127 protein-coding genes and 1 pseudogene (1 of these 128 running past the window's edge) are annotated in these 115,343 nt (G+C 35.2%); 36 read left to right on the forward strand and 92 right to left on the reverse strand.

The genetic code is table 11. The annotated features are described in order from the left end of the window. Window positions 1-593: site-specific DNA-methyltransferase (locus LQU93_RS04615; RefSeq protein ID WP_268250044.1), on the reverse strand; the 593-nt coding region annotated here is incomplete at its 3' end. Between the two features lie 91 nt (window positions 594-684). On the opposite strand from LQU93_RS04615, the gene LQU93_RS04620 reads away from it, so the two are divergent. Beyond that, on the forward strand, window positions 685-1,695 hold the full coding sequence (locus LQU93_RS04620; RefSeq protein WP_229932716.1) for an AI-2E family transporter: 1,011 nt from the start codon (window positions 685-687) through the stop codon (window positions 1,693-1,695). A gap of 105 nt (window positions 1,696-1,800) precedes the next feature. Here the strand turns inward: LQU93_RS04620 and LQU93_RS04625 are convergent, their stop codons facing one another. From LQU93_RS04625 to LQU93_RS04675, 11 genes are all read right to left on the reverse strand, one after another. Next, complete coding sequence (locus LQU93_RS04625) at window positions 1,801-2,637, reverse strand: hypothetical protein (RefSeq protein WP_229932717.1); 837 nt, start codon at window positions 2,635-2,637, stop codon at window positions 1,801-1,803. Further along, complete coding sequence (fliN, locus tag LQU93_RS04630) at window positions 2,634-2,948, reverse strand: flagellar motor switch protein FliN (protein ID WP_229932718.1); 315 nt, start codon at window positions 2,946-2,948, stop codon at window positions 2,634-2,636. Before fliN ends, LQU93_RS04625 begins: the two co-directional genes overlap by 4 nt. After that, complete coding sequence (locus LQU93_RS04635) at window positions 2,945-3,364, reverse strand: chemotaxis protein CheX (protein WP_229932719.1); 420 nt, start codon at window positions 3,362-3,364, stop codon at window positions 2,945-2,947. The genes fliN and LQU93_RS04635 overlap by 4 nt, the downstream gene beginning before the upstream one ends. Before the next feature lie 66 nt (window positions 3,365-3,430). After that, window positions 3,431-4,180, reverse strand: a complete 750-nt coding sequence (gene trpA / locus LQU93_RS04640; RefSeq protein WP_229932720.1) for a tryptophan synthase subunit alpha — start codon at window positions 4,178-4,180, stop codon at window positions 3,431-3,433. Next, window positions 4,173-5,354 carry a tryptophan synthase subunit beta gene (gene trpB, locus LQU93_RS04645; protein WP_229932721.1) on the reverse strand — a complete coding sequence of 394 codons (1,182 nt, stop codon included), beginning with the start codon at window positions 5,352-5,354 and terminating at the stop codon, window positions 4,173-4,175. Before trpB ends, trpA begins: the two co-directional genes overlap by 8 nt. 59 nt (window positions 5,355-5,413) lie before the next feature. Continuing rightward, window positions 5,414-7,096: a DUF2326 domain-containing protein gene (locus tag LQU93_RS04650; RefSeq protein WP_229932831.1), complete on the reverse strand. Its 1,683-nt coding sequence runs from the start codon at window positions 7,094-7,096 to the stop codon at window positions 5,414-5,416. After that, window positions 7,068-7,295, reverse strand: coding sequence for an ABC-three component system middle component 6 (locus LQU93_RS04655; RefSeq protein ID WP_229932722.1), 228 nt, complete (start codon window positions 7,293-7,295; stop codon window positions 7,068-7,070). Before LQU93_RS04655 ends, LQU93_RS04650 begins: the two co-directional genes overlap by 29 nt. After that, window positions 7,285-8,280 carry an SMEK domain-containing protein gene (locus tag LQU93_RS04660; RefSeq protein WP_229932723.1) on the reverse strand — a complete coding sequence of 332 codons (996 nt, stop codon included), beginning with the start codon at window positions 8,278-8,280 and terminating at the stop codon, window positions 7,285-7,287. The genes LQU93_RS04655 and LQU93_RS04660 overlap by 11 nt, the downstream gene beginning before the upstream one ends. A gap of 78 nt (window positions 8,281-8,358) precedes the next feature. Continuing rightward, entirely contained in the window at window positions 8,359-9,363 is a 1,005-nt protein-coding gene (locus LQU93_RS04665) for a phosphoribosylanthranilate isomerase (protein ID WP_229932724.1), read from the reverse strand. Between the two features lie 6 nt (window positions 9,364-9,369). Next, a complete protein-coding gene (gene trpD, locus LQU93_RS04670) occupies window positions 9,370-10,965 on the reverse strand; it encodes an anthranilate phosphoribosyltransferase (protein ID WP_229932725.1) in 1,596 nt (531 codons plus the stop codon). Between the two features lie 4 nt (window positions 10,966-10,969). After that, a complete protein-coding gene (locus LQU93_RS04675) occupies window positions 10,970-12,247 on the reverse strand; it encodes an anthranilate synthase component I family protein (RefSeq protein ID WP_229932726.1) in 1,278 nt (425 codons plus the stop codon). Window positions 12,248-12,378: 131 nt separating this feature from the next. Between LQU93_RS04675 and LQU93_RS04680 the strand changes: the two genes are divergently transcribed. Next, entirely contained in the window at window positions 12,379-13,122 is a 744-nt protein-coding gene (locus tag LQU93_RS04680; RefSeq protein WP_229932727.1) for a sulfite exporter TauE/SafE family protein, read from the forward strand. A gap of 594 nt (window positions 13,123-13,716) precedes the next feature. Here the strand turns inward: LQU93_RS04680 and LQU93_RS04685 are convergent. From LQU93_RS04685 to infA, 18 genes are all read right to left on the reverse strand, one after another. Beyond that, window positions 13,717-14,655, reverse strand: a complete 939-nt coding sequence (locus tag LQU93_RS04685) for an NAD(P)/FAD-dependent oxidoreductase (protein ID WP_229932728.1) — start codon at window positions 14,653-14,655, stop codon at window positions 13,717-13,719. Between the two features lie 10 nt (window positions 14,656-14,665). Further along, window positions 14,666-15,046, reverse strand: a complete 381-nt coding sequence (locus tag LQU93_RS04690; protein WP_229932729.1) for a hypothetical protein — start codon at window positions 15,044-15,046, stop codon at window positions 14,666-14,668. A gap of 68 nt (window positions 15,047-15,114) precedes the next feature. Beyond that, window positions 15,115-15,429, reverse strand: coding sequence for a thioredoxin (gene trxA / locus LQU93_RS04695; protein ID WP_229932730.1), 315 nt, complete (start codon window positions 15,427-15,429; stop codon window positions 15,115-15,117). Between the two features lie 70 nt (window positions 15,430-15,499). Next, window positions 15,500-15,841, reverse strand: a complete 342-nt coding sequence (locus tag LQU93_RS04700; RefSeq protein WP_229932832.1) for a YraN family protein — start codon at window positions 15,839-15,841, stop codon at window positions 15,500-15,502. A 4-nt stretch (window positions 15,842-15,845) separates the two neighbouring features. Next, window positions 15,846-17,117: a homoserine dehydrogenase gene (locus LQU93_RS04705; protein ID WP_229932731.1), complete on the reverse strand. Its 1,272-nt coding sequence runs from the start codon at window positions 17,115-17,117 to the stop codon at window positions 15,846-15,848. Beyond that, on the reverse strand, window positions 17,114-18,322 hold the full coding sequence (locus LQU93_RS04710; protein ID WP_229932732.1) for an LL-diaminopimelate aminotransferase: 1,209 nt from the start codon (window positions 18,320-18,322) through the stop codon (window positions 17,114-17,116). The genes LQU93_RS04705 and LQU93_RS04710 overlap by 4 nt, the downstream gene beginning before the upstream one ends. A 10-nt stretch (window positions 18,323-18,332) precedes the next feature. Then, a complete protein-coding gene (locus LQU93_RS04715; RefSeq protein WP_229932733.1) occupies window positions 18,333-18,944 on the reverse strand; it encodes a hypothetical protein in 612 nt (203 codons plus the stop codon). Further along, window positions 18,938-19,930: a helix-turn-helix domain-containing protein gene (locus tag LQU93_RS04720; protein WP_229932734.1), complete on the reverse strand. Its 993-nt coding sequence runs from the start codon at window positions 19,928-19,930 to the stop codon at window positions 18,938-18,940. Before LQU93_RS04720 ends, LQU93_RS04715 begins: the two co-directional genes overlap by 7 nt. Then, a complete protein-coding gene (gene rlmB / locus LQU93_RS04725) occupies window positions 19,923-20,603 on the reverse strand; it encodes a 23S rRNA (guanosine(2251)-2'-O)-methyltransferase RlmB (protein ID WP_229932735.1) in 681 nt (226 codons plus the stop codon). Before rlmB ends, LQU93_RS04720 begins: the two co-directional genes overlap by 8 nt. Window positions 20,604-22,019: 1,416 nt before the next feature. Further along, window positions 22,020-22,835: a 16S rRNA (cytidine(1402)-2'-O)-methyltransferase gene (gene rsmI / locus LQU93_RS04730; RefSeq protein WP_229932736.1), complete on the reverse strand. Its 816-nt coding sequence runs from the start codon at window positions 22,833-22,835 to the stop codon at window positions 22,020-22,022. Between the two features lie 4 nt (window positions 22,836-22,839). After that, entirely contained in the window at window positions 22,840-23,040 is a 201-nt protein-coding gene (rpmE, locus tag LQU93_RS04735) for a 50S ribosomal protein L31 (protein WP_229932737.1), read from the reverse strand. 13 nt (window positions 23,041-23,053) lie between these two features. Next, the gene (gene rplQ, locus LQU93_RS04740; protein ID WP_229932738.1) at window positions 23,054-23,410 is read right to left on the reverse strand and encodes a 50S ribosomal protein L17; all 357 of its coding nucleotides are present in this window, start codon (window positions 23,408-23,410) and stop codon (window positions 23,054-23,056) included. Window positions 23,411-23,425: 15 nt separating this feature from the next. Then, a complete protein-coding gene (locus LQU93_RS04745) occupies window positions 23,426-24,439 on the reverse strand; it encodes a DNA-directed RNA polymerase subunit alpha (RefSeq protein ID WP_229932739.1) in 1,014 nt (337 codons plus the stop codon). A 14-nt stretch (window positions 24,440-24,453) separates the two neighbouring features. Continuing rightward, window positions 24,454-25,080, reverse strand: a complete 627-nt coding sequence (gene rpsD, locus LQU93_RS04750; RefSeq protein WP_229932740.1) for a 30S ribosomal protein S4 — start codon at window positions 25,078-25,080, stop codon at window positions 24,454-24,456. A gap of 25 nt (window positions 25,081-25,105) precedes the next feature. Then, window positions 25,106-25,498, reverse strand: coding sequence for a 30S ribosomal protein S11 (gene rpsK, locus LQU93_RS04755; protein ID WP_034970470.1), 393 nt, complete (start codon window positions 25,496-25,498; stop codon window positions 25,106-25,108). Window positions 25,499-25,511: 13 nt separating this feature from the next. Beyond that, window positions 25,512-25,880, reverse strand: a complete 369-nt coding sequence (gene rpsM / locus LQU93_RS04760) for a 30S ribosomal protein S13 (RefSeq protein WP_229932741.1) — start codon at window positions 25,878-25,880, stop codon at window positions 25,512-25,514. A 3-nt stretch (window positions 25,881-25,883) separates the two neighbouring features. Beyond that, window positions 25,884-25,997 carry a 50S ribosomal protein L36 gene (gene rpmJ / locus LQU93_RS04765; protein ID WP_169938237.1) on the reverse strand — a complete coding sequence of 38 codons (114 nt, stop codon included), beginning with the start codon at window positions 25,995-25,997 and terminating at the stop codon, window positions 25,884-25,886. 284 nt (window positions 25,998-26,281) lie between these two features. After that, complete coding sequence (gene infA, locus LQU93_RS04770; protein WP_009649712.1) at window positions 26,282-26,500, reverse strand: translation initiation factor IF-1; 219 nt, start codon at window positions 26,498-26,500, stop codon at window positions 26,282-26,284. Between the two features lie 160 nt (window positions 26,501-26,660). On the opposite strand from infA, the gene LQU93_RS04775 reads away from it, so the two are divergent. Genes LQU93_RS04775 through LQU93_RS04785 form a run of 3 tightly spaced genes read left to right on the forward strand, consistent with a single transcriptional unit; the run spans window position 26,661 to window position 28,946 of the window. Further along, window positions 26,661-26,981 (forward strand): YbaB/EbfC family nucleoid-associated protein, encoded by a 321-nt coding sequence (locus LQU93_RS04775; protein WP_229932742.1) that lies wholly within the window; start codon window positions 26,661-26,663, stop codon window positions 26,979-26,981. Window positions 26,982-26,991: 10 nt separating this feature from the next. Next, on the forward strand, window positions 26,992-28,107 hold the full coding sequence (locus tag LQU93_RS04780; RefSeq protein ID WP_229932743.1) for a DUF7488 domain-containing protein: 1,116 nt from the start codon (window positions 26,992-26,994) through the stop codon (window positions 28,105-28,107). Then, the gene (locus LQU93_RS04785; protein WP_229932744.1) at window positions 28,107-28,946 is read left to right on the forward strand and encodes a polyprenyl synthetase family protein; all 840 of its coding nucleotides are present in this window, start codon (window positions 28,107-28,109) and stop codon (window positions 28,944-28,946) included. The genes LQU93_RS04780 and LQU93_RS04785 overlap by 1 nt, the downstream gene beginning before the upstream one ends. An 87-nt stretch (window positions 28,947-29,033) precedes the next feature. Here the strand turns inward: LQU93_RS04785 and LQU93_RS04790 are convergent. Then, window positions 29,034-29,227: pseudogene (locus tag LQU93_RS04790) on the reverse strand (IS1595 family transposase); the annotation flags it as partial. Window positions 29,228-29,425: 198 nt separating this feature from the next. Between LQU93_RS04790 and tkt the strand changes: the two are divergent. Further along, window positions 29,426-31,369 carry a transketolase gene (gene tkt / locus LQU93_RS04795; protein WP_268250045.1) on the forward strand — a complete coding sequence of 648 codons (1,944 nt, stop codon included), beginning with the start codon at window positions 29,426-29,428 and terminating at the stop codon, window positions 31,367-31,369. Between the two features lie 11 nt (window positions 31,370-31,380). After that, on the forward strand, window positions 31,381-32,175 hold the full coding sequence (locus LQU93_RS04800) for an undecaprenyl-diphosphate phosphatase (RefSeq protein ID WP_229932746.1): 795 nt from the start codon (window positions 31,381-31,383) through the stop codon (window positions 32,173-32,175). Here LQU93_RS04800 and LQU93_RS04805 read toward each other — a convergent pair. The 6 genes from LQU93_RS04805 to LQU93_RS04830 form a co-directional block, all read right to left on the reverse strand. After that, window positions 32,155-32,955, reverse strand: coding sequence for a class I SAM-dependent methyltransferase (locus LQU93_RS04805; RefSeq protein ID WP_229932747.1), 801 nt, complete (start codon window positions 32,953-32,955; stop codon window positions 32,155-32,157). The genes LQU93_RS04800 and LQU93_RS04805 overlap by 21 nt on opposite strands. Beyond that, window positions 32,952-33,683, reverse strand: coding sequence for an ABC transporter ATP-binding protein (locus LQU93_RS04810; protein WP_229932748.1), 732 nt, complete (start codon window positions 33,681-33,683; stop codon window positions 32,952-32,954). The genes LQU93_RS04805 and LQU93_RS04810 overlap by 4 nt, the downstream gene beginning before the upstream one ends. Continuing rightward, the gene (locus tag LQU93_RS04815) at window positions 33,673-34,689 is read right to left on the reverse strand and encodes a FecCD family ABC transporter permease (protein WP_229932749.1); all 1,017 of its coding nucleotides are present in this window, start codon (window positions 34,687-34,689) and stop codon (window positions 33,673-33,675) included. The genes LQU93_RS04810 and LQU93_RS04815 overlap by 11 nt, the downstream gene beginning before the upstream one ends. After that, on the reverse strand, window positions 34,679-35,698 hold the full coding sequence (locus LQU93_RS04820; RefSeq protein WP_229932750.1) for an ABC transporter substrate-binding protein: 1,020 nt from the start codon (window positions 35,696-35,698) through the stop codon (window positions 34,679-34,681). The genes LQU93_RS04815 and LQU93_RS04820 overlap by 11 nt, the downstream gene beginning before the upstream one ends. Before the next feature lie 8 nt (window positions 35,699-35,706). Continuing rightward, a complete protein-coding gene (locus LQU93_RS04825; RefSeq protein ID WP_229932751.1) occupies window positions 35,707-37,722 on the reverse strand; it encodes a TonB-dependent receptor plug domain-containing protein in 2,016 nt (671 codons plus the stop codon). 399 nt (window positions 37,723-38,121) lie between these two features. Beyond that, window positions 38,122-38,289: a hypothetical protein gene (locus LQU93_RS04830; protein ID WP_229932752.1), complete on the reverse strand. Its 168-nt coding sequence runs from the start codon at window positions 38,287-38,289 to the stop codon at window positions 38,122-38,124. 331 nt (window positions 38,290-38,620) lie between these two features. On the opposite strand from LQU93_RS04830, the gene LQU93_RS04835 reads away from it, so the two are divergent. The 3 genes from LQU93_RS04835 to LQU93_RS04845 all read left to right on the forward strand — a co-directional run bounded on the left by LQU93_RS04835 (window position 38,621) and on the right by LQU93_RS04845 (window position 42,659). Then, complete coding sequence (locus LQU93_RS04835) at window positions 38,621-40,249, forward strand: TonB-dependent receptor plug domain-containing protein (protein ID WP_229932753.1); 1,629 nt, start codon at window positions 38,621-38,623, stop codon at window positions 40,247-40,249. An 85-nt stretch (window positions 40,250-40,334) separates the two neighbouring features. Then, complete coding sequence (locus LQU93_RS04840; protein ID WP_229932754.1) at window positions 40,335-41,744, forward strand: TonB-dependent receptor domain-containing protein; 1,410 nt, start codon at window positions 40,335-40,337, stop codon at window positions 41,742-41,744. Between the two features lie 555 nt (window positions 41,745-42,299). Beyond that, window positions 42,300-42,659 (forward strand): type 2 periplasmic-binding domain-containing protein, encoded by a 360-nt coding sequence (locus LQU93_RS04845; protein ID WP_229932755.1) that lies wholly within the window; start codon window positions 42,300-42,302, stop codon window positions 42,657-42,659. Window positions 42,660-42,688: 29 nt separating this feature from the next. Here the strand turns inward: LQU93_RS04845 and sdhE are convergent, their stop codons facing one another. Genes sdhE through sdhA form a run of 3 tightly spaced genes read right to left on the reverse strand, consistent with a single transcriptional unit; the run spans window position 42,689 to window position 46,361 of the window. Beyond that, entirely contained in the window at window positions 42,689-43,552 is an 864-nt protein-coding gene (gene sdhE, locus LQU93_RS04850) for an 8-methylmenaquinol:fumarate reductase membrane anchor subunit (protein ID WP_229932756.1), read from the reverse strand. After that, entirely contained in the window at window positions 43,549-44,523 is a 975-nt protein-coding gene (gene sdhB / locus LQU93_RS04855; RefSeq protein WP_229932757.1) for an 8-methylmenaquinol:fumarate reductase iron-sulfur subunit, read from the reverse strand. The genes sdhE and sdhB overlap by 4 nt, the downstream gene beginning before the upstream one ends. Then, complete coding sequence (gene sdhA, locus LQU93_RS04860; RefSeq protein WP_229932758.1) at window positions 44,520-46,361, reverse strand: 8-methylmenaquinol:fumarate reductase flavoprotein subunit; 1,842 nt, start codon at window positions 46,359-46,361, stop codon at window positions 44,520-44,522. Before sdhA ends, sdhB begins: the two co-directional genes overlap by 4 nt. A 456-nt stretch (window positions 46,362-46,817) precedes the next feature. Between sdhA and LQU93_RS04865 the strand changes: the two genes are divergently transcribed. Further along, window positions 46,818-47,201 (forward strand): isoleucyl-tRNA synthetase, encoded by a 384-nt coding sequence (locus LQU93_RS04865; RefSeq protein ID WP_229932759.1) that lies wholly within the window; start codon window positions 46,818-46,820, stop codon window positions 47,199-47,201. Here LQU93_RS04865 and thiM read toward each other — a convergent pair. Genes thiM through LQU93_RS04880 form a run of 3 tightly spaced genes read right to left on the reverse strand, consistent with a single transcriptional unit; the run spans window position 47,198 to window position 50,008 of the window. Continuing rightward, a complete protein-coding gene (thiM, locus tag LQU93_RS04870; RefSeq protein WP_229932760.1) occupies window positions 47,198-47,992 on the reverse strand; it encodes a hydroxyethylthiazole kinase in 795 nt (264 codons plus the stop codon). The two genes, LQU93_RS04865 and thiM, sit on opposite strands and share 4 nt — an antisense overlap. A gap of 9 nt (window positions 47,993-48,001) precedes the next feature. After that, window positions 48,002-49,087 carry an ATP-binding protein gene (locus tag LQU93_RS04875; protein ID WP_229932761.1) on the reverse strand — a complete coding sequence of 362 codons (1,086 nt, stop codon included), beginning with the start codon at window positions 49,085-49,087 and terminating at the stop codon, window positions 48,002-48,004. Next, on the reverse strand, window positions 49,088-50,008 hold the full coding sequence (locus LQU93_RS04880; RefSeq protein ID WP_229932762.1) for a methylenetetrahydrofolate reductase: 921 nt from the start codon (window positions 50,006-50,008) through the stop codon (window positions 49,088-49,090). A 124-nt stretch (window positions 50,009-50,132) separates the two neighbouring features. On the opposite strand from LQU93_RS04880, the gene rpmI reads away from it, so the two are divergent. From rpmI to LQU93_RS04895, 3 genes are all read left to right on the forward strand, one after another. Further along, window positions 50,133-50,324 carry a 50S ribosomal protein L35 gene (rpmI, locus tag LQU93_RS04885; protein ID WP_229932763.1) on the forward strand — a complete coding sequence of 64 codons (192 nt, stop codon included), beginning with the start codon at window positions 50,133-50,135 and terminating at the stop codon, window positions 50,322-50,324. Between the two features lie 94 nt (window positions 50,325-50,418). Beyond that, window positions 50,419-50,775 carry a 50S ribosomal protein L20 gene (gene rplT / locus LQU93_RS04890; RefSeq protein ID WP_229932764.1) on the forward strand — a complete coding sequence of 119 codons (357 nt, stop codon included), beginning with the start codon at window positions 50,419-50,421 and terminating at the stop codon, window positions 50,773-50,775. A gap of 119 nt (window positions 50,776-50,894) precedes the next feature. Then, window positions 50,895-51,347: a DIP1984 family protein gene (locus tag LQU93_RS04895; protein ID WP_229932765.1), complete on the forward strand. Its 453-nt coding sequence runs from the start codon at window positions 50,895-50,897 to the stop codon at window positions 51,345-51,347. Between the two features lie 1,506 nt (window positions 51,348-52,853). Here the strand turns inward: LQU93_RS04895 and accA are convergent. The 8 genes from accA to LQU93_RS04935 form a co-directional block, all read right to left on the reverse strand. Continuing rightward, window positions 52,854-53,792, reverse strand: a complete 939-nt coding sequence (accA, locus tag LQU93_RS04900) for an acetyl-CoA carboxylase carboxyl transferase subunit alpha (protein WP_229932766.1) — start codon at window positions 53,790-53,792, stop codon at window positions 52,854-52,856. Between the two features lie 2 nt (window positions 53,793-53,794). Continuing rightward, window positions 53,795-55,003, reverse strand: a complete 1,209-nt coding sequence (locus LQU93_RS04905) for a beta-ketoacyl-ACP synthase II (protein ID WP_229932767.1) — start codon at window positions 55,001-55,003, stop codon at window positions 53,795-53,797. 23 nt (window positions 55,004-55,026) lie between these two features. Continuing rightward, window positions 55,027-55,260, reverse strand: a complete 234-nt coding sequence (gene acpP / locus LQU93_RS04910; RefSeq protein ID WP_229932768.1) for an acyl carrier protein — start codon at window positions 55,258-55,260, stop codon at window positions 55,027-55,029. Window positions 55,261-55,330: 70 nt separating this feature from the next. Then, complete coding sequence (fabG, locus tag LQU93_RS04915; RefSeq protein WP_229932769.1) at window positions 55,331-56,074, reverse strand: 3-oxoacyl-ACP reductase FabG; 744 nt, start codon at window positions 56,072-56,074, stop codon at window positions 55,331-55,333. Between the two features lie 36 nt (window positions 56,075-56,110). Next, window positions 56,111-56,869 carry a type I methionyl aminopeptidase gene (map, locus tag LQU93_RS04920; RefSeq protein WP_229932770.1) on the reverse strand — a complete coding sequence of 253 codons (759 nt, stop codon included), beginning with the start codon at window positions 56,867-56,869 and terminating at the stop codon, window positions 56,111-56,113. A gap of 77 nt (window positions 56,870-56,946) precedes the next feature. Then, window positions 56,947-58,194 (reverse strand): glutamate-5-semialdehyde dehydrogenase, encoded by a 1,248-nt coding sequence (locus LQU93_RS04925; protein WP_229932771.1) that lies wholly within the window; start codon window positions 58,192-58,194, stop codon window positions 56,947-56,949. Window positions 58,195-58,205: 11 nt separating this feature from the next. Further along, the gene (gene proB, locus LQU93_RS04930; protein WP_229932772.1) at window positions 58,206-59,330 is read right to left on the reverse strand and encodes a glutamate 5-kinase; all 1,125 of its coding nucleotides are present in this window, start codon (window positions 59,328-59,330) and stop codon (window positions 58,206-58,208) included. A gap of 119 nt (window positions 59,331-59,449) precedes the next feature. Continuing rightward, the gene (locus tag LQU93_RS04935) at window positions 59,450-62,146 is read right to left on the reverse strand and encodes an autotransporter domain-containing protein (RefSeq protein ID WP_229932773.1); all 2,697 of its coding nucleotides are present in this window, start codon (window positions 62,144-62,146) and stop codon (window positions 59,450-59,452) included. Window positions 62,147-62,290: 144 nt separating this feature from the next. Here LQU93_RS04935 and nhaA point away from each other — a divergent pair, with 144 nt between their 5' ends. The 4 genes from nhaA to LQU93_RS04955 all read left to right on the forward strand — a co-directional run bounded on the left by nhaA (window position 62,291) and on the right by LQU93_RS04955 (window position 66,510). Next, window positions 62,291-63,466 carry a Na+/H+ antiporter NhaA gene (gene nhaA / locus LQU93_RS04940; protein WP_229932774.1) on the forward strand — a complete coding sequence of 392 codons (1,176 nt, stop codon included), beginning with the start codon at window positions 62,291-62,293 and terminating at the stop codon, window positions 63,464-63,466. A 125-nt stretch (window positions 63,467-63,591) separates the two neighbouring features. Then, a complete protein-coding gene (locus tag LQU93_RS04945; RefSeq protein ID WP_229932775.1) occupies window positions 63,592-64,740 on the forward strand; it encodes an ABC transporter substrate-binding protein in 1,149 nt (382 codons plus the stop codon). Next, window positions 64,730-65,740: a FecCD family ABC transporter permease gene (locus LQU93_RS04950; protein ID WP_229932776.1), complete on the forward strand. Its 1,011-nt coding sequence runs from the start codon at window positions 64,730-64,732 to the stop codon at window positions 65,738-65,740. The genes LQU93_RS04945 and LQU93_RS04950 overlap by 11 nt, the downstream gene beginning before the upstream one ends. Further along, on the forward strand, window positions 65,737-66,510 hold the full coding sequence (locus LQU93_RS04955; RefSeq protein ID WP_229932777.1) for an ABC transporter ATP-binding protein: 774 nt from the start codon (window positions 65,737-65,739) through the stop codon (window positions 66,508-66,510). The genes LQU93_RS04950 and LQU93_RS04955 overlap by 4 nt, the downstream gene beginning before the upstream one ends. Here LQU93_RS04955 and LQU93_RS04960 read toward each other — a convergent pair. From LQU93_RS04960 to rpsU, 7 genes are all read right to left on the reverse strand, one after another. Further along, the gene (locus tag LQU93_RS04960; protein WP_229932778.1) at window positions 66,493-67,851 is read right to left on the reverse strand and encodes a coproporphyrinogen III oxidase family protein; all 1,359 of its coding nucleotides are present in this window, start codon (window positions 67,849-67,851) and stop codon (window positions 66,493-66,495) included. The two genes, LQU93_RS04955 and LQU93_RS04960, sit on opposite strands and share 18 nt — an antisense overlap. Before the next feature lie 176 nt (window positions 67,852-68,027). Beyond that, a complete protein-coding gene (locus LQU93_RS04965; RefSeq protein WP_229932779.1) occupies window positions 68,028-68,525 on the reverse strand; it encodes a YajQ family cyclic di-GMP-binding protein in 498 nt (165 codons plus the stop codon). Continuing rightward, on the reverse strand, window positions 68,515-69,444 hold the full coding sequence (locus LQU93_RS04970; RefSeq protein WP_229932780.1) for a D-2-hydroxyacid dehydrogenase: 930 nt from the start codon (window positions 69,442-69,444) through the stop codon (window positions 68,515-68,517). The genes LQU93_RS04965 and LQU93_RS04970 overlap by 11 nt, the downstream gene beginning before the upstream one ends. Before the next feature lie 37 nt (window positions 69,445-69,481). After that, the gene (locus LQU93_RS04975) at window positions 69,482-70,657 is read right to left on the reverse strand and encodes a glutathionylspermidine synthase family protein (protein ID WP_418884062.1); all 1,176 of its coding nucleotides are present in this window, start codon (window positions 70,655-70,657) and stop codon (window positions 69,482-69,484) included. Between the two features lie 2 nt (window positions 70,658-70,659). Continuing rightward, entirely contained in the window at window positions 70,660-71,277 is a 618-nt protein-coding gene (locus LQU93_RS04980; RefSeq protein WP_229932781.1) for a UPF0323 family lipoprotein, read from the reverse strand. After that, window positions 71,274-71,921 carry a DNA-binding protein gene (locus tag LQU93_RS04985; protein ID WP_229932782.1) on the reverse strand — a complete coding sequence of 216 codons (648 nt, stop codon included), beginning with the start codon at window positions 71,919-71,921 and terminating at the stop codon, window positions 71,274-71,276. Before LQU93_RS04985 ends, LQU93_RS04980 begins: the two co-directional genes overlap by 4 nt. 51 nt (window positions 71,922-71,972) lie before the next feature. After that, window positions 71,973-72,185, reverse strand: a complete 213-nt coding sequence (gene rpsU / locus LQU93_RS04990; protein ID WP_069633181.1) for a 30S ribosomal protein S21 — start codon at window positions 72,183-72,185, stop codon at window positions 71,973-71,975. Window positions 72,186-72,336: 151 nt separating this feature from the next. Between rpsU and ccoG the strand changes: the two genes are divergently transcribed. The 5 genes from ccoG to LQU93_RS05015 all read left to right on the forward strand — a co-directional run bounded on the left by ccoG (window position 72,337) and on the right by LQU93_RS05015 (window position 80,161). Next, window positions 72,337-73,650, forward strand: a complete 1,314-nt coding sequence (gene ccoG, locus LQU93_RS04995; RefSeq protein WP_229932783.1) for a cytochrome c oxidase accessory protein CcoG — start codon at window positions 72,337-72,339, stop codon at window positions 73,648-73,650. A gap of 53 nt (window positions 73,651-73,703) precedes the next feature. After that, window positions 73,704-74,357 carry a TetR/AcrR family transcriptional regulator gene (locus tag LQU93_RS05000; protein ID WP_229932784.1) on the forward strand — a complete coding sequence of 218 codons (654 nt, stop codon included), beginning with the start codon at window positions 73,704-73,706 and terminating at the stop codon, window positions 74,355-74,357. Window positions 74,358-74,560: 203 nt separating this feature from the next. Continuing rightward, window positions 74,561-75,685 (forward strand): efflux RND transporter periplasmic adaptor subunit, encoded by a 1,125-nt coding sequence (locus tag LQU93_RS05005; RefSeq protein WP_229932785.1) that lies wholly within the window; start codon window positions 74,561-74,563, stop codon window positions 75,683-75,685. Next, window positions 75,685-78,801: an efflux RND transporter permease subunit gene (locus LQU93_RS05010; protein ID WP_229932786.1), complete on the forward strand. Its 3,117-nt coding sequence runs from the start codon at window positions 75,685-75,687 to the stop codon at window positions 78,799-78,801. The genes LQU93_RS05005 and LQU93_RS05010 overlap by 1 nt, the downstream gene beginning before the upstream one ends. Beyond that, window positions 78,794-80,161, forward strand: coding sequence for an efflux transporter outer membrane subunit (locus LQU93_RS05015; RefSeq protein WP_229932787.1), 1,368 nt, complete (start codon window positions 78,794-78,796; stop codon window positions 80,159-80,161). Before LQU93_RS05010 ends, LQU93_RS05015 begins: the two co-directional genes overlap by 8 nt. 27 nt (window positions 80,162-80,188) lie before the next feature. On the opposite strand, the gene LQU93_RS05020 is transcribed toward LQU93_RS05015, so the two are convergent. From LQU93_RS05020 to mraY, 7 genes are all read right to left on the reverse strand, one after another. After that, entirely contained in the window at window positions 80,189-82,462 is a 2,274-nt protein-coding gene (locus tag LQU93_RS05020; protein ID WP_229932834.1) for an ATP-binding protein, read from the reverse strand. Window positions 82,463-82,476: 14 nt separating this feature from the next. Beyond that, on the reverse strand, window positions 82,477-83,523 hold the full coding sequence (locus LQU93_RS05025) for a PilZ domain-containing protein (RefSeq protein WP_229932788.1): 1,047 nt from the start codon (window positions 83,521-83,523) through the stop codon (window positions 82,477-82,479). 106 nt (window positions 83,524-83,629) lie between these two features. Further along, window positions 83,630-84,229: a peroxiredoxin gene (locus LQU93_RS05030; RefSeq protein ID WP_229932789.1), complete on the reverse strand. Its 600-nt coding sequence runs from the start codon at window positions 84,227-84,229 to the stop codon at window positions 83,630-83,632. 96 nt (window positions 84,230-84,325) lie between these two features. Then, complete coding sequence (locus LQU93_RS05035) at window positions 84,326-85,729, reverse strand: alanine/glycine:cation symporter family protein (protein WP_229932790.1); 1,404 nt, start codon at window positions 85,727-85,729, stop codon at window positions 84,326-84,328. 448 nt (window positions 85,730-86,177) lie between these two features. Continuing rightward, window positions 86,178-87,386: a UDP-N-acetylmuramoyl-L-alanine--D-glutamate ligase gene (gene murD / locus LQU93_RS05040; protein ID WP_229932791.1), complete on the reverse strand. Its 1,209-nt coding sequence runs from the start codon at window positions 87,384-87,386 to the stop codon at window positions 86,178-86,180. A 330-nt stretch (window positions 87,387-87,716) separates the two neighbouring features. Further along, the gene (locus LQU93_RS05045) at window positions 87,717-87,875 is read right to left on the reverse strand and encodes a hypothetical protein (protein ID WP_229932792.1); all 159 of its coding nucleotides are present in this window, start codon (window positions 87,873-87,875) and stop codon (window positions 87,717-87,719) included. 52 nt (window positions 87,876-87,927) lie between these two features. Further along, window positions 87,928-88,995 carry a phospho-N-acetylmuramoyl-pentapeptide-transferase gene (mraY, locus tag LQU93_RS05050; protein ID WP_229932793.1) on the reverse strand — a complete coding sequence of 356 codons (1,068 nt, stop codon included), beginning with the start codon at window positions 88,993-88,995 and terminating at the stop codon, window positions 87,928-87,930. A gap of 73 nt (window positions 88,996-89,068) precedes the next feature. On the opposite strand from mraY, the gene gpmI reads away from it, so the two are divergent. The 5 genes from gpmI (at window position 89,069) to LQU93_RS05075 (ending at window position 92,158) form a co-directional block, all read left to right on the forward strand. Continuing rightward, entirely contained in the window at window positions 89,069-90,535 is a 1,467-nt protein-coding gene (gpmI, locus tag LQU93_RS05055; protein WP_229932794.1) for a 2,3-bisphosphoglycerate-independent phosphoglycerate mutase, read from the forward strand. Further along, on the forward strand, window positions 90,519-90,776 hold the full coding sequence (locus tag LQU93_RS05060) for a hypothetical protein (protein WP_229932795.1): 258 nt from the start codon (window positions 90,519-90,521) through the stop codon (window positions 90,774-90,776). The genes gpmI and LQU93_RS05060 overlap by 17 nt, the downstream gene beginning before the upstream one ends. Further along, entirely contained in the window at window positions 90,746-91,051 is a 306-nt protein-coding gene (locus LQU93_RS05065; protein ID WP_418884063.1) for a DMP19 family protein, read from the forward strand. Before LQU93_RS05060 ends, LQU93_RS05065 begins: the two co-directional genes overlap by 31 nt. Before the next feature lie 62 nt (window positions 91,052-91,113). Beyond that, the gene (locus tag LQU93_RS05070) at window positions 91,114-91,665 is read left to right on the forward strand and encodes a cysteine hydrolase family protein (protein WP_229932796.1); all 552 of its coding nucleotides are present in this window, start codon (window positions 91,114-91,116) and stop codon (window positions 91,663-91,665) included. A gap of 52 nt (window positions 91,666-91,717) precedes the next feature. After that, window positions 91,718-92,158, forward strand: a complete 441-nt coding sequence (locus tag LQU93_RS05075) for an OB-fold protein (protein ID WP_229932797.1) — start codon at window positions 91,718-91,720, stop codon at window positions 92,156-92,158. A 552-nt stretch (window positions 92,159-92,710) separates the two neighbouring features. On the opposite strand, the gene secY is transcribed toward LQU93_RS05075, so the two are convergent. The 21 genes from secY to rpsJ all read right to left on the reverse strand — a co-directional run bounded on the left by secY (window position 92,711) and on the right by rpsJ (window position 102,505). After that, window positions 92,711-93,973 carry a preprotein translocase subunit SecY gene (gene secY / locus LQU93_RS05080; RefSeq protein WP_229932798.1) on the reverse strand — a complete coding sequence of 421 codons (1,263 nt, stop codon included), beginning with the start codon at window positions 93,971-93,973 and terminating at the stop codon, window positions 92,711-92,713. After that, on the reverse strand, window positions 93,973-94,374 hold the full coding sequence (gene rplO / locus LQU93_RS05085) for a 50S ribosomal protein L15 (protein ID WP_229932799.1): 402 nt from the start codon (window positions 94,372-94,374) through the stop codon (window positions 93,973-93,975). The genes secY and rplO overlap by 1 nt, the downstream gene beginning before the upstream one ends. 3 nt (window positions 94,375-94,377) lie before the next feature. After that, window positions 94,378-94,821, reverse strand: coding sequence for a 30S ribosomal protein S5 (gene rpsE, locus LQU93_RS05090; RefSeq protein ID WP_229932800.1), 444 nt, complete (start codon window positions 94,819-94,821; stop codon window positions 94,378-94,380). A 15-nt stretch (window positions 94,822-94,836) separates the two neighbouring features. Next, window positions 94,837-95,193 (reverse strand): 50S ribosomal protein L18, encoded by a 357-nt coding sequence (gene rplR, locus LQU93_RS05095; RefSeq protein ID WP_229932801.1) that lies wholly within the window; start codon window positions 95,191-95,193, stop codon window positions 94,837-94,839. A 9-nt stretch (window positions 95,194-95,202) separates the two neighbouring features. Further along, the gene (gene rplF / locus LQU93_RS05100; protein ID WP_229932802.1) at window positions 95,203-95,739 is read right to left on the reverse strand and encodes a 50S ribosomal protein L6; all 537 of its coding nucleotides are present in this window, start codon (window positions 95,737-95,739) and stop codon (window positions 95,203-95,205) included. Window positions 95,740-95,944: 205 nt separating this feature from the next. After that, window positions 95,945-96,340, reverse strand: a complete 396-nt coding sequence (gene rpsH / locus LQU93_RS05105) for a 30S ribosomal protein S8 (protein WP_229932803.1) — start codon at window positions 96,338-96,340, stop codon at window positions 95,945-95,947. Window positions 96,341-96,350: 10 nt separating this feature from the next. Then, window positions 96,351-96,536, reverse strand: coding sequence for a type Z 30S ribosomal protein S14 (locus tag LQU93_RS05110; RefSeq protein ID WP_034970020.1), 186 nt, complete (start codon window positions 96,534-96,536; stop codon window positions 96,351-96,353). A 1-nt stretch (window position 96,537) separates the two neighbouring features. After that, window positions 96,538-97,080: a 50S ribosomal protein L5 gene (gene rplE / locus LQU93_RS05115; protein WP_229932804.1), complete on the reverse strand. Its 543-nt coding sequence runs from the start codon at window positions 97,078-97,080 to the stop codon at window positions 96,538-96,540. 4 nt (window positions 97,081-97,084) lie between these two features. Further along, on the reverse strand, window positions 97,085-97,321 hold the full coding sequence (gene rplX / locus LQU93_RS05120) for a 50S ribosomal protein L24 (RefSeq protein WP_229932805.1): 237 nt from the start codon (window positions 97,319-97,321) through the stop codon (window positions 97,085-97,087). Beyond that, window positions 97,321-97,689, reverse strand: coding sequence for a 50S ribosomal protein L14 (rplN, locus tag LQU93_RS05125; RefSeq protein ID WP_229932806.1), 369 nt, complete (start codon window positions 97,687-97,689; stop codon window positions 97,321-97,323). The genes rplX and rplN overlap by 1 nt, the downstream gene beginning before the upstream one ends. Further along, complete coding sequence (gene rpsQ / locus LQU93_RS05130) at window positions 97,689-97,940, reverse strand: 30S ribosomal protein S17 (protein WP_229932807.1); 252 nt, start codon at window positions 97,938-97,940, stop codon at window positions 97,689-97,691. Before rpsQ ends, rplN begins: the two co-directional genes overlap by 1 nt. Before the next feature lies 1 nt (window position 97,941). Then, window positions 97,942-98,136 carry a 50S ribosomal protein L29 gene (rpmC, locus tag LQU93_RS05135; RefSeq protein ID WP_229932808.1) on the reverse strand — a complete coding sequence of 65 codons (195 nt, stop codon included), beginning with the start codon at window positions 98,134-98,136 and terminating at the stop codon, window positions 97,942-97,944. Then, entirely contained in the window at window positions 98,123-98,548 is a 426-nt protein-coding gene (gene rplP / locus LQU93_RS05140; protein WP_229932809.1) for a 50S ribosomal protein L16, read from the reverse strand. Before rplP ends, rpmC begins: the two co-directional genes overlap by 14 nt. Window positions 98,549-98,550: 2 nt before the next feature. Further along, window positions 98,551-99,249 (reverse strand): 30S ribosomal protein S3, encoded by a 699-nt coding sequence (gene rpsC, locus LQU93_RS05145; RefSeq protein ID WP_229932810.1) that lies wholly within the window; start codon window positions 99,247-99,249, stop codon window positions 98,551-98,553. A gap of 1 nt (window position 99,250) precedes the next feature. After that, the gene (rplV, locus tag LQU93_RS05150; protein WP_229932811.1) at window positions 99,251-99,583 is read right to left on the reverse strand and encodes a 50S ribosomal protein L22; all 333 of its coding nucleotides are present in this window, start codon (window positions 99,581-99,583) and stop codon (window positions 99,251-99,253) included. Window positions 99,584-99,593: 10 nt separating this feature from the next. Beyond that, window positions 99,594-99,875: a 30S ribosomal protein S19 gene (gene rpsS, locus LQU93_RS05155; RefSeq protein WP_229932812.1), complete on the reverse strand. Its 282-nt coding sequence runs from the start codon at window positions 99,873-99,875 to the stop codon at window positions 99,594-99,596. Between the two features lie 2 nt (window positions 99,876-99,877). Beyond that, entirely contained in the window at window positions 99,878-100,711 is an 834-nt protein-coding gene (gene rplB, locus LQU93_RS05160; protein WP_229932813.1) for a 50S ribosomal protein L2, read from the reverse strand. Between the two features lies 1 nt (window position 100,712). Beyond that, entirely contained in the window at window positions 100,713-100,994 is a 282-nt protein-coding gene (locus tag LQU93_RS05165) for a 50S ribosomal protein L23 (protein ID WP_229932814.1), read from the reverse strand. Window position 100,995: 1 nt separating this feature from the next. Beyond that, the gene (gene rplD, locus LQU93_RS05170; protein WP_229932815.1) at window positions 100,996-101,610 is read right to left on the reverse strand and encodes a 50S ribosomal protein L4; all 615 of its coding nucleotides are present in this window, start codon (window positions 101,608-101,610) and stop codon (window positions 100,996-100,998) included. Continuing rightward, entirely contained in the window at window positions 101,607-102,185 is a 579-nt protein-coding gene (gene rplC, locus LQU93_RS05175) for a 50S ribosomal protein L3 (protein WP_229932816.1), read from the reverse strand. Before rplC ends, rplD begins: the two co-directional genes overlap by 4 nt. An 11-nt stretch (window positions 102,186-102,196) precedes the next feature. Next, the gene (gene rpsJ / locus LQU93_RS05180) at window positions 102,197-102,505 is read right to left on the reverse strand and encodes a 30S ribosomal protein S10 (protein WP_009295257.1); all 309 of its coding nucleotides are present in this window, start codon (window positions 102,503-102,505) and stop codon (window positions 102,197-102,199) included. A gap of 652 nt (window positions 102,506-103,157) precedes the next feature. Here rpsJ and LQU93_RS05185 point away from each other — a divergent pair. After that, window positions 103,158-103,409 (forward strand): hypothetical protein, encoded by a 252-nt coding sequence (locus LQU93_RS05185; RefSeq protein WP_229932817.1) that lies wholly within the window; start codon window positions 103,158-103,160, stop codon window positions 103,407-103,409. Window positions 103,410-103,753: 344 nt separating this feature from the next. Here LQU93_RS05185 and LQU93_RS05190 read toward each other — a convergent pair whose 3' ends face one another. Together LQU93_RS05190 and LQU93_RS05195 are read right to left on the reverse strand one after the other, a co-directional pair. Further along, window positions 103,754-104,740, reverse strand: a complete 987-nt coding sequence (locus LQU93_RS05190) for an iron-sulfur cluster assembly scaffold protein (RefSeq protein ID WP_229932818.1) — start codon at window positions 104,738-104,740, stop codon at window positions 103,754-103,756. A 15-nt stretch (window positions 104,741-104,755) separates the two neighbouring features. Beyond that, a complete protein-coding gene (locus LQU93_RS05195) occupies window positions 104,756-105,946 on the reverse strand; it encodes a NifS family cysteine desulfurase (protein WP_229932819.1) in 1,191 nt (396 codons plus the stop codon). 942 nt (window positions 105,947-106,888) lie between these two features. Between LQU93_RS05195 and LQU93_RS05200 the strand changes: the two genes are divergently transcribed. From LQU93_RS05200 to LQU93_RS05230, 7 genes are all read left to right on the forward strand, one after another. Further along, window positions 106,889-107,596, forward strand: a complete 708-nt coding sequence (locus tag LQU93_RS05200; RefSeq protein ID WP_229932820.1) for a Bax inhibitor-1/YccA family protein — start codon at window positions 106,889-106,891, stop codon at window positions 107,594-107,596. Continuing rightward, entirely contained in the window at window positions 107,589-107,993 is a 405-nt protein-coding gene (locus LQU93_RS05205; protein WP_229932821.1) for a thiamine-phosphate pyrophosphorylase, read from the forward strand. Before LQU93_RS05200 ends, LQU93_RS05205 begins: the two co-directional genes overlap by 8 nt. Before the next feature lie 160 nt (window positions 107,994-108,153). After that, complete coding sequence (secG, locus tag LQU93_RS05210; RefSeq protein ID WP_229932822.1) at window positions 108,154-108,480, forward strand: preprotein translocase subunit SecG; 327 nt, start codon at window positions 108,154-108,156, stop codon at window positions 108,478-108,480. A gap of 17 nt (window positions 108,481-108,497) precedes the next feature. Then, window positions 108,498-109,055, forward strand: a complete 558-nt coding sequence (frr, locus tag LQU93_RS05215) for a ribosome recycling factor (protein WP_229932823.1) — start codon at window positions 108,498-108,500, stop codon at window positions 109,053-109,055. 131 nt (window positions 109,056-109,186) lie between these two features. Then, window positions 109,187-110,776 (forward strand): DUF4153 domain-containing protein, encoded by a 1,590-nt coding sequence (locus LQU93_RS05220; RefSeq protein ID WP_229932824.1) that lies wholly within the window; start codon window positions 109,187-109,189, stop codon window positions 110,774-110,776. Between the two features lie 42 nt (window positions 110,777-110,818). Further along, the gene (gene pyrE, locus LQU93_RS05225) at window positions 110,819-111,427 is read left to right on the forward strand and encodes an orotate phosphoribosyltransferase (RefSeq protein WP_229932825.1); all 609 of its coding nucleotides are present in this window, start codon (window positions 110,819-110,821) and stop codon (window positions 111,425-111,427) included. 291 nt (window positions 111,428-111,718) lie between these two features. Beyond that, a complete protein-coding gene (locus LQU93_RS05230; protein WP_229932826.1) occupies window positions 111,719-112,150 on the forward strand; it encodes an RDD family protein in 432 nt (143 codons plus the stop codon). Between the two features lie 261 nt (window positions 112,151-112,411). On the opposite strand, the gene LQU93_RS05235 is transcribed toward LQU93_RS05230, so the two are convergent. The 4 genes from LQU93_RS05235 to LQU93_RS05250 form a co-directional block, all read right to left on the reverse strand. Beyond that, window positions 112,412-113,149, reverse strand: coding sequence for a TetR/AcrR family transcriptional regulator (locus tag LQU93_RS05235; RefSeq protein WP_229932827.1), 738 nt, complete (start codon window positions 113,147-113,149; stop codon window positions 112,412-112,414). Window positions 113,150-113,261: 112 nt separating this feature from the next. Beyond that, a complete protein-coding gene (locus LQU93_RS05240; protein ID WP_229932828.1) occupies window positions 113,262-114,428 on the reverse strand; it encodes an Opr family porin in 1,167 nt (388 codons plus the stop codon). Between the two features lie 22 nt (window positions 114,429-114,450). Beyond that, on the reverse strand, window positions 114,451-114,735 hold the full coding sequence (locus tag LQU93_RS05245) for a 4Fe-4S dicluster domain-containing protein (protein WP_229932829.1): 285 nt from the start codon (window positions 114,733-114,735) through the stop codon (window positions 114,451-114,453). Further along, window positions 114,732-115,343 carry part of the coding region annotated (locus tag LQU93_RS05250; RefSeq protein WP_229932830.1) for an FAD-dependent oxidoreductase on the reverse strand (this coding region is incomplete at its 5' end). The annotated region continues 450 nt past the right edge of the window, so 612 of the 1,062 annotated nt are shown. The genes LQU93_RS05245 and LQU93_RS05250, both read right to left, overlap by 4 nt.

Genomic DNA, 115,343 nt, shown 5'->3' on the forward strand with positions numbered 1-115,343 from the left:
CTGAGTTCCTGAGTTCCTGAGTTCCTGAGTTCCTGAGTTCCTGAGTTCCTGAGTTCCTGAGTTCCTGAGTTCCTGAGTTCCTGAGTTCCTGAGTTCCTGAGTTCCTGAGTTCCTGAGTTGGCTTTGTTGTCTAAGCAACTTAAATCATCGCTTAAAAGCTCAAAATTTGTTAAAATTTTAGGGCTAAAAAGCACGTCTATATCGGACTTTGCTAAAACTTCGTTAAAAAATACTTCTTTTGTTTTATCGTCGTCTTTTGTCTGTGCGCCCTTTATCACGCCGTCTTTATAGGCGAAATTTAACACTACATCGGTTTGGTTATTTAAAAATCGCCTACTTTTATCCGCCAAACCTATCTTAGAAGCATACGCCGTGTAGCTACCGCCCAAAATTCTAAGCTCCAAAAAGCTTAAAAATTTAGCCTGATTAAACACAAAAGCACCGCTTATCTCATCAAAAAATCGCTCTTTGTAATCACTATCATTAAGCAAAAAAGCTAAAATTCTAACATCATTTGACAATGCTAAATTTCTCACATTTAACAATGTACCAAACTCATTTACAATCTTTTCCAAAAGTAAATTTTCTTTCATTTGCCCTCCTAAAATTTGTATAATTATATAAATTTTAGACTGAATTTTAAGGCATTTTAAGATAAAATCTAGATTTTACAAAAGGAAAATTTTGAAAAACAATCTTTTTATCATCTATATCGCTAGTTTTGTATTAGTCGCGGCTGGATTAAAGGCGGCTAGTGCCGTTGTGTTGCCATTTTTAATAGCCATATTTTTAGCCATCATCGTATCACCGCTAATTGACAAGCTAGTAGTGATTAAAATCCCAAGAATTTTGGCTTTTTTAATTGTTGTAGGTGCGATATTTACCTCACTTGGACTAATTGGAAGCGTTGTGATAAAGACCATAAATGGGCTTCTTACGCATTTGCCAGAGTTGCAAGTAAAATTTAAAGCATTTAGCGATGAACTTGCAATTTACGCACTAAATTACAATTTAGACGTCACGCCATTTATGCAAAGCGATCTAGATCCAAATAAGATTTTTAGCACACTAACTGCATTTTTAAAAGGTAGCACAGAGATCGTTGGTAAAGGGTTTTTTATATTTTTACTTGTTACTTTTATGCTTTTTGAAAAGCATATATTTGTGCAAAAAGTTGAGTATTTTGAGACAAAAAACCCACAAACCAAAGGCATGGTAGATACATTTACATCAAACCTAAAACGCTACTTAGCTATAAAATTTCTAGCTTCAATCGCCACTGGTATGATTGTTTTTATCGGACTTGAGATAATTGGCGTAGCATATGCACCGCTATGGGGCGTGGTGGCATTTGTGCTAAATTTCATCCCTACTATTGGTTCGGTTGTGGCAGCACTGCCGGCACTTTTGGTTGCCATATTGCTTAATGATATCAGTACCGCTTTTTATACATTTGTGCTATATGTAGTAGTAAATATCACCATTGGCAATTTTATAGAGCCAAAATTTCTAGGCAAAGGACTTGGTATTAGCACTCTTGTTGTGCTACTTAGCTTGTTATTTTGGGGGTATTTGTTTGGATTAGGTGGAGCATTTTTAGCCATACCGCTTACCATGAGCTTAAAAATTGCTCTTGATGCAAACCCAAATACAAAATTTATAGCGGTTTTACTAAGCGACAAGGTAGAGAAATAACGCATTTAGTAATTTAATGGCATGGCTTGGTTTTAAATAGTGTCTAACCATCATCGCACAATCAAACAAATTTATTGTGCGTATTGTGTGAATTTATAGTGTTATTTAGGCATTTGTAAGCTTGTTTTTATAATTATCCAAGCTACTTTGTCTATCCTGCAAATAATTGCCTAGACGCTTTTTATTCTCTTCAAAAAAGACGGCAAAATCCTCTTCATTTTGGATCTTATCCTCTCCAAATCTATCCAAAAGCACATTTGAAGCACCGGTTAAAACTAAATATTTTTGATTATTATAATCTAATAAAACCACTTTATTTTGTCTGTCCAAATATCGCTCTTGTAAAACATTTATCTTGCCTTCGCTGCCCTTAATAAGCCACGAAAATGCACTAGAGCTAGACGCATTTTGCTGTTTTTGCGATGATATATATTTTTTAATCATATACAAAAGTAAAAGCAAAGTAAGCAACGCACCAAGCACGATAAAATATCTAGAATCAACTAAACTCTCATCAGAATTTACGGTCTCATTTTGCCCTAGCTTAACACTAGCCTTTGGCATATTTGCCATTTGTTCTGGTGTATTTTTAAGCCCAACCCTTATACGCAAACCAAATCCATCAGATGTCTTTGATGCATTTAGTAAAATCGGCTCAGCTGAGTTTAAATCTATCACAAGAGAGCTTTGACGTGGCGTAATTTGAAGCGACTGAACGATGTTTGAGTTTATTTTCTGATTTATAGTTTGGGTAAAATTTAGTGAGTTTAGTACTAAAGAGGTGCGATTTTTATCGCGTTTTTGAAAGATATTGCCTTCATACGGTGCATCAAAACTAAGCATGACATCAACCCTATCATCACGCTCATAGACATTATAACTAAGTAAATTTGCACCAAAAATCTCGATAAAAAACAATACAAAAACAAGCAAAATTTTCATAAAAGCTCTTTTTTGAAGTATTGAATTACCGACTTTGAGTCCAAAATTTCATTGATACGAATCGCAAGATTTTTCTCATATACCATTACCTCGCCTTTTCCAAAAATGCGGCTATTGATGTATAATTCCACACTCTCTCCAGCTGGTTTTTCTAGGTCTATTACCGAACCAGTTTCAAATTTTAACAACTCCTTTATACTAATTGTTGTCGTACCAAGCTCAGCCGTAAAATCCACACTAATATCCATTAGCTCGTCATAGCTTTTAAACAAGCCAAATGGTGCTAAAATCTCGACTACTTCGTCATTCATGCCTTTTTATATCCTATTTGAAAGGTTCTATTTTTCATTTTATATAGTAATTTTTCATCTAGTTTTACGCTGAAATTTTTCACCTCTCCTAAAAATTCAGGCGTTCCCAACGCATACTCTCCACCCTCTGTTTCGCTTAAAAGTATCTTAGCCTTGCCAATAATTTGGTTTGCAATTTCACGGCTTAAATCATCTAAATCAGCATCCATTAGCTCATCTACACCCATTAAGGCTACAGCAAAATTCTTAAGCGTATCGTGCTTAAAAAATAGATAAAAATGATACTCTACGCCATTTGCATAAAGCGGAATACTCGAGCCATAAAATCCACTACCTAGGCTTTTAGCACTCACGACGTCAAATCCAAGCGTCTTAGTGCATAAAAATTTAACTGCACTATCTATAATAGCTCTCATCATCTCTCCTTTGCCAAATTTCACGATTTATCTATTATACTTTGTTTTTCTAAAATGCTTATAAAATTAATAAAGCTTCGCAATCTCGTTTATTAGTTCTTTGCCACTAAATTTATCCGTTAGTTCCACGATAGCAGTTCCAATGATAGCACCATCGGCGTAGCTTTTAACCTCATTTGCATCATCGCGATTTCTAACGCCAAAGCCAACGCAAACAGGCAGATCGGTAAAATTTTTAGCATTTTTTACAAGCTCTTTTAGACGCTCGGTACTTGCGCGTTTTGAGCCACTAACTCCTATCGCCCCCACCGCATAGACAAAGCCACTAGCACGGCTTAAAATCTCGCTAATACGCTCACCAGATGTAACGCTAATAAGCGGAATAAGAGCGAAATTTTCACTCTGGCAGATCGCAAAAACCTCCCCACTCTCTTCGCTTGGCAGATCAGGCACGATCATGCCACTTACGCCACACTCTTTGGCTTTTTTGATGAAATTTTCAATGCCGTAAGCAAAAACAAGGTTAAAATAGACCAAAAACACAATCGGCTTGTTAAATCGCCCCTTGCATTCGCTTAAAATTTCAAAGATACTATCGGTGTTTAGCCCACGTTGCGTGGCGCTAAAACTCGCTTTTGTGATGACTTTGCCATCTGCTAGTGGGTCTGAATACGGTATGCCAATCTCAAGCAGATCAAGGCAACTTGCGTCTAAATTTGCCAAAAATTCCTTCGTATGCTCAACGCTTGGATAGCCACCCACGATGTAGCCGATGTTTGCCTTTTTGCCGCTTAGTGCGTTTGAAATTTTATCCATAAATTTTGCCTTTTTCATAGTTCATAATCGTATCGATATCCTTATCGCCCCTGCCTGAGACATTTACGACGATGACGGACTTTGCCTTTAAATTTGGGCATAGCTTTTCAAGATATGCTAAGGCGTGAGAGCTTTCGATCGCTGGGATAATGCCCTCTAAGCGAGTTGTGAGTTTTAAAGCGTTTATACACTCATCGTCTGTTACTGGCTCGTATTTTACGCGTTTAATATCGTGCAAATGTGCATGCTCTGGTCCGATACCTGGGTAGTCAAGCCCTGCTGAGATACTATGCACCTCTTCTATCATGCCGTATTTATCCTGTAAAACGATAGTTTTCATGCCATGTATTATCCCCTCACGACCCTTCGTAAGCGTGGCGGCGTGATATGGCGTGCTAGCTCCAAGCCCAGCCGCTTCAATACCGATGAGATTTACGCTCTCATCGCTTAAAAACTCGTGAAAAATCCCAATCGCATTACTGCCGCCACCTACACAAGCGATGATGTAGTCAGCCTTTACGCCATGCTCTTTTAGCTGAGCTTTAGTCTCACGACCGATGATACTTTGAAAATCACGCACTATGAGCGGATATGGGTGCGGTCCAACGACTGAGCCGATGACATAAAATGTGCTTTCTATCTCATTTACCCAAGTCTGAATCGCCGCCGTAGTCGCTTCTTTTAGCGTTTTTAGTCCATCTTCTACGCTGATTAAATTTGCACCAAGTAGCTTCATACGATAGGCGTTTAGGCTCTGTCTAGCGATATCAACCGCGCCCATATACACATCGCACTCTAAGTCCAAAAGTGCCGCTGCTGTGGCTGTGGCTACGCCGTGCTGACCTGCACCAGTTTCGGCGATGATTTTTGTTTTACCCATTTTTTTAGCCAAAAGTGCCTGTGCTAGGGCGTTATTTATCTTATGAGCACCTGTGTGGTTTAGATCCTCTCGTTTTAGATAAATTTCGTGTCCATAGTGCTTACTTAGGCGTTTGGCGTGGTAAAGTGGGCTTGGACGACCGACATAGTTTTTAAGCAGATCATCAAGCTCGGCTTTAAACTCCGGCGTTTTTGCGATACTCTCATACGCCTTTTCAAGCTCAGCGAGTGCAAACATCGCAGTTTCTGGCACAAACTGCCCCCCAAATTTTCCAAAATATGCTTTTTTATTCATTATTTGCCTTTAAATTACAACTAATATATTTTTATATTTTACAAAATGTGCATTATTTTTTAATCAAACTTTTGTCCGAATAGCCAAGTATGCGGATCTTCACTAATTTGAAGTATCACTTTTGACTCTATCAATTTTTTATCTTCATCGCTCAATATACCGGTATCATCATTTAGTATTTCATTAAATGAAGCATCGCCTATATTTACAAAATATTGCAAATTGCCACTTTTTACCTGATCTAATATAATTTTAAAGATGGTGGCTTTTTGCCTTTTGTCCATTTCTGAAAATAACTCACCGTCATGAGCCAAAAAGCCCAAGATATCAGGATTTAACATGTAAAGCAGTATGTCATAGCAAAAGGTTTTGACATTTCCAATAGAAAAAGAGCCGTCTTTAGGAATTTCCGCGTCTATATTAAATAAATTTTTTGCATCATTGGTCATTGTGATTTTAAGAGATCCTCCATTGTTATTATAAAATTTTTTAACAATATCTCTAAATTTATTTTCTATGGTATCGAGCTTAAGCTTGTCATCTTCCATATATTTGACCGCATTCTTTTTGATTTCTGCTATTTTGTAATCGATATTAGTCTTATCTTTTTGAAAATTCTCCAAAGTTGCACTATAAATTTCTAAGTCTTTTTTTTCTTTTTCCAGTGTTAATATCCTATCTTTTAATGCATCTCGTTCTTCTAATGCGCCGCTATTTTTTAAATCTTTTAAGAGCTGATCCCTTTGATTTCCTATATCTTCCATATTGTCTTCCAAGCGTTTGAGTTCTTGGCGTATTTCATCTATTTCTACCGATATTCTATCTTTCCTACTCTTAGCCAATTGGTTGTGAAAATTTTGAGCCTCATCAAGCCTTTTTAATATCTTATCTTCAAAAAATATTTTAGCCTCATCATAGATCTTTTTTATCTCTTCTATGTCTATATTTATATTTTCAGATGTTGCTAAATTTGCCTTTTTTAGCGCCATACTTCTTTGTAGTTTATAAATTTCATTTCTAATGTTATTTAGATTTTCAGTCAGCCGATTCGCTCGTTCTTTTAACTCGCTATAGTTTTTAGCTACGACAAATTGATTTAAATTTTCTTGTATCCTTTGTATCTCATCCTCTATATCTTTGATGTTTTTCTTTGGTACTTGTTTTTCGTAGTTTTCTAGCTCTTTTTTGGCTGTCTTTAGACTATTTAACGCCTCTTTTAACTTATGGTTTTCCTCTTGTAATTTTATATCTATACCCAATAAAAACAGGTTAACAAGCCTTTGTCCGTAATCATTTTTATCCATATTTTGCTGTCTTAAGTAATCATAATATCCACTCCTTCTGGCAAAGCAGTTAAATACTTGTCTAAAAGAAATTTTATTAGAGTTGATTGTATTGCTGAAAATTTTATTTAGCTCATTTGCATAATTTGTCTTATTGTAATTTTTGTCATTAATAACCCATTTATTGTCTTTAAAATTTTTTTCTATAACGTAACCATTGTTATCATGAACAAAACTAAGCTTAAAAGTTCCATAGTCTTTTAAAAATTCTTGCATTTTTTGAGAAATACTTGCGTTTAACATATAATGAAGCATCTCTAACGATAGGCTTTTGCCTATACCGTTTACTGTATCTTTTTGCTCTTGATTTAATTGTTTACCTACGACTATATTTAGATCTTTATTGAAATTTAAAGTTTTAAATCTTGGATTATCGCAAATTAAGCTCAATAACGTCATTATCACTCCTTATTTTGCCGATTATAAATAAAAAATCTAGGCACAAAAGCATTTTTTCGATACCAAGTTCTTTGCAATATATTTCATTTAATTCTTTAATTAAGTCATCCGTATTAATACTACCATTCTTTAAGATTTTAAGTATATATGCCGATATGCTAATTATTGAATCAGCTGGTTTGACTATCTTAGTTGGCATTACCATTTTTTGCACCTATATCACAAATTTCAAAGAAATAGCTAATTATTATCCAAGTGATATTTGCTTCATTAAAATCTTTTATCTCAAAATAACTTGCGATTTCGCCATATAACTCGTAAAATATTTGATTAAAATCTAAAAATTTATGAAAATTATAATGTAACTCATCAATACTTTTCATGTTTATGTCGTCAATATTAATACTTTGGTTTTTAATATGTTTTAACAATATCTCCCTATATATTTTACGCACTACAAAGTCTTGCAAGTCAGACATCGTAGTATCACCATTAAGTCTTTCTATACTATCTCTATAATCTAACCCGCGTTTTATTTCAACACTTATTCTCTCATTTAGATTATTTATTTCTAGTTTTTTATTAACTTCTTTTGTATTGTTGAAATCATCTAAAAAATCAACATTCATCTTTCTGTATTGCCTTAAAATGTGCTGGGTAACTAAATTCAAAACCATCTCGGTTGTATAATTTTTTAAAATTCTACTGTCAAAAAAATTATAAATTTTATCTAGCCTTGCTTGCTCTAAATTGTTAATGTCTTTTAGCAAGTCTTTTGTATCTATTAGGCATTGCCCAACATCTATACCATACTTACTTTTCCACTCATTAAAACTACTATCGTTTGGGTTAGGTTTATCTAATAAATATAAGATTTTTACTTCAAAATTTGGCTTTATTTCTAGAATTTTAAGCGTGTTGTCTATTTTGGCTTTCGTCTTTGTTGAAGTAACTTGGATAAAAATTTTATTTTTTTCATCTCTTAAGTCTATATACTCTGCATTTTTGTTATTCATATTCGCATTGTCTAACTCATACCCATATATGGTATTTAGCATGTCTCTATAAAAGTTTTCTGAATACATATTAAGAGAATAGTCATTTATTGTCTGTCTATGCTCTATCTCATATCCGAGCAAAGCAAGCCCCTTAGCCACGCTATTTATTATTTCTTTCCTATTCATACATGCCCTTTAACTTGTTTATATTATACAAATCTTTTAATAATAAAGGCTTTAAAACAAACAAAAACACATCTATTATTAGAATAACAATTTCAAAATTCTCTCAATTTTACTCGGTACTTTTACTAAATTTTCATCTTCTACTTTGGAGTTTATGTCGATTAAAAATGGCTTAAGCTCCAAAGCTTGGGCGAAATTTTGCTCGCCTATGCCACCAGCCATACCAAAACTAAAAGGCTTTAAATCACGCAAAATTTCCCAGCTAAAACTAGTGCCATTTCCGCCCAAGCTCTCGCCCTTACAGTCATAAAGCACCATATCGCAAGGCTCATTAACACTTGGTAAAATTTTAGCTTCACTTTCCACGCTTACGGCTTTAAAAACTTTTACATCCATATCTTTTAAATTTGCATATAAATTTTGGCTTATCGTGCCGTGGATTTGTGCCACATCAAGCTCACAATACTCGCAAATCTCCATTATCTCGCAGTCACTTTGAACACCATAAGAAACACTGCTTTTTGACGTGGCTAAATTTTGAAGCGGTTCGTTTTTGCTTTCTTGCTCGTTTTTGTTTTGAAGTGGTGATTCTTGCCTTGATTTATCGCTATTTAGCGAGTTATACTCAATCATCTCAATCTCATCTGTCTCATAGCCATACGCAAAAGACATCAAAGGCTTTGAGTTTCTCGCATAACTTGAAAAACTAGCCAAGCCTTGCGAAGTTTGGGCTAAATTTTCATCTTTTTTCTCTCTATTTGCGTTACAGCTCTGTGTGTCGCTACTTGCAAACACACCAACGCATTTTACGCCGTATTTATGAGCTATACGTGAAATTTCACGAGCTGTTTGCATATTTACTTGACGTTTTGATTTTGCAAATATCACACCGATAAAGCCAATAGCGTTTGTAGTTGCAAGTGGCAAATTTTGGCTATTATTAAAATCAACTGAAGCTTTGTTGTCTAGGTTGCTAATTCCGCCTTTAAAAGAGTCAAATTTCACCCCCACTTCAAGCACCGCTCTTGCTTCATCAAGCGATTTTATTCCGCAAATTTTTACAAGCGTTTTTTGATCTCTCATCTAAATCTAACCAACATATTTTTTAAAATGCTCATAAACCCTGCCACTATCAATCGCTTCTAAAATCAGCTCCTTAGCGTCCATAGGGTTTTTTACAAAATCAGCCGTATATAGTGCAAACATTGCGTTTAGCACGACTATATCGCGTTTAGCACCGCACTCCTTGCCGCTTAAAATTCTCACCAAATCAGCCGCATTTTCTTCAGGAGTGCCGCCTTTTATCTCATCTTTCATCGCACGTTTAAAACCAAACTGCTCAGGCGTGATACTATACTCACTAATCACGCCATCTTTTAACTCAACAACGCGCGTCTCATCGCTTATACTTATCTCGTCCATCCCATCATTTCCACGCACAACCAAGGCGTGTTTTCGTCCTAAAATTTTAAGCGTTTGTGCATATAAGTTTAAAACTGGTTTATGATAAACGCCAACAAGTTGATATTTTAAGCTCAAATTTGGATGCAAAAGCGGACCAAGTATGTTAAAAACTGTCCTTATGCCAAGCTTTGCCCTAACCTCACGCACCTCGCCAACTAGTGGATGAAAAAATGGAGCGTGAAAAAATGCAAGATGCTTTTTGTCTAAAAGCTCTTTTTGTGCTGAAATTTCACCAACAAGCGGTACTTTAAACGCATCTAGCACATCTGAGCTACCACTCGCACTTGAAACAGCTCTATTGCCGTGTTTTGCGACCTTAACACCAAAACTACTAACGATAAAAGCAACAGCGGTTGAGATATTTATACTCTTAAATCCATCGCCACCAGTTCCGCAAACATCTATCATATCGCTCTCATCACGAAATGTGTTTGAATAAAATAAAATATTTTTTACAAAACTAGCCAAACTCTTTGCATACAAACTTTTTTCGCTTATTAGCACTAGCAATGCGGCAAGTTGTGCTATCTCATACTCTTTTGAAGCGATGATTTTGCAAATTTTTTCAAAATCCCTATCATCTAAAGGCGTATCTTCTTGAAGTTTGATTAAAAACTCTTTAAAATCAGGTTTTTGTGGCTCTTTTTGCTCTTGCGATGAGCTGATATTTAAGAAATTTTGTAAAATTTTCTTGCCATACTCACTAAAATAGCTCTCTGGATGAAACTGAATGCCATAAATATCGCGATTTTTAACTTTAAGTGCCTGCACAACACCATCTTCGCTAACGGCAAGACACTGTAAATTTTCACCAAGCTCATCAACATATAGCGAGTGATAACGCATGACCTCAAACTCGTTTGGAAGCTCGGCAAAAAGCTTACTATCTTGTGTTATTTTTATACGTGATGTCTTGCCATGAAGTGGCTTATCAAGCTGTTTTATACTCCCACCAAACACAAGACCTATCGCTTGATGCCCCAAACATATACCAAGCACTGGCACGTCAATATCAAAGCGTAAAATTTCAAGGCAAATACCGCTATCTTTTGGATGTTTTGGACCCGGACTAAGCACTATTTTACTAGGGTTTAACCGACGTATCTCATCAAGCGTTATTTTATCATTTCGCACACATAAAATTTCCTCGTCCGTAAGCTCTTGCAAATACTGTTTTACGTTAAAAACAAAACTATCATAATTATCTATAAGCAATATCATATTTTTACCTTATATTGTTTAAATTTTTACAATTATCCATAAAGACACGCATGACACTGCCGCGTTTATGGCAAATTTCTGCATATTCATTTTCTGCAATACTATCATAGACTATACCGGCACCAGATTGTATAAAGACATCATTTTCGCTACTATTTGTAACAAATATAGCCGAGCGTATGAGTATTGCCATTTGAACATCGCCATTAAAATGCAAAAACCCTATTCCACCACCATAGATATTTCGCTTAAATTTCTCAAGTTCGGCAATTATTTGCATAGCTCTTATCTTTGGAGTGCCACTTAGCGTCCCAGCTGGGAAAATTGCTCCAAGCACGTCAAATGCGTCATTTTGCGAATCCCTTACCCCATATACATCACTTACTATATGCATTACGCTTTGATACATCTGTATATGCATTGCGTTTTTGACTACGACTGAACGTGGCTTTGAGACGTGTCCTATATCATTTCGTGCTAAATCTATTAGCATTTTATGCTCTGCTAGCTCCTTCTCATCGCTTAAAAGCTCGTTTTTTAGGATCTCATCTGCATTTGCATCTATGCCACGAGATCTAGTTCCAGCTATTGGTGCGACAAATATTTTATCATCTCTCATCTCAAAAACAAGCTCAGGCGAACTACCAACAACATCACCATATGGTGTAGGAAAATGAAACATATATGGGCTTGGATTTAGTTTGGTTAATGCTTTATAAAAATGTAGCGAACTTAGATTTGTGCGTAATTTTAACTGTTCTGATACCACTACTTGAAACACATCACCTTTTGCAACATACTCTTTTGACACGGTTACAATATGTTTAAAATGCTCTTTTTCTTCATTCAAATTTGTTAAAATTTCATACCACTTTTCACTATCATCTTTTTTTTCTAGCTCGTCAGTTTTTAACATCTCATAATACTTGTCTCTATCTCCATAAAATGTGTAAATTTTACTCACTTTATCATAGTGCAAATATGCTTTTGCATTGGCATAGAAAAATTTTGGAAAGTCATATTGTTTGTTGTTGTTTAAATTTATATCTTCATAAAAATTAATGCCCTCATACGCAAATACACCAAAAAGCCCAGCAAATGGTGCTTCATATGATATATTGCAATTAAAATAAGCCCTAAGCTCGTCAAAGCTTCGCTCTTTTTCATCAATATAATCGCAATCTATTCCGATTATTGATTGAGTTTTATCCTCTGCAAGATAGCTATTTTTGTATCTTTGTTGTATCAATTCATAATAATATAGTGGTTCGTTTAAAAGCATTAAATTTCCTAATTTGTTTAAATTTCTTAATTATAGATAAAAAAGCTTTTAATGTCTTTGAAATTTCACTCGAAATTTCAAAATTTTAACTTATTGTGCTAAACTTATCCAAAAATTTTAAAGGATTTTGCATGGAGCTTGAGCTTTTTTATCTGCTTTTGCTTTGCATAGGGGTTGGAGTTGGGTTAATTTCAGGCTTTTTTGGCATCGGTGGTGGCACTTTTGTAGTTCCAGCTATGCTAATGCTAGGATTTGATGTCAAAAATGCAATTGGCATATCCATCATGCAAATGCTTTTTAGCTCATTTTTTGGCTCATATTTTAACTATAAAGCTGGTATGCTAAAGCTAAATAATGGCGTGATTATCGGTGTTGGCGGTGCTGTTGGTGCTAGTTTTAGCGGTTTTATCGTATCCGTAACTCCTGATATCATTTTAAAACTCATATTAATTGCCATTTTAATCCTATCCATTATAAAACTCTACATTAAACCAAAACAAGAAAGTATCATAACTCCATCGCGTTTTGTGCTATTTTTAGTTGGGGTTGGAGTTGGGGCGATTGCCATTAGTGTCGGAGTTGGCGGTGCTATTTTTATAACGCCTATACTCGTTGGATTTTTAGGATTTGACATTAAAAAAGCCTCTAGCTTAGGGCTGTTTTTTGTGATATTTAGCTCGTTTTCCGGATTTATATCAATGTCGTATAATGGACATATTCAGCATTTAGAGGGTTTTTTGGTTGGCATTGGCTCAATTTTGGGAGTATATTTTGGCACAAAACTAGCACACAAAACATACAAAGCAAAGCTTATAAATTGGTTTTTAGCCCTTTATGTGGTTAATACAATTATTTTAATTTATAAAATTTTCTAAAAACTATATAGTTTATGCCAAAACAAAACTCTAGCAAATAAAGCTTTGTCAAAAATATCACATCATAAGAAATCATGACTTAGTAATTCTTGCAAAATATCAAAATAAAGTAAATTCCAGTAAGAGTAGCACTTAAGCTATCATCTTGTAAAGAGCAAGGCGAAGTTAAAAACCACCCTCCCCAAAACACACCCATCATTTTAAATTTAAAAACCAAATTTAGATAAATTTTAAATACATTTTTTGCTTTGCTAACTTTTAAAATTACTTTATCTATAGCAATACTTTATTAAATATGTGCTAACATTTTTGAAAAGCCACAAATAAATAGAAGTAAAATTTGCTTAGACTTATGTAAGCAAAAGCCCTATAATCAAAAAGCTAATTAAATCTCATTACAATTAAGTTTTAGATGATTAAATTTTCAAAAAATTAAGCAAATTTAATAATTTTACGTTATTTTAAGTCAAAACATATGAAAAATTAGAAATTTATCTATCGATATCGTATAAATTTATGCCATAAGTGGCTACAGCTTGAGAAATCCAAGCTGTATGTTTTTTAATTTTAGCACGTTAAATAAACGTTTTAAAATTAATGTAGATTTTCTATATAACTTAATGCACTTAGTGCCGCTACGGCACCGTCAGCTGCTGCTGAAACGACTTGTTTTGGTGCTTCTGTGCGTATATCTCCAGCAGCAAACAATCCAGGCACACTTGTTTTCATTTTTAAATCAACCTTGACATTTTCGTTTGCATCCATTTCGCAAATAAATTTACCATCATCTTGTTTTAAAATAGCATTATTTACATTCAAACCTACAAATGTAAATATGCCAGGAACTTTCAAATCTCTCTCATCATCTTTTGTGTTTAGTATTAAACCATTTAATCCTGCGTTATCGCCATATGCCTCTTTGATGGTAGCTGGAGTAATAAACTCAATTTTTTCATTGTTTTTTGCTTTTTCAACTGTCACAGGAGCTGCTCTAAACTCATCGCGTCTATGTATCAAATATACTTTTGAAGCGATATTTGATAGATATATTGCCTCTTCTATAGCTGTATCACCTCCACCAAGCACTGCCACTTCTTTATTTCTGTAAAAAAATCCATCACATGTAGCACATGTGCTAACGCCACGACCAAAGAATTTATCCTCTCCTTCAAAACCAGCACGACGAGGAGTAGAGCCTGTGCATACTATAACAGCCTTTGCAACTTCTATCTCGCCATTATCTAGCTTGATATTAAAACTCTTATCTGCATTTTGACTTACTTGTGTAACAACTGCACGTTTGTGAATCAAACCAAAATGACTGCATTGCCCCCACCAAGTACTCATAAAATCAAAACCGCTCTCGCCAGGATTTTTTTGACCAGGATAGTTTTCTATCTCAGAACTAGACGTTATCTGTCCGCCTGGTTCGCCCATTTCAAACATAACAACATTTTTTAATCCACCGCGAGTAGCGTATAATCCAGCACTAAGTCCAGCTGGGCCACCACCTATAATTGCTAAATCTAACATGTTTTGTCCTTTAAATTTTATTTATTTTGCTATCTTGTTTATAGCGTCCATCGCCCTGTTTTACTATCTGCAAACTGCTTGGTATATGTGTTATATTAAATATACCCATAAGCTTTAAAATAGTATTTATATCGGATGTTATGTAGTTTACTGTATTGTTTGATTTAATCCTTTTTTGATGTAAATCAACAGCTAAAATTTTATGATCTTTTTGTAAAGAATTTAAAATTGTATAATTGTTTGGCTGATTTGAGCTAAATATAAAAAGCTCGTATCTATCATCATTTGGAATAAAAATCTCAGATTTTTCGTAAAAAATAAGCTCGTTAAAATCCACAAAATTATACTTTGAAAAACGATAATTATTATACGCAAAAACTGAAGCAATCATGATAGCTCCAAAAAACGAGCCAAAAATATAAGTAAGAGGGAGTAAGCTCCCTCTACTTCTTGTTTTCATTAAAGTAGTGAGTTTAACTTGTCTGTAAGTGCTTGTTTAGATTGAGCACCAACCATCTGATCTACTACTTCACCATTTTTGAAAAATAGTATAGTTGGAATAGAGCGAATGCCATACTCAACGGCTAAATCTTGCACTTCGTCTGTATTTACTTTAGCTATCACAGCCTTACCCTCAAACTCCTGTGCCAACTCATCGATAACAGGTGCCAACATACGACAAGGTCCACACCATGGAGCCCAAAAATCAACTAACGCAACACCCTCTTTTACTACATCAAAATTCTCTGATGTTACCTCAACATACTTTCCCATACTTTCTCCTTAATTTTTAAGATTTTGTAATTATACAAAGCAAAACTTAATATAAAATAAATAATAATTTTTATAAACTAATATTTCTTATCAATTCTATTTTATTCTTATTTATCACCAATAAACTTATCTCAAAGTCCGCATCAGTGCGATTTTTTAACATATAAAATTCAATCGTTTTTAAAATTTTAGCATATTTTGCATTCGTTAATCTATAACTAGCATCAAGATCTGTATTTGTAGCTTTTACCTCAATAAAACACAAAATTCCATCCCTGTCGTATGCAACTATATCTATCTCGCCAAATCTAGAATGAAAATTTCTACAAACTATTTTATATCCGCTATTTTTTAAAAATTTAATTGCCCTATCTTCGCTAGAAATTCCAAACAAATACTGAGCAAGCCCCATGTGATTACTCTTCAATTCTTATCATAAAAGGCTCACTTTTGATAAATTCTTGCTCTTTTAATAACCCCAAAACTCTCGACACATCTTTTTCGTATGCCATGTGTGTAGTAAAAAACAGAGTTGCTGGGCTTTGCGTATCGGCACTAATGCGTGGTTTTTGCAAGAAACTATCAATTGAAAGATTGTTTTCGCTCATTAAATTTGTAATTTTTGCAAGAACTCCAAGTTTATCTTGAACATTTAAGCGAATGTAGTATTTAGTGCATATATCATTTGGATTAATTAGCTTAATTGGCGTCGTTTCAAGTGGCGATTTGTATCCTAGCATTGGAGAGTTAATATCGCGTGCAATATCAACAAGATCGCTAATTACGGCACTTGCAGTAGCTGATCCGCCAGCTCCAGCTCCATAAAACATCGTCTCACCAACCGCATCACCAACTACGCTTATCGCATTCATTACGCCATCTACATTTGACAGCATTTTATCTTTTAAAACAAGCGTTGGATGAACCCTTAGCTCAACCTCTTCATTTACCTTTTTTGCAATTCCAAGTAATTTTATAGTGTAGTCAAAATCATTTGCAAAAAATATGTCAGCCTTATTGATTCTCTCAATGCCTTCAACTATAATCTCTTCTGGTTTTGCATTTACTCCATATGCAATACTAGCTAATATTAAAAGTTTGTGAGCCGCATCAAATCCACCGATATCAAAAGCTGGATCTGCCTCAGCATATCCAAGTTCTTGAGCTTTTTTTAAAGCATCATCAAAACCACTGCCACCTTTCATCATAGAAGTCAGTATATAGTTGCATGTTCCATTCATTATCCCTGTGATTGAACGGATATTGTTTGCACTTAAGCCTTCACGTAAGCTTTTTATCACCGGAATACCACCTGCAACACTTGCTTCATATCCAAATGGCGTCTTACCAGCTAGACTCTCAAGCTCATATCTGTGATATGCCAAAAGTGCCTTGTTTGCCGTTACGACTGGTTTTTTGCGCTTTAAAATTTCACTAACTATGCGATATGGTCTATCTATACCACCCATTAATTCAACATAAACATCTATGTCATCTCGTTTTAATACCGTCTCCATATCATCAGTAATTGGCATTTTAATATCACGCTTTTTTAAAGTATTTCTCACAACTCCAATTACTGGTCTTATCTCTTTTCCTGCACGAGCCGAGATTAGTTTTTGATTTGTTTCTAAAATTTTAACTACTTGCTCTCCAACGGTTCCAACACCAAGTATAGCTACATTCATTGCATCTCTTTTAAAAATTTCTTTATGTTTCTTGAGGCTTGACGTATTCGATTTTCATTTTCAATTAGAGCTATTCTTACATAATCATTGCCGGTCTCTCCAAATCCAATACCAGGACTTACCGCTACACATGCCTTTGTCAAAAGTTGTTTAGAAAATTCAAGACTACCCATATGTGCCGCTTCTTTTGGAAGTCTTGCCCACACAAACATACTAGCCTGTGGCTTACCCATATCCCATCCAGCTTGAGACATTGCATCAAGCAATACATCTCTGCGTTTTTCATAAATTTTAGTTTGCATATCTACGCAACCCTGATCGCCATCTAGCGCTATCGTCGCTGCAACTTGTATTGGCGTAAACATGCCATAATCAAGCCATGATTTTATCTTTTTTAAAGCCGAACACAGTCTTTTATTGCCACAAACAAACCCTACGCGCCAACCAGCCATATTGTAGCTTTTTGATAAAGTGTAACATTCAACCGCTACATCTTTAGCACCATCCACTTCAAAAATACTAGGCGTCTTGTAGCCGTCAAATGTCAAATCAGCATAGGCAATATCTGAAATAATATAAAAACGCTCTTTTTTAGATAGTGCGACTAAACGCTCATAAAAGCTTTTTTGAACGGTTACGGTAGTTGGATTATGTGGGAAATTTACAACAACAAATTTTGGCTTTGGAGAGCAATATTTCATGGTATTTACTAAATCTTGGAAAAATCTATTTTCATCTAGCTCAAAATTTTCATTATACACAAGTGGCATCTTCGCGACATTTCCACCAGCTAGTAAAAACGCCTGAGTGTGTATAGGATATGCTGGATCTGGCACGACAGCTACATCACCATGATTTGTGATAGCTTGAACCAAATGCACAAACCCCTCTTTGCTACCCATTGTTGCAACAGCTTCGGTATCTGGATCTAAATTTACGCCATATTTTCTTTTATACCAGTTACATATAGCTAGACGAAGCTTATATATTCCAGCGCTTGCAGAATAACCATGTGTTTTGTCTTTTTGTGCACTATCGCACAACTTATCAACAATATGTTGTGGCGTTCGACCTTCTGGATTGCCCATTGAAAAATCAATTATATCATCACCATTTCTACGTGCAGCCATTTTTATGGCATTTACTTCAGCAAATACATAATTTGGCAATCTTTCAATTGTATTAAACCTAATCTCATCAAACATTCAAAGCTCCTTATTTATAGCTTAATTTTACTCCGCCTCTTATATTGTTAATATCTACAGCATCATCTATAAAAGCATAATATTCATTTGCCTGTATATTTATTGTTATAAAATCAGAAACGTTTTCATTTTTTATAACTCTAATTTGGTTTAAATATCTATCATAAATGCGTATATCTGCAACCCATTCACTGGCTTGATTTGGGCGGACGGTAACGCTATTTGCACCTTTTAATGATATAATGTAAGGCGTAGTTGTTTTTTGTAATACAATCTCTGAATTAAAGTCGATTTTGGCGGTATTTAACCTGACATTTTTTATATCTAAAACTATACTAAAATTTTCGTTATTATTTTCATATTGCAATACTTTAAGACCATTTAGTAAAAGAGACGAACTTAATCTGTCATAATCATAATCTAAAATTTCAACCTCATAAGAGTAAGGCTCATTTGCTTGATATTCGTTGATGCCTCTTATAAAAGCACCTGAGTTTTCTATACTTGTATTTATGGCTTTAGTTAAAAGTATTGGCGAACTTGTCTTGTCGGTGTAAAATTTTATCACTTCGGCATTTGCAAAATATACAAAAAACACAAATATTGTTAGGCATCTTACCATGATTTGCCACCATTAAGTGACACAAACTCATCATAAGTAAGCAATCTAATTTCGCCACCACTTACTATAAACCTAGCAGCACGAGATCCATCAAAGCTTTTTGTGCCACTATCAGTGTGTAGCACAACATTGCCATTACCGCATATCACCAGATACTCTCCGCTCATATCTAGTTCATACTCTTTTGATGTTGTTAAAGATTTTTTTGCTTTTGTTTTTAAATCTATAACTCCAAGCCAAACATTTGATTTTGGTAAAATTTTAGCTTTGCTTGTTTTTGCCACTAACTCACCTAGGCTACTTGTAGTAGCATCAACAGATATCTGATCTTTTTGTGTTGTTTTTTCACTCTGATTTTTATCCATGTCTTGCATAGATTCATCGCTTAATTTTATTTGTGGTGTTTGTAAGATAGCAGATGTATTATTATCATTTGATTTTGTTGGTATTGTTATTGATATACTTACGTTTGTATCAAAATCGCTTTGTATATCGATATTGGAAATATTTTTTTCATTTATCAAAATATTTTTACTAAGCTCTTTTATGGTCGCATTATCAGAATAATTTACACTCATATTTTTATCATCAAAAAACGAAGGAATTTTTTCTATATAATTATGTGCTTCAAAATAGTATGCCGCCACAGCAAAACCAGCTATAAGCACAAGCCACAACAACCAACCAGCAAAACCACCAGAAAGTGTAGTAGGCGAACCAGTGTAGGATTTTATTTTTGGAGTTATTGTTGTTCTTTTGATGTCTTTAAGCTGATACTCCTTGCAAAACTCATCAAATTCATTCTGCCATTCGCTTAAGTCTAAGCCGTATTCGCGTTGCAAAATTTTAATATATCCATGTACATTTATTCGAACTAGTTTTTCAAAATCCTTGTTTATTATGCACTCTAAATATTCAGGACCTATATGTGTCTTACGCGATACTTCCTTAATGCCAACTTCTTTTAATATATTTAAATCATTCATTTACTATCCTATTGCATATTATTGCGAATGCCGCACTGACATTTAGAGAGTCAAAGTTATTTTTTAGTTTTATACCGATACACGCATCGCATTTTTTAATCGCTTTTGCTGGTATCCCGTCACCTTCGCTTCCCATTATCAACGCTACTTTATTATTAAATTTCATCTCATTTATATTTTTGCCACCATTTGCACTTGCATAAACACTAAAGCCAACTTGCTTAAGCTCATTTATCAACGTAAGCCCATCATCAAATAACGCAATAGGCATTTCATAGGCTGCACCACTACTAGCACGAAGCACACCCTCTACATTTAAGCTCTTGCCAATAACCACGATGGCTTCGCAACCAAGTGCGTATGCACTTCTGACAATGGCTCCAATGTTGCCAACATCACTTATCTCATACAAAAGTGCTATAAATTTTAACTTTTTTATATCATTTATATTAGCAAATTCATACTTGCCAACCTTAGCCAAAAAACCCTGATGATTGCCACCACGTGCTAACGACTGAGCCTTTTGATTATCTATGCGAATTATCTTTGCACCAGCACCACAAATTTTATTAAATAATGCTTTATCGCACTCCTTTGACAAATAGATCTCTTCTATCTTTTTTGGATGTCTTTCTAGCACATGTAAAAATAGTTGTTTTCCATATATTATCATGCTTGAGATGATAGCTAAAATCAAGTAAAATTTTACTTATTTAACTAAAATTTAATCCTAAATATAATTTAAAATGTTACTTTTATACATTTAAACAATCCATTAACAAATTAGTAAAATTTCAGTTAGCGCTTAGTTAATTAATCTTTTAAATTCAGTAAAAACCATAAGATTGTTTCTTGCACAATTTTAGATATTCAATCTTAATCCAAATTTTGTATCTACAAACTGCTTTTTCAGTTTAATCAACTAAACCTACCTTTATTTACTAGTGTGCCTAATAAGACTTTTAACTTTACTACACTCGTGGCTGTAAGTAGATAATAGGAGCTTTGTAAATGTTATTCATGTAAATTTACTTTATTTGCCACCTTACAATAATATTAGTGCAATCAACTTTTATGTTAAACACTTTCAAGAAATATTGTTTTATTTGCTTAAAATGATTTACAACAAATTATATCTTGTATCTACAAACAAAAAACTATTTTTTATTTTCATTAAAAACAAATCAAGCATAACATTAAAATTGTAAATAATATTTAAAATTTCGCCAAACAAAATTTATTTAAATTAAAAAGCTAAGGTAAATTTTAATCTTATCTAAAGAGCGTAAAGCATGAATTATTATCCATAGAATTTAAAAATACTAAAAATCAATTTAACACAGCCATATTTACATTATCAATTTTATTAAAATTTATAAAGATTTTCTAGATTATTATCACTTCATTCGTAGCTACAAGCAAAACACACTTTTAAGCTACTTTTATCATTTTTTAAAGAGTGTAAGCACAAGAAATCTATTTATTGATATGATTTTTATCTAGCTGTGGTATACACAAATTTACTTTAAAATTTTGCATAAACCAAATTCTAAAATTTCACTAACTTTATTGGCTTTTAAATCAATGTCAAAACAAGCGAAGCGTTTTTACGAAGTAAAATGTTTCCTTGAAAACAAGTGTAGCGGTGGCGAGTGAAACGAGACAGGTTTCTGTAAAACAAGCAAAGTGCTCACGAAGTGATGTTTCTGTAAAACAGATGTAACGCTCACGAAGTGATGTTTGCATAAAACAAGTATAACGCTTTTTTGCGTAGCAAAAATGTTTCTTGAAATAAAGTTTTAAAATTCTTTAAATTTGTTTTGGGAATTCTTAAATGATGGGTGTGTTTTTGATGGTTTGGTTTTTAACTTCGCTTCGCTCGTTACAAGATGATAGCTTAAGTCGCTATCCCTATGAAGAACTTCGCTTTGTTTGTTGCTGAAAATAGCATTAATAAAATCGCTTTAGCACTCTTTAAGAAAGTTTATTTTGTTTGATTTGGGTTAAATTGATACTAAAGAAATAAATTGATTAAAATTTAATGCACGATAATTAGTTAATAAAGAAGGCAGATATAAACTTTGCTATATCACCCCGAAATAATCTCTTTATATATTGTTTTTGCATCTTTGCCGCTAATTTTGGATATAAGTTTTGCCTTTTGTTTTGGTGGGATCTGCAATAGCATAATGTCTTTTATGCTTATTTTTTCAAGAGAGTTTTTTTCTGAATTTTGAACCACAACGCACCATTCGCCACTTAAATTTGCATTTTGAAGCTGTATTAACACATCTTTTGCTAAACCATGAAATTTCGTTTCAAATTTTTTTGTAGCTTCTTTGATGGCAAATATTTGCCTACTTGGATCAATTTCTACAATTTTTTCAATTAAGTTTAAAATTCTTTTTGGACTTTCGTATATTACGCATGGATATGCTTGATTTAACGCATTTTGTATAGCCTGATTTCTTTGAGTTCCAGTATTTGGCAAAAATCCTAAAAAAATAAACTCTTTTTCGCACAATCCACTAGCCACAACACAAAGCAAAGCCGCATTTGCACCACTTAAAATTTCATACTTAAGACTATTTTTAATAGCATATTTTACAAAAGAAATCCCTGGATCACTAATGCCAGGCATACCAGCATCGCTAAGCACAGCTATATTTTTTGATAAAATTTCATCATTTAAGCTAGCTAAAATTTCATTTTCATTATGTGTGTGAAACGGTATAAATTTTGATATTTTAATATTTGCATTAAAACGTTCATTTAATAAATTTATTAAGGACTTGCTTATGCGAGTATCCTCGCAAAATGCTATCTCGCATTCACGCAAAATCTCTAATGCATGAAGCGAGATATCTTTTAAATTCCCAATGGGTGTAGGAATAAAGTAGATCAAAATATTATTTTAAAGCGTATTTTTTCTTAAATTTCTCAACGCGACCAGCACTATCTACTATCTTTTCACTACCAGTGAAAAATGGATGGCACTCAGAGCATATATCAACTCTTATCTCACCCTTATTTGACATAGTTTTAAATGTATTTCCACAAGCACATGTAACTGTGCTTTCAATATATTCTGGATGAATCTCTTTTTTCATTACATTTTCCTTATTATTCGCTTACTAGCTCGATATATGCCATCTCAGCAGCATCACCACGTCTAACGCGAGTTTTTACTATCCTAGTGTATCCACCATTTCTGTTTGCGTATTTTGGTGCAATTTCTGTCACTAGTTTTTTTGTAGTTTCTTTATCTTGCAAACTAGCAAATACCGCTCTATGCGCGTTAAAATCACCTTTTCTTGCTCTTGTTATTAATTTTTCAATATAACTTCTAAGTTCCTTTGCTTTAGGCAAAGTTGTCTCGATTTTTTCGCTTTTAATTATTGCTATAGCAAGATTTTTAAGCAAAGCAGAACGATGAGACGATGTTCTGCCAAGCTTTCTATAACCATGTTTATGTCTCATTTTGTTTCCTTAATTTTATATTGAACTCATTTGTGTTTTAAGCTCGGCAATCTTGTTTTTAAGCTGTTCTTTTACTTCTTTTGACAGCGCAACCCCAACAGGATAGCCTATCTCTTCCATGACAGCTTTTATCTCATCAAGAGATTTTTTGCCTAAATTTTTAAGTTCTGAAAGCTCTTTTTCGTCCATTAAAGCAAGCTCACCTATATATCTTATCTCTGCTTTATCAATGCAATTAAAGCTTCTAGCACTTAAATTTAACTCTTCTACACTAGAAAGCAATCTAGAATATTCACTTCCTACACTTGCACTAGTAACTGGAGCATCAACATCAATATCTAGCACACCCTTAAAAACTGACATCTGCTGATACATAGCCTCAAGTGCATTTTTAAATGCCTCAAGTGGTTTAACCTGTCCATCAGTTGTAATAGTAAATACTATTTTTTCAAAATCAGGAGTATCTTCAACAAGGACATTTTCTATATCATAAACAGCTTTCTTAACCGGTGTAAAGAATGCATCCAGTGCTATATACTCATCATCAATATCAGATCTTAGATCCTCGCTTGATACATATCCGATACCTTTTTGAATAATCAAACTAAAATTAAGCTCAGCATCGTCATTTAAAGTAGCAAGATATGCATCTGGATTTACAACTTCAACAATATCATTACAAAGATCTGCTCCGGTTATCTCTTTTGAACCCTTAAAACTATACTCAATAACCTCTCTGTGACTATCATTTTTGAGTTTAAAGCGTAAATTTTTTAAATTAATTATAAATAATGCAACATCTTCAAGCATGCCACGCAAACTATCAAACTCATGACTTACGCCTTTTATCTTAACGCCTGTTGGTGCAAAACCTACAGTACTAGTAAAAAGCAATCTACGAAGTGGATGTGCAAGTGTTACAGCATATCCGGCTTCAAATGGATATGCAATTACTCTTGCTACATTTGCACTTACGCTTTCTATCTTTATCTCAGTTGGCGTATAAGCTGATGTAGTAATTTTTCTCATCATTAAGCCTTTTATTATTTTGAGTAAAGCTCTACTATTAATCTTTCCTCAACAGGAATGATAACCTCTTCTCTTTCAGGATTTCTTGTAAAAATTCCAAATTTCTTATCTTTTTCTACATCAACCCAGCCAACAATACCAGTTTGTGCCGTTAAATCAACTGCACGAATAATTTGTGGGTTGTTTTTAGACTTTTCTATAATCTCTATTTTAGCACCTGGCTCAACTCTATATGATGGTATATCAACTCTCTTGCCATTTACAAGAATGTGTCCGTGAGTTACAAGCTGACGAGCAAAGCGACGAGTTGTCGCAAAACCCATTCTATAAACTACGTTATCAAGTCTTTGCTCTAAAAGTTGAACTAATAAAGCACCCGTATTGCCTTCGCGTCTAGCCGCTTCCTGAAACAAGCGACGAAACTGCTTTTCGCTAACACCATACATAAATTTAGCTTTTTGTTTTTCGCGAAGCTGTAAGCCATATTCACTTATTTTTGCTCTTCTTTGTCCGTGCTGACCTGGTGCAAAAGGACGCTTATCTAAAGCACTCTTTCCAGCAAGTCTTCTCTCACCTTTAAGTGCAAGAGAAACACCAAGACGTCTTTCTAATTTTTCAACTGGTCCTGTATATCTAGCCATAATAAATTTCTCCTAATTCTTATTCTTAGACGCGGCGGCGTTTTGGTGGTCTGCAACCATTGTGTGCAAGTGGAGTTATATCTTTTAAGAATGTAACCTTTATGCCCTCTACTGCACCTACGCTCTTAACTGCTGTCTCGCGTCCACTACCTGGACCTTGAACCTTTATGCCAACCTCTTTTATGCCATGCTCTTTCGCCTTGCTTAGCGCATCTTCAACTGCTTGTTGTGCTGCATATGGAGTTGATTTTTTGCTGCCTTTAAATCCAAGACCACCAGCACTACTCCAAGCTATTGCATTTCCCATCTCGTCAGTTACTGTTACCATAGTATTGTTAAAACTTGCACTGATATAAACAATGCCTTTTGCTATACTTTTTCTTACGACTTTTTTCTTAACGATTTTTCTTTTTGCCATTGTCTATCCTTAATTATTTAGTCGCTGCACCGACGGTTTTACGCTTACCCTTGCGAGTTCTAGCATTTGTCTTAGTCTTTTGACCACGAACTGGAAGACCTTTTCTATGGCGAAGACCACGATAGCTACCAAGATCCATAAGAGCCTTGATATCCATAGCAACTTGCTTTCTAAGATCACCCTCAACAATGTGATGTTCTTGAATTTCCTTACGGATAGCCGCAGCCTCATCTTCACTTAACTCATTAACTCTCTTGTCATAAGAGATGCCAACAGCGTCAAGAATTTGACGTGACTTGTAAAGACCTATACCATAGATATATGTAAGACCATACTCTATTCTTTTTTTGTTTGGTAAATCTACACCTGCTATACGTGCCATTGCTTATCCTTGTCTTTGCTTATGTTTTGGATTTTCGCAGATAACGCGTACGATACCGCTACGTTTGACAATTTTGCATTTGTCACACATCTTCTTAACAGAAGGACGAACTTTCATTGTGTCTCCTAAAAAATTATTTCACTTTTTAGCAAACTGCACACAGGTTTAGCGAACGCCTAAACCAACTATTTTTAAAATAAAGTGATAAATTTTAAAAATAGTTCTTCATACAGCTTTGGTTGCAAAAGTTGGATTGTACCGAAAAGTAACTTTAAATATTCTTATAAGCACAATTGCTCACATTACTTAGTGTAGATTAATAAAGCAATTATGCTCAAATGCGTCGCAGATTATAAACTAAGTTATACGATTTTAATCTAGGAAATTAAGATAACAAGAAATTATTTATAACGGTAAGTTATTCTGCCCTTATCTAAACTATATGGGGTTAATTCGACTTTTACTCTATCGCCAGGCATTATCTTTATATAATGCATTCTCATCTTGCCAGCAATATGACATAAAATAACGTGCTTGTTGTCAAGCTCAACTTTAAAAGTTGCATTTGGCAAAGCCTCTACAACATTACCATCTATCTCTATAACATCATCTTTTGCCATTATGTTTCCTTGTCTATCGTTGTTATAAATTTTAGTTCTAAATTTTGTAAAAACTGCGATTATAGCAAAAAATAATTTATTTTAAATTAAATTATAAAATTTTTTAATTTTATAATTATTTTGTTATAATCTTGACTATTTTTTGCAAAGGATTTATGTAATGTTTAAAGATTTTGACTTTTCAAAAATGGGAGATATCTTAACTCAAGTGCAACAAAAAGCACGTGAGTTAGATGAATTGCGCGAAAGCAAAGAGTATAGCACAAAAAGTGGTGGTGGAATGATATTTGTCAAAGCAAACGGAAAAGGTGAAATAATAGACATAAACATCGACGATAGCTTATTAGAAGACAAAGAAAGTCTTCAAATTTTACTTATATCAGCCATAAATGATGTGATAAAAATGGTAGCCGATGACAGCAAGGGCATGGCAGCCGATATGCTAGGCGGCATGGGAAATTTTGGAAATTTTAAACTATAAAGGAACAAGCGTGAAAAAGCTACTTTTATTAGCATCTATTTGTATTTTAACATTAGCAGCTCCTCGTCCTACCCAAGATGATTTTAATGCTTGTTTTGAAAAAAACAAAGACTCTATTGTGTCTGTTAATGGCAACTATGGTATAGCAATCACACCTGAATTAATCGCTGTAGTTAAAAACTCTGATACTGCGATAAATGATTATGTAAAATTTGATCCATTTTTAGGATTGTATCTAGTAAAATCAAATCAAAATTTACACGTCCCTGACATGGTCGATGAAAACGATGATACAAAATTCAACAAAGCTACATGGGTAGCTACATTAAGTGATTCAAACGCTAGCATAATGGGGCATGTTAAGGCTTTTGGTTCCACTCTTGGGGATTTTGATGAGTTAAATTTTGATGTAAATATCACGGCACAGCTTAATTCAGCTTGTTGTAAATTAGTAGGATTAGCCATAGGAGACAATAAATTTATCCCTGTTCGCTATCTTAAACATTTTGCCGCGTATGATGATGTGTATTACGGCGACATAGGCGTGAGTTTTACCGAAAATGAAACTGGTTTTTACGTAGCAAGCGCCGATCCTCTTGGGCGAGGAAAGGCACTAATGCCAAAGGATAAAATTTTAAGCGTTGATAATACTGCACCAAAGGGCATAAGATGGCTAAATGAAAAGGTTTTATTTGCACCAAAAGGCTCAATTTTAGAGTTTAAAATTTTACGAGATAATGAAGAGATTAAGCTATTTATTCCGGTTTCTGGAGAGATAAAACTAAAAGATAATAGCATAGATGAAATTTCGCCAAAAGTTGCTGCCACACTAGATACCTTAACATCTAAAAATACAGACATAGACGCATATGGCGTAAGTTTAGGCGAGATACTTTTGCCATGGGGCATTGTAGTGGATAAAGAACTAATTGTTACAAAAGTCATTGAAGATACTCCAGCACACGCATTTGGAATAGCCAAAAATGATAAAATTTTACAAGTAAATAATGATAGGGTAAAAACCTATAAAGATATGCTAGAAAAAATCGATAAACAAAGTAGTTTTTTGCTTTTATTTACACGTAACAATTTTGACTTTTTTGCAAGAGTTGTAAGGGAGAGATAATGAGTGATTTTGTAAAATTTTTAGATAAAAATTTACCAAATGTCGTTAGTTTTCATCCGCATTATAACAACGCTTTAAAAGATATGTTAAAAGCCGGCGGCAAACACTTTCGCGCAAACTTGCTTTTAGGTGTAGTAAATGCCTTAAAGCCAGAACTTACACAAAGTGCAATGAGAGTGGCTTTAGGGCTTGAGATGCTTCACACATATTCGCTTATCCACGATGATTTGCCAGTCATGGATAATGCCCCACTTCGCCGCGGAGTGTCAACACTTCATGTAAGATACGACGAAGTTACAGCAGTGCTTGTAGGCGATGCGTTAAACACGCAGGCTTTTTATGAAATTTCACAGGCTGATTTAAGTGCAGATATACGCATAAAATGTGTTGAAATTTTAAGCCAAAATGGTGGCATGAGTGGCATGGTGCTAGGACAAGCACTTGATTGTCATTTTGAAAATACCCTGCTTGGCCTGGATGAGTTAAAATTCCTACACATTCACAAAACAGCCAAATTAATAGCTGCTGCGTTAAAAATGGGGGCCGTTATAGCTGGTGCAGATGAGAAGATGTGCAATGAAATTTATAGCATCGGCATTGATTTAGGATTGGCATTTCAAATACAAGATGATATAATTGACGCAACAAGCGACGAGAGCAAGGCTGGAAAACCAGTGCATAATGACAGTGAGAAAAACTCATTTACAAATTTAATGGGCGTTGATGGTGCAATCAAGGCAAAAAATGAGCTAATAGATAAAATCCTAACCGCTTTAGAAAAATTGCCAAATGCCATAAACGACGTGGTAAAAGCGCTTATAAATAAACATCTAGTATAAGATAGTGTGCTTACGCTATCTTTACTCATAAATTTATCGCTCAAACACAAGCAATCATGAGCTAATCAAACTCTAATTAAATTTGGATCAATTTAACTTAATCCTATTTTTTCTTATCAATTTTAGTAAAATTTGATAGAGATTTTTGCAAGTTTTAAATCTAAACTCACACTCTTTTAAGTGCAACAAAAAGTTATCTATTTTTATGCCTTTAAATTTGCTTAATCTATGCTTTGCAAAAGCACAAAACTCTCAATTTCATTGATATGGCTTTTATCGTTTCACAGAAACATTTTTTGAAAAAAGTTTTAAAATTCTTTAAATTTCGCTTCTGAAATTTTTGAGTGATATATATACTTAATTTTTATCGGCAAAATCATAGCTTAAAGCCCATTTTATTTGATTTAGGCTAAATTGAGCCTTAAAAATTTTTAAACACACTAAAAATTTTAAGCCCTATTATAGTAAAATCCATAAAAATTTCTACAAATATAAAAAAGGTAAAAAATATGCTAAAAAAACAAGCCGATACAATTAGATTTTTATGTGCTGATATGGTGCAAAAAGCAAATAGCGGTCACCCAGGTGCTCCAATGGGATTAGCCGATATCGTTACTGTGCTTTGTAATTTCTTAAATCACAATCCAAAAAATCCAAACTGGCTAAACCGCGATCGTTTAGTATTTAGCGGTGGTCACGCTAGTAGTTTGGTGTATAGCTTTTTGCATTTAAGTGGATATGATTTAAGCTTAGATGAGCTTAAAAATTTTCGCCAACTTGGCTCAAAAACTCCAGGTCATCCAGAGATTAATACTCCAGGTGTAGAGATAGCTACTGGTCCGCTTGGTCAAGGCGTAGCAAACGCAGTAGGACTAGCTATGGCGGCAAAATATGCGGCAAATTTACTAAACACTCCAGAAAATGAGATAATTAATCACAAAGTTTATTGCCTTTGTGGCGATGGCGATTTGCAAGAGGGCATAAGCTACGAGGCATGCGCTATGGCTGGAAATTTAGTGCTTGATAACCTAGTCATCATATATGATTCAAACCGCATAACAATAGAAGGCGATACAAGCATAGCATGGAGTGAAAATGTTAAAGCTAGATTTGAAGCACAGGGCTTTGAAGTAGCGACAATTGATGGGCATAATTATGACGAGATAGAATTTGCACTATCTCAAGCAAAAGAAAAAGAAAAACCTTACTTAATCATCGCAAATACAACAATTGCAAAAGGTGCAAATAAGCTTGAAGGAAGCCATCATAGCCACGGAGCACCGCTTGGCGAATATGTAATAAAAGAGGCAAAAATACAAGCCGGATTTAACCCAGATGCGAAATTTTTTATACCTGAAGATGTGCTTTTAAGATTTAGAGTAGCACTTGAAAAAGGCGAGTTAAGCGAAAAAATATGGAATGAAAAAGTTCAAAATTTAAACGAGCAAACAAAGAAAATTTTAAACAGCCTACTAAATCCTGATTTTAGTAAAATTTCATATCCAGACTTTACAGGCAAAAAAACAGCAACAAGAGACAGTAATCACGCTATATTAAATGCCATTGCAAACGCTGTGCCTGGATTTATCGGTGGTTCAGCAGATCTAGCTCCGTCAAATAAAACTGAGCTAAAAAATATGGGCGATTTCCCACATGGACGCAACATACACTACGGCATACGCGAACACTCAATGGCAGCCATAAACAACGCATTTGCAAGATATGGATTGTTTTTACCATTTTCGGCGACATTTTTTATCTTTAGCGACTATTTAAAACCGAGTGCTAGAGTGGCGGCATTAATGGGGATTAAGCACTTTTTTGTCCTTACGCACGATAGCATAGGCGTTGGTGAAGATGGCCCAACACATCAGCCTATCGAGCAACTTAGCCAATTTAGAGCTATGCCAAATTTCTACACTTTCCGTCCAGCAGATGGCAACGAAAATGCAAAATCATGGCAAACAGCCCTAAACCTAAATGCTCCATCGGCATTTGTGCTTAGCCGTCAAGGGCTTGAGCCACTAAATGAGCCAGTCTATGGCGATGTAGCAAACGGTGCTTATTTACTAAAAGAGCATCAAGACGCAAAAGTAACACTAATAGCAAGTGGTAGCGAAGTAAGCCTGTGCGTAAAAACGGCTGAAATTTTACAAGCAAAAGGCATAAATACAAGCGTAGTATCGGCTCCGTGCTATGATTTGATATCTAAGCAAGACGCTCAGTATTTAGATAGAGTGTTTAACAAAAATAGCCTAAAAATAGCAGTCGAAGCTGCCTCAGCACTTGAGTGGTATAAATATGCTGATGAAATTTATGCTATGTCAAGTTTTGGCGAGAGTGCAAAAGCTGATGAGTTGTTTGCTCATTTTGGCTTCACGCCTGAAAAGCTAAGCGATTTTGTGCTATCAAAACTAAAATAATGGCTTAATTTATGGATATAATTCAGATCATAGTCTTAGCTTTGGTGCAAGGCGTAAGTGAGTTTTTGCCGATATCTAGCTCTGCTCACTTAGTCTTAGTGCCTGAAATTTTTGGCTGGGACGATCAAGGATTGGCGTTTGATGTAGCGGTGCATGTTGGGACGCTACTTGCGATTTTGTTTTATTTTAAAGATAGAATTTCAAAGCTAGTGGGTGATTTTTTAAGCTCGATTATAAAACGCAAAAATGTTGGCGAGAGTATGCTTGTATGGGCTGTTGGATTTGGGACAATTCCGGCTGGATTGTTTGGTTTATTTGCCAAAGACCACATCGAAACATACGCTAGAAGTCCGCTTGTTATAGCGGCTACAACGATAATTTTTGGCATAATTTTATATCTAGCAGACAAAAGAGTTGGCTTTAAAAACGAAGCCAACATCACAATAAAAATTGCTCTAATCATAGGCGTAGCACAAGCTCTTGCACTAATACCTGGAGTATCTAGATCTGGCGTTACAATTAGCATGGCATTACTGCTTGGTTTTTCTCGTATAACCAGTGCAAATTTTTCGTTTTTACTCTCTATTCCTGTTATATTTTTAGCAGGTGGGTTAAAAACACTTGATTTAATCAAATCATCAAATCACATAGCATGGGACGAGATAGGGCTTGGTGTGCTTATAAGCGGCGTTAGTGCGTATTTATGCGTTAAGCTATTTATGAGCCTTATCTCTCGTATGAGCATGACGCCATTTGTAATTTATCGACTATTTTTAGGTGCAATTTTAATCTACTTTTTTATCTAAATCTATAGCTATGAAAGCCCATATCATAGGGGCTTCATAAGCTTTTTTGCCACTTTGATAATACTCTTTTAAAGCCTTTATCTCATCTTTGTTTAAAGTATCATTTAAGCTCCACTGCACTTTTTGCATTAAATCATCTTCGCACAAAATTTTAGAACAATTTGGGCTATAAATATACTCAACTCTAGGCAAATAACCCATGCCAACAAGGATATTTATAAGATATATAAAATTTGGCTTTGCTTGCACTTTGCGATTAATGGCGGTTAAAATCTCTTTTTCAACAAAGCTTTTTTGCACTTTAAAACTCATATAAACGCTTCTTTTTGCCTTTGATATTAGCTTTGAAACGACAGCTTTTAAATCATCAACCTCTAAACATCTTGAAGCAAACACAACATCACAAATTGGCACTTCATCCCAACTATCTTCAAACGCCTTTTGCTCTGTTTTTATATTTTTAATCTCTTCGTTTTTAGCATTTTGATTTAAAAAATAAAGCATTTGCTCTGAATAATCATACGCATATACTCTATCTACAAGTTTTGCTACCTTCAAACTCAAAGCTCCAGCCCCACAAGCAAAATCAAGCACACTGCTAACGCCATGCAAATTAACAAGATTTAAAAATTCATCAGCATAAGTGCTTTTTAATGCACTTTCGTTAAAGCTAGGAGCCTTTTTGTCCCAATCATCTTGTGTTTTTACGCTACTTAGACTAAGATCTCTTTGGGCTTTATAAAGCTCGTTAAAATCAATACTGTCAATATTTGTTTTCATAATACTTCCTTAAAATTTTCATATTTTATATCATAAAGTCTATTAATATTTTGTGTTGTTATAATACTTTTGCTCTCACCAAACTCTAAAATTTTTCCGCCCCTTAGCAATAAAGAGCTTTTTGTAACATACAGAGCATGTCGTGGATGATGCGTGGTTTGAACTATATGATATCCATCGCTAATAAGTGATTTTAATATATTTAAAAGCTTTATTTGATTACCAAAATCAAGTCCATTTGTTGGCTCATCCATAAAAATTATCCTTGCTTCTTGCATTAACGCACGAGCAATATATGCTAACTGCCTTTGACCGCCACTAATCTTTGTATAAGACTCATTTTTTAGCTCACTTATGCCCATTTTTTCTATATAAAAGAGCGCCTTTTGTCTATCTTGTTTTGTATAGCTTGAAAGTAGCGGTGTTCGTGAAATAGCCCCCATAAGCACTAAATCATACACGCTATATTCATAAGCTAAAGTGTGAGATTGTGGTATATAAGCTATGAGTTTTGATAGTGCATTTTTGCTATACTCTTTAACATCTTTACCTAAAATTTCAACCCTACCACGATATGGTAAAAACCCTAGCATTATCTTTAAAAGTGTGCTTTTACCACTCCCATTTGCCCCTAGCACACTCATACTTTGATCTATGTCAAAACTAATATCATTTAAAACTATCTTTTTTTGATAAGCAAAACTTACATTTTTTAAACTAATTAGCACCAAAACCACCCTTAACTCTAAATAAAATAGCTACAAAAACCGGTATGCCAATGAGCGATGTAATTATGCCTATTGGAATTTCATACTCAAACAAAATGCGTGACAAATCATCACAAACGAGCAAAAACATAGCGCCAATGAGTGCTGAAAAAGGCAGAACTATCTTGTTATCTGATGAGAATAAAAATCTAGTAATATGCGGTACGATAAGCCCTATCCAGCCTATCACTCCAGCCATACTAACGCTAAGTGCTGAGATAAATGTAGCCAAAATAATAACAAAAATTTTAAATCTCATCGCATCTATACCAAGCGATTTTGCCTCTTCTTCGCCAAGGCTTAATGCATTTAGCCCCTTAAAACAAAAACAGAGCATAACAATGCCAAAAAGCATAGGCAAAGCAGCCCAAAATACCGCCTTAGCACTAGCAAAAGACAAACTTCCCATTAAAAAATATGTAATGTTTGGCAAAGTATCATTTGGATCGGCTGCATATTTTAAAATAGAAAGCAACGAGGTAAAAAAAGATGAGCTAATAATGCCACCAAGCACCAAAAGTATAATGCCCTTACCAGAGTTAAACACAATAACAAATCCAAGCGAAACACATACAGCAACGACCCCAAAAACAAAGGTGCTAAGCCCAACATAAAAAGGCGTCAAACCAAAAAACATACCAAGTGCCGCACCAAATCCAGCCCCACTTAATACACCCAAAATCGACGGTGAAACAAGCGGATTAACAAACATCGCCTGATACGCACTACCAGAAATACTAAGTGCAGCACCGATGATAACACAGGCTAAAACACGTGGAAATCTAAGCTCAAAAAACACAGTATGAATATCTAAATGTCTGCTCACATCGCCTTTAATCAAGGCATTAAAATAGCTTAAATACTCACTAGCCGACAAAGAGTATTTGCCTATAAAAAGTGAAAATATAATTAACCCAAAGCAAAGCGATAAAAGCACAAAAAACGCAAATGTATTTTTATTTTGCAAGGATTTCCTTTGCCTGTTCTTGAGTTAAATTTACATCCAAAAATAGCTTGTAAAACTCAATTGTTTCAGATACCATATCTATATCAAAATACTCATTGTAATTTAAACTCACAAGCCACCTAAGCCCCAAAAATCTCATAAAAGACGGCGGTCTATCAAACCAACTAAAAGGCTTACGCGGTATTAAATACACCTTTTTGTCTTTTACAGCTTTTAGCAAAGACCACTTTTTATCAGTAAAAATTCTATCATAAAAGCTTTTTTCATATACCAAAATAACATCTGGCTGATATGTTAGCACCTGCTCAAAGCTAAGCTTAACTCTGCCATATTCGCTAATATTTTCGCATTTATGAACGTTGTTTGCACCAGATAAAGCTATAAGTAAAGCATGTGGTGAGCCTTCGCACTCACTAAGTAGCCCATCAAATCCTTGTGCATAATACACTCTAGGCTTTTTTAAGCTGTGTTTAGCGATCACATCTTGCACTTTGTTTTTTAATTCAAGGCTTTGTTTTGCATATTTTATTAGCTCATTTGCTCGTTGTTTTTTATCTAAAACTTCTCCCAAAATTTCTATCGCTACTATATAATCATCTAAATTTTTTAACTCAAAATACAAAATCGGCTTTTTAACATGAGTAAAAATTTCTCTAAGCTTACCAAGCTGTTTGACATTGTTATTTGCCAAAATCAAATCAGGTGATAACGCTAGAAGTTTTTCGGAATTTGGGATTTTTGCTTTGCCAAAAAATCCACCAACCACCTCTTGTTCTCTTACCTTTTTATCTAAATATGGACGTTCTAACTCGTTAAACTCATAATTTAGCCCAACAATGCTATGCCTTGATACGGCATAAAGCAAATATAAAAGCGTTGGAGTGCTTGCATATACGCGTTTTATCTTAGAAGTATTGCTAAAATTTTCTGAGTTTTGCTTAATATAACTATCAACATCATTGCACCAAGCAACACAAACAAAACATAGTAAAATTGCTAGTTTTTGCATATCAACCCTTAAAATTTATAGGTTACATTTGAGAAAAATACACGCCCCTCTTCATAATATCCATCATCATAAGCGTAATTTTTATCAAATACATTCATCACACCAGCCTCAAGCACAAGTGATTTTATAGGAGCGTAGATAAATTTCGCATTGCCTACGCCAAAACCAGCTGTTTTAACATAGCCATTTAAGCCAAGACTTGAGTACCTATACGAGCTTAACTCCCACGATAGGTATAAACTTAAACTAGGCAAAATTTTAACATCCGTCCATAAAAACCCTTTGTGTTTGGATATATCATAAATTTTGTCTGGCTTGTTTTTGTATTTTGCACTCATATATGTATAGTTTGCTCCTATATCTAGGCTATCTGTCATGTAAGATAAGCTAAGCTCTAATCCAGCATATCTAGCATCATCGTGGTTTTTGTTTTGTAGTTTTTTGTTGCCGATACTAACCTGGGCTATTGAGTTTTTAACATTTGAATAAAACAAGGCACTATCTAGTCTAACGCTATCGCCAAAATTCTTACCATAAGCTATCTCATAATGATGTGCAATCTCTGGTTTTAAAAATGGATTTGGTATCTTTTCTTCTTTATTTTTTCTAGGAAGCCCTTTAGTGTATCGCTCTTTCATACTTGCAAAATAGCTCTTTTTAGCATAGCTTATACTAAGCTCATCATCGCCGCTAAAACTATGCCTTAAAGCGGTTTGATAGTTAAATGCAGTCTGTTTAGACACTTCAAAATCATACATCACATACTCACTCTTTTTTATATATTCTCCATAATCTTGAGCTTTCTTAGCATCTTTAATATCATAAGACATAGCAAGTATAACTCGCGTCGCATCGCTTATAGCATAGGTATTTTCAACTCCAAAACTATAAGTCATGTCCTTATATGTTTGTTTTGGTTCAGCCGTTTTATTTGGCGTGGCTAGGTTTTGTTCTTTATGGACATCATATTTATAGTTCGTGCTTAATTTTATGCTATTTTTATCACCATCATAGCCAATCTCTGCACCAAATCCAGCAGAATAATCTTCATATTTGCTATTAAATGCAAAATTTTTATTCTGCGTCTTTAGTGTTGTGTCATCATATGCGTTTAATTTATTTTCAAACGTGTCATAATAGCTCTTTGTTTTTAGATACACATTATCAAATGCCGTGTGCGTTAGCAAATACACGCTTTGCTTATCCCATTGTGGCCATCTCCAGTATTTCTTAGCAGCATCTTCGTATCTACCAGCGTAAAATGGCTGATCTTTTTGTGCTTTTTGCAAGACGAAAGCTAAAACATACTCATCTGTTTGATTTGGCGTGTAGCCTAATTTAAGCGAAATTTTCTTATCCGTTTTTCCTGAGTTATCAGCACTTTTGCCATCTTCATCACTTGCTGGATATCTTTTATAATCCTTAGATAGTTGAATGCCCTTTGTATCCATATAGCTACCGCCAAGCTGTATATAAAACAGCTCTTGTTTGGTCGCTATGTCAAAGCTCACATCATTTGCAAAAGTATCTTTACTAGAGCCAAATCTCACACCATATCTAAGCTGACCTTCAAGCTCCTTACTTGGTCTTTTGCTTACTATATTTATCGCTCCACCAAGCGTGTTTGGTCTATATAAAACTGAGTTAAAACCCTTTGATATATCCACCCTTGATACATCAAAGGTGCTAAACCTGCCAAGATCCATATTTGCATCATAAGGGACATACACCGGTATGCCATCTATAAAAACAGGCACACGTCTTGAGTTAAAGCCTCTAACATTTATATTATGCTCTGCTCTTGAGCCTTGCTTTTGCAAATATACTCCAGGAGCAATTCTAGCTATTTGCGGTATGTCTTTGATATTATTTTTGCTCATATCATCTTGATAGATATTTGCCACACTCAAATCGCTATTTTTATAGCCATTTTCATTTGCCCTAACCTCAACCACGCCAAGCCTAAATGTATCTGCGGCATAAATTGCCAAACCAGCCATACCAATCAAAACAAATTTTTTCATCAAGCCTCCTATAAATTATATTTTTATATAGATTAAAATGCGTTATTACAATATTTTAATATTAAAATATAAAATTATAATTTTAGTTTATATTTGTTTAAATTTAAATAAAAACACAATAGATTAAAAATCTAAACAATAATGACTTATATAGTTTTACGGTGATTGTTGTTGGATTTAGTGCGATAGCCTATACGAGAATGCTTAATATTTACGATATAGATAGCTAAATTTAAACCTATCAAACAGTGCTTTATTGCTAGGTGGCTTTGTTTTATTGTTTGCTCGTTTTTTAGTTCTTATAGCTTTTAACAGCAAATTGTGCGTGTAAATTTTAGGCTATGAGTAACAATGTAAATGGTATTGCCTTTATATCTATTTTGTTTTCTACGATATCTTTTAGTATCTAAATGTATTTTTACCACTATCAAACTCGCATTTTACAAGCTTATAAAATTTTTGAAGTTCGTTTGTGGCTTCATTCTTGTAGGTTTGACTTTTCCTTACGATTTCAAAGTAGCTGAAATTTCTCTCTTTACGATGTGTTTTGATAGCATTTTGTTTCATCTGGCTTACACAAAATGCTCGTAGTATCGATATCTGCTTACACTTGTGCTACATGCAACCACGAGCAAAACAAGGCATAAATTTATCAAACTTGCAAAAGATACTAAAGTAGCAAGGCAAAGTCGTAGCTAAAATAACTTTATGTTGATATTAAATTAAAAAAATCAATTTAGTATAAATTCTTTATAAATATTTTATAAATTTTTCAGAATTATCCTGCTAAAATACGTAAATTTTGTAATAATAATTATTAAAATACTAATTATACGAAAATAGGGGTTTTTATGATTTGCAAAAATTTTAGTGCTAGAGTTTCGTTTGTTGCAACCTGTTGTTTGGCAGCTATGGGGGGGGTTCTAGCCTAATTGCTGCCGAACAATCGCTAGAACTTGAAAGCATTGAGGTTATTGGAAGTAGCGAACAAGATGTCAAAGAGCTTAAAATAAGTGAAATCAAAAAGACATCAAAAGAGCTTGACAAACAGCAAGTCTCTGATAGCCGCGATCTTGTAAAGTATGAGACTGGGATTTCAGTCGTTGAGACTGGTAGGATGGGTGCTAGTGGCTACTCGATACGAGGCGTTGATGAAAACCGCGTAGATATAAGTATCGATGGGCTAAAACAAGCAGAGACTATCAGCTCACAAGGATTTAAAGATCTTTTTGAGGGTTATGGAAATTTTAACAACACCAGAAATAGCGTCGAGATGGAAACTGTAAAGCAGGTAAATATCACAAAGGGAGCTGACAGCATAAAGGCTGGTAGTGGTGCCTTGGGCGGCTCTGTGATGTTTGAAACCAAAGACGCTAGGGACTATCTACTTGAAAAAGATTGGCATTATGGTTTTAAGGTCGGTCACTCATCTGCAAATAGTGAGCGTATGCACTCACACACATTGGCTGCTCGTGCAAAGTGGTTTGATGTATTAGTCATAAAAACCGATAGAGATGGACACGAGACGAAAAACTACGGATATTCTAGCTACGACGATGATGTTACTGGCAAACTTAGAGAAAGGGTAGATCCATATCATATCAAAAAAGAAAGCACTCTTTTAAAATTTGGCTTTCAGTTTAATGAAACAAATAGATTTAACATAGCCTACGATAACTCTAAAAACCGAAATCAAGGCACCGATTGGTCAAATATCCTAACACAGATATCACGAGGCTCTGGCGGTCAAAGCAACTCCTACATCTCAGACAAAATCAGGCACACAGATGATAGTGTAGAAAGAAAAAATTTAAATTTCTCTTATGAAAACTACGACGAGACGCCATTTTGGGATAGTTTAAAAATCTCATATAGCAAACAAAAAATAAATCTAAGAGCAAAAACAGACGAATACTGTGACGGCAAAAAGTGTATCGACATACAAAATCCTAGTGGCATACAGCTAAAAAATGGCAAGATCGTCGATCAATATGGTGGCGAGTTTAACCATACTTCCGAAAAATACAAAACAATACAAGACACCACAGTTTGGAATGGTGCAGCATATACCGAAGAAGAATTTAAAAAAGATCTAGCCGATGCTAAGTCAAGTGGCGTAAAATTAGCACCAAATTTTGAAGAGGACTTAAAGTCATATATAGGCAAATCTTATAGCTACTATGGTCACATGTCCTATATAAAACCAAAAGTCACAGACACAACAGTCTATACCATAACCGATAGCAAGGGCAAGGCACTCGCAGAAGGCATGGCAGGGGATTACAAAACGCTTACTTCTCGTGATTTAAAAGTCGATTGCAACAAATATCCAAATTTATGTACTAGTGGTATCGCAGCCTTTAGCACCAGCACAAGAAGCTATAAAAAATACGATCTAAAGCCAAACGCAAACGGCATCGCATCGCTTGATAACAACACAGACTCGATCTTGCTTCCACCAAGCCTTGGATACTTGCAAAATTTATGGAAAGACAGAAGCTTAAAAAACCGACACCAAGCAGTTTAACATAGATGCGACAAAGGATTTTGACACAAAACAGATACAGCACTCACTAAGCTACGGACTACTATTTGCAAAAAGCGACAAAAGCATGGTGAATAAATCAGGCATTAGCTACAAAAGTATCCAGTGGTGGAGTGATGAAATTTTCAAAGAAGCTATAGTGCCGTATCAGGTGCCAGATGAGTCGTTTTTGATGCCGGTTAAAACAAAAAATGGTGCATTATATCTTGCAGATGATATGCAGATAAATGACTACTTGGGGCTAAATTTAAGCTACCGATATGATAAGATCAAGCACACCCCACACTACATACCAGGCATATCACCTAAAATCCCTGACGATATGGTAAGAGGCTCGATGATACCGCTTGAAGAGTATAAACTAGCAGAGCCTAATTATAATGATTTTGATAAGTGTATGTCTAGCTACTGCTCTGAGCCTGAGTATGAAGCCGCAAAAGCCGCATACAAAGCCGAAGTCGCAAGAGTCGATGCCATAAATGCCACAAATGTCGAGCGAAATTTCAAAGCCCTACAACAACCTAAAAAATTTTCAAACTCATCTTACGCTATAGCACTTACTTACGATCCGCTTGATTATTTACGAATCCAGACTAAATACTCAACCGCATTTCGTGCACCAACTTCTGATGAGCTATATTTTACATTTATGCATCCAGACTTTGCGATACGCCCAAACACAAATCTAAAAAAAGAGGACGCAAAGACAAAAGAGATCGCCCTTACGCTTTATGAGGCACCAAGCTTTATTACACTTAATCTTTTTAGGACGGACTATAAAAATTTCATCGACCTTGGCTATATCGGAGAGCGACAACTAGCCATAGAAAATGGCAGATATATAGGCAGGACTTATAGTATATATCAAAATTTAAACCGTGACAAAGCAAAGGTAAATGGTCTTGAGATAAACTCAAAACTATTCTTAGATCAAATTTATGAACCACTAAAAGGCTTTAGTCTGGGTTATAAAGTAACCTATCAAAAAGGCAGAATGCATGTCAAAACACATCACATCGTAAAACAAGGCGATAAAATCCTAAAACAATACCACGAAGATGTCCAAGCTCCGATGAATGCTATACAGCCAGTCACGCATGTATATAGTGCTAGCTATATCTCATCAAGCAAAAAATTTGGAGCCGATATGTATATCACACATGCAAAGGCAAAATCTGCAAATGACACATACGATATGCACTGGTATGGTAGCGACAAAGACAATTCTCAGGTCAAATGGCGAAGCGAAAGCTATACACTGGTGGATATGATAGGGTTTTATTCGCCGATTAAAAATTTGACTTTTAGGGCTGGTGTATATAATATCTTTGATAGGAAATATCTCACTTGGGAGGCTGCTAGATCGATTCGCACATTTGGTGCTGCAAATTTGATAGATCAAGATACGGGCAAGGGTATAAACCGCTTTTATTCACCAGGCAGAAATTTCAAACTAACATTTGAAATGACATTTTGATTTAAATTTATCATAAAAGACCTTAGCGAAGATCTACAAAATAACTTCGCGGGGTCTTAAATATCAAGCCACAATAGTTTAAATTTTATCCTTAATTTATCATAATAAAAGAGTGCTTGACGCCTAAAATGGCGTCTTTATCAATTAGCTTGTTTATAAATCGTTCGTCTTTAATGTAGCCCTTTTCGCAGTCTGCCACTTACAAATATAATCGGCAAATTAACACTATAAAATTTAACTCAATTATGCGATTTTATGGATTAAATCGCTTACTATTTAACGCATCTTAAGCCGTATTATCATTGTTTGGTGTTTATAAATGGCGTTTTGTGCTATTTATTAATCTTGTCTTAAATAACCAACCAACAAAAACATCTTAAATCAAAAAATGATAATTTAAACGTTATTGTTATGAAAAACTTCGCTTCGCTAGTTACAAGATGATGGCTTGCAAATTGGCTTTTAGTTATGTTTTAAAAGCTTAATAATTTGTTGCTTGTTTATTAGTAAAGCAAAGATTACAGCTATATTATAAGTAGTAAGATAAATCAAAAATTGGTTAAAAATATCTGCAAATATCACACACTGTCAATTAAACACGCTAATCTTGGTATTGCAAATATTAAATCTAAAAAGTCCGCACATGTTAAAATTTGCTTGTGTAAATTTATCTTTTGTGCTGAGTTTAAGCCTAAAATTTTATGCGAAACTGAGACATTTGATGTTGCAAATGCTATCGTGGCAAGTGGTGTTGGAGCGTGTTTTAGCATTAGTGAGCTTATAAAAGAGGATAAAAAAGATAAAATAAAGCTTTTTGATATAGACGAACTAAGTCTTGCAAAAACGCTAGTTATCGCTTATAAAAAGAATAAAAAGTTATCCGAGCTTACAAGCGAGTTTATAAAAATGGCTTAAGAGTGCTAAAAGCACTCTTAAGCTTAAATTTACGAAACTAACTTTGTCGCATCTTGTATATTTAGATCCAGACCAAGCTCTTTGTTTGATAAACCAAGTGCAAGACCTACAAGCTGAGAAAGATGAATTATCGGCTTTCTAATCTTTGAGTTTTGGGCGTCTTGATAACGTTCTTGATAGATGTCAAGCTGCATTTGACAAAGCGGACAAGGAGTTACCACTACATCAGCGCCGTTACTATCAGCACTGCCTACTATCTGGCTTGACATCTTTTGCACTGATTTTACAGCTGGATAACTTGCATGAAAGCCGCAACAATCAAGCCTTTTTTCAAACGGCACTATCGTTGCACCAAGAGCTTCTACGACAGCTTCAAAGCTTTTTGGATTAGTCGAGCTTTCTTTGACTAGCTCTTTTTCAGGGCGAAGCGAGTGACAGCCGTAAAAAAGAGCCACTTTTAGATCCGATAGTGGCTTAGTTACCTTTGATTTTAGAGTGTCTAAATTTTGATAAAGCACCCAAAGCAAACTTGTTATCTCAGTTGAGCCTTGGTATTGCATATTGCCTTCAGCTAGAAATTTATTAATATGCTCTTTTGCACCCTTATCAAGAGTGTTTTTAGCCTTTGTAAGTGTAAGCATACAGGTTGAGCAAGTAGTGAGTATAGGCATATTCATACTCTCGCCAAGTGCTATGTTTCTGGCGTTTGCTACAAGTGAGGCCATAGGATCAACACACTGAGCCTGAGAAGCACCACAACAGCTCCAGCCCTTTATCTCATGAAGTGTTATGCCAAGTATTGGAGCGATTGCCTCTAAGCTCATCTTTGACTCTTTTGCTGCCTGACTTAGCACACAGCCAGGGAAAAATGCAAATTCTTTTGTGTTACTCATTTTATCGCTCCTTGTTGTTCTGCTTTTTTGGCGGCATTTACCATTTTTACTAATTCATCATGCCCCTCTATCTTTTCGCCACCAAATATATGAAGTGGATTCATCTTGCCAGCCATCATTAGATTCATAGCTATATCCATCTTGCCCATATTGGCAAACACACCTTCGCTTCTAAGTGCTAGTTTTATCTCATTTAGTCTGCCATCGCCTTCTATCATGTCTAAAAGGAATGCCTCAGCATGTCCTGGACCAGAACCATCTTTTAAGCCTTTTCTCATAGCCATTACGCGTAAATTTGCAATATCTTCGTGTGAATTTATGCCTTTTGGACAGCGGTTAGCACATTCGTTACAGTGCACACACATCCATAAACCATTATCAAGAGATGGTTTTAGATGTAGCATTTCATCTTTGCTTCTTGAATCAGCCGCTGCTCGATATGCGTGAGTAAAGACAAATGGCTGCATATAATCGCTACTATCGGCTTCTAGTTTAGAGCATTCAGACGCACAGCAACCGCACAAAATGCAGTCCCATTGCTTTGAAATTCTATCAAATTCTGCCTGATTTTGAATACAGCCATCTTTCTCGCTAAATTCGCTTTTTGCAGTGATTGCAGGACGAATCTTTCGCAGATTTTCAATGCTAGGCTCCCAATCTACAACCAAATCAGAAATCACCCTAAAATTACCAAGTGGAGAAATTCTAATCATATCAGGATTATCATACTCAGCCAAAAGTGGTTCCATCTTTGTATCACAGGCAAGATAAGAGTGTCCATTTACACGCACAGCACAGGCTCCACATATCGCTGAGCGACATGAGGCTGTGAAATTTAAACTAATATCTTTTGTCTGCTTAATATGCAAAAGTACACCAAGCAAGGTCTTGCCGCTATACTCTTCTTTGCTTATCTCAAACGTCTGATCCCAAGTTTTTGTTCCGTTAAAACGCTGTATTACTATTTTCATTCTGGTTTCCTTCCATCAAGCGAGAAACCAGCCAAAACAACATCTCTATAGCTGATTTCAAGCTTATTATCTTTTAGTGTAACAATGCTATGCTTTAAGAAATTTACATCATCACGTTTAGGATAATCCTCTCTAGTATGAGCACCCCTGCTCTCTGTTCTAGCGATAGCTGCTAAACATGCCGCACGTGATACAAGTATCATATTGCCAAGCTCAACATAATCAGTAAAAGCCGTATTCATCACGCTATTTGTGTCTGGTATGCGGATTTTGTTATATCTTGCTTCGATATCGTCTAAGGCTTTTAATAAAGCCTGAAGCTTGTCGCCTGTTCTAAAAATTCCCATATTATCCCAGTTTAGTTTTCCAAGCTCTTCTCTTAGCTTATACATATAACTTACATTGCCTTGTCCGTTTGCTATCTCTTTAAATTTGGCCTGCCATTTTTGAGCTAATTCAGACGTGATAGCTCCATCACCAAAACTAACATCTTTTGCGTATATTGCAGCTCCATCACCAGCTAACTTACCAGTAACCATCGCATCAGTTAGCGAGTTTCCGCCCAAGCGATTTGCACCATGTATCGACACACATGATGCCTCACCACAGGTGTATATGCCTGCCACTTTTGTACTCATATCATCAAATTTCACAACCTCAATGCCACCCATTGAGTAGTGTGCTGTTGGGCGAATAGGCACTGGCTTTTCTACTAAATCAACATCTTCAAAAAGCAAACCAGTATGGCGAATTTTTGGTAGTTTTTTCATAATTGTCTCTTTGCCAAGATGACGCACATCTACTAGCACATAAGCACCCATTCCTTCGCCATATCCACGACCTTCACGGATTTCAGTCTCAATGGCACGAGCGACGATATCACGAGGAGCTAGTTCTGCTCTTTCATGATAGTTTTTCATAAATCTCTCGCCTTTGTTGTTTATTAAATATCCGCCCTCGCCACGTGCAGCTTCGGTAATCAAGGCTCCGCCGTTTGAAACGCCAGTTGGATGAAACTGTATCATTTCAGGATCCATAAAACCAATACCGGCTCTAAGTGCCGCTGCTACGCCATCGCCTGTGGTGATATATGGGTTTGATGTGCGGTTATAATAAATTCTCGCATATCCACCAGTGGCAATAACCAACACTTTACAAAGCACTGGTGTAATATCGCCAGTTTGGATATTTCTAAGCACCACGCCATCAACTTTGCCATCTTTGACGCCGATATCTAGCATTTCATGATCTACTAAAAATTTCACACCATTTGTAATTGCATCATCAAGTGCTGAGTGCATGATAATATGTCCGGTTTTATCAGCTGAGAAATTACAGCGACGCTTACTAGCACCTCCCATCATACGCTGAGCAACCTTGCCATCATCAGATCTTGAAAAAAGCGTTCCAACATAATCAAGCTCAGCAATCGTCTTACCAGCTAATTCGCAAAATTTCAAAACATTATCTTGATCAGCTAGATACGCACTACCTTTTATCGTGTCGTATGCATGTAACTTGTAGCTATCTCCATCATCAAATTTAGTAACGCCGTTAATTCCGCCCTCCGCCATACAGGTTGCGTTTCTTGAAGGCATCATTTTAGTTGCAACAACTACGCTTAAGTTTGGATTTTGCTTTCTAGCTGCAACAGCCGCACGAAGCCCTGAACCACCAGAACCGATAACTAGCACATCACATGAAGGCAAACCGCTTTTGTTTTGGTCGCTTTTGCTACTATTTAGCACGTTTGCACTACTAGTGCTTACGCTTAATGCCCCAACGCCAATACAGGCTGCTTGCAAGAAGTCGCGTCTTGTGAAATCTTGTTTATTCATAAACTTATTTCCTTTCATTAAAGTATGCAAAATTTTATCTACACAAGCTTGTTAAATTATTAAGTATAACTTAAATATTTAACATAATAAAAATAATAAAATTTTACATTAAATTTGCAATTCTACAAAGACTTGGCTTTGATTTTTCTTTAATAATAAGTTATTTTTTGATAATAATTGAAAATTTTTAATTTTATTTTAAACAGTTTTTTGAATTTTTTATAATAACATAAATATTATTTTAACATAAATAATATATTAATTAAACTTTGTAAAATTTGCATATAAATATCGATAATACCGATAAATTTTGCACTTTTGTTATCAAATTATAAATATATTTAAAAATCATTTTAATACATTTTTTGATAATTTCTAAAAAAAATTTAAATTTATAAAAGTTGTTTTTAAATTTTACCTTGTATAATTTGCAAAAAATAAGTTGAAAGTTGCATAGTGAAGTTATTAAACGCATTTTTTATTGGGCATATTTTAATTTATGCACTGCTTTTTTCAGTGTTTGTTGGGCTTAAAATCGGCTACTTTAACCACTATGAGATAGATGAGTATTTTAATATAATATTTGTGGATAATGTCGCAGGTTTATATTTTTTATTGCCTTGTTTGATTAGTGGATATTTGATACTCTATGTAAATTTTCGCAACTTTTTTAGAGCCTTTTATGCACTTTGCTTGATTGTGTCAATTTTATTTTGGATACCAGATAACGGCAAAAGTTTGGGCGAATATCTATTTAAAAATGGCGATACGCTTTATGTCTCACGCAAACACACTTACATTTTAAATCAAAATGCCCAAACGATAAAAATCAAAAACTAAATATGCCTAATTTTACCAAATTTCACAACATCATCATCGCTAACAAAAGCCAACTCATCAATTAACAGCGTTGCGTAAGTGGCATTGCCATTATCACCCAGCTTATCAAAAGCTCTCTCGCCACATATGCCATACGCACTAACGCCATGCACCGCCGTCTCAAAAGTATCGCCAACGCACATAAATGCACCCAAAACGGCTGAGAGCATACATCCGCTACCAGTTATCTTACTCATCATCTCATGCCCATTATCACATATGGCTATATTTTTGCCATTAGTTATGATGTCGCTTTTGCCGCTAATGACTGTTATTGTGTTAAATTTCTCACTTATGTTTTTAGCCACGCTTATAGCACTTGACAGATCTGCATTTAAATCGCTTTGACTAGCATCAACGCCATTTGTTGTGCTTGTTTGATTAATTAGCGTCTTAGCCTCGGATATATTTAGCCTAATAAGTGAAAATTTTATACTTTTAAGCAGCTCAAAAACAGCTTGTGTGCGATATAAACTAGCACCAGCTCCAACAGGATCTAACACCACCGGCAAACCAAGCTCATTCGCTCTAATCCCAGCCTTTATCATAGACTTAAGCACTCGTTCGTTTAATGTGCCGATGTTTATTACCAAAGCATTTGATATAGACACGATATCAGATACCTCAAACTCACTATCAGCCATAACAGGCGACGCACCAAGGCTAATTAGTGCGTTTGCCACACCATTTACGGTAACGTAATTTGTGATGTTGTGAATGAGTGGGTTTTTCTCTTTAATTTTACTTATCATTTTCTCTCCTTATAAACTTAACGCCCACTGATAAAACGGCAAAATTTCACACTTTATGCCCTCTTTTACGCTTGCGCCTTGAGTTGAAACACTAATAATTTGAAGTCTTTTAATGCCGTATGATTTTAGCATCGGCAAAAGCTTGTTAAATCTAAGAAGCGTAATGCTTACATCAGAAAAAGGCACAGTAATAATGCCAAGCTCCTTATTAGGAATATAAAAATCAATTTCGTTTGTGTAAAACACATCAGTTTTTAGCTTAAAAAGCTCGCAAAAAACAGCATTTTTTAAAGTATATACAAACTCCTTTTTGTAGCTTAAGGCATTTTTTAATGCAAAATTTCCAAAATACACTCGTTTTAATGAGCTTGACTCATTGTATTTTTTAAGCAAATATATCATGCCGCTTTTTTCTAGAGCACGTAGTGAATTATATACACTATCTTTTGAAATTTTTAGACGAAGTTTTAAGTTTTTATATATCTCATAGGTGCTTAAATTTGTTGAAATTTTATCCGCACACTCAATTAAAATCAAAATTTCAACTTGCGAAAATTTTCGTCTTAGTTCATTTTGCAAAAAACTAGCATTTAAACTAGCGTCCATAAATGCCGAAGCAACAGCACCACCGTGTGCCAAAAAATGACTAAATAAAAGAGTTTCATCAAGATTTTTTCTAAAAAACAAAATAAACTCTTCATAATCAAGATAGTTTAAATTTAAACAAGCATAATCATCGAGGTTGCAATCTTTATCTTCGCTTGAAAATACTACATTTGAAACATTTTGCAAATGCTTTGCAAACAAGCTAATATTTTGTGAGCTTACGCCATCTATCGCAACTGCTTTTATATCATTTTGCTTAACAAAATCAGCAATATCACCAATCTCGCTTAAAACAAAACGCATATCATGCAGATCTACATAAAGTCGCTCTTCATCTTTAAATTCGCTTAAATATTCACATATCATAGCCGTTTTGCCAGTGCCACTAGCTCCGACAAGCAATGTTTTAGGAGAAGTTATGCTAAGTTTGCGGCTGATGTATTTTATGTGTTTTAACGGCGTTTGATAAGCTTGTGCTAGAGTTTGCATTTAAATTTTATACGCATAAGAAGCGGTATTTATGATGTGTTTTATGCCATTTAACAGTTCAATTGATGCTTGTATCTCAACCTTTCTAGTTGAGATGCTCTCTACATTTGCACCAACGCTAATGCCTTTATTTAGGGCGTATTTGTATAAAAAATTAAATATATCAAGTCCTAAATCAACAGATGATTTTAATATATCTTGCGAATTTATAAGCCTGTCTTGTAAATTTTGCGGTATAGATATACCAAGCCATTTCATAAATTCAAGCGTTTTTAAGCTACCGCACGGAGTAAAAGTAAAAATAATAGGCACTTTTTTTGTTTGCATTTTTGCATACTCATCGATGAAATTTTTAGCATTTTCTAGATTATAAACGGCTTGAGATATGAAAAACTCACAACCATTTAGCGTTTTTGCAGCAACCCTTAAATGCTCATCTGCTTTTTTGGCGTGGCGTTCAGGTATGCAAACACCGCCATAAAATGGTCTGTTTGACTGCTTTTTTGATATTTTATACGCTTGTTCTAAAGTGAGTTTTATGGGAGTATTTTTTGAACTAGCACCAACAAAAACATTGATTGAATTTGGGACAAGCGAGGCTAGATACTCATTAAATTTAATCTCATCATATTTGCCAACAGCTTTATAAATCACTGCTGGAATATCTGTTTTTAAATACTTTTGATAATAAATTTCAGGGCTGATTGTCTGTATATACTCAAACGTTCGCTCATCATCGGTTCTATCTGCTTCATCTTGAATATCATATAGCACGATCCCATCTACGCCAATGCTTTGTATCCTATCACGCCAAATACCAGCTATGCGTAAAATATCACTTTCGTCTTTATTGCTTTTTGGAGGAGTTAGTCCATATAAAAGTATCCCAGCATCACCATTTTTTATCTTATCTTGTAGCATATTTCGCCTCTAAATTTTAGGCATAATTTTACACTAAAATATTTAAATTTAATTAAAATAAAGGATTGTTTTAGTATAATCCACTCCTTACGTTTTTAGCGTAAAATACACTAAAGGATTTAGTATGCCTAAAATGAAAACCGTTAAAAGTGCTGCTAAACGCTTTAAAGTAGGTAAAAACAAGATAAAACGTGGCTCAGCATTTAGAAGCCATATCTTGACAAAAAAACCAAGTAAGCGTATGAGAGATTTGCGTCAGCCACAATATGTGGATAGCACAAACGTAAAAGCAGTTAAGGCAATGCTAGGAATATAACTAGCGTTAATAAGTTTTTGACAAAAGTCATTCAAGCTCTCCTAAATTTTAGGGAAAGATCCGACATCGGACGCCAATTTGTGAAAGGATAAATATGGCAAGAGTAAAAACAGGCGTAGTTAGAAGAAGACGCCATAAAAAAGTTCTAAAACTTGCACGTGGTTTTTATAGTGCAAGACACAAACACTTTAGAAAAGCTAAAGAGCAACTAGAAAGAAGTTTAGTATATGCATACCGTGATAGACGCCAGAAAAAACGTGACTTCCGCCGTCTATGGATAGTACGTATAAATGCGGCTTGCAGAATAAACGACATAAGCTATTCAAGATTTATCGCTGGTCTTAAAAAGGCTGGTATAGAACTAGACAGAAAAATCCTAGCTGACTTAGCTATGAATGACGCAAAGGCTTTTGAAGCACTAGCAACAAAAGCAAAAGACGCTTTAAAATAATCTCACGGCCCCTTTTTGGGGCTAAATAAATTCACTTCTAAATACTTGATGTAATTAATGTTATATAAAATATTAAATTTAATACTATTTTGATACAATATCCGAAAAAAGGAGTAATTATGAAATTAGCACAAGCACTAATTATACGTGGTGATTTGCAAATGAAAATCTCAGAACTATCACATAGACTAAGCAATAATGCAACAAAACAAGAAGGAGAAAAACCAGCAGAAGATCCCAAGTTGCTATTAAAAGAGCTTGATACAACACTAGACGAGCTAGAAAATTTAATTACAAAAATAAACTTAACTAATGCACAAAGCAAGATAAAAGATACAAGTTTAACTCAGTTGCTTGCAAAAAAAGAGATCTTGTCAAAAAAAATTACAATATTAAATGAGTTTATTAATCAAGCTTCATCTTTAAGCAATCGTGCTAGTAAAACTGAGATTAAAATCCTAAGCACAGTTGATGTCACACCACTTAGAGCTCAATCAAATAGGCTTAGCAAAGAATTGCGAGAGCTTGATATGCTAATACAAGAAAGCAATTGGAGCTTAGAGTTAATTTAACAAAAGAAAGGTAGCAAGTCAAGGCGAGTGTAACCCAGTGTCAGGGTTTGACACATCATTTAGCACTTTGGGCGGTGCACAGTTATATTTAGCCCTTATTTTTACAAGTGCAATGTTATTATTATGCTTATTACCAAACACTGATGATTTGCGAGGGTGGGATCGGGGAGTGAAATAAATTTATTTTGTTTTAAATAAAAGGCTTTTTAAAGTGGTACTAAATCACAAAAGCCATCATTTTGTATAAGTCATTGCAAAAATAACGAATGAAATCAAAATACAAGCATAGCTTATTGTTAAAAATTTAAAAAGTTAGTTTATAAGCTTTTAGGCATCATTTTTTAAGACTTTTTAAACTTAAATACTTTTTCTAGCTTTACAAATACAGCGTTAGTATAAAATCAAAATTTGGCTTTAGTAGCGTATCTTAAGGATTAAAAAACCAAATATTTAATCCACTATTTAATAATTTTACCAGCCAAATAATCTAATATCCAAAAATAAGCAAAGTGTGCCTAAAGGCAAATTTTAGTATTTGCATAAGCATGAATGTATGTGCAAATTTATACTTGCGTATGTTTTATACTGCATAAACGCCAATCACAAAAACATAACTAACGACATTTTTTAGTTAAAGAATGTGCAATAATTTGTTTGTCATGATAGATAAAGCTTTGACTTAGTTTATTGACTACAAATTATTTTGCTATTTTATATTGTTGGTTTTAGCAAATTTCTGCTTATACTAAACAATTATGATCTCACAAGATTTGGTTAATTTTATTTAATTCAAACCTATAAGCTTACATATACAAAAATTAAAGCAATCTCTATAATAGCGATAACGTTTTAAGCTATCATCTTGTAACGAGCGAAGCGAAGTTAAAAACCAACCTCCAAAACAAAAACACATCCATCATTTTAAATTTCTAAAAATTTATTAAATTTACCAATCAGTAAAGAAATATTTTGCTTTTAAAACTTAAAGTAGTAGCTTACTTTTATTTATGCAAGATAGTTAGCCAAAAACCACCTTTGTCTTTTGGGGATTTATTTTGCCTACTGCTACTATTTTTGATTTAAGATGTTTTTATTGTTTAGTTGTTTTAAGACAAAATTTATTTTATAGTCTTTAATTTAAAAAATTAATTTAAATTTTCTTTGAAATTAATAACAGTAATTATATTTGTTTATTATAGCTTAGTGAGAGCTTACACTTTGTTGAGTTTTAAGTCTTTCATTGTAAAGTCTTATATTAAGCAAATAAAATCACTTCTTGTAAAGCCGTAAATATATCAAAGTAATTTTAAACCAAAGATAAAACAAGCATAAATTTATTAAATAAACAAGGCAAGAGTATTGTTAAATCTAATGGGATTAAATTATCAAGCATATTTGAAAATGGAATTTGGGGTAAACTTAAACTCTAATACCATATATCAAAAATACAAAGAGATCAAATTTGCTATCTAAGCTTTATAAAATATCTATCAAATCTATAGTTTGTTAGCTTTCAACATAACTTCCAATAGACAAAATCTTTTGCATTCTATTTTCAATTAATTCACTAATGCTAAGCTTTTCTAGCTCTTCAAGTTTAGTTAAAAAATATTCACCAAGTGCTTTTGCTGCAGCAACTTTATCTCTATGGGCACCATTTATTGGCTCATCTATAACATCATCTATGAGCTGTAGTTTTTTTAAGTCATCAGCTGTTATTTTCATCGCTTTTGTAGCTTGCTCTTGTTTAGATGGATCATTCCACAATATAGCAGCACAACCTTCTGGAGAAATAACAGAAAAAACAGAATTTTTCATCATTGCTAATCTATCAGCTACACCGATAGCTAATGCACCACCGCTACCACCTTCACCTATCACAACGGCTATTGTCGGTGTTTTTAGATAGGCAAATTCATATAAATTTTTTGCTATAGCCTCACTCTGACCACGTTCTTCAGCCCCAACACCAGGATAAGCACCAGGAGTATCTATTAAAAATAAAATAGGCAGATTAAACTTCTCAGCCATTTTCGCAACTCTTAGAGCTTTTCTGTAACCTTCAGGATGTGGCATACCAAAATTTCGCCTTAGTTTATTTTTAGTTCCACGCCCTTTTTGTTCGCCGATAACAACCACTTGTCTGCCATCTAAATAACCTATAAAACACACTATCGCAGGATCATCACGATATGCTCTATCTCCGTGTATTTCATGGTAATCACTCAAAAGCGATCTAACATAATCAAGAGCATAGGGTCTATCTGGATGACGTGCTAATTGCAAACGCTGATACTCATTTAAATTTTTATAAACTTTTAAAGTTTCTTTTGCAAGATTTTTATTTAAAATTTCAACAGCATGCTCATCGCCACGAATCTTTGCTGTTGCTATATCATCGTCGATCTGCTTTATACTTTTTTCAAAATCTAGATAGCTTGACATTTTTAGTCCATTTTCTTAAATATCACTGAACCATTAGTGCCACCAAAACCAAAAGAGTTACTCATGACAGCTTTAAGCTCAACATGTCTTGCTTGATTTGGCACGTAGTCTAAATCGCAATCTGGATCTTGATTTTCATAATTTATAGTTGGTGGAATTATGCTATCACGAATAGACATAACAGATATGACTGCCTCTATCGCACCAGCTGCACCTAAACAATGTCCGGTTTGCCCCTTTGTGGAACTTACAGGCGGACATTTGTCGCCAAATAGCTCTTTTAGTGCTGCTGTTTCATTTTTATCATTTGTAGGAGTTGATGTGCCATGTGCATTTACATAATCGATACTAACATTTGCCATATTTAATGCTTGTTTCATCGCACTTAATGGTCCTTGTAAAGACGGAGATGTTATATGATACGCATCGCCACTCTCACCAAAGCCAACTATCTCAGCATATATTCTAGCACCTCTAGCTACTGCACTCTCATACTCTTCAAGCACAAGAGCACCAGCACCCTCACCCATAACAAAGCCGTCTCTATCAGCATCAAACGGACGAGAAGCTTTTTGTGGTTCATCGTTTCTGGTAGATAGTGCCTTCATCGCAGCAAAACCGCCAACACCAACGCCACATATGGTTGATTCAGCACCAACAACTAACATCTGTCTTGCTTGACCTATCATGATACATTTTGTAGCTTGACTAAGTGCGTGAGTTCCAGCTGCACATGCTGTTACGCTAGATAAGTTTGGTCCTTTTAGACCATGGTTTATAGCAACTATCCCACCTAGCATATTTACCAGTGCTGATGGAATGAAAAATGGAGAAATTTTACGAACACCTTTTTCTAAAAGTATGTTTGAGTTTTTCTCTATATTTGGCAATCCACCGATACCAGCTGCCGAACTTACACCAAAATTTTCACCATCAAACTCACTAAAATTTGCATCTTGCATAGCTTCTTTTGAAGCTTTTATGCCAAGTTGTATGAAGCGATCTACTTTTTTAACCTCTTTGCCATCAAGCACACTAAGCGGATCAAAGTCTGTAATCTCAGCTGCAATTTGAACAGGAAAATCACTAACATCAAATGATGTTATACGCTTAACACCAGTCCTACCTTCACAAATCGCCTTAAAAGAGCTCTCTTTATCAAGCCCAAGTGCGGTTATCATACCAATGCCTGTTACTACAACTCGCTTCAATACTTCTCCTTTAAAACGGCAAATTACTTGCCAAGTTTCTCTATATAGCTTACTACATCAGATATGCTAATTAGCTTTTCAGCTTCGCTATCTGGAATTTCAACGTCAAATTTCTCTTCTAACGCCATAACTAGCTCAACAACATCAAGGCTATCAGCACCTAGATCTTCAATTATCTTAGACTCAAGTTTAACTGCGTCTGGCTCAACACTTAGCTGCTCCACAACTACATCTCTTACATCTTCAAATATTGCCATTTTTGTTCTCCTTGTAAAAATTCGCCACAATTTTATAATAAATAAGCTTTTATTTGTTTTAAATGCTTATTTACATATACATACCGCCATTTACTTTTAAAATATCACCCGTAATATAGCTAGAATAATCGCTTAATAAAAACGCCACAGCATTAGCAACCTCATCAGCACTTCCAAGTCTATTTAGCGGTATGGATTTTGTATATGCTTGTTTAATCTCATCACTTAATACCTCAGTCATTTCAGTCTGTATAAAGCCTGGTGTGATTGCGTTAAATCTGACATTTCTACTCGCACCCTCTTTTGCAAAACTTTTTGTCATAGCTATCATGCCACCCTTACTTGCTGAGTAATTCACCTGTCCAGCGTTACCCATTTCGCCAACTATTGAAGCTATATTTACCACCGCACCAAAACGCTTTTTACTCATTACTTTTAAAGCTTCACGAGAACCAATAAATGCAGAGGTTAAGTTTGCATCAATTACGCTTGTAAATTCATCAGTTTTCATCCTTAACGCAAGCTTGTCGTTTGTGATACCAGCATTATTTACTAGATAACTTAACTCGCCGTCGCTATCTACGATTAAATTTATACCTTTTATAAATTCATCTTCATCAGTTACGTCAAATTTAATAACCGCTGCCGCTCCGCCATTTGCAACAATCTCATCTTTTAATGCATCTGCTAATTCTGGTTTTGAGCGATAATTTATCCATACTTTTAGCCCCATTTTTGCTAACACTCTAGCAATATCTGCACCTATTCCGCGACTAGCACCTGTTACTAATACGTTTTTTCCACTAAATTTCATAAAATTTCCTTTCTTAATTTTAATATTATTTTGTAATTATATTTGACTTAAAATTTCAGCTTTACCATCTATTATAGCGACACAATGTTCGTAGTGAGACGTGCGTAATCCATCCTTGCTTGTTACTGCCCATTTATCATCGGCGATAACCGGAGTGCCGTCTTTTTGACATATCATTGGCTCTATACAAAAAACCATGCCATTTTTTATCTTCGGACCAGCCTTTGCATTAAATCCCTCTAAATAGTTTGGTACTTCCGGTTCTTCGTGAGGGCGTCTTCCTATGCCGTGTCCGCAAAAGCCACGAAGCGGTTCATATCCACGCGCGATTATAAATTTCTCTATCTCAAGACTAAGCTCTTTAAAGTGCATACCAGCTCTAATATAATCGATCGCAAAATAAAGAGCGTCTTTGCTACAACTTATAAGCCTTTCATCTTGGGCTGAAATTTTTCCAACGCCAAATGTTCTAGCACTATCGCCAAAATACCCATTTAAATTTGAACCTATATCAACACTGACTATATCGCCATCTTGCAAAACATAGTCATTTGGTATGCCGTGTATTACGACTTCATTTAAACTTATACAAGCTGCGTTTGGAAATCCATACAGCCCTTTAAAAGCTGGTTTTGCACCTTGAGATCTTATCATGTCTTCGCATATTTTATCAATCTGCAACAAACTCATGCCAGGCTTTATTATATCTTGGATATGATTTAATGTTTTTGCAACTATTTCATTTGCTTTTCTTATCTCTATAATATCTTTTTTTTGATATATATTTATAGCCATCTTTTGCCTTAAAATTTTTGCAAAAGTCTATCAAAAAAATACTTAAATATAAAATTTCAATTCACTTCAAAATACAACTACCTAGTTTGTCCATTGCCACGAACAATATACTTATACGTCGTTAGCTCCCTAACCCCCATAGGTCCTCTTGCATGAAGCTTTTGCGTAGATATGCCTATCTCTCCACCAAAGCCAAACTCCCCGCCATCACTAAATCTAGTCGAAGCATTTGCATACACTACAGCACTATCTACAGCATTTAAAAATCTTTCTAAATTTTCATAATCCTTTGACAAGATTGCATCTGAGTGTCCGCTTGAATATTCGTTAATGTAGCAAATAGCATCATCTATGCAACCTACCACTTTAACTAGTAAAATCATATCTAAAAACTCAGCTCCAAAGTCTAGCTCATTAGCCTTTTTGACATTTTCAAATCCATCGTAATTTTCATAAATTTCACCTTCAAGTCTAAGCTTGACATCGCTAAGTTCAGCTATTAAAACAGGCATGATCTTATCAATTACATTGCGATGCAAAATCACACATTCAACAGCATTGCAAACGCTAGGACGTTGGGTTTTGGCATTTTTAATTATACGCACAGCATCTGGTATATCAGCACTCTCATCAACGTAGATATGACAAACACCAGCACCAGTTTGGATGACTGGTATAGTCGCATTTTTTATAATATGCTCTTTTAATCCCTTGCCGCCACGCGGTATTAAAATATCTATATAATTATCCATGCGTATTAGCTCATCTACACTTTGCCTATTTGTATCTTTTATGAGCGTAACAGCACCGCTTGGCAAACCAAACATAGCACCAGTTTGATTAAAAATTTTTTCTAAAACTATATTTGAGTGTATTGCACTTGCTGAACCACGTAAAATCACAGCATTTTGAGATTTTAAGGCAAGTGCAGCAACGTCTATCGTGACATTTGGACGACTCTCATAAATCACACCCAAAACGCCCAGCGGCACACGCACCTTTGAAATTTGCATACCATTTTCGTGTCGCCAACCGCCAAGTATCTCGCCAACTGGATCAGCTAAATTTGCCACCTGCAACACCCCAGCCGCCATAGCCTCTATGCGTGCATCTGTTAGTGTCAAGCGATCAAGCAACGCATCACTTAGACCGCTATCTTTGCCATTTTTTAGATCGAGTAAATTTTGCTCTTTTATCTGCTCTTTTTTGGCGATTAGCTCGTTTGCTACGGCGTTTAAGATCTCATTTTTCGTGCGAGTTTGTAGGGATTTTAAAGCCAAACTGGCTAACTTTGCTTGTTTTGCCAAGCTTAAAATTTCACTCATATTTTACCTTTCTAAACAAGTGCTAGATTATCTATATGAACTATCTCTTCGTCATATTTGTAACCTAAAATTTCCTCTATCTCATCGCTTTTTCGCCCTGTGATTTGATTTATTTCAGCAGACGAGTAGTTGCTAATACCACGCGCTAAAAGATCTGAGTTTTGGTTTAAAATTTCAACAACAGCTCCTCTTTCAAACTCCATCTTAACATCTTTTATCCCCACGCTTAACAAGCTTTTGCCATTTTTTAGGGCATTTTCTGCTCCGCTATCTATGATGATAGCTCCACTTTTTGCAGAGCCGTAGCCTAGCCAGTATTTTTTTGAGTTTAGCTTTTTGTCTTGGCGTAAAAAAAGTGTTCCTATCTCATCGCCACGGACTATATTCACGATATTTTGCGGATTTGAGCCACTTGCTATTACTAAATTTGTTCCGCCCTTAGTTGCCATATCAGCAGCTATTATCTTTGTTTTCATGCCACCAGTGCCAAATTTACTCCCCTCGCTACCCGCCATATTTTTGATATTTTGATCGATCTTTTTTACGATATTTATAAATTTTGCGTCCTTAAACTCACTAGGATTTTTATCATAAAGTCCGTCTATATCGCTTAAAATGATGAGTAAATCCGCTTCCACAAGTCCTGCAACAAGGGCTGAAAGCGTGTCGTTATCGCCGACCTTAACGCCCTTTATACCATCGCCTACGACTGGGTCATTTTCGTTTATGATAGGGATTATCTTTTTTGAAAGTAGCGAGTTGCAAACATTTTTGATATTTAAATATCTCTTTCGGTCGCTAAAATCATCTTTTGTGAGCAAAAGTTGAGCTATATTTTTACCATAAGCCCAAAATAAAATTTGATAAAGATGTATGAGCGAAACTTGTCCGATGGCTGCTAGTGCTTGTTTTTCAGTTATGGACTTTGGTTTTTTATCTAGTTTTAGCTCACCTATGCCTGCTCCAACTGCACCAGAAGTAACAAAAACTACATCTATATCATCATTTAACTTGCTTAAATTTGCTACGATTTGCTTTATCTTTGGTTCATTTAGTGAGCCATTATCGTTAGTAAGTGTAGAAGTACCTATCTTTACGACTACTCGTTTTATGTTTTTTAAAAGCTCTTTTCTCATACTTTGCCCCTAAAATTTCATCAAATAATAGCAGGTTTAATGTAAAAATTTGCTTTTTATGTAAAGAGTTGGGATGGAAATTTAAAAGTGGCAGTTTAAACTGCCACTAAAAGTAGATTTTAAAACTTATATCTTACACCAAATGTGCCACTATAATACTTCTCATCCTCTTTGGTCTTTAAGCCAAAGTTGATATTTGTAGATAGGGTAGGAGTTATAGCAAATTCTGCACCAGTTTGTAGGGTAAAGTAGCCTTTTTTAGATTTATCTTTGTCAAACACTATATTGTTTTTTGAGCCTACAAAGCTTATAGATGCATCATCTTGTGCTTTGTAAATTTCACGCTCAAATCCCGGCTGAATATAAAAATAGCTTCCATCAGCTACATACTTGCGTATCTCTGTACTTAAATTTAGTGTAAGCTCTTTATATTTCTTTGCATTTATATTAACAGGTAGATTTCCATTTTCTTTTAGTTGTCCATTTTTTAGCCAAAGGTAAGATAGTCCAACAGCAGGCTTAACAAACGCTGCATTTGTTAGATCAAACACATATCCATAGTTAAGGTCAAAAGATGCAAATTTTGATGTATATTTACCATCATTTTTAGATACTCCATTTGATAAAACTACACTACGATTTGTCTTATTTTTAGCTACACCAAAAGATACTTTTGTATCTATCTCGTGGTTATACATAAAATGTCTAGCATATACACCTACCTCATAGTTGTTTGCTTTGTTTGTTAAAGTTCTATCTTCGTGCTTAGACTTAGCAAGAGTTGTAAATCCACCTACAATAGTATCATCAAATACCTTATCATATCCAAGACTAAATCCATACATCTTAGCTTTTGCGTCATTTTTTAGGCTTGCTTTTGCACCGATAGCATTTGCCCATAGGTTATTATCGTATTTATATCTATCTGTATATGTTCTAACTACTGAGCCAAGAGTATCGCCACTATCAGCAAAAGCCTCGCCTTTTAGATTATTTATAGCGTAAGCTAAGGCTAAATTTTCATTAAATGGATTTGATAGCTTTGCAAGGCGAGTTTTTGTAGATAGCTCTGAGTTAAATTTAGTTATCTTTGTTGGGGCATTTGCATGGATATTATCACTAGCATTGCTAAGCGAGTCAGAGATCGCCACTATGTCACTATCTGGTGTCTTTCTAGTCATTATGCCTTTATCAAATAACGCCTCTGCAACTTGCTCTTCTTGTTTATTTTTAGCATCTACAAACACTCCTACATCCTTCATGCCATTTTTAGCGTTTTGTAATGCCTCTTTTGCATCTTCTATATTTCCCTTTGCTACCAACAACTGATCATTTGCAGTACTAACTTTATCTTCCAGTTCTCCAATCTCAGCATCCGCAGCTCTTATTTTATTTGATTTTTCTTCAGCTAGTGCTTGAAGCTCTTTTACGACTTTACCTATATCATCTTTTTTATTAACCATATCACTATCATCTGCTACACTACTTATTTTATTTTCGATCTCGTCAAGTTTTTTATGGATATCTTTTAAATTTGAATCCACTTGTCCTCTTACGCTTTGAAATGCTAGCAATGCAACTTCTTTTTTATATTGTTGAGCAACTTGAGGTAATTCAGACTTTATAGCATCTAACCCCCGCTTTATTCTGTTTATACCCTCTTGTGTCTTATCCTCTTGACTTAACACACCGGGATCTATGACCTCATCTATTTTTTTAGCTAGCTTATCTTTTGCTTCTTGAAGACTTTTAGCATCTTGCTGCTGTTGTTTCTCTTTTTGAGCTAAGTTCTTTTTGCTATCATCTAAAATTTCAAACATAGCCTTTTTCTCTTCTTGTTTAGCATTGGCACCTAGCTGCTGCCTTGTTTGGTCTAATTTTGCTTGAGCTTGCTTTAGCTTCTCTTCTTCTGGTGCGATATCCCCTTTCGCTTTATTTAAAGCTGCTTCCGCGTTTTGTAAGCTTGTTTCCGTATGTTTTTTTGCCCCATCTGCATCTTGCACAGCCCGCTTAACTGCATTTAACTGAGCCTCTGCCGATACTTGCTCTTTCGTTTTTTGGTCTAAATTTTTAACTATTTTCTCAAGCTCACCTTGGAGTTGTTTAATTTTTTCAGCACTATCTGCAATAGAATTAACAACATCTTCACTTAATATATCTTTATTCCTTTGCGCTTCCTCTTTTATCTCTTTTATATAATCATTTATAATTTTCAAATCATTAGAAATATCATCTTCTTGTGCATCTGCAACTGCTCGTTTTATCTGTTCAAGTCTGTCAGCCTGTCCTTGCAAAAGAGAGCTAGAGCCATTAAGCTGCTTACTTACTTTATTTAGATCTTCTTGTAAATCTTCTTTTGTTTTTGATGTAAAATCTTGCATCTTAGTAAGTTCATCTAACTCTTTTGTAATATCTTCTATGTTTCCTCTTTGCGGATTATTACTAATAGCTTCTTTTAGTTTAGGATCTTGTATTTTATCTAAATTATCTTTTCTTATTTTAGACTGTTTCTCAATTTCAGCATCTTTTTCAGTTTTTTGATTATTTAATTGTTTAAAAGCATTATCAGCCGCTTCTTTCTGTGCGGTTGCCTTTTCTTCTTGAGCTTTAGTTAACTTAATTTGCTCCTCATCTTTTTTCTGCTGTGCTTTTAGCTGGTCTATCTCTTTTGAGTATTGTTTTAATCGCATTTTTACTATGTCCAAACTAGCCTCAGCTTCATTTCTTGCTACAATATCATCTTTTAAGCTAGCAAACGCACCTGTACTTAAACTTGCACCTATAATCGCGATACAGGCAATCTTTGAAAATTTCATTATAAAACTCCTTAAAATATATCTAATGTAAAAACTATGGATATTATATAACAAAAAAAAAAAAAATCAACTTAAAGCACAAGAAATTTATCAATTTAAGCTTATTTTTGCTAGTATGGCACGAAATTTGTTTAAGGAAATAGTATGTCAAGTGTTAAAGAATTCTTAAAGCACGAAGCAAGCGGAGGGATCTTGCTAATGATAGCAACCATCATCGCGCTTGTGTGTCAAAATACGCTTTTGAGTGAATTTTATGATAGCTTTTTAAAGACAAAATTTACCGTTGCACTTGGCGAATATGCACTATCAAAACCGCTTATTTTATGGATAAATGACGGCTTAATGGCAGTATTTTTCTTCTTAATCGGACTTGAATTAAAGCGTGAAGTTTTAGAAGGAGAGCTAAGAAATCCTTCTCAAATCGCCCTACCAGCTATAGCTGGACTTGGCGGCATAGTCGTTCCTGCTGTGATTTTTTATCTATTTACTAAGTCTGATAGTTTTGCACTATCTGGCTGGGCGATACCAACAGCCACGGATATAGCATTTGCACTAGGGATATTAAGTTTGCTAGGTTCTAGAGTGCCAACAAGTCTTAAAATTTTCCTTATGACACTAGCCATCATTGATGATTTATGTGCAATTATCATCATAGCACTATTTTACACAAGCGATCTTAGTATATTTTCACTAGGCATAGGTGGTGCGTGCATCGCTGTATTGTTCGCATTAAACAGGTTAGGCGTTAGAAGCAAAGCAGCATATTTAATAGTAGGGCTTGTATTTTGGACGGCGGTTTTAAAATCAGGCGTTCATGCGACACTTGCTGGAGTAATAACTGCATTTTTCATACCACTTGCCATAAAATCAGACGATGACAAATCGATGTTAAAAGAGATAGAGCATGATTTGCACGGCTGGGTTGCATATGGAGTACTTCCTATTTTTGCCTTTGCAAATGCCGGTATAGCACTACGTGGTGTTGGCGTGAGTGAGCTAGTTTCAGCTGTGCCACTTGGCATAATGCTTGGACTTTTTATCGGCAAACAACTTGGAGTTTTTGCATTTAGCTTTATTGCGATAAAAGCAGGTCTAGCAAAGCTTCCAGAAGGCTCTAGCTGGGCTGGATTATACGGCGTGGCAGTGCTGTGTGGTGTTGGCTTTACAATGAGTTTATTTGTAAATGGACTAGCTTATAACGACTCAGATGCATTTGCATACGCTGATAAATTAGCCATCTTGCTTGGCTCACTCGCTTCTGGGGTATTTGGCTATCTTGTATTGCTTTTAACCTCTAAAAAACAATCTACAAACGAATAAATTTCAGGGGTTAGCACCCTTGAAATTCTATGCTATATTAAATAATAATTTAAAAATAATTTAGTAATATTTATTTGATTTTTATAATATTTAGGCTAGAATTCTCAAAATTTTAAGGAGATAAAATGAGAGTTTTGCTAGCTTTTTTTATGTTTATTTTGTTTTGTTTTGGTAATGAAATTATCGTAAAAGATATGCGTGGAGTTGATGTTAAAATCAAACAAAATTTAAGCAATATAGCAACAATTGACGATGGATTTGTTGAGAGCGTAATGACACATCTTGGTGTAATTGATAAAGTTAAGGTTATTGGCTCATGGTCAATGAAACGTGACTACAAGTATGAGTATGAAAAAATTTCAGGCGAAAAATATACACTTAGAGGCTGGAATGTGATGAAGTATCTACATCCATGGCTAGATGAGCTACCGTGCATAAACTCAGCTCAAGGAAATATAATAAATTATGAAACTCTAGCTAAGGCAAATCCAGAGCTTGTTATACTTCGTGTAGGAGACTGCACTTTGCGTGGTTCAAACAAAGAAGCGACTCAAAAGACTATACAAACAATACAAGCTTTGCAAATTCCACTAATTGTTTTACATGCTCCAAGAGGTGCTGATATATCAAGCATGAAAGAAGAACTTAGGGTTTTAGGGGAAATTTTTAACCAAAAACAAAAAGCACTAGATCTATTTGAGTATCTAAACCAAACACAAACACTAATAAAACAACGAACACAAAACATAAAAGATAAAGCAAATGTTTTGTATCTAGGGCTAAATGCAAGTGCAAGAAAAAGTGGTGGGGTTGCAAGTAGCTGGGGAGTAAATACGCCTGAGTCGTTCATACTGCAAAACATCGTAAATGCAAACAATGCTTTTAGGGGCGAAGGTAGTGGAGTAGTGCTAAATTTAGAGCAAATTTATGCAACAAATCCGGACGTCATCATGCTTCCTACATTTCACGGCTATCATCCAGTAGATGAGCTTTTGCATTCGGTTGATTTTATGGGATTATCTGAACTAAACGCCGTTAAAAATAGACGAGTTTATGCCATGCCTTGGACGCCTATGAATTGTGCTAAAAGGCTAGAGTATCCACTTGATATGCTAATTATTGCCAAAGCCGCATATCCTGAAATTTTTAACGATATAAAAGTGCATGAGTATGCGTTAAATTTTTACAAACACGTTTATAACGTAGATGATGAAACTGCAAAAGCTTTGTTAAATGAACAAATTTTAGGATGGACGATAGAGCTTGATTTTTAAAAAATTTTTGCTTTTAGGAATTTTAATAGTAGCCCTAATGGTCTGCATGAGCCTTGCTTTCATGCTTGGAGAGTATGAAATCGCACTATCAAGATGCCTTGAAGTTTTAGCCGTTAAAATTTTGGGTGCAAATTTTGACGTTAGCAAAATGGACATGGTGATTGTGTTTGACGTTAGGCTTGTGCGAATCTTAACGGCGGCTTTTGTTGGATTTGGACTGTCTGTGGCTGGAGCGGTATATCAAGGCTGTTTTAAAAATCCGCTAGTTGAACCATTTATCTTAGGGGCTAGTTCTGGGGCGGCATTTGGGGCGGCTATCGCAATTGTCTTTTCTGGATTGATTTTTGGCGTGACATTTGCAGCATTTATTTTTTCGCTTTTGGCTGTATTTTTATCATATATTTTGGCAAAAAATGGCAAAAATTTACCAAGTGTTGCACTTGTGCTATCTGGCATAATTGTAGGTGCGATGTTCTCATCTGGTGTTGGAATTATAAAATACATGAGTGAAGATGCTGAGCTTAGAGAGATTACATTTTGGATGATGGGCGGCTTGTATCACTCTAGCTGGGGTAGTTTAGCACAAATTTCATCTATTGTTTTTTGTGCATTTATAATACTTTTAATGATGTCACACAGGCTAAATTTGCTCTGCCTTGGCGAAAATGAAGCCAAAATACTTGGCATAAATCCTGAGCTAAACACAATAATTTTCATAACAATTGCTACTTTAATCAGTGCTGTTTGCGTTGCAAATGTCGGCATAATCGCATGGATTGGGCTTATCATGCCACATGTTGCCAGGCTCATAATTGGTCCAGATAATAGATGGTTGCTTGTTTTTGCTGGACTTTTTGGAGCCATTTATCTGCTTGTTTGTGACACAATTGCACGGTGCTTAGTTTTATCAGAGATACCAGTTGGCATAATAACATCACTCGTAGGTGCTCCATTTTTGTTCGCACTTCTTAGATCCAAGACAAAGGAGCTTTTAAAGTGAGTCTTATTGTCCAAAACCTAAATTACGAATATGAAAATTTTAAACTAAGAAATATAAATCTAGAACTTAAGGGCGGAAATTTATATGGTCTTTTGGGTGCAAACGCAAGTGGCAAAAGCACATTTTTTAATTGCGTGATGCATATTTTAAATCCTAGTGGGGGCAATATATACATAAATAATGAAAATATAGCAAACAAAACATCATCATGGATGGCAAAACAAATATCATATGTGGCACAAAACCATCATGTAGATTTTGGTTTTAGCGTGTATGATTTGGTAGCAATGGGGCGATATGTGCATAAAAAAAGTATTTTTGGGTTAGGCAAAACAGACAAAAAAATGATAGATTATGCTTTAGAATTTGTTGGAATTTCTCACTTAAAAAATACAAGCATTACTAAACTAAGTGGCGGTCAAAAACAGCTTGTATTTTTGGCACGATCTTTAGCACAAGATACTCCAATAATCTTGCTTGATGAGCCAACATCTGCTTTAGACTTTAAAAATCAAATTTTACTTTGCAAAATTTTAAAACAATTAACAAAAACTGGTAAATGCATATTTTTTTGCACTCACGATATCAATCACGTGCTTTGGTTTTGTGATAAGGTTGTGGCATTTAAAAATGGCGAAATTTTAGCGTATGGCGATGTAAAAAGCGTGATAAATGATGAGATGTTAGCAAAAATTTATGGCGACATCTGCACTTTAGAAAACATAAAAAATACAAGCGTCGCCATGCCTAAATCAACTAGCAGTATTTGATAGTATTGCCTCTGCCTTTATTGTGTCATGCTCATCGCTCATTATGCGTAACATCTTTGAGCTTTTTATCTTAGCGTCATCTTTAAAAATAGCCCTAACTCTATCCATACCAGCATAAAAATCACGCATTAAAGTTAGGCATATGTATCTACCAAAATCAGTTGGCTTGATTAATCCGTCACTCTCTTTTATCGCACCGACAAGCTTTAGCATACTCATTTCAAAAGCTAGATCTTTATGAATATTTGCTTTATTTTGTGAGTTATAAGCACTCACATCGATACAGCCGTCAAATAGCTTGATTAAAAGCTTATATCTTAACATCTCTTTGCGAGTAAAGCTACACTTTGCTATCACCGCACTCTTGCCTGATTTAATCTTGCGTGCGTAATCAAGCAAATTAAACGCATTTATCACAAGCTCTCCATCTAAAAAGCTAAATGCACCACTTCCGATACCGACATATTCGCTGTTTGAGCCGACATATTCATCTTTTAGATCTGATTTTTGCTTAGCAAAAGCCCATGCGTTACTTTGATAATAATCGCTAAAATTTTCACATATTATCTCATAAAATTTTCGCTCATTATCTACATTTGATACGCCAAGTGTTTTTGCTATGGCATCACGCGTCATATTTGATTTCATAAGTGGATAAAGCGTAATTTGCTCAGGTGCTATTGACTTTGCAATCTTTATATCATTTAGTAGTTGTGCTTGTGTCTGATTTGGTAAATTAAAAATCAAATCAAGACTAAGCATAGGAAAGACACCCATTGCATTTTTTAGCTTTTTTTGCACATCTGCCGAGCTACCAAATTTCTCATATCTGCCTACTTTTTTAAGTATCTCATCATCAAAGCTTTGAACCCCTACACTAAGCCTATTTATTAATCCATCAAAACGCCTTAAGCTTTCTGGTTGGATATGGTTTGGATCAGTTTCGGCTGAAATTTCAGTAATACCAAACAGCTCTTTTGCCAAAATCAACGTTTTTTCAAGCTCGGCTTCATTAATGAGCGTCGTTCCGCCACCAACATACATAGAACCAAACTCAAAACCATGCTCTTTCATCTGCCTTAATTCTGTGCGTAAATTTTCAAAATACAATTTTGCTACTTCTTGCTCATAGTGATATTTATGAAATGAGCAATAAGGGCAAAATGTATGACAAAATGGCACATGTGCGTAAAGCATATAGCTTTTGCCTGGTTTTGGCTTTTTTATATATGTGTCTGGATTTTGTAAAATTTTAATGTTAAACTCATTGTAAAGGGATTTATCAATAGATCTATGTGCATAAGATAATGCCAATTTTTCAACTACATTTTTTAAGCCCATTCTTCAAACTTCCTTTATCAAAAATCAACTTTTTAGTTTAACAAAAATTTACTAACATTTTACTTATAAGGCTAATTTTTTGTATTTTAACTTAAAAATTTAAATTATTTTAGAATTTTTAAATTTTAAATAAGAGCCAAAATTTTAAGCATTCCTAAAATTTCAGCTCTATTTAATTATTTGAGATTTTTAAAACTTAGTGGAAGCTCTAAATTTAAAGCCTTTATTATCCTTATGCACTCTTGCAAGTCGTCTATGCTCTTGCCAACAACCCTGACCTCTTCGCCTCTAATCGTTGCATTTACTTTAAGTTTTGCGTCCTTTATGGTCTTGGTTATCTTTTTGCAGTTGTCGCTATCAAGCGTATCGTTTAGCTTAAGCGTTGCCTTAATATTTGCACCACTTGCATTTTCACGCTTAGTTTCACTAACAGCAACTGGCGGAATATTACGCTTAATTAACTTTGATATTACGATATCCTTTAGGGCATCTACTTTGCTATCACTTGTGCTTAAAAGCGTGATTGTTTTTTCTTTTTCATTTAGATTAATCTCGGCAACAATGCCTTTAAAATCATATCTTGCACTAAGTTCTTTTTTAGATGTTTCTAGTGCGTTTTTAACCTCCATGAGATCAACCGCACAACTAACATCAAAACTATGCTCACTTGCCATCTATAAAATCCTTTATATTTATAACCACTTTTTCTATCAGCCTTACACGCGCCTCATAACTACCCCATGCAATATGCGGAGTAATTATCAAATTTGATTTATTTTTGATATTTAGAAGTGGATTATCAGCGTTCATAGGCTCAGACACAAGCACATCAATACAAGCTTTGATATTTTTAGAATCTATCGCATCAGCTAATGCCTTTTCATCAACTATACCACCACGACCAAAATTTGCAAGTATAGCACCATTTTTCATCTTAGCAAACTCGCCACTACCAATAAGCCCCTTTGTTTTATCATTAAGTGGTGCATGAATACTTATGATATCGCACTCTTTTAGCATCTGCTCTAGCTCGACTCTAGCATAAGGCACATCCTGAGTGTTGCCGCTTGGCGAATAATAACAAACACTAGCACCAAATGCAACGGCTACATTTGCAACATTTCGCCCTATCTCGCCAAGCCCAATTATGCCAAATTTTTTACCTGAAATTTCATATATGCTTCTATCAAGATTAACAAAAATATCGCTCTTAGCCCAACCGCCACTTTGGACATAATCATCATAGAATTTCACCTCATTTAGCACAGCCAAAATCGAAGCAAAAGTTTGCTGTGTAACGCTATTTGTTGAGTATCCAGCGACGTTTTTTACAGGTATGGATTTTTCTTTGGCGTATGCCATATCGACATTATTTGTGCCAGTTGCAGTTATGCAAATTAGTTTTAATGCACACGCATCAATTACATCTTTAGTTATTAGCACTTTATTTGTGATGACAACATCGGCATCCTTTAGCCTAGCTATTGTCTCGTCAGGCTTTGTTGTCTGATAGCAAACAAACTCACCAAACTGATTAAATACGCTTAAATCAACATCGCCAAGAGTTTTGGCATCTAAACAGACCACTTTCATGATTACTCCTTATTTTGGGTTTTTAATCAACTAAAAACTACTTAATATAATGACCTACAAATTTTGACATATTATTTAATATAGTGCCACCTTTACGATATCCTAACGCACACCCCTCAAAAGCAAAAAACACACCAGCTTGATATTTTTCGCCATTATCATCTTGATTAAACTCATAAAATTCCTGATAAACAGCACTATTTTCATCATAAACACCGTCATTTTTCTCGCTTACAGTGCCGTTTGCCTCTACAATAGACACATTCGCACCCTCTCTACCAAAAATCGGCTTTTTCACACATTTTACGCCATCAAGTGGCTTAGTATCGGCACGAAGCAAAAGCGGATGATTTGGATATAAATCCCATAAAATTTTAAGTATCGCCTTGCTTTGAAAAAGCAACGTATAAGCTGGGTTTAAAATAATAGCTTTTTGGTTGTTTACTATATTTTTTAATATCAAAGCTAGTTCGCCCTCTTGCACTGCTATTTGCTCCCATGCAATAAGCTTAAACCAAAACTCATAGTTTTGTCCGTTATAAAAAATTCCCTCATTATCATCAAAACTAACCTCATCAACATAAGCAAACTCAGCTTCAAAACCAGCCTCTTTTGCCGCTGTAGCAAGTAGTTTTGTTGTGTTGTCATCTTCGCTTGATCCAGCAACCGTGCTAAATAAAATCCTCCAGCCATCATAAAGCTCGTCAAATTTACTCGTATCCTCTTCAAGCGTAACAAGACGCTTAAAATTTTCAACCAAACCTAAATATAAGTCATTAAATTGACTACTTTCATCCATTTTATTATATTTAAGCATAGCCCATTGAATGATAGCTGTTTCAAATACTGCTGTTGGCGTATCGGCGTTAAATTCAATTAGCTTAATTGGCTTACCATCAAGCCCACCAGCCAAATCAAAGCGACCATAAAGATGCCAATGCACGTCATTTTCCCAACTTTGCTTAACAAGCTCAACAAGGTTAAATGGTATCCCAACTTCGTGAAATAAATTGTTATCTATTATATGCTGAGCCGCCGCTACAAACATATCATAAAGCTCATTTGCAGCTTGATAATACATCTCTGCTTCATCTTGACTAACGCAAACTAACTCATCAGCAACATAGCTCGTATCGTCAGTATCTGTGTGCCATGAAAAGCCAATTTGCTCTAAGAAATTTTTATCTAACGCATTTACTTTAGTTAATCTCATAATCAACCGCCCGACGATTGTGTGCTTGAACTTGAAGCTTTATTTTGAGTATTTGAGCCAAAAAATCCGCTCTTGCCACTACTTTTTGGTGCATTTGCTGTGCTTCTTGCGTTGTTAAAACTATTTACACTTCTGGTGTATGCACTTGGATTTTTGTATGCTGCTTGGCGTTGAGATTGGAAATTTTGGTTATTAAATAGCTTATTTCCTATCCAGCTACCTATAATGGCACCCGCCATTGAGCTAAGCAATATCTCGCCAAGTCCCAAACCACCACTGCTTAGCTGCGCATCGGCTGGTTTTGTTAAATTTGATGTGCCATCATCTATCTTGGCATTTTCAGCGGCGATTAATGCATCCATCTCCTCTTTGCTTAAAACTCTCTCGGTGCCATCAAGCTGCTTTAAGACAACTCTGGTTTGACTTGCTGGATACTCTTCAACTACCTTATATTTTCCAGCCGATGTCTCTTCGATTATCACAAACGCACCAGTTGCTTGGTTTTGCTCATTTGCACTTTCAAACTCATTATTGTTGCCACACCCTGACAAGCCTGCCATAACTATCGCACCAAATCCACCAATCGCTGCATAAGTTGCAATTTTTTTAATATGCTTCATATCTCTCCTATTATCTCATATAAACTTTTGTCTCTTTTTACCATTATTACGCCATCTTTAAATTTTACAAATTTTGATTTATTTATGCGTTTTATTATCTTTTTTTGTGCTTTTTTATATGTTTTTTTATCTAAATTTAGCTCTTTTAAATACTCATTTAATCCTATAAATTTACCAAATTTAGCACTTACTTCATCATCTAATTCAGCGTCTATTACAGGCTCTGTGTTTGATACATCAACATCATGAGTTAGGCTTGGCTTTTGCAATATATTTAAAAACTGCATGAGCTTTTCATCTTTGTCTTTATACACAGCCATTATCTCAGCTTTGCTATTTACTAGCATCTGCTCTTTTTCTTTGTATAGCTTTTCTTTATCGCTTTGTAAATTTTGATTTTGTGATTTTAATTCGCTTAATTCATTTAGTAAAAATTCGATAAATTTATCACTATTTGTAGTATTTTTTTGTGTTTTTGTAGATTTTGTTTTTTTCTCATCACTTTTTGCTTCATCATCAAATAGCACGTATTTTACGCCGTCTTCTTCACTGCTTTTTAACGAACCACGACGTATTCTATTATAAACAGCCTCTTTTGATATGCCCAGTTCTTGAGCTGCCTCACTGACTTGTAGCTTTCTCATAAATCCCCTAAAAAAGCTAGACCAGCCACAAAGCGGACTGATCTAAATTGGTTAGAGTTTTGACTCGTAACGGCGAAGCATATAAAGACGCTTAAGCATTTTCTTTCTAGCTGCGATCTTTTGCTTTTTGCGGATCTCAGTCATAGGTTCGAAAAAACGTCTTGCTCTTACTTCTGTTACTACAAGGTTACGATCAACTTGTTTTTTAAATTTCCTGTAAGCCTCGTCAAAAGACTCGTTAGGATGTACCTTAATACCTGGCACGCTCCTCACCACCTTTCAGTTTAAGATTAAACTTTGGATTATACACTAAAATTTTCAAATTTTCAAATTTTTATTAGAATTTTAAGTTTAGTATCTATATAATCACTTAACTGAGAGTTTTACATTTATATCACAGATTAAGGAAAATTTTATGTTTGTGGCAAGACGATATATTTCATTTTTTATAATTACCTGTATAGCAATCACACTTCCGTTTTTACGTATTAACGACACTCATTTATTTTTATTAAGTTTTGATAAGCTTGAGTTGCATCTATTTTTTACTAGATTTGACATGCAAGAGCTTTACTTGATGCCATTTGTGTTTATAATACTGTTTTTATTTATATTTTTTATTACAACTTTAGGTGGTCGCATATGGTGCGGCTGGGCCTGTCCGCAAACGCTATTTCGCGTAGTTTATCGTGATCTACTTTGCACTAAAATTTTGGGCATTTATAAAAGCACAAAAAACAAACAAACAAGTGGCGAAAATGTGTTTTTAAAGTTAGTCTCAATTATCATATGGACAGCTATATCTGCTTTAATAGCTAGTAATTTCATGTGGTATTTTATCCCACCTGAAGATTTTTTTAACTACATCAAAAACCCAGCAGAACATAAGCTTTTGATTGGAATTTTAACATTTATAACAACTTGGCTTGTATTTGATATAGTCTATTTAAAAGAAAAATTTTGTGTATACATCTGCCCTTATGCTAGGATACAATCAACCATGTTTGATACCGATACTATACAGGTAATATATGATGAAAAACGCGGAGGTAAGATATATAATGCAAATGAAAAACTCCCACGACACAAACCATCCAGCGATGCACTATGCACAAATTGCGAAGCTTGTGTAAAAATCTGCCCAACTCATATTGACATACGAAAAGGAATGCAGCTTGATTGTATAAATTGTCTAGATTGCGTTGATGCATGCACACAAGTTATGGCTAAATTTAACCAACCACCACTCATAAGCTGGACTAGCAATAAGGCTCTTATAACAAACACAAAAGTAAAATATGCTAGGTTTAGAACTATAGCGTATTGTATAGTGCTTTTTATTGCAATTAGTGCATTATTTTTAATGAGTGGAAAAAAAGAGCATATGCTACTTAACATAAATCGCACAACACAACTGTATAGTGTAACAAAAAGTAACGAAGTTGAAAATTACTATGTGTTTTTGTTTCAAAACACCGATAAAAAGGAGCATAGCTACTATTTTGAAGTTTTAGATAGCAACATAAGTATAGTTAGCCCTACAACGCCTATTGTTATTAAACCTGGAGCAAAGCAACGTGTTGTAGTCACGCTAAAATCGCACTCTTTAAATTTAAACGATACAAAAGATACGCCAATTAATATAAAGGTAAATGCTTTTGCAACAGATGAAAAAGAAAAAATAAATGTAAAAAGAGATACGATTTTCATCTATCCTAAAAAATTATGATAAAATAGCAATTGTTTGGTAATTTTGACTCATTCATCAATAAGGGGGAAGTGATGGGTATCTCACAAAAAGGTCAGAAGCGTTATGATTGCTTTTTGCAAACTGGGCTTGAGTTGTTTTTAAAATATGGTTATGAAAGGACAAGCTTAAATGATATTGTCAATAAAAGTGGGGGCTCATTGGCAAGTATTTATAAATTTTTTCATAACAAAGAGGGGCTTTTTGCCGCTATTTTAGAGCAAAAATTTGAAATTTTCCAAAAAGAGCTAGATAAAAATATTGTCTTAAACAAAAACGAAAATATTCAAGATTTTTTATATAAATTTGGTATCACGTATTTTGATATTTTTTACAAAATTGATACCATTATGTTTTCTCGCATTATTATTAGTGAAAACTACAAAAATAAAAATATCGGTAAGCTATTTTTTGACTGTATTATCGCAAGGACAACTAATGTACTTGCTGAATATTTTCAAACTCAAGTTACGCAAAAGTCGATTAAAGAACTAAACGCTTTTGATGGCATAGACAAGTATAGTAAAAGTGAATTTTTGGCATGTAAATTCTTAGCTCTTATAAGGGATCCGTTTTATACGCATTCGTTGCTACTTGGAGAAAATCACCTAAAAAATATAAATAAAAAGAAAAAAGAAGCCATAATAGAAAATGTGGTTGAGCTTTTCTTGCATGGGATTTTAAAATAGTCTATATTTTGTGCTACAAAACTATAAACTAAAGCGTATTGTAGTGCAAAATTTTATTCTACAAATCTCACTAACTTCTCATTATTTATGTCAAAAATTTATACTTTATTAAATTTAAAGGATTATAATAGTGAGTTGCTTTATTCTTATATTCATTTTAATTAAGTTAAGTAATTAATTCAATAAATTTAGGAGAAAACAAGATGTTTGGCAAATTTCAAGCTAGTATGACTTTGGCAATTATGCTATTATTTACAGGTTGCTTTAACAATGAAACAAACGAGCAAACCAACAAAACGCCGCCTACAATGCCAGCAGTGCCAGTAACTGCCATAAAAGCAATAAAGTCCGACAACAAAATGAGCTTTGAATACCCTACTCGTCTAGAAAGTCAGCAAGATGTTTATATAACGCCAAAAGTATCTGGCACACTAGTAGCACAAAATTTTAAACCAGGCGATAAAATTTCAGCCGGAGATGTATTGTTTGTCATAGAACAAGATAGATTTAAAGCAACTCTTGATGTGGCAGTAGCAGCTACAGCAAACGCTCAGGCAACACTAAAAAATGCAAAAAGCGAAATGGATAGAGTAAAAAAACTAACATCTCAAAAAGCCATCAGCCAGCGTGAATACGATGCCGCACTAGCCGCATTTGAAAGTGCAAGTGCAGCACTAGCAAGTGCAAAAGCGAGTGAAAAACAAGCAAAACTAGATTATAGCTATACTCAAGTAAAGGCACCTTTTGACGGAGTTGTCGGTGAAAATTTAATAGATGTTGGCTCATATGTAAATGTTGGCACATCACAATTAGTAAGATTAAGCAAAATAAATCCAGTCGAAGCTAGATTTTATATAGCCGATTCGGCAAATTTAGATAGGATAAATAATCTACAACAAAACAAATGGATACAATTAAACTCTGATGCAAGATTGTTGCTAGAAGGACAGGAATTTAAAGGCAAAATTTCATTCATTGACAATATTGTAGATAACAAAACTGGTAGTGTTCTTGCAAAGGCTGAGTTTAAAAATGACGATCACAGACTGCTTCCTGGAACATTTGCTAAAATTGTAATGGATGGATTTGTGCAAAAAGATAGCTTTTTGCTTCCACAAATAGTAATTAAACAAGACGTAATCTCACCATATGTGCTTGTAGTAGCCGATGGCAAAGTAGTAAAAAAATCAGTAAAAATAGTCTATCAAACCTCAAGCAAAGCAATCATCTCAGAAGGATTGAATGACGGCGATATTGTAATAACGGACAATTTTAGCAAGATTGCAATTGGTGCAAGTGTTAGTGCGGAGATTAAGGAGCAAGAATAATGTTTTCAAAATTTTTTATTAACCGCCCTATATTTGCCAGTGTTTTATCTATTATAATTGTTATTTCTGGCATAATGGCTATGCGTGGTTTGCCAGTTGAAGAGTATCCTGATTTAACGCCTCCGCAAATTACAGTATCTGCAAATTATACAGGAGCCAATGCTGAAGTTATTGCAAATACTGTTGCATCTATAATTGAAGATCAGGTTAATGGTGTTGAAAACATGATTTATATGCAATCAACATCAAGCTCAAATGGTTCAATGGGACTTAGCGTATATTTTAAGGTCGGAACTGACCCCAAACAAGCTACAATCGACGTTAATAACCGCGTCCAAGCAGCACTATCACGTCTGCCATCTGAAGTGCAACAAATAGGCGTAACTGTTCGAGAAAGAAGCAGCTCTATACTTGGCGTTGTTGCATTCAAAAATCCACGAGTCAGTGGCACAGAGTTAAATAATTATGTTAGTCTAAATATCTTAGATGAAATAAAGCGTGTCAAAGGCGTAGGAGATGCGATAGTAATAGGAAACCGAGACTACGCTATGCGTATTTGGTTAAAGCCAGATTTGTTATCAAAATATAATTTAAGCACAACAGAAGTGCTAAATTCTATAAAAGTCCAAAATAGCCAATACGCTGCTGGCAAAATTGGCGAGGCCCCTATAACAAATGACGTGCCTTATGTGTATTCAATAAAAGCTGATGGTAGATTTAGTTCTGTTAAGCAATTTAGCAACATAATTTTACGTGCAGACAATGATGGAAATATTTTGCGATTACAAGATGTGGCTGATATAGAGATAGGCTCACAAAACTATTCGATGACTGGTTATTTAAACAATGAAGAAATGGCACCAATGCTAATATTTTTACAAAATGGAGCAAATGCTATTGAAACTATGCGACTTATAAAAACCAAGCTAGAAGATGTATCTAAAACATATCCTGAGGGTCTTCATCACATAGTATCATACGATACAACAACCTTTGTTCAGGTGTCTATAAAAGAAGTTATAAAAACTTTTATAGAAGCGATGATACTTGTTATGATTGTTATATATATGTTTTTAAAATCTTTCCGTGCCACTATCATACCAATGCTTGCAGTACCGGTGTCTATCATAGGCACGTTTGCTGGTTTTTACGCAATGGGTTTTTCTATAAATTTAATCACACTTTTTGCACTTGTTCTTGCAATTGGTATAGTTGTTGATGATGCGATTATTGTCATAGAAAACGTTGAACGTATCATGCATGAAAATAAACAAATAAGCGTAAAAGATGCAACAATACAAGCAATGCAAGAAGTGACTGGACCGGTTATATCTATCGTGCTTGTGCTATCTGCTGTGTTTGTGCCAGTTGCATTTATGGAGGGATTTGTAGGAGTTATTCAAAGACAGTTTGCACTTACGCTTGTTGTCTCAGTTACTCTTTCTGGGCTTGTAGCGCTCACTTTAACACCTGCATTGTGTGCCGTAGTGCTTAAACAAAAACATGAAGAGCCTTTTTGGATCGTGAAAAAATTTAATGACTTTTTTGATTGGAGCACATCGATTTTTTCAGCTGGAGTAGCAAAAGTATTGCGTCATGTAATACCAAGTCTAATAGTAGCCGCAATCTTTGTCTATTTTGTTATAGCATTGCTTAAAATTTTACCTAGCTCACTTGTACCATATGAAGACAAGGGCTACGCTCTAGCCGTAACATCTCTGCCATCAGCATCATCAGCTACAAGAACAAAGGCAGAGGTTCAAAAGATAGGCGATGCGTTTTTATCTAATCCAAACATCAAGCAAGTTACTACATTTGCAGGTTATGATATGATAGCTGGGACACTTAGAGAAAACTCAGCCGTTGCATTTATAGCACTAAAAGATTGGAGCGAGAGAGAAGGACTTGCAAATAGTATATTTGGACTACTTGGACCATTAAACGGCATGTTGGCACCTAGTAGAGAGAGTTTGAGTTTTGTTATGAATTTGCCGCCAATTATGGGACTATCCATAACAGGTGGTTTTGACATGTATTTACAAAATAGAAGTGGCAAAACATACAATGAGATAGAGCAAGATGCACAAAAAGTAGTTGCTGCAGCAAATGCTAGACCAGAGTTAGTGCGTGTGCGAACCACTCTAGATACAAGCTTTCCGCAATATGATATTACAGTAGATGAAGATAAGGCTTACTTGCTTGGAGTAAATAAATCAGATATATTTGCCACGATAGCATCTACCATCGGCGGATATTATCTAAACGACTTTTCAATGTTTGGCAAAACCTACCGCGTATATGTAAGAGCAAAAGAGAGCTTTAGAAACTCAGCCGAAGATATAAGAAATATATTTGTAAAAAGTCAAAGCGGAGAAATGGTGCCGCTAAATGCTGTAGTAACGCTTACTAGAAGCATGGGTCCTGATTTAGTTGAGAGATTTAACCTATTTCCAGCTGCAAAAATAATGGGAGAACCAGCAGACGGATACACTTCAGGTGATGCACTAAATGCAATCGAAGAGGTGGTATATGAAACATTAGGCACAAGCGAATATTCAGTCGCATGGAGTGGCACAGCATATCAAGAAAAGGATGCGACTGGAACAGGTCAAACGGCGTTTATGTTTGGCATGGTTTTTGTGTTTTTAATCCTTGCAGCACAGTATGAAAGGTGGCTAATCCCACTAGCGGTTATAACTGCCGTGCCGTTTGCGGTATTTGGTTCGCTTGTGGCAACTTGGGCAAGAGGGCTAACTAACGACATATATTTTCAAATTGGGCTATTGTTGCTAATTGGTCTATCGGCAAAAAATGCTATTTTGATTGTCGAATTTGCTATGCAAGAACGCGAAAAAGGCAAAGCAATTTTTGATGCAGCAATCAGTGCAGCAAAGCTACGCTTCCGTCCGATAGTAATGACATCAATCGCCTTTTCTATGGGAATTTTCCCTATGGTTATATCAAGCGGTGCAGGTGCAGCATCGCGTCACTCGTTAGCTACCGGACTTATTGGTGGTATGATAGCAGCTACTACCATTTCGATATTTTTCGTGCCGTTATTTTACTACTTGCTAGAAAAATTAAACGCAAAATTTAAAGGAATTAAAAATGCGTAATTTAGGAATTTTAATACTTATGTTGTTTTTTGCTGGGTGTTCTTTTCGCCCAGATGTGCCCGATATAGATACAAATTTTAAGGCAAATGATGAAAATTTTCAAATACAAGACAAATGGTGGCATGATTATAATGATGAGCATTTAAATGCTTTGGTTCAAGAAGCTCTGCAAAAAAACTCTGATTTAAAAATCGCTTATTTAAATTTAGAAAAAGCAAGGCTATCTCTAGAGATATCAAAAGCTGATTTGTTGCCATCACTTGACATAAAAGGTGACGCTACTCGCTCTAGAACAAGTGGCGAAACAAACACAAAACAAGACAATATAAAATACGACTCTTTTTCACTTAGCGGAGTGTTAAGCTACGAAATTGACTTGTGGGGAAGAGTTAGAAATTCTATCGCATCAAATCAAGCATTACTTCGTGCCAACGAGTATGACTTAAATACTTCGCGTCTAAGCATAGTCGTTAGTGTCATAGATAGCTACTTTTCGCTAATTGCTTTAAAAATGCAAGAAGCTGTGTATATAGACACACTAAAAAGTTATACAGACACAATGAATTATCGCAAAAAACAGCTAGAGGCTGGGTCGATAACCAAATCAGTGTATTTGCAATCTCAAACATTAGTTCAGTCAGCACAAATAGATTTAAATAAAATACAAAAATCCATAGTCCAAGCTTCAAACGCTCTAGCAATACTTACAAACAAGACAAATGATGAGATTTTATACTCACTAATAGATGTTGCTGATACTTTGCCTTATGTGCCTGAAGTAAAAGCCAACATAAGCTCAGACATACTGCTTAAACGTAGTGATGTAGCCAGCGCATACGAAAGACTTCTTAGCTCAAACGCACTAGTTGGCGTGGCAAGAGCGGCATACTTTCCAACACTATCATTAACCGGAGTGTTTGGCTTTAGCTCTGATGCACTAGATAGTCTTTTTGTGCAAAACGCAAATATGTGGAGCATTGGTGGCTCTATGGTGCAAAATGTATTTGACTATTCTAAACGTGCAAACAATGTAGAATTAGCACAACTATCTCAAAGCATAAATGCAATCAATTATGAAAAAACTATAAAAACCGCATTAAGCGAAGTAAGAATAGCCCTAAATGATAGAAAAACTGCTATTGAAATTTTAAAGCAAACCAAAGAGTTGTTAAATTCTCAGCAAGAAATTTTTGAATTAATCAACGCTCAATATGATGCAGGTTATATCACGCATCTAGAACTGCTAGATGCTAAACGCAATCTTTTAAACGCTAAACTAAATGCAATTGGTGCAAATTTAAATTTAAATAACTCAGTAACGCAGGTATATCGTGCCTTTGGTGGAGGATTTAGCAAATAATTCAAGCCTTTAAAAAGGCTTGAATGCTTACTTCCAAACAAGAACAACCTTTTCATCGTAGATATCTGTTTTTTTAGGCAATATCTGTATCTCATCTACTGCTAAATTTCTTATATCATACTGCTCTTTTAGCTTTAAAATTTCACTCTCAAAATCTATTTGAAGCTGCTTAATTTGAGCTAGTATATTATCAACACTTTGCTCACTTAGCTTTACATCGCTTCGCTCTTTTAAAACTCTATTTACAGATCTAGCCGAGGTGGCAACTTTACTTGCGGTTGTTCGGGTTAAGCCTTTGCCTCCCATTATGGCACCAAGCAAACTCATACCGATATTTATGGCGGCACTTATGCCACTCGCCTTCATATCAGCTTGTTCTTTTTCTAATTTTGCTGTAGCTTTAATTAATCTATCATCAAGCTTTGATTTTTCACGTTCATATTTTATTTGCAAATCGTCTATTTTGCTAGACACAATTTCATCACATTTTTCTTTTAGTCTTAACAAAAAGCTCTCTTTGCTCTCATTTTCATTTGAATATAAGCCAAGAGATGAATACACACCAAACCTCTCGTTTCTATAAATATACTCTTTTAGGCTCTTTTTTAGTTCAGATGTATTTTTAGCCGATCTTATAAAGCTTGGCAAATCAGCATAGTTTGCATTTAAATTTTCATTTGAAAGTTTAGCAATCTTGATACCAACACTCGCCTTTCTCCAATCTAATTCATCATCATCTAACGCAAGTAAATAGTTTATCTTGCGAATAGCATCTATGCCTTTTTTAGTATCATAAAAACGCACTTTTGCCTCGCCCATTAAATAGCCGCTTAGCTCACCTGACACACTAGCATAAATTTGCTCTAAATCACCAGCAAGTATAGGACGCTGGTTAAAATTTTGTTTTTTGTCGGTTTTTAACAAAGCTAGATTTTGTTTTTTGTCGTTCATTAAATTTGATATTTGCTCACGCGACAAAGGACCCTTAAGATAGCTCAATGCAAAGCGTGTTTTGATTATTCTAAGTCTTGAATCATGTATATTTTTAACCAAAAAATGACGCTTGTTTAAGCTTGAAATTTCTCTTTCTAGCTTAGCTTTATCCATGCCGTCCATTGTGCTTAATCCATCTATAACACGAGCCTTATCCTGTGAAGTTTGCAGTCTACCTATAAACCAAGTTCCAATATTTGACAATCCTTTATAATCAAGATCGACTGGATTTTGAGTACTTAATACACAACCTACACCAAATGCACGAGCCTGTTTTAAAAGAGTAAGCATTGGCGTCTTTGATGGAGGATTGCCATTTGGTGGGAAAAAGCCAAAAATTTCATCCATGTATAAAATCGCCCTAAGCGAACTTGTTCCCTCGCATGTTCTCATCCATGCAACAACTTCGTTTAAAATTAGCGTTACAAAAAACATCCTTTCATTATCATTTAGATGCGAAATTGTAAAAATATTGCACTTTGCCTTGCCGTCTTTGTCGTATAACATTCTAGCAATATCTAAACGCTCACCTTGAATATATGAGTTAAAGCCAGGACTAGCCAATAGCGAATTTAATCTAATGCTTAATTTAAATCTATCAGTGGCTGGGTAAAATTTTTCTATATCAAACACACCTATTTTGTCAAATGGCGGTTCTACTATCAGTGTAATTAGCTCTTCTATGCTTAAATTTTCATTTTTTGCAAATTTTGTCTGAAAAATTTTAGATAGCAAAATATACTCTTTAGAGCTTTCATCAACATCGATACCTAAAAGCGATAAAAGCGAAGCACTAATTGAACCAATATAAGACACAAGTGCTTCTTCATCGTCAATATTTGGCACGTGAAAATCGCCAAGCAATGCTACACTAACACCAACGCTACTTTTTGGTGTATAAATAGTATAGTTTGCACTGTTTTTAAGAAGCTTTACTCTAGAATGATCTTGATAAGTATCACTAAGCCCTTCTTGCCAAGTTTTAGCAAGACTAGTTGCCATTTGCTCACGGCTTAAACCAGCATTACTAGCTTCATTTTCATCTACATATGGCAAAAACTCATCAGGATTTAACTCACTAAAACTCAAGCATAAATTTGTCATGTCTCCTTTTGGGTCTATAATTATACTTGGTATATTATCAATACACGCCTCTTCAAGCAAACTTATACCAAGCCCAGTTTTGCCACTGCCTGTCATACCAATAATACCAGCGTGCGTGACTAAATCTTTATTTTTATAAAAATACGGCTCATTATCTTCAAGCCCTAAATAAAAATGTTTTAAATCTTCTGCTATCGTTTTCATGCTAAATTTCCTATCTACACCAAGCTTTCTAACTCGCTCATCACATCCATGACTCGTTTGTTTATATATGTTTTTAACCATTGCGGAGCATCGTTTTTGCTATTTTGCAAACAATATCTCTTAAAGCCATTTTGAACAATAATATTTATAACTTTTAATGAAAAAACAACATTCTCACATCTGTTTGCATCCAAGCACAATTGCAAACTCGCACTAACCTCGTCACCAACATTTACTCCAAGCATCTTATCACTAAGCACACCAATTCCACCTATTGAAATATCATAAATGCTGCCTTCTATCTCATCATTAAGACTTCTAAGTAAAACTTTAGTAAATCGATCTGGATGAACTCGCTGATGCTCTCTCTCGCTTGCGTTTAGATGCTCAATCCTGCTAAAATTTCCAAGAGTTACGGTTGAGTTGTATATATCAAAATCAATTATATCCGCTTTTATATGTTTAAGAATCTGTTCGTCTTTGATTATGTAAGCATTGCCCTCATTTTTCATAGCTAAAATTTGCTGCTTTGGCACATTTAATGTTACACTTTCATCCACACTTACTATTTTTGCTGTATTTTTTATAACCACACCATCATACAAATTTAGCATTTGTATATCTTTGTTTGTTGTATATAATCTTTTAAATAAATCACTAAAATGTTCAAATAAATTACCATTTGAGCTATTTGTTGGAATTGATACAAAATTTTGTGCCTGTAAAGATCGCGAGATACACTCAAGCCTTTGACATAATGCTTTTAAATTTTTACCATCTTTTGAATACAAAAATATAAGCGACAAAAATAAACCACTAACAACGGCTCTAAATTCTATATTTTTGATACAAAAATTTTTATATTTTATGCCAAGTGCTATAATGTCTTCATTGTCACTAAAAATAGCACGATATAGGGTAATAGCGAAGTGTTCTAATTCATCACTATATAGCGTTCTAGTGTATATATCTCGTAATTCATAAGCACGAGCGACAAACTGCTCTTGCAACCTAGACAGTAGCTCTTTTTCATTGTCAAAAATATCAGCAACGATTAGCATATCGTATCCTTAAAGATTTTTAACGTAGATTATAGTAAAATTTTGCTTTTTTGTAGTTTATTGTAGAGTGACGAAGTAATGCTCTTCGTCACAAATTGTAGTTTTATTATAGTTTATCAGCGTTTGAGCCAAGATACTCAGCAACACCTTCTGTGCTAGCTTTCATACCTTTATCGCCCTTATTCCAACCAGCCGGGCAAACTTCGCCATGCTCATTTGTAAATAGCATCGTATCTACCATTCTTATCATCTCATCGATGTTTCTGCCAAGTGGTAAATCATTTATGACAGCGTGACGAACTGTGCCATCTTTGTCAAGCAAAAATGAACCACGTAGTGAAACGCCTACTTCTTCAATATGAACATCAAAGCCACGTGAAATAGCGTGATTTGTGTCAGCCACTATAGGAAACTGAACCTTACCAATGCCACCTTTTTCTACTGGAGTTTCTTTCCATGCGAAGTGCGAGAACTGATTATCAGTAGAAACCGCAATAACCTCTATACCGCGTGATTTAAACTCTTGATATCTCTTATCAAATGCTATAATTTCACTAGGGCAAACAAACGTAAAGTCCATCGGATAGAAAAATACAACCGCACCCTTCTCACCAATATTTTTGTATAGATTAAAATCATCTACTATTTGATTATTTCCTAAAACCGCTGCAGCTGTAAAATCAGGTGCTTTTTTTGTTACTAACATTTTTTCTCCTTATAATAATTTTTATCAACGGCGAAATTATACAATTAAAAACTTAAAGCAAAGTTAAATTAAAACAATTATCAAATAGGAAAAATTTTAACTTTTAATATAATCATTTACATTGTATTCTCTTTTATCATCATAGTCTTTTAGTAGCTTTATAACAATTGGACTTAGTATAAGTATGGCAATTAAATTTGGCAAAACCATAAATCCATTAAACATATCAGCAAGTTCCCATACCAAATCTAACTTTTGTGTGCTACCTATAAAAACAAAGCAAACAACTAAAATTTGAAACACCCTAATGCCCTTTTTGCCAAAGAGATAGCGAATATTTATCTCGCCAAAATAATACCATCCAACGATTGTAGTAAAAGCAAAAAAGAAAAGACAAATCGCAATAAACGAGTATCCAGCATTTACTCCCAAAAACGAACCAAAAGCTTGTTGCACTAACGTAATACCAACATAAGTCGCCTTGCCATCTATAAATTCAACCGAGCCAGAAGTAAGTATTACAAATACAGTGATATTTAAGACCACAAATGTATCTATAAATACGCTCATTATGCCCAATACTCCCTGCTCAACTGGATGTTTTACTTTAGCAGCAGCGTGAGAATGCGGAGTAGAACCCATACCGGCTTCGTTTGAAAACAATCCTCTGGCTATACCATATCTCATTGCGGTCGCTATAGTAGCACCTGTTGCTCCGCCCCATGCCGCAGATGGGTTAAAGGCAGCTTTAAAAATCAACAAAAACATCTCAGGCACAGCAGAGATATTTGAGATAATAATAACAATGCCAACCGCCACATAAAGTATTGCCATTATAGGCACAACTTTTTCAGCGACTCTTGTTATTCTTCTAACTCCACCTATAAACACAATGGTGCATATCAGTGCTAAAACTCCGCCACTAAACCACTGAGGAACATTAAATGCACTACTAAAACCGCTACTGATTGAATTTGCCTGAACCATATTACCCATAAAACCGAGTGCTAAAATAATAGCAATCGCAAAAAATCCAGCCAAAATTTTACCAAATTTTCCACCAAGACCACGAGAGATATAAAACGCCGGTCCGCCTATAATATGCCCACTATCGTCTTTTGTTTTGTAAATTTGAGCCAAGCATATCTCGGCAAAATTTGTCGCCATACCTAAAAAAGCAGCAATCCACATCCAAAATATAGCACCTGGACCACCCATTATAAGTGCCGTAGATGCACCTACTAAATTGCCCGTGCCAACCTGAGCTGCAACCGACGTAGCAACAGCTTGAAAGCTTGTCATGCCATCTTTTCCAGCAGCATCTCCATGAAGCGAAAAACTGCCAAAAAGCCGTCTATATGCTATTTTAAATTTACTCAACTGAACAAAGCCAAGTCTAATCGTAAAATAAATACCTGCACCGCAAAGTAGTGTAATAAGAAAATACGGTCCCCAAACAAAGTCATTTATGGTTTTTACAATATATAGCAAATTATCCAAGCAAATCCTTTAAATATGAAGTAGTCTTATAGGATACTAAAAATTTTATAAAATTCAAATTAACTTAAATTTTTTTATAAAATTAAAATTTAGTATTTGCTTAAGATTTTAGTTGTTTATTGTTAAAACTTTGCCAACAATTTAACTTGCAAAATTATAATAACTCAATTAAAAAGTTTTACTATAGCAATGAAAAACAAAAATATAAAAATTGCAAAGCAAATTTTAAAGAAGCATTTTTGATTTATAAAAGTGCTAGGTTTGTTGCTTATATTTAAGATTTGCTTTACTAAATTTCAAGATTAAAACGGATTTTTATATTTATTAAAAGAAGCTAAATCAATACAAAATTCAGCAAACAACAAGGATAAATTAAAGTTGGCTTTTTGGTCTTTGTTATTTAAATTTTGCAAAAGCAATTAATAAATTTTATAAAAATAATGCAACTTTAATTTAGATTTGCCACAAATTCTTTAAATTTATTACCTCGCTCGGCATAGCTTTTAAACTGATCCAAACTCGCACAAGCTGGGCTAAGAAGTGCCACTTCATCACTTTTAAGTGACTTTGAAATTTCACTTACGGCATTTTGCAAAATATCGCATTTAACGCACTTTATGCCAAATTTTTCGCTTAAAATAGTTAGCTTTTGGCTATTTGATCCGATTGTATAAATTTGTACATTTTTAGCACTCAAAGCCTTAAAAACCGGACTTAAATCCACACCTTTATCGTCGCCACCCAAGATTAAATGCAAAAATTTACCATCATATCTTTTTATCGCCTGTATCGTTGCGTCGATGTTTGTAGCCTTCGTATCATTTACCCAAACACGCCCAAATTTATCCCTAAACTCTTCAAGCTTATTTGGCTCGATGACAAATTTATTTAATCTGCCTACATCACACTTATCAAGCAAAATTTTCTCTACCGCAAGGGCTAAGAGTGCATCCATTAAAAACGGCGTTTTAAAGCCTATCTCGCTCTCATCTACACCGCAAAATTTAGCCAAATCCGTCTCGTTTTCATAGCTTATAACACAGGCTTTTGTGGGAGTTTTTGCGTATGCTTTTGGCACGATAGCCACGCCATTTTCGCTCATCATGCCAAGCGGCTTAAGCTTTGCTTTTTCATACTCACTAAAATCGCCGTGCCACGACAAATGATCAGGCGTGATAGGCAAAAGCACGTAAATATCAGGCTTTGCGGTGTTTGAATAATGCATAGTAAATGAGCTGGTTTCTAGTATCCAAATTTTTGCTTGTGAGCTAAGATCGGCAAGTGGCGTGCCGACATTTCCGCCCATTGCAGAGCCATGATTTTCAAGCAGATACTGCATCATCTTTGTGGTCGTAGTCTTGCCGTTTGTGCCACTAATCCATATACAAAAGGGTAAATTTTTTGTATGTTTTTCGTAAAAATAGTCATATTCGCTTATCAAATTCTTAGCTTTTTTGATAAGCTCGTGACTTGGTGCGATACCGGGAGTCGTGATCTCAAGCCCTGAGTTTTCGGGCTTAAACTCACTTACTGGCAAAAGCGTGTTGCCAAACTCATCGGTAGAAATCTTGCTAAATTTATCATCATAAATATCCCAGCCACCGCTTTTTGCGATGGCTTTTATCGTGCCGCCATATCCAAATAAGCTTTTTTTCATATTTTACCCCTTTAAGATTTCTAATTTGCCAAGCTAAACACAACACAAACTAAAATCACTCAAAAAATTATAAAAACAAACAGCCCTTGTTTTAAATCTATATGCCTATCAAATTAGCCAAAATCTCGGTCATCTCGCTATTTATTTTCTATCTTGTAAATAGTTTGTAGGTGCAAGTCTCTTTAAAATTTAGCCTTAAAAAATCATGAAAATAACTTGCGTATGCCACTCTACTATACTCACTCACAAAAGCTACACATGTGCTCAACGATTTTGGTAAGCTCGGCCTTTGTGCTGTCTGGCACGAGATTTGCCTCTATCAAAGCGATGTCAAATGCGATATTTTCGGCCCCATCCAGTCTCCCACCACTCCACGACATTAAAATCATAGACATTTTTGCTACCTATGGCTTTGATATTTTGCTTTAAAATTTCATACTTTTTGCCATCTTCATCGTAGCAATCAGTATATGATAAAATTTCAGCCAAATTTTATCATATCGCTCTTTTGCGACCTTAAAATTTGGTTCTATCACCGCTCTTACCTAAGTTTTAGAGCGATAAGTGCAACTAAGTTTGCCATCAAAGCAATAATCCAAAAGCGAATGATTATCTTATTTTCTGCCCAGCCCTTCATTTCAAAGTGATGGTGAATAGGTGCCATTAAAAATATGCGTTTTTTGTTGCGAAATTTATAGCTTGTGGTTTGTAAAATCACACTTAACGTTTCAACCACAAAGACAAAACCAACCAAAACGAGCAAAATTTCATTCTTGCTCATAATACCCATAAGACCTATAAAGCCACCGATACTAAGACTCCCACTATCGCCCATAAAAACTTGTGCTGGATAGCAGTTATACCATAAAAATCCAAGCAATCCACCAACAAGTGCCGAAGCAACAATGATAACTTCGCCTAAATTTACAACCTTTGGCAAGAAAAGATATGAGCTAAATACGGCGTGTCCACTAAGATAGGCAAATACACCAAGCGTAATTAATGAAAAGATACTAGGAACAGTAGCAAGTCCATCAAGTCCGTCGGTTAAATTTACCGAATTTGACGTAGCAACTAGCACAAGCATCCAAAATGCAACACTAAAAAGCCCCATATCAAAAAGTGGGTGTTTATAAAACGGCAAATAAAACTCACCGCTAAGCTTTCCTATAAAATATAAAAACATACAAACTATAAACGAAAATGTAATCAAAAGTGCCATTTTTGCCTTTGGCGTAAGACCAGCGTGATTTTTACGACCGACAATCTTTGAGTAATCATCATAAAAACCTATTGCACAAAATCCAACAAGCGTCATGAGCGACGCTAAAACAAAAGCATTATCAAGTCTAGCACAAAGCAAACTAGCAATAACTGCCGTAAATACAAAAACAAGTCCGCCCATAGTCGGCGTTTTGCCCTTTTCTTGGTGAGTTTTAGGGGCTAGTTCGTAGATGGGCTGACTGGCATTTTTAGCCTTTGCCCAGCGTATAAATTTTGGCATAAGCCAAACAGTAAGCACAAATGCCACGAAAAATGAAAGTCCAGCGCGAACCGTAAGATACTGAAAAAAGTTTAAATTTATAATCCCATTAAGATAGTAAAACAAAATATTGCCTTTATTTTTAAAAAGGCTAATTTTAGTATAATGCCACTAAAAAAATGATAAATTCGGAGCAAAAATGGCACAAAAAACCATACTTGTGATAACTGATGGCATAGGACATAACGAGAGTGAAAATTTTAACGCATTTGCCGCGGCTAAAAAGCCAACATATGAGTGGCTATTTAAAAACACGCCAAATACTTTAATAAAGACTTCCGGTTTTGCTGTTGGCTTACCTGAAGGACAAATGGGCAACTCAGAAGTGGGGCATATGACGATAGGGAGCGGACGAGTTTTATATCAAAATTTGGTAAAAATTGATCTAGCTTTTAAAAATGGTGATTTTAAAACCGATGAAAATTTATGCAAAATGTTTAAAACTTGCAAAAATATCCATGTCATCGGACTTTACTCAGATGGTGGAGTGCATTCGCACCTTAATCACTTTCATGCCATGTATGATCTAGCTGTGCAAAATGGCTGCAACGCCCACGCACACATCATCACAGATGGTCGCGATGTATCGCCAAAATCAGCATTTGAGCTTGTAAAATCAGCCGAGCAAAAGATGAAAATTTCAACCATTTGCGGTCGCTTTTACGCCATGGATAGAGACAATCGCTTTGAGCGTGTAAAACAGGCTTATGATGCGTATTTTGGGGCTTTAATGCCACTTAGTATTACGCCAAGCAAGTACATAGAGCAAAACTATGCTAAAAATGAGATTGATGAGTTCATCGCCCCTGCTACTTTTAATGATTTTAAAGGCATTGGCGAAAATGATGGCGTGATTTTTATAAATTTTAGAAATGATAGAATGCGTGAGCTAGTAAGTGCATTTGGAGGCGAGAGCTTTAGTGAGTTTGAGCGAAAATTTATCGTGCGAAATTTAATCACGATGACCGAATACGACGCGAAATTCACCTATCCAGTTTTAATCCCAAAAGAAAATTTGCAAAACACTCTATCAAATGTCATCGCAAAAGCTGGTAAAACGCAGTTTCATACGGCAGAAACAGAAAAATACGCCCATGTAACTTTCTTTTTTAACGGCGGAGTAGAAGATGCTGAGATAAACGAAACTCGCGTTCTTGTGCCTAGCCCAAAGGTAAAAACATACGACGAAAATCCACAGATGAGTGGTTATGAAGTATGCGATGCGGTTTTAAAGGCGATTGATGCGGAGTATGACTTTATCGTGGTAAATTTTGCAAATGGCGATATGGTCGGGCATACGGGCGATTTTAACGCGGCTGTAAAGGCGGTTGAGGCGGTTGATGAGTGTCTTGGCAAGATCGTGCAAAAGGCTCGTGAGCTAGGCTATGCGTACGTGCAAATTTCAGATCACGGCAACTGCGAGGCTATGCGTGATGAGAGCGGTGAAATGCTTACCAATCACACGACTTTTGATGTGTATTGCTTTGTGATGGCCAATGGCGTGAGTGAGCTAAAAAGTGGCATGGGGCTTAGCAACATCGCAGCAAGTGTCATAAAATGCATGGGGCTTGAAAAACCAAGCGAGATGAATGAGGCGATATTTTAACATGCAAGAAAAAGAAATTTATAAGGCGATAACAGCTGATGAAGTTAAAATGCTTGATGATATTTACAAGATTAATCAGCCGATGTTTTGGACTATTGATATTTATAACTCGCATAAGGAGTATCTACAATCAGCCAAACGCTTTACTCTAGAGCAACGCTATTTAAATGCGATTTTTGGTATTTTGCAGAAGTTAATAACGGTGGGCATATTCAGTTTTTTACCAACGCCACAGGCATAGTTTGGCAAGATGTGATAGATGGGCTTAATCATTTTGGCATAAAATCTCATGCTAAAAATTTTCAAAAAGTGCTTGATTATTTTAATGAAACAATCCCTTTTGATAGGGACGAGCGAGAGAAATTATTTGATAGTGCGGATGATGAGCTTGATGAAATTTTAAAAAACATTGAGAGTGATTTTAAAAATGCTGATAAAGAGATTTTAAATTTTATTAAAAATAATCCCGATAAATTTACATTTAACGGCACTTATCGTAGCTATCAAGCTTGGTGAGTTAGTATTTTGACTAAAAAATGCAAAATTTATGTTTAAAATCATAACACAAAGGAAAATAAATGAAAGATACAGCACTTGTCATAATCGACATACAAAATGACTATTTTCAAGGTGGCAAATCCGAGCTTTACGAGCCGATAAAAGCGGCACAAAATGCAAAAGCGTTGCTTGAAAAATTTAGGCAGCTAAACGCACCGATTTTTCATATCCAGCATATTTTTGAGAGCGAAAATGCACCATTTTTCGCACCAAATACAAACGGCGTGCAAATACATGAGTTATTAACACCAAAAGATGGTGAATTTGTCGTTGTAAAGCATTTTCCAGACGCATTTTTAAACACTAAACTAGGACATGAGCTAGAACGCTTAAATATTAAAAATCTCATAATTTGCGGTATGATGAGTCACATGTGTATAGATACTAGTGTGCGTTCAGCCGTTGCAAAGGGCTTTAGTGTGAGTTTGGCTCATGATGCTTGTGCTACAAAAGAGCTTGAGTTTAACGGCACAAAGATAGACGCAAATATCGCTCATATAGCATTTATGGCTGCAATGAATGGAATTTTTGCTGATGTAAAAACAACCGATGAAATTTTAAAAAGTTTGTAAAATTAACCTAAAATTTGTTAAATTTCTATTTTTAAAAAATAAAAGGAAAAATATGAAGAAGTATTTAAAATTTAGCCTAGCTGTTGTTTTGGCTGGAGCATTTGCTGGTTGTGCTGAGGTTACTGAGGCGCTAAATAGCATAAATAAAGTCGCAAGTGGCGCCAGTCTTGCAACCGAAATCAACCCAAGCACCATATGTAATGAGTGGAAAGAAAACGAAGCAAGAGCAATACAAAATTACAACAACAAAATGATAAAATTTAAAGGCGAACTCACTCATATATCTTCTAGTGCCTTACTTAGCAACACCGCTTCATTTAAGTCAGGTAATGCAGATCTTACTTATGTGCCAGAAAATTCAAAAGCTGATAACATCGCAACCCTAAGCAAAGGTAAAAGCTACATAGTTACTGGCAAAATCACAAGTATATCATACAGCCTTGATCCAAAATCAAAATGCGACATTGGACTATTAGGGGCTTTAATAGAATAAAAGTGTTATTTAAAGTAGATAAATTTAGCTTAAGTTCTAACAAATGAGCTTAAAAACCATAACCATATCGATAAAAATAAGTATATTGTTTGTTTTTAAAATTTCAAAAAATCTAAATATTTAAAATATCTTTAGATCAATTAAAACAAACAAAATACTAAAAATGGCATGAATTTCATAGGTGAGGTTATATTAAAAAGTATCAAATTTAATCCAAGCAATAAAGAAATTTTTAACTTACTACGCTCATTAAAGTAAAATCCTTAAAGTATTAAAAGCTATTTAAAACCTTTAATGCTTTTTAAAAACTAAAAAGCATTGTATAAAAAGAAAACTAAGCCACTACAAAATAACAAATATTACATGACTTTCATGATTTTAAGAATAAAATAAAAAGTTTATTAATGATAAAAATCACATCAGTAGGATAGAAAAATTTTAAAGACTGGGTAATAAAAATGAATTTTTGATGTGCAAAAGGGTAAATTTTAATAATAAAAATCGCACTATATAAAAAAGGCAAGGTGGTAGCTTACCCACTTTGCCAAAATTTTATAAGCCAACAGCACTTAGTGTTTGGTATTTATTCATGTATATTTGAGCTTCTACTCTTCTCATCGTATCAAGTGCTACTGAAACAACGATAAGCACAGATGTACCACCAAAATAAAAAGGCACACCCATAAACTTAACTAAAACCCAAGGAATCGTTGAGATAAGCCCTAGATAAATAGCACCTGTAAATGTCAAACGTGAAGCCACTTCGTTTAAAAACTCAGCTGTGCTTTCACCAGGTCTAACACCAGGTATAAATCCACCTTGTCGCTTTAAATTTTCGCTAATATCTTTTGTATTAAATGTGATAGAAGCGTAAAAATAAGCAAAAAAGATGATAAAAACAAAACTTAAGAAATTAAACATGTAGCCATTTGGGTTTAAAAAATCATAAACCGCCTGAACGTATGGGTTAGTACTCGCTTGTAAAATAGTGCTTGGAAACATCAAAATCGCACTTGCAAAAATTGGAGGTATAACACCACTAAGATTTACCTTAATTGGTATATAATTCATAATGCGTTTATTCTGATTTTGCATAACAACCTTACGAGAATATGAGATTGGTATGCGTCTCTCACCCATTTCAACAAAGATAATAACACCAACTGTTAATAAAACCACTGCCAAAATAGCAATTACAACTAAGAAATTTAACTCACCTGTATTTACTAAATTTATAGTGCCTCCTATTGCTGAAGGTATACCAGATACAATGCCCGCAAAAATAATAAGACTTATACCATTGCCAATGCCACGCTGAGTAATTTGCTCACCTATCCACATAAGCAGCATTGTTCCAGATAGCATTGATGTAGCAGCTATCGCGATAAATAAATTTAGCTCTATCATAATAGCTTGTTCGCCATTATGTCCGTTTAAGCTCTGCAAACCTATGCTAACACCAATAGCCTGAACTATCGTAATAGCAATGGTAGCGTAACGGATAATTTGCATATATTTTTGCATACCATCACGCTCTTTTTTAAGCTTTCCTAAATTTGGAAAAGTTGCCGCCAAAAGCTCCATGATGATAGATGCTGTAATATAAGGCATAATACCAAGTGAGATAATACTTAAACGTTCAGCAGCATTACCACTAAACATATTAAATAATCCAAGTGCGTTATTGCTGTTTGAGTTAAAAAAATCTTTAATCACATCTACATTAACGCCAGGAACTGGCACATATGCCAGTATCCTATAAGCAAATAAAAATGCCAACGTGATTAGAATCTTGTTGAGCAAATTTTTATTCATTATTTTGTACCGCTAACAATAACGTTGCTATCTTTTATCTTAGACACAAGATCTTTTGCACTAACGCCGATTAATTTTATCTTTGTTACGCTTTTTGAAATTTTATGCACACTTGCAATAGTTGCAATAGTAATTTCGCTTAGATCTTTTACAGCTGTGATCTTTTCTACATTTATCACATAAGGTTTTTCAAACTTAGATGTAAAGCCTACTTTTGGCAAACGTCTTTGAAGTGGCTGCTGACCACCCTCAAAGCCACGCTTTTCATTATAGCCTTTTCTAGCTCTTTGACCCTTGTGCCCTTTTCCTGCTGTTTTGCCATGACCGCTACCTTGTCCGCGACCAATTCTTTTTGTATTTTTTGTTGAACCAACTGCTGGAGTTAAATTTTCTAATGCCATATCTTATCCTTTAAGCATACTTAGTGCTTTTATAGTAGCACGTACAACGTTTGCTGAGTTGTTTGAACCAAGTGACTTTGTAAGGATATCCTTAACGCCTGCAAGCTCTAAAATAGGTCTAGCACCACCACCAGCAATAACACCAGTACCTTCGCTAGCTGGGCGAAGCAAAATACGACTTGCGTTATACTTAACTTCGATATCGTGAGGTATAGTTGTACCTTTTAGCTTAACTTCAATGATGTTTTTAAATGCATCATCAACGGCTTTTCTCATCGCATCTGGCACCTCTTTAGCTTTACCGTAGCCAAAACCAACTAAGCCATTTTTGTTGCCAACTACCACAAGTGCTGTAAATCTAAATCTACGACCACCTTTAACAACCTTTGTAACCCTACCGATATCAACGATTACTTCTTCAAATTCTTCTCTATTATACTTTTGCATTGATTTTCCTTTGGGTTATAGCTTAATGCCATTTTCTCTTAAAGCGTCAGCAAATGCTGCAACTACACCATGATACAAGTATCCGTTTCTATCAAATACGCCAGTTTCAATACCCTTAGCTTTCAAAGCAGCAGCAAATTCTTTAGCCAACACTACCGCACCATCTTTGTTTGCTTTAATGCCTAGCGTTTTACCACTTGCAGCCGCTATTGTTGTAGCCGTTACATCGTTAATCGCTTGAACATAAATCGTTCTATTTGATTTAAATATCGAAATTCTTGGGCAAACAGGGCAACCTGAAATTTTAGCTCTAACTCTTCTTTTTCTCTTTAATCTAAGAGCAAGTTTTCTTTTTAATACTTTTGCAGTCATTTTTTATCCTTACTTCTTAGATGTTTTACCCGCTTTGCGGATTATGCGTTCTTCAACATATTTAACGCCTTTGCCCTTATATGGCTCAGGCGGCCTAAATCCTCTAACCTGTGCTGCTACTTGACCAATTACTTGCTTATCGCTACCTTTTAAAGTAATGATATTTCTCTCAACTGTAGCCTCTATACCCTCTGGCAACTCATAGTTTATAAGGTGTGAAAAACCAAGAGTAAGCTCAAGAATTTTACCTTTAACTGCAGCTTTGTAACCAACACCGTTAATTTCTAGCTGACGTGTAAAGCCCTGAGTTAATCCTATAACGATATTGTTAGCTAAAGCCCTATATGTTCCCCAGTAAGCTCTGCTTTGGCGATCTTCACCCTTTGGAGAAAATACAACCTCGCCATTTTCTACTTTTACTTCAACATGACCCTTTGTGTCAAGTTCTTTTACGCTGTTGCCTTTTTTAAATTTCAAGACACCATTTTCAAAGCCAACTTCTAAACCGCTCGGTATAGATATTGGCTGTTTTCCTATACGTGACATTTTTTTCCTTTTACTTGTCTAGGGTGTTTCTACTATCTTGAATAAACACCTCAATGCCGTAAATTTTATTGCTTTTAAAGTTATAAAAGCAAAACCTTTTATTATTTTGCACTTTAGATTACATAAAGCAAAATTTAATTATGTTGGCCTCAAAAGAAGCCTACATAATCTGATTAACTTTAACAAATAACGTTCAAGTTAAATATTACCAAACAGTGCAAAGAATTTCGCCACCAACACCAGCTTTGTGAGCAGCTTCACCACTCATCACGCCTTTGCTTGTGCTAACTACGATAGTTCCGTATCCATTTTTAAAACGCTTTATATCGTCTTTACCTTGATATACACGTCTGCCAGGAGTTGATACACGCTTAAGCTCATTTATAACACTTCTACCATACTCATCATATTTAAGCACAACGTTTATAAATTTCTTATTGCCATCTTCTACAACATTAAAGCTCTCTAAATAGCCATTACTTGTTAGCACATTAAGAGTTGCTTCTACAACATTTGAGTGTAGAAGTTTTGTTGTATCTAGCTTTCTAAGAGCCGCATTTCTTATACGCGTTAATCCATCTGCTATTAAATCATTTAACATATTCTTATCCTTACCAACTTGCTTTTTTTAGACCTGGTATTAGTCCCTCGTTAGCCATTTTTCTTAGGCAAACACGGCAAATTCCAAAGTCTTGATAAACAGAGTGTGGACGTCCGCAGATTTGACATCTCGTATAACCACGAACTGCAAATTTTGGCTTTCTAGCAGCTTTTGCTATCATTGATTTTTTTGCCATCTTACTTTCCTTTTGCAAACGGCACACCAAATAGCTCTAGCAATTTGAATGCCTCTTTATCGTTTTTAGCTGTTGTTGTTACAGTGATATTCATACCATGAGTACGTAAAATTTTATCATACTCAACCTCAGGGAACATTAACTGCTCTGTTAATCCAAAGTTGTAGTTGCCTCTGCCGTCAAAACCATTTCTTGGCAATCCACGGAAGTCTTTAACTCTTGGCAATGCTACACTTATAAGCTTATCCAAAAACGCATACATACGCTCTTTTCTCAAAGTCACTTTGATACCAACAGGAAAACCTTCACGCACTTTAAAACCAGCAACTGATTTTTTAGCATTGCAAACTATTGCTTTTTGACCTGCTATTAAAGATATAGTGTCTGCCATATTTTGCAAAATTTTCTGATCTTTTGCAGAATCATTTGCACCAACGCTTATAACAATCTTTTCAAGTGCCGGAACAAGCATAGGATTTTTGATATCAAATTCTTTTGTTAAAGCTGGTATGATACTCTCTTTGTATTTATCTTTTAATCTCATACTCTTAACCCTCAACTTTCGCAACATTTGAGATGTCTATCGGCATTTCTTTGTTGATATGACCACCATTTGGTGTTTTATCGCTTGGTTTAATAGCCTTTTTAGCTAGCTTACAACCTTCAACGATAACCTGACCTTTTTTAGCCAATACAGACAAAATTTTGCCAGTTTTACCTTTGTCGTCACCAGTGATTATCTTTACCATATCACCTTTTTTGATTTTGTATTTTACATTTGCCATTATAGAACCTCCGGTGCTAGTGAAACAATCTTCATAAAGTTAGCATATCTAACTTCACGACCAACTGGTCCAAAGATACGTGTTCCAACTGGCTCTCTTTTATTGTCTAATATAACAGCTGCATTCTCATCAAAGCGGATAAGTGAGCCATTTTCTCTTTGAACTTCTTTTTTAGTTCTAACAACTACCGCCTTGACAACTTGACCTTTTTTAATCTTGCCATTTGGCAAAGCTTTTTTTACAGAGCAAACAATAATATCACCTAGTGTTGCATATCTTCTTTTGCTTCCGCCTAAAACCTTAATACACATTAGCTCTTTTGCGCCACTATTGTCAGCAACTGCTAGTCTTGTAAAACTTTGAATCATTACTCAACTCCCTTTGCTAAAATAGCTTTTAAACGAAAGCTCTTACGTGCCGAGATAGGTCTGCACTCAATAGCAACAACAGTATCTCCCGCTTTTGTTTCATTTTTTTCATCATGAACTAAGTATTTTTTAAAGCGTTTTACAAATTTGTGATATCTTGGATGCATAACGCGTCTTTCAACCAAAATTGTAGCTGTTTTATCGCCAGCTTTTTGTAAAACTACGCCTTGAATTTCTCTTTTTAATGCCATTTTACGCCCCTTGCTTTGTTGCACTAATTGCAGTATTGATACGGGCTATCTCTTTTTTAACAGCACCGATCTCGTTAGGGTTGCTTAACTGCATAGTTTTTAGCTTTTGTTTTAATGTAAATAAAAGCACCTTTTTCTCTTTAAGCAAAGCGTTTAGTTCTGCAACGCTTTTATCTTTTAAATCAGTATATTTCATTTTCACTCTCTCGCGTTACAAATTTTGTCTTAAAAGGTAATTTGTGCATAGCTAATGTAAGTGCCTCACGTGCAAGTTCTTCGCTAACACCTGCCATTTCGTATATTATACGACCTGGCTTAATATTCATTACCCACTCTTCTACACCTGCTTTACCCTTACCCATACGAGTTTGAAGTGGCTTTTTAGTTAATGGCTTATCTGGGAAAACACGTATCCAAATTTTTGCCTGACGTCTTACATGACGAGTAAGTGCTTGACGAGCAGCTTCAATTTGGCGTGAATTTATACGACCAGCTTCAACTGCCTTAAGTGCAAATTCGCCTGTTGATAAATTTGCACCACGTGTCGCATAGCCACGATTGCGACCCTTCATTTGCTTACGAAATTTCGTTCTTTTAGGTAGTAACATGATTATTTACCTCTTCTTGGTCTGCGTGATTTTTTAGGTGCATCTTCTTCTGTTTTTTCCGGCTGAACACCTTTTTGAAGTACTTCGCCTTTAAAAATCCATACTTTAATGCCTATGTTTCCATAAGTCGTATGTGCTTCTGCCACACCATAATCAATCTTTGCTCTAAGTGTATGCAGTGGCACACGTCCTTCTAGATACCATTCAGTTCTTGCCATCTCAGCACCACCTAAACGACCAGCAACTGAAATTTTAATACCCTTAGCACCTGCTTTTTGTGCACCTTGGATAACTTTTTTCATCGCACGGCGGAAAGCAACACGACGCTCAAGCTGCATAGCTACGTTTTCAGCGGCTAGTTGAGCTGAAGCCTGTGCTTTTCTCTCTTCTTTGATGTTGATATTTACATCTTTACCAACAAGCTTTGAAACTTCATTTTTAAGAATTTCAACATCTGAGCCTTTTTTACCAATGATAATACCTGGTCTTGCAGCTACTACTGTAACACGAAGCTTCTTGGCTGTTCTTTCTATTAGAATTTGACTAATTCCAGCATAGTAAAGCTTTTTCTTTAAAAATGCACGAATTTTATAATCTTCGCCAATGTTTTGAGCTAGTGTATCCTTTGAAGGAAACCATCTAGACTCCCAGTTGCGGTTAATGCCTAGTCTAAGACCTATTGGATTTACTTTTTGTCCCATATTACGCTTCCTTCTTTTCAGCTTTAGATACTTCTACCATGATGTGAGAAGTTGGTTTGCGAATTCTACTCGCTGTTCCTCTTGCTCTTGGGCGAAATCTCTTTAATACAGGGCCTGCATCCACACGGCAACTACTTACTACAACTTCTTCAGGCTCAAATCCGCCATTTGCAACAGCTGAGCTGATAGCGTTAGCGATAAATTTTGCACCACGGTTTGGCATAAACTGCAAACTAGCAAGTGCAAGCTCGGCATTCATACCCTGAATCTCACGAGCTATAAGTCTGGCTTTTGTAGGTGAAAGTCTTACAAATTTTATAATTGATTTACTCATTACCTACCCCTTACTTGCCGATTTTTTTCTGCACTGAGCCTTTGTGACCCTTAAATGTGCGTGTTGGAGCAAATTCGCCAAGTTTATAACCGATGTGATTTTCTGTAACATACACAGGTATAAAGCTCTTGCCATTATGAACGTTAAATGTTAGTCCTATCATCTCAGGCACGATTGTGCTTCGTCTTGACCAAGTTTTGATAGGTTTGTTGTCGTTTGCCTTTTTAGCGGCATCAACTTTTTTCATTACATGATCATCTACGAAAGGACCTTTTTTGAGTGATCTAGCCATCTCTATTTTCCTTTCCTTCTTGAAATTATAAGCTTATCGCTTGCTTTTTTACGGCGAGTCTTAGCACCCTTAGTTGGTTTACCCCATGGAGTAACTGGATGACGACCTGAGTTTTTCTTGCCCTCACCACCACCGTGTGGGTGATCTACTGGGTTCATCGCAGAACCACGTGTTTGTGGGCGGATACCGCGGTGGCGGTTACGACCAGCTTTACCGATAGTTACGTTTGCCCAATCTTCGTTGCCTACAACGCCGATAGTAGCCATACATTCAGCCAAAATTTGTCTCATCTCTCCTGATGGCATACGAACGATTACATATTTATCTTCTTTACCCATTAGCTGAGCATAACCACCAGCTGAACGAGCTATTTGAGCACCTTTGCCAGGTTTTAGCTCTATGTTATGCACGATGGTACCCACTGGGATATAGCGCAACTTCATAGCATTTCCCGGCTTAATATCAAGTGAGCTATTTTCAGCAGATGCGATAACATCACCTACATTTAAACCACTTGGCTTAATGATATATCTTTTTTCGCCATCTTTATATGAAATTAATGCGATACGGCAGTTTCTGTTTGGATCATACTCAATCGCTTCAACCTTACCTTCAACGTCAAATTTGCGACGCTTAAAGTCGATGATACGATATAATTTTTTTGCACCTGCTTCTTTATGGCGAGATGTAATGCGACCGTTGTTATTTCTACCGCCAGTTGCTGGAAGTTTAACAAGAAGGCTTCTTACACTTGGCTTAGCTGTGATATCTTCTGAACTTAGTCCAGTCATATATCTACGGCTAGGGGTATATGGTTTATATGATTTTATCGCCATCTTATGCCTCCGTGTTCTCTAGGCTTACGCCCTCTGGTAGTTTTACGTAAAATTTCTTAAAATCATCTCTTACGCCAACTCTTCCTCTAAAACGCTTAACTTTGCCGTCCATTCTAAGAGAATTTATGCGAAGTGGCGTTATCCCAAAATACTCTTTTAAAACTTCTTTTAAGCCATTTTTAGTAACGCGTGGTGAAGTCTGGATAACTACAACACCTTGCTCTTGAAGGCCAAGAGTTTTTTCTGTATAAATAATTGTTTTGATATCAGTTATATCTGCCATATTAGCCCTCTTTTGTTAAGTTCGCAAGTGCTGCTTTTTCAGCAAGAACTGCACTGTAAGTCGCAACCAGATAAGCATTAACTTCACTAGCATCAACTACATAGCAATTTGCTAAGTTTCTAAACGCAAGTAGTGTTTTATCATCAAGCAAATCTTTAACGATAAGCACATCTCTTACTTTTAAAGCCTCAACAATCTTAGCCGCATCCTTAGTCTTTCCGCTCTCAACTGAGATGCTATCAACCGCAAATAGTTTGCCGTTAGCAGCTTTTTCGTTTAGAGCAAATTCTAGTGCAAGCCTTTTTTGCTTTTTATTGACTTTTTGGAAGTAGTTTTTGTTGTTTGTTGGACCAAATGCTACTGCACCGCCTACCCATACGTTTGTTCTAGTTGAACCAGCACGAGCACCACCGCGACCTTTTTGTCTCCATGGCTTTTTACCACCACCGCTTACTTCTGAGCGACCCTTTGTATGGGCTGAGTTTGCACGCATACTTGCAAGGTAAGATTTTACATAAAGGTAAAGATTGTGCGGATTTACTTCTGCATAACTAGCAGGAAGCTCAAGCTCGCTAGCTTTTTCAAATTTATCGTTTAATACTAAAACTTTACTCATTTTGCAATCCTTATTCTGCCCATTGCACCGTTATATCCTGGCACACAACCTTTTACAACAACGATACCATTTTCAGCGTCAAAGCTTATTAGTTCGTTTTTAACGGTTACTTTCTCATTTCCCATATGTCCTGCCATTTTCATACCAGGTTGTACGCGGCCTGGCCATTCGCAGTTACCGATTGAGCCGTGGCGTCTGTGAAAACGTGAACCGTGACTCTTTGGACCACCAGCAAATCCGTGTCTTTTAACAACACCCTGATAGCCTCTACCTTTTGAGTTAAAGCTAACTTTTAAAATTTTAGCTTCGCTTAGTGGGCTAACATCAAGTGCGCCTACTTCAGTATTTGCCACTGTTAAAGTTGCAAATTTGTTAAACTCGGCAGTTAGATTGTATTTTTTTTGCTGACCTGCGATAGCTTTGTTTGCTGCTTTTGTATCAGCATAAGCTACGATAGCACGCTTGTTTTCACCGATTTCGCATACTTTTGTATCAACAAGTCTTAGTAGTGTAACTGGCGTACTGTTATCAGAAACAGTTCTGCTCATGCCTATTTTTTCTACGATATATTCCATACTTGCACCTCTTATTTCATTGCTCTAACTTCGACATTTACTTCAGGAGCAAGGTCAAGTTTTGTTAGGCTATCTACGGTTTCTGGAGTAGCTGCTACAATGTCAAGCATTCTAGCGTGAATTCTCATCTCAAACTGCTCGCGTGAGTCTTTGTTGATGTGTGGAGACTTCAAGACTGTGTAGCGTTTGATCTTCGTAGGCATAGGCACTGGTCCGCGGACGTCAGCACCAGTTCGTTTGACAGCTTCTACTATTGCTGCAACTGTGCGGTCTAGAACTCTGTGGTCATAAGCTTTAAGCTTAAGCCTGATTCTTTCCATGATTTTTCCTTTAATAAAGAACTTGTCGCAACTCGCGACCTCTTTACATAGATGAATTTGCAGAGGATTGTTTTGGCTTTTTAGGGCTTGAAATCATGCAAACAGATGTTAAATCTTTCGTAAAGAGACCGCGATTATACTAAAATTTACTTAAGAAATCAAGAATTAGTATGTTTCTATATGAAATTTTATAAATTTATTTCCTTTTAAAAAGGAAAAGTTTTAAATTCTAAAAATGAAAATTTGGACTTGATTTAAGCCATAAAATTTTAAATTTAAAAATTTATCCAAAAATACTCAGCATATTTTATGTAAATACAATATAACTTAAAATCACTAAAAACTACCGCAAAAATTATTTACTTCACCAAGTTTTTACAAATTTTTTGACATTATTAACTAAAAAGCACACAAAAAGAATTAATATAAAAATAGCCTTATAACATTTTAGCTACATAAAAAATGATTTAAAAAGATACCACTAGCCTCACACAACAGCTGTTTTTAACTTTTATAAATAATTTATAGTTTCTTACTGATTTAAAAATAAAACTTAAAATTAGCTATTGTGTTAAAATTTCTAAATAAATACAATGAAGTTAAATTTATTTTGTTACAGTATTAAATTTTTATTTAATTTTAAGTGGGGTGAGTGGGTAAAATACAATGTCAAATCCAAATAAGGAAAAACAATGACAGAGTATTTAAAAAAGGTATTTTAAGATCTGTCCTACTTTGCAAGAAGTTAAAAATTTATCCACAAAGTCCTGAAAAGATCGAAATTTACGCACAGGCGACTAGGTTATTTTTCATGCTTGGCAATAAGGCAACTTTTACTAAAAAGCCACTTGTGGTTGGTAAGCGTTTTGGTTGGTTTTTATTTTATGTATCGCAAAAACTATAAAGCTATGATTATAAATTTTTGATTATAGTTTTTACATAGTTCTTGCTTTCTTTACAAACTTTTACTACGCAATGTATGCAAAATATAAAATTGTCTCAAATTTCAAAAAGACACTTTAATATGAAAATGATGAATTATTAATGCGGTAAAATGACACCAATAACTTAGCTATTTGGCTATACGTTGCCTTAATGGCGTTAATCGTTATTTTAAATTTTATAGAAAAAGCCACATAACTGCAAAATTTGACTTAATAAATCTACTAAGCAAAATTCATCTACTTTTAGCCAAAATAGAAGTTAGAATTTATAGTGTAGTGAAAAGCCCCAAAAAAGGGGCTAAAATCATATAGGCATAACGCGAATATTTGGACTAAGTCCCTCTTGAAGGACATTTTCTATCGCAAAAAGTGTCCCAGTGCTACCACTCGCACATGAAGAACAAGCGCCAAGATAGCGTATATAAATGTCAGTATAGTTATCGTCATCTTTTCTAATATCTATAATCTCTAAATTGCCACCATCCATCATAAGCATTGGGCGAATTTGCTCATCTATAAGACTTTCTACCGCTTTTAACTTACCAACAACACTAAGTTCATCAAACGCAAGTGTATCGCCAAATCCCTTAGCATCGGCTTGTTTTTTAAGCTTTTCACTCTGCATTTCAGCTCTAGTATCTCTTAAAATATCCACTAAATAATACTCTTTTTCTTCGTGTCCACCAGGCTTGATACATGATTTACAAAATGCACCAGCTTTCGTATATGCCGTAATCTCTTCGACTGTTTTTAAATCATTTAGGCGAATTACTTCTTTGATGGTTCCTAGGCTAACTCTTGCACATTCACATACGATTATCTCATCTTCAAAACTCGCAGCATCAACGCCCTTATAACTCGCAGCAGCAGCCTTTATAACATCATACGCCATTACTGAGCAGTGCATTTTTTGAGGTGGGACGGCTGGTTCATCAGGTGTGTCACGCATAGCAAACTCAACATCTAAATTTGTTATCTTAACAGCGTCATCGACCTTTTTTCCTATACATAACTCAGCCATTGTGTCCGAACTAGCAATAGCAGTCCCACAACCAAAGCTTTTAAATTTTGCATTTATTATAGTATCTGTTTCTTCATCAACCAACCAATACAATCTCACCGCATCTCCACAGCTCTCAGCTCCAAAATCCGCTACTATAAGCTTTGCACCAGCCTCTTTTGCGTCATCTTCTGTTAGCTCTCCCATATGTCTTGGGTGATTCATTCTATCTTGAACTTTTTGTGAGTACTCATCCCAAATTGAGCCACTTATTAAATTATTTTTTGCCATTTTTTATCCTTTACTTTATAATCCGCTTATATGTCCGGCTGGTGTGTAGGCATAAGTGCTTGATATCGCCCTTAATCTCTTAGCAGCCTTATTTATCTCGTCTATTGCATACTCTATCTCTTCATCAGTTGTAAATCGTGACAATGACAAACGAAGTGCCGTGTGAGCCAGATCTTTATCCACTCCAATAGCTTCCATGATAGGATTGCTCTCTAGTGCCTCACTAGCACATGCTGAGCCAGTTGATGCCGCGATACCAGCCTGATTTAAATCCCAAAGCATCGCCTCACCCTCTACGCCTTTTATCGATGCAAGGATTGTGTTTGGCACTCTATGCTCACGTTTTCCGACAACAGTAACTTCTGGGATTTTAAGTATCGCATCTTCTAGTTTGTCACGCAAACTTTTCACATGCGAGTTTTCAAACTCTAAATATTTATTTGCCAACGTTAAAGCTGTAGCCATGCCGACTATACCAGCTACATCTAATGTGCCACTTCTACGACCGCCCATATGCTCTCCGCCATGAAGCAACGACGACAGTTCTTGAGAGTCTTTTATATACAAGGCACCAACACCTTTTGGACCATGAAATTTATGTGCTGAAAAACTCATAAAATCCACATCCAAATCCTGAACGTCTATTTTGATTTTGCCAACGGCTTGAACCGCATCGGTATGAAATGGCACACCATATTCGTGAGCGATTTTAGCAAGCTCTTTTATTGGGAAAATCATTCCAGTTTCATTATTTGCATACATTACAGATACAAGTGCAACATCATCTCCCATAGCGTCTCTTAGCTGTTGCGGAGTTATAACACCCTCATCATTTACATCAAGCACTGTAAGCTCTACACCTAAATCCTTTAAAAAATGACACGTTGCCGTGATAGCTGGATGCTCAACAGCGGTTGTTATAATGCGCTTTTTATCGCCCCTTGCTATTTTGTCAAAATATATGCCCTTTATCACCCAGTTGTTGCTCTCAGTGGCACATGAAGTCACGATTATATCATCGCTATCTTTTGCATTTATGCCAACATAAAGCTCATCTAACGCCTTACGAAGTGCAGGGTGAGTGGCTGAGCCAAAAGAGTGAAGTGAGTTTGGATTGCCATAGTTATCAGTTAAAAATGGCTTCATCGCTTCAAAAACTTCTGGATCTACCATGGTTGTCGCGTTATTGTCTAAATAAACCTTCAAAATATCACCTTTAATTAGGATAGATTTTATCCTTTTAATTTTTAAGCAATCTTATAACAAGTTTTATAAATTTTAGTTGAAATTTTAATGACAAAATTTTCATTTTAGTAATCAATTTGATAATTAAAAATAATGAAATTCTTTATCAAAATAACGCTACTAAGGCACTATCGGAATTTTGACTTTTAAAAAGACTATTTTACTCTTTTAATTAATTTAAATTTTTAAGAATTGATATTAAAATTTTAAATATTGCTATTTTGCACAGACTTAAATTTAAAGCAAATAAAAACCATTTTAATAGATACTGGAGTGCAAGAATTTATAATTTATCAATGCTTTTGCAAAATAACAAGCAAAAATACAAACAAGCATATTTATTATCTTAAATTTTTAACATTATTTTACATAAACATTTTGGTTGGCGTTAAAAAGCATTTGCGTTTGTTTAAGCAAATTTGCTTTGATTTTGCGTTGTGTAGCTTTGCTTATATTTTTGGCTTGATGGACTTTGCAAAATAGGCTACGTCGAGCGTTACACTTGTTTTCAAGGAAACATTTTACTTCGTAAAAACGCTTCGCTTGTTTTGATATTGATTTAAGTTGCAAAAATTAAAAATTGATATTAAATTATTTTACCACTAATAAAATTCTTAACAAGCATAAGTGCAAAACTAAATAAATTTTATCTAGAGCAGGTATTTTGCGAATACAAATTTAAAATTACTAATCCCATTAATATCATTTTCGTGCTCCTTGTAAAGTAACAAATGTGACAAATTTATGTCATAATCAACAAGACAACAGTTTTAAAAATCCTTTAAATTTCAAAGCCAATCTTAACTTATATCAATAGGCTTTATATATTCAATTAAGAAATATTTAAATCCATATTTACTATTTTTTTGCTAAATTTACGCATCAAACAACAAAGGAGAAAAAATGAGTTTATACGATAGAAATTATCGTGCTTCTAGAGAAGAAGCATACGAGCAAAGCTACGCACAAACCAATCTAAGTGCATTTATTAAGCAGACTTACCAGCTTTTTGCAGCATCACTATTATCTGCAACTGCAGGTGCTTATGTCGGCATTTATGCCTTGGCTGTTACGCTTATACAAAATAAAATGCTATTTTGGGGTCTGGTAATAGTTGAGTTTGCTTTACTTTTTGGATTAATGGCAGCTAAACGCAAGGCTGGATTAAACCTAATCTTACTATTTGCATTTACTTTTATGAGTGGCTTAACACTTACTCCGTTACTTTATGCGATTCTTGGTATGCCAAGTGGTGCGTCGATAGTGGCACAGGCATTTACGCTTACAACGGTTGCATTTGGCGGACTTAGCATATTTGCCATGAATACAAAGCGTGATTTTACAACAATGAGTAAATTTTTGTTTATTACACTAATTGTTGTTGTCGTGGCTGCGATTATAAATATCTTTACGCAAAGCCCACTATTTCAACTAGCTATTGCTAGTGTATCGGCAATACTTTTTAGTGCATTTATACTTTACGATACGCAAAATATCATCCGTGGAAACTACGAAACTCCAGTAGAGGGTGCGGTTGCACTTTATCTTGATTTTGTAAATCTTTTCACATCGTTGCTTCAAATTTTAGGAATTTTTGGAAGAGATGATTAAAAAGCGACTTTATAGAGTAATTGACGCTAATTTAAATAGATTAAAAGAGGGCTTAAGGGTCGTTGAAGATATTAAGCGATATGGCTTTGACGACAAAGCCCTTGCCTTAAAGATAAAAAACCTTCGTCACAAGGCAAAAATTAATCACGACGAATATATAAAATATCGCGATGTCACAAATGATGTATTAAAGCAAAGCATAAAAAGCGAACAAACAAGAGAAAATTTAGACGAAATAATAACTGCAAATTTAAAACGAGCCCAAGAAAGTTCGCGTGTTTTAGAAGAGTGTTTTAAGCTTATAGATACACAAATCTCTGAACTTTTTAAATCAATACGATATGAATTGTATGAAATAGAAGCACTCATTATAACCGATCAATCAATCAAGCAATGATAAATTGTACTTATATCTTATCATCACTTTTACTACAATCCAATGATAAATTAGTATAGCTTATGCAACTATTTGCTTAAAAGTTGCAAATAATTTTAATATAAATTCAAAACTTTTTTAGTATAATCACGAGTTGATTAAAAATTTTAAAGGAATATTAGTGAGTTCAGTATTTTTGATTTTACAATTTGTCTTAGCAGTAATTATTACGATTGCTGTGCTTTTGCAAAAAAGTTCATCAATAGGACTAGGTGCATATAGTGGCAGTAATGAAAGTTTATTTGGTGCAAAAGGTCCAGCTGGATTTTTGGCAAAATTTACGTTTATCGTAGGGCTGCTGTTTGTTTTAAACACGCTAATGCTAGGATATTCATATAACAAAGAGATGAAAAAATCGCTATTTGATGGTGTTGATACAAGCACTTTAATTGTTCCACAAAGCAATGAGATTAAAGCACCTATGGCACCAGAAGCACCAAAAGAATAAATCACAAAAGGATAAAGATGTTAAATGAAATTTATCAAAAACAAAAAGACGGTTGTGAAAAGACTATCGCAGCACTTCGTCGTGATTTTGGCACACTTCGCACAGGCAAGGTAAATATCAATATACTTGATCATGTCACGGTTGATTATTATGGCACTCAAACTCCACTAAATCAAGTTGCAACTGTCCTTGCGACAGATGCCTCGACTATCACGATCACGCCGTGGGAAAAGCCGATGATAAAAGTCATCAGCTCTGCTATTCAAGCTGCAAACATCGGTGTAAATCCAAACTCAGACGGCGAAGCTGTGAAGCTATTTTTCCCACCAATGACTAGTGAGCAACGACAAGAAAACGTAAAACACGCTAAAGCATTTGGCGAAAAGGCAAAAGTAAGCGTTAGAAATGTGCGAAAAGATGCCATGGATGATGTTAAAAAGCTGGAAAAAGATAAAGTCATAAGTGAAGATGAAAGCAAAAAAGCACAAGACGAAGTGCAAAAAATCACCGACACTTACACTGCAAAAATAGACCAAACGGTAAAAGAAAAAGAAGCTGAGCTTCTAAAAGTATAAATTTTTGGCTAGAGTTTCTAGCCAAAAATTTGTTTTAAAATTTAAATTTTACAGCACACTCCCCAAAAAGCTCTGATAAATTCTCCCTTCAAATGTTATAATAACCAAAATCATATCTAAAAGGACGTAAGTTGAACCTATTTACCGAGTTTAAATCCAGTGCAAAGCACACCTTAAAAAACCATCCAGCTGAAACTATACTCATATTACTTGTTGGCCTTGCATATGCTTTTTTGCCATATTATGCTTTATTTATGGTGCTTGTTGATATTTTGCCAAACTATGTCGGGCGATTCCTCAGATACGCATCAAACAGTGAGCTTTATTATAATTTGCCGATATTTTTGGTGGCGATCTACTCGCTTCGTCGTTTTAAAGCCGCCTACATCACGGCGTTTTTTGGCTCGTTTGTAGCACTTTTTGCACTGCTTTATATAGGTTTAAGTAATACTCACTTTCTTGCCATAACCACCATCTCATTTATCTTGCTTTTAAGCGATGGTTTTTCAAGATCAAACGAAACCTTTGTCAAAATCGCTCTAAAAAAGTTATCAAATTTATCTATGGCACTTGCGACTGGTGCGATGATCTTGATAGTATTTGTTATCATTTTGGCAGGAATTCAGTATCTCTTTGACATAAATTTATTTATAAACCAAGCATATTTTATACTATTTTTATCTAGTGTTTGCTGGTTTTTTATGGTTTTTGAGGATGCGAATTTAAACTTAGAGTCGCCATTTTATGAAAAAATTTTTAACTTCTTACTTACCCCAGCACTCATCATCTACACCATAATCCTATACATTTATATCGCTAAAATCGCCATTTTCAGCGGCCTGCCACGTGGCGGAGTGGCTTATATCGTGCTTGTTTATCTTATTTTTGGCTTTGTATTTTTGATGATTTTTAGCGTTTTAAGCGAGAAAAAATGGCTGAAATTTTACGCAAATTTTAAGTTTTTAGCACTTGCTCCCATTGTTCTTTTGTGGGTGGGGATAGTTGAGAGAGTTAGCACTTACGGCTTTACGCCGGACAGGGTTTATCTGTGCGGGGTAGCTGGTTTGATGAGCGTGGTTTATGCTATGAATTTTGTAAAATTTTTAAGCTCTTACCGCCTTATTTCTGTGCTTTGTATGAGTTTGCTGTGCGTGACATTTTTCATACTAGATACTAGATCGATCACGATAAACTCGCAAACAAAACGCCTTGAAGAGCTAGTGCATAAGCTAAATTTAAACAATCTAGACGCACTAAAATCTCTTAATCAAACACAGCTAAACGAGCTACAAGAGATGTCGTTTATATTTGATAGATATAACGCTGAGTTTAAGCCAATGCCAGAGCTTTTAAAACATATAAGCGATATCAAAAATCCACGCGATATCTCTTTTGTTTTAGACCAGGAAAATTTTAGCGATGTGACCGCGTCTCGGATAATTTTTAACAACCAGTACTACATTTGCAAGGACGAAAAAGAGTGTGAGATCGAGCTAAGTTTTGGCGATAAAACGGCAAAAGTAAATCTCTTTAATCACGCCAAAAATGCCTTAGAAAAATATGACATTAACATGCAGCACTACGACGATATGAAAAGTGAAATTTTATTTTTGAGAAATGAAAAATACTCAGTCGTTTTTAAAGCATTTTATGTGGATTTGATAGACGATGAGATAAGTAAAATCCATGCCGTCACGCTGATGTTGCTAACTAGCGATTAAGTCCAAATTTGCTAAAATCGCACAAATTTTAAGGGAGCATAGATGAATATAGAGCAGATTTACAGGGACGCTGGGGCGTATTTGCAGGGGCATTTTTTGCTTAGTAGTGGCAAACATTCGCAGTTTTATTTACAAAGTGCAAAGGTTTTAGAAAACCCTGAACTTGCAGGGCGTTTAGCTGATGAACTAGCTAAAATTATCTCTGAAAATGGAGTGGAATTTGATAGCGTTTGCTCACCAGCACTTGGTGGAATTTTGGCTGGGTATGAACTAGCTCGTGCGGCCAAAAAACGCTTCATTTTTACTGAGCGAGTTGAGAGAGTGATGAGCCTTAGGCGTGGCTTTGAGGTGAGAGAGGGTGAGCGTTTTATCATCTGCGAGGATATTATTACAACTGGTGGCTCAGCACTTGAGAGTGCAAAGATAATCCAGGAGCTTGGTGGAGTGGTCGTGGGCTTTGCAGCTCTTGCAAATCGTGGATTTTGCTCACTTTCAAATATGCCTAGTTCCAGAAAAGCCGAGTGCAAATTGCCGTTTGACAAGCCACTTTTTGCATTAGGAAATTTTGAGTTTGAGATTTATGAGCCAGAGTCCTGTCCGCTTTGCAAGGGCGGAAGCGTGGCGATAAAGCCGGGCAGTCGCGGAAACTAGATTTGTTTTTAGCATTTTAGCAAAAAGGCTGAAATTTTAGCTTGTGTAAAAAGCGATTTGCTTTAAAACACAGCCTATTTTGAGTGAAATTTATCCGTAAAAGTGGGCTAATGGCAAATTTAAGCTGATTTTTGATTGATAAGGTCAAATTAGGCTTTGGCTAAAATTTACGTTTTGGTTTGAAATTTTTAAGAGCAAAATTTATCAATGCGTGTTTGTGGTCGAATTTGTGTTAAAGCCAAAAACACACAACAAATTTTGGCACGATTAAATTTATAAAAAAGGCAAAAAATGAGCGAAAAAGCACAAAAGCAAAAGGCGGTCATCGCCCCTATAACTAGCCGTATAAAGGCATTTGTGATAGATATGTTTATCATTATGATGCCGATTTTATACATCGCGACCTATGTCGTGCTTGATGGCAAGGACGAGTTTTTGCACTCACAGCTTACCATTGGGCTTTGTCAAGGGCTCTACGGCGTGATTTGTGCGCTATTTTTTACTCTTAAAGCTCAAACTCCAGGCTATAAAGCACAGCAAATTTATCTCATAAATCTAAAAACTGGACGCAAAATTTCACTCATTCACGCCATTTTTCGCTACATCTGCTTTGTTTTGGCAGGATTTAGCGTGGTTGGGTTAGTGATCTGCTTTTTTCGTAAAGACAGGCTAAATTTGCACGATATTTTGACAAGCACCTCAGCGGTTTGCAAAAAAGCGTAAAATTTTAAGCTTAAAGCGTCTAAAACAAAATTAATCTTACGCCTAAAACATAAACTTATAAAGGTTTTTAACTCAATCACCTAGCACTCATGAACCAATTTTAGTAATTTGAAATTTCATTGAGATTAGCGATTTTATAGCTCTTGCAAATTCTTTATGCCTACAAATTTGCAAAAGCCAGAAGATGAAATTTTAATGTTTTAACTAACTACAAGAGCTTTTTGCAATACGATTACAAAAAGCCAAAAGTTTATATTAAAATTAAATCTTAATGGATTTTTTACTATCAAGTTCATTTAAAATATCATTATAGCATTTGTCCAAAACATGTGTAAATTTTCTATTCACAACCGCTCTTAAAAGCTTATAGTAATACCTTATAGTAATCTTTGTTGCATCGTGTTTTGAGAGAATTTTATCCTTGACATCTTGCAAAATCGTCTTGTTAAAACGCAGACAAATATCGTTAAAATCCTGCGTGTCTTCTAGCTTTATAAAGCCGTCATTTACGCAGTTTTCAAGCATCGAAAAACTTCGCTTATGCAAATCATTTGTCGCAAACATATCGTTTAGAAATTTTGGCAGTTTATTTTTATCTTTATTTGGATAAAGTTCGTAATACTGCTCTATGTAGCCGTCAAATTTTCCATCATTATGAGCGAAAAATAAAAGCTCATAAATTTCAGGCTTTGCATAAGAATAATCACAAAAGCACTTACAAACTCGCATATAAACTTCTAGCGAATTTTCGCACTCGGCTATGTTTTTTGACAAAGCTTTGTTGTATTCTTCAAGCTGGTTAAATGTCGCCAAAAATACCAAATGTGTTAAATTATCAAAGTAATTATATAAAGTCGCACTCGAATACCCTGCTAAATTTGCTGCGTTGCGTATATTTACCGCGTCTATGCCATCTTTTTGGATTATTTCATTTGCGGCGTTTATGAAGTATTTCATCATTCTTGTTTTTTTAATATTGGCTCGTTGCTCACTAGTCATAAATAGACCTTTGTTTATTTTTTAAAATTTTATAATAAAAAGCTTTGAAATATTTTAAGTTAAGCATATTTTAAAGTGTTTTGGCTCAAAACTTTTGCTTTGAGCCGTGATTTCAGAATTTATAACTTAAGCCAACGCTTACTTGCGTCATCGCTGGGTAGCTTGGCTGTGCTTTAAAGGTTTGATCGTATGTCGCAAAAATATCTAAGTTGTTCATGATAGGATAGCTTAACCAAGTGCTTAGTTCATGCTGTCTATAGCTTTTATCATCACCACCTTTTAGCTTGTAGCTAGTTGAGCCAAATAATACATCTACGCTAAGTTTTTCTATGTTAGTTGAAAGCATACCGTAAAATGTCTTTGCGTCTCTTTCATACATCACATCGCCCTCTTCAAACGGCACTATCCTATCTCCAGCTTTGTTAAAGCTACCCCAGCCGTTTTTCTTGCCAGATTGAGCATAGCCTAGTGTAAATTTGACATTATCATACTTTGCGTATGTGGTCGCTTCAAAGACTTTGCCGTTATCTACGCCGTTCTTTTTCTCGCTAGTTTGAGCGTAATGTAGCATACCTCCCACGCTTGTTTTGTCATTTATAGCGCCGTCATAAAATACCTTGCCACCAACGCCTGAAAATAAATCATCAGCATACATACCATAGCCCCTAAACGCCAGTCCCATATCAAGCTTATATGTAGCACCAAGAGCATAAATGCCTTTGTTCTCGTTTTTCTTTGTAACTCTAAACATCTCGTTTAGCTGAACCTTGCCTCTGGCCCTTGTCCAAAGTGCGTCTATGGTTAAATTTTTAATTGAATTGTTTGTTATGCTAACGCCGTCATTTATCTTTGTGATCCAGTCGCCCTTCATATCTTGACGACCAACTCTGATAACGGTGTCATAGGCGTTATACTCTAAGAAAAGTTTAGAGAGCATATATCTATTTTTCTCATAAATTCTCTCTGTTGAATCTCCTTTGCCATTGCCAGTGTCGAAATTTTTATCATCTTCATAAAACGGCGCACTAGCCCTAAATCCAACGCCAAGCTTGAAATTTTGATAAAAATCGCTTTCATAAGAAAGACCGATTGAGCCTATCGCCCAAGCTGTATTTTCAAAATAGGTCGATTTTTCGCCTTTTGTTACATGGCGACTCTCATAATATGCCGACACATCGCCACTTGCCTTGCCGTTTTTAAACGCCTCTTCAAGCGTCTCACTGCCACTTGCCATAGCTACGCAAGATAGCACAGCAACTAATGCCAAACTCTTTTTCATGTTATCTCCTTTAAGAAATGTTTTATCCGTGTCTGTATTCTACGCCAAAGCCACCAAGTGGGTACTCCCACTTTTTAATGATCGTATCGCCACATAAAATTCTACAAGTTCCGCACTCTAAGCAACCAGCATAGTCAAATTTGACCTTGCCACTCTCGTCTATATCGTAAAGTGCGGCAGGGCAGGCGATTTGCAGTTTTTTAAACTCAGCCAAATCCATCTGCTCTGTAAGCTCGATGTGAGCGTTGCTCTCATCAACAAAAAATTTATTAAGTCCTAGTTTTTCATCAACATTTATAGTTATCATAACGCCTTAACTCCTTTGTAAATATCCTTTGCGATGTTTAAAATTCCCGCCTTTTTTACTCGCGGTATGATTTTTTTCATTAGCCGCTCGCTTTTGCCATTTACCATAAACATATCGTGCATAATGTCAGCTGCTAAATTTGGATAAAGCCCAAAAATTCGATCATTATCAAGCATTTGTGGCACATCTTTATAAAGCTTCATATCCTGCATTACAAAGCTTTCGTTTAGGAAATTTTCATAAACACCAAGCGAAGTCTTTGAAAAATCGCCCTTTTGCTTTGCTTGTATTATGGCATTTGCTGCTTCCACGCCGCTTTGAACGGCTAGATCCATACCCCTTACGATATAGCCTAAATTTAGGCAAAGTCCAGCTGCGTCGCCCACGACTAAGACGCCATCATTGCTAATGTTTTTTATAGCATTAAATCCACCCTCTGGCACGATATGAGCTGAGTACTCGATCGTTTTGCCATTTTTGATAAGCGGGGCTACGGCTGGATGAGCTTTTAAATTTTGTAGCATTTTTGCGACGCTTAAATTTGCATTTCCTGCGTTATGCATCCCAAAAACTACGCCAAGCGAGATCGAGCTTTTGTTCGTGTATAA

It is taken from the genome of Campylobacter majalis (genome assembly GCF_905120465.1).
Lineage (GTDB): Bacteria > Campylobacterota > Campylobacteria > Campylobacterales > Campylobacteraceae > Campylobacter_A > Campylobacter_A majalis.

Coding starts and splice junctions, on each gene's coding strand:
- trpB (WP_229932721.1), bottom strand. CDS start 5,354: ATGAATAAAAAAGCATATTTTGGAAAATTTGGGGGGCAGTTTGTGCCA.
- LQU93_RS04665 (WP_229932724.1), bottom strand. CDS start 9,363: ATGAGAGATCAAAAAACGCTTGTAAAAATTTGCGGAATAAAATCGCTT.
- rpsS (WP_229932812.1), bottom strand. CDS start 99,875: ATGGCTAGATCACTCAAAAAAGGTCCTTTCGTAGATGATCATGTAATG.
- LQU93_RS04775 (WP_229932742.1), top strand. CDS start 26,661: ATGTTTAAAGATTTTGACTTTTCAAAAATGGGAGATATCTTAACTCAA.
- LQU93_RS04785 (WP_229932744.1), top strand. CDS start 28,107: ATGAGTGATTTTGTAAAATTTTTAGATAAAAATTTACCAAATGTCGTT.
- LQU93_RS05025 (WP_229932788.1), bottom strand. CDS start 83,523: ATGCTAATCGTTGCTGATATTTTTGACAATGAAAAAGAGCTACTGTCT.
- rplD (WP_229932815.1), bottom strand. CDS start 101,610: ATGAGTAAAGTTTTAGTATTAAACGATAAATTTGAAAAAGCTAGCGAG.
- rpsC (WP_229932810.1), bottom strand. CDS start 99,249: ATGGGACAAAAAGTAAATCCAATAGGTCTTAGACTAGGCATTAACCGC.
- gpmI (WP_229932794.1), top strand. CDS start 89,069: ATGGCACAAAAAACCATACTTGTGATAACTGATGGCATAGGACATAAC.
- trpA (WP_229932720.1), bottom strand. CDS start 4,180: ATGGATAAAATTTCAAACGCACTAAGCGGCAAAAAGGCAAACATCGGC.
- LQU93_RS04660 (WP_229932723.1), bottom strand. CDS start 8,280: ATGAATAGGAAAGAAATAATAAATAGCGTGGCTAAGGGGCTTGCTTTG.
- LQU93_RS04945 (WP_229932775.1), top strand. CDS start 63,592: ATGAGAGTTTTGCTAGCTTTTTTTATGTTTATTTTGTTTTGTTTTGGT.
- accA (WP_229932766.1), bottom strand. CDS start 53,792: ATGTCAAGCTATCTAGATTTTGAAAAAAGTATAAAGCAGATCGACGAT.
- sdhB (WP_229932757.1), bottom strand. CDS start 44,523: ATGAAAATAGTAATACAGCGTTTTAACGGAACAAAAACTTGGGATCAG.
- LQU93_RS04680 (WP_229932727.1), top strand. CDS start 12,379: ATGGAGCTTGAGCTTTTTTATCTGCTTTTGCTTTGCATAGGGGTTGGA.
- map (WP_229932770.1), bottom strand. CDS start 56,869: ATGGCTATAAATATATATCAAAAAAAAGATATTATAGAGATAAGAAAA.
- LQU93_RS04980 (WP_229932781.1), bottom strand. CDS start 71,277: ATGAAGCATATTAAAAAAATTGCAACTTATGCAGCGATTGGTGGATTT.
- rpsJ (WP_009295257.1), bottom strand. CDS start 102,505: ATGGAAAGAATCAGGCTTAAGCTTAAAGCTTATGACCACAGAGTTCTA.
- LQU93_RS04820 (WP_229932750.1), bottom strand. CDS start 35,698: ATGCAAAAACTAGCAATTTTACTATGTTTTGTTTGTGTTGCTTGGTGC.
- LQU93_RS05020 (WP_229932834.1), bottom strand. CDS start 82,462: ATGAAAACGATAGCAGAAGATTTAAAACATTTTTATTTAGGGCTTGAA.
- LQU93_RS05015 (WP_229932787.1), top strand. CDS start 78,794: ATGCGTAATTTAGGAATTTTAATACTTATGTTGTTTTTTGCTGGGTGT.
- rpmE (WP_229932737.1), bottom strand. CDS start 23,040: ATGAAAAAAGAGATTCATCCAGAATATATTGAAAGCACAGTTACATGT.
- LQU93_RS04805 (WP_229932747.1), bottom strand. CDS start 32,955: ATGAAAACAAATATTGACAGTATTGATTTTAACGAGCTTTATAAAGCC.
- rpsK (WP_034970470.1), bottom strand. CDS start 25,498: ATGGCAAAAAGAAAAATCGTTAAGAAAAAAGTCGTAAGAAAAAGTATA.
- secY (WP_229932798.1), bottom strand. CDS start 93,973: ATGAATAAAAATTTGCTCAACAAGATTCTAATCACGTTGGCATTTTTA.
- LQU93_RS04875 (WP_229932761.1), bottom strand. CDS start 49,087: ATGCAAACTCTAGCACAAGCTTATCAAACGCCGTTAAAACACATAAAA.
- LQU93_RS04825 (WP_229932751.1), bottom strand. CDS start 37,722: ATGAAAAAATTTGTTTTGATTGGTATGGCTGGTTTGGCAATTTATGCC.
- LQU93_RS04880 (WP_229932762.1), bottom strand. CDS start 50,008: ATGCTACAAGATAAGATAAAAAATGGTGATGCTGGGATACTTTTATAT.
- LQU93_RS04715 (WP_229932733.1), bottom strand. CDS start 18,944: ATGGTAAGATGCCTAACAATATTTGTGTTTTTTGTATATTTTGCAAAT.
- trpD (WP_229932725.1), bottom strand. CDS start 10,965: ATGATATTGCTTATAGATAATTATGATAGTTTTGTTTTTAACGTAAAA.
- LQU93_RS05165 (WP_229932814.1), bottom strand. CDS start 100,994: ATGGCAGATATAACTGATATCAAAACAATTATTTATACAGAAAAAACT.
- LQU93_RS05030 (WP_229932789.1), bottom strand. CDS start 84,229: ATGTTAGTAACAAAAAAAGCACCTGATTTTACAGCTGCAGCGGTTTTA.
- rpsQ (WP_229932807.1), bottom strand. CDS start 97,940: ATGGCATTAAAAAGAGAAATTCAAGGCGTAGTTTTACAAAAAGCTGGC.
- frr (WP_229932823.1), top strand. CDS start 108,498: ATGTTAAATGAAATTTATCAAAAACAAAAAGACGGTTGTGAAAAGACT.
- LQU93_RS04935 (WP_229932773.1), bottom strand. CDS start 62,146: ATGAAATTTTCAAAGATTGCCTGTATCGCGATTATAGGTGCAAGTTTA.
- rlmB (WP_229932735.1), bottom strand. CDS start 20,603: ATGATAATATATGGAAAACAACTATTTTTACATGTGCTAGAAAGACAT.
- rplC (WP_229932816.1), bottom strand. CDS start 102,185: ATGGAATATATCGTAGAAAAAATAGGCATGAGCAGAACTGTTTCTGAT.
- LQU93_RS05245 (WP_229932829.1), bottom strand. CDS start 114,735: ATGATAACTATAAATGTTGATGAAAAACTAGGACTTAATAAATTTTTT.
- LQU93_RS05010 (WP_229932786.1), top strand. CDS start 75,685: ATGTTTTCAAAATTTTTTATTAACCGCCCTATATTTGCCAGTGTTTTA.
- LQU93_RS04705 (WP_229932731.1), bottom strand. CDS start 17,117: ATGAATGTAGCTATACTTGGTGTTGGAACCGTTGGAGAGCAAGTAGTT.
- LQU93_RS04745 (WP_229932739.1), bottom strand. CDS start 24,439: ATGAGAAAAATTACTACATCAGCTTATACGCCAACTGAGATAAAGATA.
- rplO (WP_229932799.1), bottom strand. CDS start 94,374: ATGGCATTAGAAAATTTAACTCCAGCAGTTGGTTCAACAAAAAATACA.
- LQU93_RS05110 (WP_034970020.1), bottom strand. CDS start 96,536: ATGGCAAAAAAATCAATGATAGCAAAAGCTGCTAGAAAGCCAAAATTT.
- LQU93_RS04655 (WP_229932722.1), bottom strand. CDS start 7,295: ATGCCAACTAAGATAGTCAAACCAGCTGATTCAATAATTAGCATATCG.
- LQU93_RS04840 (WP_229932754.1), top strand. CDS start 40,335: ATGGTGAATAAATCAGGCATTAGCTACAAAAGTATCCAGTGGTGGAGT.
- LQU93_RS04800 (WP_229932746.1), top strand. CDS start 31,381: ATGGATATAATTCAGATCATAGTCTTAGCTTTGGTGCAAGGCGTAAGT.
- LQU93_RS05075 (WP_229932797.1), top strand. CDS start 91,718: ATGAAGAAGTATTTAAAATTTAGCCTAGCTGTTGTTTTGGCTGGAGCA.
- rpsM (WP_229932741.1), bottom strand. CDS start 25,880: ATGGCACGTATAGCAGGTGTAGATTTACCAAACAAAAAAAGAATAGAG.
- LQU93_RS04965 (WP_229932779.1), bottom strand. CDS start 68,525: ATGGCAAGTGAGCATAGTTTTGATGTTAGTTGTGCGGTTGATCTCATG.
- LQU93_RS05070 (WP_229932796.1), top strand. CDS start 91,114: ATGAAAGATACAGCACTTGTCATAATCGACATACAAAATGACTATTTT.
- rplP (WP_229932809.1), bottom strand. CDS start 98,548: ATGTTACTACCTAAAAGAACGAAATTTCGTAAGCAAATGAAGGGTCGC.
- LQU93_RS04690 (WP_229932729.1), bottom strand. CDS start 15,046: ATGATTGCTTCAGTTTTTGCGTATAATAATTATCGTTTTTCAAAGTAT.
- rplX (WP_229932805.1), bottom strand. CDS start 97,321: ATGGCAAATGTAAAATACAAAATCAAAAAAGGTGATATGGTAAAGATA.
- nhaA (WP_229932774.1), top strand. CDS start 62,291: ATGTCAAGTGTTAAAGAATTCTTAAAGCACGAAGCAAGCGGAGGGATC.
- LQU93_RS04985 (WP_229932782.1), bottom strand. CDS start 71,921: ATGAGAAAGCTACAAGTCAGTGAGGCAGCTCAAGAACTGGGCATATCA.
- murD (WP_229932791.1), bottom strand. CDS start 87,386: ATGAAAAAAAGCTTATTTGGATATGGCGGCACGATAAAAGCCATCGCA.
- sdhE (WP_229932756.1), bottom strand. CDS start 43,552: ATGAGTAACACAAAAGAATTTGCATTTTTCCCTGGCTGTGTGCTAAGT.
- thiM (WP_229932760.1), bottom strand. CDS start 47,992: ATGATAAGTAAAATTAAAGAGAAAAACCCACTCATTCACAACATCACA.
- LQU93_RS05005 (WP_229932785.1), top strand. CDS start 74,561: ATGTTTGGCAAATTTCAAGCTAGTATGACTTTGGCAATTATGCTATTA.
- LQU93_RS04960 (WP_229932778.1), bottom strand. CDS start 67,851: ATGGGCTTAAAAAATGTAGTTGAAAAATTGGCATTATCTTATGCACAT.
- LQU93_RS04895 (WP_229932765.1), top strand. CDS start 50,895: ATGAAATTAGCACAAGCACTAATTATACGTGGTGATTTGCAAATGAAA.
- LQU93_RS04925 (WP_229932771.1), bottom strand. CDS start 58,194: ATGAGTGAAATTTTAAGCTTGGCAAAACAAGCAAAGTTAGCCAGTTTG.
- LQU93_RS04720 (WP_229932734.1), bottom strand. CDS start 19,930: ATGAATGATTTAAATATATTAAAAGAAGTTGGCATTAAGGAAGTATCG.
- LQU93_RS05190 (WP_229932818.1), bottom strand. CDS start 104,740: ATGGCAAAAAATAATTTAATAAGTGGCTCAATTTGGGATGAGTACTCA.
- LQU93_RS04710 (WP_229932732.1), bottom strand. CDS start 18,322: ATGTTTGATGAGATTAGGTTTAATACAATTGAAAGATTGCCAAATTAT.
- LQU93_RS04635 (WP_229932719.1), bottom strand. CDS start 3,364: ATGAGAGCTATTATAGATAGTGCAGTTAAATTTTTATGCACTAAGACG.
- proB (WP_229932772.1), bottom strand. CDS start 59,330: ATGAGAAAAGAGCTTTTAAAAAACATAAAACGAGTAGTCGTAAAGATA.
- LQU93_RS04830 (WP_229932752.1), bottom strand. CDS start 38,289: ATGAAACAAAATGCTATCAAAACACATCGTAAAGAGAGAAATTTCAGC.
- LQU93_RS05200 (WP_229932820.1), top strand. CDS start 106,889: ATGAGTTTATACGATAGAAATTATCGTGCTTCTAGAGAAGAAGCATAC.
- rpsD (WP_229932740.1), bottom strand. CDS start 25,080: ATGGCTAGATATACAGGACCAGTTGAAAAATTAGAAAGACGTCTTGGT.
- LQU93_RS04675 (WP_229932726.1), bottom strand. CDS start 12,247: ATGCTTTTAAACGAACCACTATATTATTATGAATTGATACAACAAAGA.
- rplR (WP_229932801.1), bottom strand. CDS start 95,193: ATGACTGCAAAAGTATTAAAAAGAAAACTTGCTCTTAGATTAAAGAGA.
- acpP (WP_229932768.1), bottom strand. CDS start 55,260: ATGGCAATATTTGAAGATGTAAGAGATGTAGTTGTGGAGCAGCTAAGT.
- rplB (WP_229932813.1), bottom strand. CDS start 100,711: ATGGCGATAAAATCATATAAACCATATACCCCTAGCCGTAGATATATG.
- fabG (WP_229932769.1), bottom strand. CDS start 56,074: ATGAAATTTAGTGGAAAAAACGTATTAGTAACAGGTGCTAGTCGCGGA.
- LQU93_RS05205 (WP_229932821.1), top strand. CDS start 107,589: ATGATTAAAAAGCGACTTTATAGAGTAATTGACGCTAATTTAAATAGA.
- LQU93_RS05240 (WP_229932828.1), bottom strand. CDS start 114,428: ATGAAAAAGAGTTTGGCATTAGTTGCTGTGCTATCTTGCGTAGCTATG.
- rplE (WP_229932804.1), bottom strand. CDS start 97,080: ATGAGATTAAAAGATAAATACAAAGAGAGTATCATACCAGCTTTAACA.
- LQU93_RS04685 (WP_229932728.1), bottom strand. CDS start 14,655: ATGTTAGATTTAGCAATTATAGGTGGTGGCCCAGCTGGACTTAGTGCT.
- LQU93_RS04650 (WP_229932831.1), bottom strand. CDS start 7,096: ATGACGTTATTGAGCTTAATTTGCGATAATCCAAGATTTAAAACTTTA.
- rpsH (WP_229932803.1), bottom strand. CDS start 96,340: ATGTTAAATGATTTAATAGCAGATGGATTAACGCGTATAAGAAATGCG.
- rplN (WP_229932806.1), bottom strand. CDS start 97,689: ATGATTCAAAGTTTTACAAGACTAGCAGTTGCTGACAATAGTGGCGCA.
- rplQ (WP_229932738.1), bottom strand. CDS start 23,410: ATGAGACATAAACATGGTTATAGAAAGCTTGGCAGAACATCGTCTCAT.
- LQU93_RS04700 (WP_229932832.1), bottom strand. CDS start 15,841: ATGGGGCTTGCTCAGTATTTGTTTGGAATTTCTAGCGAAGATAGGGCA.
- LQU93_RS05060 (WP_229932795.1), top strand. CDS start 90,519: ATGAGGCGATATTTTAACATGCAAGAAAAAGAAATTTATAAGGCGATA.
- infA (WP_009649712.1), bottom strand. CDS start 26,500: ATGGCAAAAGATGATGTTATAGAGATAGATGGTAATGTTGTAGAGGCT.
- LQU93_RS04970 (WP_229932780.1), bottom strand. CDS start 69,444: ATGAAAGTGGTCTGTTTAGATGCCAAAACTCTTGGCGATGTTGATTTA.
- LQU93_RS04625 (WP_229932717.1), bottom strand. CDS start 2,637: ATGAAAATTTTGCTTGTTTTTGTATTGTTTTTTATCGAGATTTTTGGT.
- pyrE (WP_229932825.1), top strand. CDS start 110,819: ATGAATATAGAGCAGATTTACAGGGACGCTGGGGCGTATTTGCAGGGG.
- rpsE (WP_229932800.1), bottom strand. CDS start 94,821: ATGCAAAAGTATAATAGAGAAGAATTTGAAGAAGTAATCGTTGATATC.
- fliN (WP_229932718.1), bottom strand. CDS start 2,948: ATGAATGACGAAGTAGTCGAGATTTTAGCACCATTTGGCTTGTTTAAA.
- trxA (WP_229932730.1), bottom strand. CDS start 15,429: ATGGGAAAGTATGTTGAGGTAACATCAGAGAATTTTGATGTAGTAAAA.
- LQU93_RS05000 (WP_229932784.1), top strand. CDS start 73,704: ATGGGTATCTCACAAAAAGGTCAGAAGCGTTATGATTGCTTTTTGCAA.
- ccoG (WP_229932783.1), top strand. CDS start 72,337: ATGTTTGTGGCAAGACGATATATTTCATTTTTTATAATTACCTGTATA.
- LQU93_RS05235 (WP_229932827.1), bottom strand. CDS start 113,149: ATGACTAGTGAGCAACGAGCCAATATTAAAAAAACAAGAATGATGAAA.
- sdhA (WP_229932758.1), bottom strand. CDS start 46,361: ATGAATAAACAAGATTTCACAAGACGCGACTTCTTGCAAGCAGCCTGT.
- rpmC (WP_229932808.1), bottom strand. CDS start 98,136: ATGAAATATACTGATTTAAAAGATAAAAGCGTTGCAGAACTAAACGCT.
- rplV (WP_229932811.1), bottom strand. CDS start 99,583: ATGAGTAAATCAATTATAAAATTTGTAAGACTTTCACCTACAAAAGCC.
- rpmI (WP_229932763.1), top strand. CDS start 50,133: ATGCCTAAAATGAAAACCGTTAAAAGTGCTGCTAAACGCTTTAAAGTA.
- LQU93_RS05230 (WP_229932826.1), top strand. CDS start 111,719: ATGAGCGAAAAAGCACAAAAGCAAAAGGCGGTCATCGCCCCTATAACT.
- LQU93_RS04975 (WP_418884062.1), bottom strand. CDS start 70,657: ATGAGATTAACTAAAGTAAATGCGTTAGATAAAAATTTCTTAGAGCAA.
- rplF (WP_229932802.1), bottom strand. CDS start 95,739: ATGTCACGTATAGGAAAACAGCCAATATCTATACCGAGCGGTTTAGAA.
- rpmJ (WP_169938237.1), bottom strand. CDS start 25,997: ATGAAAGTTCGTCCTTCTGTTAAGAAGATGTGTGACAAATGCAAAATT.
- rplT (WP_229932764.1), top strand. CDS start 50,419: ATGGCAAGAGTAAAAACAGGCGTAGTTAGAAGAAGACGCCATAAAAAA.